General features: G+C 74.5%; 105 protein-coding genes and 1 tRNA gene (2 of these 106 cut by a window edge). 74 read left to right on the top strand and 32 right to left on the bottom strand.

Features of this window, described 5'->3' with window-relative positions; genetic code table 11:
- The 3 genes from ATL31_RS03360 to trmD form a co-directional block, all read left to right on the top strand.
- Positions 1–115 carry the end of an RNA-binding protein gene (locus ATL31_RS03360; protein ID WP_101394526.1) on the top strand. 128 nt of this gene lie to the left of the window's left edge, so only the last 115 of its 243 coding nucleotides appear in the window; its start codon lies off the left edge, out of view; the stop codon is at positions 113–115.
- A gap of 136 nt (positions 116–251) precedes the next feature.
- The gene (gene rimM, locus ATL31_RS03355) at positions 252–791 is read left to right on the top strand and encodes a ribosome maturation factor RimM (RefSeq protein WP_101394525.1); all 540 of its coding nucleotides are present in this window, start codon (positions 252–254) and stop codon (positions 789–791) included.
- 3 nt (positions 792–794) lie between these two features.
- Positions 795–2012: a tRNA (guanosine(37)-N1)-methyltransferase TrmD gene (gene trmD, locus ATL31_RS03350; RefSeq protein WP_101394524.1), complete on the top strand. Its 1218-nt coding sequence runs from the start codon at positions 795–797 to the stop codon at positions 2010–2012.
- A gap of 134 nt (positions 2013–2146) precedes the next feature.
- Here the strand turns inward: trmD and ATL31_RS03345 are convergent, their stop codons facing one another.
- Positions 2147–2905, bottom strand: a complete 759-nt coding sequence (locus tag ATL31_RS03345) for an ABC transporter permease (protein WP_101394523.1) — start codon at positions 2903–2905, stop codon at positions 2147–2149.
- 213 nt (positions 2906–3118) lie between these two features.
- Here ATL31_RS03345 and rplS point away from each other — a divergent pair, with 213 nt between their 5' ends.
- The 10 genes from rplS to ATL31_RS03295 all read left to right on the top strand — a co-directional run bounded on the left by rplS (position 3119) and on the right by ATL31_RS03295 (position 11311).
- A complete protein-coding gene (gene rplS / locus ATL31_RS03340) occupies positions 3119–3478 on the top strand; it encodes a 50S ribosomal protein L19 (protein ID WP_055814349.1) in 360 nt (119 codons plus the stop codon).
- Positions 3479–3533: 55 nt separating this feature from the next.
- Positions 3534–3941, top strand: a complete 408-nt coding sequence (locus ATL31_RS16765) for a S26 family signal peptidase (RefSeq protein ID WP_143598307.1) — start codon at positions 3534–3536, stop codon at positions 3939–3941.
- Positions 3938–4753: a signal peptidase I gene (lepB, locus tag ATL31_RS16760; RefSeq protein ID WP_245861863.1), complete on the top strand. Its 816-nt coding sequence runs from the start codon at positions 3938–3940 to the stop codon at positions 4751–4753. Before ATL31_RS16765 ends, lepB begins: the two co-directional genes overlap by 4 nt.
- Positions 4750–5520, top strand: a complete 771-nt coding sequence (locus tag ATL31_RS16755) for a ribonuclease HII (protein ID WP_245861862.1) — start codon at positions 4750–4752, stop codon at positions 5518–5520. The genes lepB and ATL31_RS16755 overlap by 4 nt, the downstream gene beginning before the upstream one ends.
- Positions 5517–5831 (top strand): DUF2469 domain-containing protein, encoded by a 315-nt coding sequence (locus ATL31_RS03320; protein ID WP_055814339.1) that lies wholly within the window; start codon positions 5517–5519, stop codon positions 5829–5831. The genes ATL31_RS16755 and ATL31_RS03320 overlap by 4 nt, the downstream gene beginning before the upstream one ends.
- Before the next feature lie 168 nt (positions 5832–5999).
- On the top strand, positions 6000–6389 hold the full coding sequence (locus ATL31_RS03315; RefSeq protein ID WP_245861861.1) for a YraN family protein: 390 nt from the start codon (positions 6000–6002) through the stop codon (positions 6387–6389).
- A complete protein-coding gene (locus tag ATL31_RS03310) occupies positions 6386–7933 on the top strand; it encodes a YifB family Mg chelatase-like AAA ATPase (protein ID WP_101394520.1) in 1548 nt (515 codons plus the stop codon). The genes ATL31_RS03315 and ATL31_RS03310 overlap by 4 nt, the downstream gene beginning before the upstream one ends.
- The gene (gene dprA, locus ATL31_RS03305) at positions 7930–9060 is read left to right on the top strand and encodes a DNA-processing protein DprA (RefSeq protein ID WP_101394519.1); all 1131 of its coding nucleotides are present in this window, start codon (positions 7930–7932) and stop codon (positions 9058–9060) included. Before ATL31_RS03310 ends, dprA begins: the two co-directional genes overlap by 4 nt.
- Positions 9061–9153: 93 nt before the next feature.
- Complete coding sequence (locus tag ATL31_RS03300) at positions 9154–10095, top strand: tyrosine recombinase XerC (protein WP_101394518.1); 942 nt, start codon at positions 9154–9156, stop codon at positions 10093–10095.
- Positions 10088–11311, top strand: coding sequence for a hypothetical protein (locus ATL31_RS03295; RefSeq protein ID WP_101394517.1), 1224 nt, complete (start codon positions 10088–10090; stop codon positions 11309–11311). Before ATL31_RS03300 ends, ATL31_RS03295 begins: the two co-directional genes overlap by 8 nt.
- A 121-nt stretch (positions 11312–11432) precedes the next feature.
- On the opposite strand, the gene ATL31_RS03290 is transcribed toward ATL31_RS03295, so the two are convergent.
- On the bottom strand, positions 11433–12089 hold the full coding sequence (locus ATL31_RS03290) for a murein hydrolase activator EnvC family protein (RefSeq protein WP_101394516.1): 657 nt from the start codon (positions 12087–12089) through the stop codon (positions 11433–11435).
- A 110-nt stretch (positions 12090–12199) separates the two neighbouring features.
- Positions 12200–13387 (bottom strand): pyridoxal phosphate-dependent aminotransferase, encoded by a 1188-nt coding sequence (locus ATL31_RS03285; RefSeq protein ID WP_101394515.1) that lies wholly within the window; start codon positions 13385–13387, stop codon positions 12200–12202.
- Positions 13388–13541: 154 nt separating this feature from the next.
- On the opposite strand from ATL31_RS03285, the gene ATL31_RS03280 reads away from it, so the two are divergent.
- Positions 13542–14480, top strand: coding sequence for a hypothetical protein (locus ATL31_RS03280; RefSeq protein ID WP_101394514.1), 939 nt, complete (start codon positions 13542–13544; stop codon positions 14478–14480).
- Positions 14481–14486: 6 nt separating this feature from the next.
- On the opposite strand, the gene ATL31_RS03275 is transcribed toward ATL31_RS03280, so the two are convergent.
- Entirely contained in the window at positions 14487–15719 is a 1233-nt protein-coding gene (locus ATL31_RS03275) for an MFS transporter (RefSeq protein WP_245861859.1), read from the bottom strand.
- Between the two features lie 292 nt (positions 15720–16011).
- Between ATL31_RS03275 and rpsB the strand changes: the two genes are divergently transcribed.
- Positions 16012–17079, top strand: a complete 1068-nt coding sequence (gene rpsB, locus ATL31_RS03270) for a 30S ribosomal protein S2 (protein WP_101394513.1) — start codon at positions 16012–16014, stop codon at positions 17077–17079.
- A gap of 40 nt (positions 17080–17119) precedes the next feature.
- Positions 17120–17950 (top strand): translation elongation factor Ts, encoded by an 831-nt coding sequence (tsf, locus tag ATL31_RS03265; protein WP_101394512.1) that lies wholly within the window; start codon positions 17120–17122, stop codon positions 17948–17950.
- A gap of 74 nt (positions 17951–18024) precedes the next feature.
- Here tsf and ATL31_RS03260 read toward each other — a convergent pair whose 3' ends face one another.
- The gene (locus tag ATL31_RS03260; protein ID WP_101394511.1) at positions 18025–19647 is read right to left on the bottom strand and encodes an ABC-F family ATP-binding cassette domain-containing protein; all 1623 of its coding nucleotides are present in this window, start codon (positions 19645–19647) and stop codon (positions 18025–18027) included.
- A gap of 48 nt (positions 19648–19695) precedes the next feature.
- Between ATL31_RS03260 and ATL31_RS03255 the strand changes: the two genes are divergently transcribed.
- From ATL31_RS03255 to ATL31_RS03240, 4 genes are all read left to right on the top strand, one after another.
- Positions 19696–19914 carry a hypothetical protein gene (locus ATL31_RS03255; RefSeq protein WP_101394510.1) on the top strand — a complete coding sequence of 73 codons (219 nt, stop codon included), beginning with the start codon at positions 19696–19698 and terminating at the stop codon, positions 19912–19914.
- Between the two features lie 106 nt (positions 19915–20020).
- Complete coding sequence (gene pyrH, locus ATL31_RS03250; RefSeq protein ID WP_245861858.1) at positions 20021–20779, top strand: UMP kinase; 759 nt, start codon at positions 20021–20023, stop codon at positions 20777–20779.
- Between the two features lie 130 nt (positions 20780–20909).
- Positions 20910–21467, top strand: coding sequence for a ribosome recycling factor (gene frr, locus ATL31_RS03245; RefSeq protein WP_101394509.1), 558 nt, complete (start codon positions 20910–20912; stop codon positions 21465–21467).
- Between the two features lie 7 nt (positions 21468–21474).
- Entirely contained in the window at positions 21475–22419 is a 945-nt protein-coding gene (locus ATL31_RS03240; RefSeq protein ID WP_101394508.1) for a phosphatidate cytidylyltransferase, read from the top strand.
- 64 nt (positions 22420–22483) lie between these two features.
- Here the strand turns inward: ATL31_RS03240 and ATL31_RS03235 are convergent, their stop codons facing one another.
- Positions 22484–23314, bottom strand: a complete 831-nt coding sequence (locus ATL31_RS03235; protein WP_101394507.1) for a hypothetical protein — start codon at positions 23312–23314, stop codon at positions 22484–22486.
- Positions 23315–23466: 152 nt separating this feature from the next.
- Here ATL31_RS03235 and rlmN point away from each other — a divergent pair, with 152 nt between their 5' ends.
- A complete protein-coding gene (rlmN, locus tag ATL31_RS03230; protein WP_101394506.1) occupies positions 23467–24663 on the top strand; it encodes a dual-specificity RNA methyltransferase RlmN in 1197 nt (398 codons plus the stop codon).
- A gap of 13 nt (positions 24664–24676) precedes the next feature.
- Here the strand turns inward: rlmN and ATL31_RS03225 are convergent, their stop codons facing one another.
- The 4 genes from ATL31_RS03225 to ATL31_RS03210 all read right to left on the bottom strand — a co-directional run bounded on the left by ATL31_RS03225 (position 24677) and on the right by ATL31_RS03210 (position 29217).
- A complete protein-coding gene (locus tag ATL31_RS03225) occupies positions 24677–25774 on the bottom strand; it encodes an LOG family protein (RefSeq protein WP_101394505.1) in 1098 nt (365 codons plus the stop codon).
- A 127-nt stretch (positions 25775–25901) separates the two neighbouring features.
- Complete coding sequence (locus ATL31_RS03220; protein ID WP_101394504.1) at positions 25902–27293, bottom strand: NAD(P)/FAD-dependent oxidoreductase; 1392 nt, start codon at positions 27291–27293, stop codon at positions 25902–25904.
- A gap of 2 nt (positions 27294–27295) precedes the next feature.
- Entirely contained in the window at positions 27296–28738 is a 1443-nt protein-coding gene (locus ATL31_RS03215; protein ID WP_101394503.1) for an aspartate aminotransferase family protein, read from the bottom strand.
- Positions 28735–29217, bottom strand: coding sequence for an Lrp/AsnC family transcriptional regulator (locus ATL31_RS03210; RefSeq protein ID WP_101394502.1), 483 nt, complete (start codon positions 29215–29217; stop codon positions 28735–28737). The genes ATL31_RS03215 and ATL31_RS03210 overlap by 4 nt, the downstream gene beginning before the upstream one ends.
- A gap of 179 nt (positions 29218–29396) precedes the next feature.
- Here ATL31_RS03210 and ATL31_RS03205 point away from each other — a divergent pair, with 179 nt between their 5' ends.
- The 15 genes from ATL31_RS03205 to ATL31_RS03135 all read left to right on the top strand — a co-directional run bounded on the left by ATL31_RS03205 (position 29397) and on the right by ATL31_RS03135 (position 47261).
- Positions 29397–30845 (top strand): gamma-aminobutyraldehyde dehydrogenase, encoded by a 1449-nt coding sequence (locus tag ATL31_RS03205; RefSeq protein WP_101394501.1) that lies wholly within the window; start codon positions 29397–29399, stop codon positions 30843–30845.
- Positions 30846–30944: 99 nt separating this feature from the next.
- Positions 30945–32180, top strand: a complete 1236-nt coding sequence (locus ATL31_RS03200; protein ID WP_101394500.1) for a polyamine ABC transporter substrate-binding protein — start codon at positions 30945–30947, stop codon at positions 32178–32180.
- A 1-nt stretch (position 32181) separates the two neighbouring features.
- Complete coding sequence (locus ATL31_RS03195) at positions 32182–33303, top strand: ABC transporter ATP-binding protein (protein WP_101394499.1); 1122 nt, start codon at positions 32182–32184, stop codon at positions 33301–33303.
- On the top strand, positions 33296–34222 hold the full coding sequence (locus ATL31_RS03190; protein ID WP_101394498.1) for an ABC transporter permease: 927 nt from the start codon (positions 33296–33298) through the stop codon (positions 34220–34222). The genes ATL31_RS03195 and ATL31_RS03190 overlap by 8 nt, the downstream gene beginning before the upstream one ends.
- Position 34223: 1 nt before the next feature.
- Positions 34224–35018, top strand: coding sequence for an ABC transporter permease (locus ATL31_RS03185; RefSeq protein ID WP_101394497.1), 795 nt, complete (start codon positions 34224–34226; stop codon positions 35016–35018).
- A 48-nt stretch (positions 35019–35066) separates the two neighbouring features.
- Entirely contained in the window at positions 35067–36350 is a 1284-nt protein-coding gene (locus ATL31_RS03180) for a saccharopine dehydrogenase family protein (protein ID WP_101394496.1), read from the top strand.
- Between the two features lie 87 nt (positions 36351–36437).
- Positions 36438–37898: an NAD-dependent succinate-semialdehyde dehydrogenase gene (locus tag ATL31_RS03175; protein WP_101394495.1), complete on the top strand. Its 1461-nt coding sequence runs from the start codon at positions 36438–36440 to the stop codon at positions 37896–37898.
- Positions 37899–37977: 79 nt separating this feature from the next.
- Complete coding sequence (locus tag ATL31_RS03170; RefSeq protein ID WP_101394494.1) at positions 37978–39021, top strand: DnaB-like helicase C-terminal domain-containing protein; 1044 nt, start codon at positions 37978–37980, stop codon at positions 39019–39021.
- Positions 39022–39067: 46 nt separating this feature from the next.
- Positions 39068–40252 (top strand): 1-deoxy-D-xylulose-5-phosphate reductoisomerase, encoded by a 1185-nt coding sequence (dxr, locus tag ATL31_RS03165; RefSeq protein ID WP_101394493.1) that lies wholly within the window; start codon positions 39068–39070, stop codon positions 40250–40252.
- A gap of 59 nt (positions 40253–40311) precedes the next feature.
- Positions 40312–41679, top strand: a complete 1368-nt coding sequence (locus tag ATL31_RS03160; protein WP_101394492.1) for a M50 family metallopeptidase — start codon at positions 40312–40314, stop codon at positions 41677–41679.
- Between the two features lie 49 nt (positions 41680–41728).
- Positions 41729–42889: a flavodoxin-dependent (E)-4-hydroxy-3-methylbut-2-enyl-diphosphate synthase gene (ispG, locus tag ATL31_RS03155; RefSeq protein ID WP_101394491.1), complete on the top strand. Its 1161-nt coding sequence runs from the start codon at positions 41729–41731 to the stop codon at positions 42887–42889.
- Between the two features lie 76 nt (positions 42890–42965).
- Positions 42966–43811, top strand: coding sequence for a GNAT family N-acetyltransferase (locus tag ATL31_RS03150; protein WP_101394490.1), 846 nt, complete (start codon positions 42966–42968; stop codon positions 43809–43811).
- 89 nt (positions 43812–43900) lie between these two features.
- Positions 43901–45670: a proline--tRNA ligase gene (locus ATL31_RS03145; protein WP_101394489.1), complete on the top strand. Its 1770-nt coding sequence runs from the start codon at positions 43901–43903 to the stop codon at positions 45668–45670.
- Positions 45667–46422 carry an HAD family hydrolase gene (locus ATL31_RS03140; RefSeq protein WP_101394488.1) on the top strand — a complete coding sequence of 252 codons (756 nt, stop codon included), beginning with the start codon at positions 45667–45669 and terminating at the stop codon, positions 46420–46422. The genes ATL31_RS03145 and ATL31_RS03140 overlap by 4 nt, the downstream gene beginning before the upstream one ends.
- A gap of 59 nt (positions 46423–46481) precedes the next feature.
- The gene (locus tag ATL31_RS03135; protein WP_101394487.1) at positions 46482–47261 is read left to right on the top strand and encodes a TSUP family transporter; all 780 of its coding nucleotides are present in this window, start codon (positions 46482–46484) and stop codon (positions 47259–47261) included.
- 102 nt (positions 47262–47363) lie between these two features.
- Here ATL31_RS03135 and ATL31_RS03130 read toward each other — a convergent pair whose 3' ends face one another.
- Positions 47364–48293, bottom strand: a complete 930-nt coding sequence (locus tag ATL31_RS03130; RefSeq protein WP_101394486.1) for a hypothetical protein — start codon at positions 48291–48293, stop codon at positions 47364–47366.
- A gap of 177 nt (positions 48294–48470) precedes the next feature.
- Positions 48471–50375, bottom strand: a complete 1905-nt coding sequence (locus tag ATL31_RS03125; RefSeq protein ID WP_342749458.1) for an alpha-amylase family protein — start codon at positions 50373–50375, stop codon at positions 48471–48473.
- 125 nt (positions 50376–50500) lie between these two features.
- Between ATL31_RS03125 and ATL31_RS03120 the strand changes: the two genes are divergently transcribed.
- The 5 genes from ATL31_RS03120 to ATL31_RS03100 all read left to right on the top strand — a co-directional run bounded on the left by ATL31_RS03120 (position 50501) and on the right by ATL31_RS03100 (position 54799).
- A complete protein-coding gene (locus tag ATL31_RS03120; protein ID WP_101394485.1) occupies positions 50501–51925 on the top strand; it encodes a ferredoxin reductase family protein in 1425 nt (474 codons plus the stop codon).
- A 25-nt stretch (positions 51926–51950) separates the two neighbouring features.
- The gene (locus ATL31_RS03115) at positions 51951–52499 is read left to right on the top strand and encodes an FMN-binding protein (RefSeq protein ID WP_101394484.1); all 549 of its coding nucleotides are present in this window, start codon (positions 51951–51953) and stop codon (positions 52497–52499) included.
- Entirely contained in the window at positions 52496–53275 is a 780-nt protein-coding gene (locus ATL31_RS03110) for an FAD:protein FMN transferase (protein ID WP_245861857.1), read from the top strand. Before ATL31_RS03115 ends, ATL31_RS03110 begins: the two co-directional genes overlap by 4 nt.
- Before the next feature lie 148 nt (positions 53276–53423).
- Positions 53424–53903, top strand: coding sequence for a hypothetical protein (locus tag ATL31_RS03105; protein WP_101394483.1), 480 nt, complete (start codon positions 53424–53426; stop codon positions 53901–53903).
- A 53-nt stretch (positions 53904–53956) separates the two neighbouring features.
- On the top strand, positions 53957–54799 hold the full coding sequence (locus tag ATL31_RS03100; protein ID WP_101397188.1) for a PhzF family phenazine biosynthesis protein: 843 nt from the start codon (positions 53957–53959) through the stop codon (positions 54797–54799).
- Positions 54800–55267: 468 nt separating this feature from the next.
- Here the strand turns inward: ATL31_RS03100 and ATL31_RS03095 are convergent, their stop codons facing one another.
- Positions 55268–57268, bottom strand: coding sequence for a thioredoxin domain-containing protein (locus ATL31_RS03095; RefSeq protein ID WP_101394482.1), 2001 nt, complete (start codon positions 57266–57268; stop codon positions 55268–55270).
- A 159-nt stretch (positions 57269–57427) separates the two neighbouring features.
- Here ATL31_RS03095 and ATL31_RS03090 point away from each other — a divergent pair, with 159 nt between their 5' ends.
- Complete coding sequence (locus ATL31_RS03090) at positions 57428–59782, top strand: molybdopterin cofactor-binding domain-containing protein (RefSeq protein WP_101394481.1); 2355 nt, start codon at positions 57428–57430, stop codon at positions 59780–59782.
- An 11-nt stretch (positions 59783–59793) separates the two neighbouring features.
- Positions 59794–60270 carry a (2Fe-2S)-binding protein gene (locus tag ATL31_RS03085; RefSeq protein ID WP_101394480.1) on the top strand — a complete coding sequence of 159 codons (477 nt, stop codon included), beginning with the start codon at positions 59794–59796 and terminating at the stop codon, positions 60268–60270.
- Between the two features lie 43 nt (positions 60271–60313).
- Here the strand turns inward: ATL31_RS03085 and ATL31_RS16295 are convergent, their stop codons facing one another.
- Both ATL31_RS16295 and ATL31_RS16290 read right to left on the bottom strand, forming a co-directional pair.
- A complete protein-coding gene (locus tag ATL31_RS16295) occupies positions 60314–61207 on the bottom strand; it encodes an aminoglycoside phosphotransferase family protein (RefSeq protein WP_158239774.1) in 894 nt (297 codons plus the stop codon).
- Entirely contained in the window at positions 61204–62148 is a 945-nt protein-coding gene (locus tag ATL31_RS16290; RefSeq protein WP_143598305.1) for a hypothetical protein, read from the bottom strand. Before ATL31_RS16290 ends, ATL31_RS16295 begins: the two co-directional genes overlap by 4 nt.
- A gap of 105 nt (positions 62149–62253) precedes the next feature.
- Here ATL31_RS16290 and ATL31_RS03075 point away from each other — a divergent pair, with 105 nt between their 5' ends.
- The 9 genes from ATL31_RS03075 to ATL31_RS03035 all read left to right on the top strand — a co-directional run bounded on the left by ATL31_RS03075 (position 62254) and on the right by ATL31_RS03035 (position 72937).
- Positions 62254–62772: a ribosome maturation factor RimP gene (locus tag ATL31_RS03075; RefSeq protein ID WP_101394479.1), complete on the top strand. Its 519-nt coding sequence runs from the start codon at positions 62254–62256 to the stop codon at positions 62770–62772.
- Position 62773: 1 nt separating this feature from the next.
- Positions 62774–63838 (top strand): transcription termination factor NusA, encoded by a 1065-nt coding sequence (gene nusA / locus ATL31_RS03070; protein WP_101394478.1) that lies wholly within the window; start codon positions 62774–62776, stop codon positions 63836–63838.
- 11 nt (positions 63839–63849) lie between these two features.
- Positions 63850–64185, top strand: a complete 336-nt coding sequence (locus tag ATL31_RS03065) for a YlxR family protein (RefSeq protein WP_342749457.1) — start codon at positions 63850–63852, stop codon at positions 64183–64185.
- A gap of 94 nt (positions 64186–64279) precedes the next feature.
- Positions 64280–67159 carry a translation initiation factor IF-2 gene (gene infB, locus ATL31_RS03060; protein WP_101394477.1) on the top strand — a complete coding sequence of 960 codons (2880 nt, stop codon included), beginning with the start codon at positions 64280–64282 and terminating at the stop codon, positions 67157–67159.
- A gap of 255 nt (positions 67160–67414) precedes the next feature.
- Positions 67415–67900: a 30S ribosome-binding factor RbfA gene (rbfA, locus tag ATL31_RS03055; protein ID WP_101394476.1), complete on the top strand. Its 486-nt coding sequence runs from the start codon at positions 67415–67417 to the stop codon at positions 67898–67900.
- Positions 67884–68810, top strand: a complete 927-nt coding sequence (gene truB / locus ATL31_RS03050) for a tRNA pseudouridine(55) synthase TruB (protein WP_101394475.1) — start codon at positions 67884–67886, stop codon at positions 68808–68810. Before rbfA ends, truB begins: the two co-directional genes overlap by 17 nt.
- 81 nt (positions 68811–68891) lie before the next feature.
- The gene (locus ATL31_RS03045; RefSeq protein ID WP_101394474.1) at positions 68892–69854 is read left to right on the top strand and encodes a bifunctional riboflavin kinase/FAD synthetase; all 963 of its coding nucleotides are present in this window, start codon (positions 68892–68894) and stop codon (positions 69852–69854) included.
- Between the two features lie 5 nt (positions 69855–69859).
- Positions 69860–70969 (top strand): FtsW/RodA/SpoVE family cell cycle protein, encoded by a 1110-nt coding sequence (locus tag ATL31_RS03040; protein WP_245861855.1) that lies wholly within the window; start codon positions 69860–69862, stop codon positions 70967–70969.
- A 96-nt stretch (positions 70970–71065) separates the two neighbouring features.
- Entirely contained in the window at positions 71066–72937 is a 1872-nt protein-coding gene (locus ATL31_RS03035) for an AMP-dependent synthetase/ligase (protein WP_101394473.1), read from the top strand.
- Between the two features lie 136 nt (positions 72938–73073).
- Here the strand turns inward: ATL31_RS03035 and ATL31_RS03030 are convergent, their stop codons facing one another.
- Positions 73074–74453 carry a dihydrolipoyl dehydrogenase family protein gene (locus ATL31_RS03030; RefSeq protein WP_101394472.1) on the bottom strand — a complete coding sequence of 460 codons (1380 nt, stop codon included), beginning with the start codon at positions 74451–74453 and terminating at the stop codon, positions 73074–73076.
- A gap of 119 nt (positions 74454–74572) precedes the next feature.
- Here ATL31_RS03030 and ATL31_RS03025 point away from each other — a divergent pair, with 119 nt between their 5' ends.
- On the top strand, positions 74573–76552 hold the full coding sequence (locus ATL31_RS03025; protein WP_101394471.1) for a TIGR03960 family B12-binding radical SAM protein: 1980 nt from the start codon (positions 74573–74575) through the stop codon (positions 76550–76552).
- A gap of 28 nt (positions 76553–76580) precedes the next feature.
- On the opposite strand, the gene ATL31_RS03020 is transcribed toward ATL31_RS03025, so the two are convergent.
- Complete coding sequence (locus tag ATL31_RS03020; RefSeq protein WP_101394470.1) at positions 76581–77948, bottom strand: transaminase; 1368 nt, start codon at positions 77946–77948, stop codon at positions 76581–76583.
- A gap of 172 nt (positions 77949–78120) precedes the next feature.
- Between ATL31_RS03020 and ATL31_RS03015 the strand changes: the two genes are divergently transcribed.
- The 7 genes from ATL31_RS03015 to ATL31_RS02985 all read left to right on the top strand — a co-directional run bounded on the left by ATL31_RS03015 (position 78121) and on the right by ATL31_RS02985 (position 86559).
- Complete coding sequence (locus ATL31_RS03015; protein ID WP_101394469.1) at positions 78121–78879, top strand: TIGR03936 family radical SAM-associated protein; 759 nt, start codon at positions 78121–78123, stop codon at positions 78877–78879.
- A gap of 147 nt (positions 78880–79026) precedes the next feature.
- Positions 79027–82023, top strand: coding sequence for an Rne/Rng family ribonuclease (locus ATL31_RS03010; protein WP_101394468.1), 2997 nt, complete (start codon positions 79027–79029; stop codon positions 82021–82023).
- 155 nt (positions 82024–82178) lie between these two features.
- Positions 82179–82487 (top strand): 50S ribosomal protein L21, encoded by a 309-nt coding sequence (rplU, locus tag ATL31_RS03005; protein ID WP_055814181.1) that lies wholly within the window; start codon positions 82179–82181, stop codon positions 82485–82487.
- A 38-nt stretch (positions 82488–82525) separates the two neighbouring features.
- Positions 82526–82792 carry a 50S ribosomal protein L27 gene (rpmA, locus tag ATL31_RS03000; RefSeq protein ID WP_055814178.1) on the top strand — a complete coding sequence of 89 codons (267 nt, stop codon included), beginning with the start codon at positions 82526–82528 and terminating at the stop codon, positions 82790–82792.
- Positions 82793–82893: 101 nt separating this feature from the next.
- Positions 82894–84453, top strand: a complete 1560-nt coding sequence (gene obgE, locus ATL31_RS02995) for a GTPase ObgE (RefSeq protein WP_101394467.1) — start codon at positions 82894–82896, stop codon at positions 84451–84453.
- Entirely contained in the window at positions 84450–85589 is a 1140-nt protein-coding gene (gene proB, locus ATL31_RS02990; RefSeq protein ID WP_101394466.1) for a glutamate 5-kinase, read from the top strand. The genes obgE and proB overlap by 4 nt, the downstream gene beginning before the upstream one ends.
- Positions 85590–85599: 10 nt before the next feature.
- The gene (locus ATL31_RS02985) at positions 85600–86559 is read left to right on the top strand and encodes an amidohydrolase family protein (RefSeq protein ID WP_101394465.1); all 960 of its coding nucleotides are present in this window, start codon (positions 85600–85602) and stop codon (positions 86557–86559) included.
- A gap of 55 nt (positions 86560–86614) precedes the next feature.
- On the opposite strand, the gene pdxY is transcribed toward ATL31_RS02985, so the two are convergent.
- Positions 86615–87478, bottom strand: a complete 864-nt coding sequence (gene pdxY, locus ATL31_RS02980) for a pyridoxal kinase PdxY (RefSeq protein ID WP_101394464.1) — start codon at positions 87476–87478, stop codon at positions 86615–86617.
- A 114-nt stretch (positions 87479–87592) separates the two neighbouring features.
- Here pdxY and ATL31_RS02975 point away from each other — a divergent pair, with 114 nt between their 5' ends.
- The gene (locus ATL31_RS02975; protein ID WP_101394463.1) at positions 87593–88885 is read left to right on the top strand and encodes a glutamate-5-semialdehyde dehydrogenase; all 1293 of its coding nucleotides are present in this window, start codon (positions 87593–87595) and stop codon (positions 88883–88885) included.
- On the opposite strand, the gene ATL31_RS02970 is transcribed toward ATL31_RS02975, so the two are convergent.
- Complete coding sequence (locus tag ATL31_RS02970; protein ID WP_101394462.1) at positions 88870–89862, bottom strand: glycosyltransferase family 2 protein; 993 nt, start codon at positions 89860–89862, stop codon at positions 88870–88872. The genes ATL31_RS02975 and ATL31_RS02970 overlap by 16 nt on opposite strands.
- A 550-nt stretch (positions 89863–90412) precedes the next feature.
- Between ATL31_RS02970 and ATL31_RS16490 the strand changes: the two genes are divergently transcribed.
- The 5 genes from ATL31_RS16490 (at position 90413) to ATL31_RS02950 (ending at position 92462) form a co-directional block, all read left to right on the top strand.
- Positions 90413–90679 (top strand): hypothetical protein, encoded by a 267-nt coding sequence (locus tag ATL31_RS16490; protein WP_170062479.1) that lies wholly within the window; start codon positions 90413–90415, stop codon positions 90677–90679.
- Positions 90676–91275, top strand: coding sequence for a nicotinate-nucleotide adenylyltransferase (nadD, locus tag ATL31_RS02965; RefSeq protein WP_425440335.1), 600 nt, complete (start codon positions 90676–90678; stop codon positions 91273–91275). The genes ATL31_RS16490 and nadD overlap by 4 nt, the downstream gene beginning before the upstream one ends.
- On the top strand, positions 91272–91652 hold the full coding sequence (gene rsfS, locus ATL31_RS02960; RefSeq protein ID WP_055814160.1) for a ribosome silencing factor: 381 nt from the start codon (positions 91272–91274) through the stop codon (positions 91650–91652). Before nadD ends, rsfS begins: the two co-directional genes overlap by 4 nt.
- On the top strand, positions 91649–92323 hold the full coding sequence (locus tag ATL31_RS02955) for a histidine phosphatase family protein (RefSeq protein WP_101394461.1): 675 nt from the start codon (positions 91649–91651) through the stop codon (positions 92321–92323). The genes rsfS and ATL31_RS02955 overlap by 4 nt, the downstream gene beginning before the upstream one ends.
- Before the next feature lie 66 nt (positions 92324–92389).
- Positions 92390–92462 (top strand) — tRNA-Ala (locus ATL31_RS02950).
- Between the two features lie 205 nt (positions 92463–92667).
- On the opposite strand, the gene ATL31_RS02945 is transcribed toward ATL31_RS02950, so the two are convergent.
- The 3 genes from ATL31_RS02945 to ATL31_RS02935 are packed head-to-tail and all read right to left on the bottom strand — an operon-like array spanning position 92668 to position 94924.
- Positions 92668–93273: a DNA-3-methyladenine glycosylase I gene (locus ATL31_RS02945; protein WP_101394460.1), complete on the bottom strand. Its 606-nt coding sequence runs from the start codon at positions 93271–93273 to the stop codon at positions 92668–92670.
- Complete coding sequence (locus tag ATL31_RS02940) at positions 93270–94412, bottom strand: metallophosphoesterase (protein WP_101394459.1); 1143 nt, start codon at positions 94410–94412, stop codon at positions 93270–93272. The genes ATL31_RS02945 and ATL31_RS02940 overlap by 4 nt, the downstream gene beginning before the upstream one ends.
- Positions 94409–94924, bottom strand: a complete 516-nt coding sequence (locus ATL31_RS02935; RefSeq protein WP_101394458.1) for a glutathione peroxidase — start codon at positions 94922–94924, stop codon at positions 94409–94411. Before ATL31_RS02935 ends, ATL31_RS02940 begins: the two co-directional genes overlap by 4 nt.
- 102 nt (positions 94925–95026) lie before the next feature.
- Between ATL31_RS02935 and ATL31_RS02930 the strand changes: the two genes are divergently transcribed.
- Together ATL31_RS02930 and leuS are read left to right on the top strand one after the other, a co-directional pair.
- Positions 95027–96499: a flavin-containing monooxygenase gene (locus ATL31_RS02930; RefSeq protein WP_245861853.1), complete on the top strand. Its 1473-nt coding sequence runs from the start codon at positions 95027–95029 to the stop codon at positions 96497–96499.
- A gap of 326 nt (positions 96500–96825) precedes the next feature.
- Positions 96826–99762: a leucine--tRNA ligase gene (leuS, locus tag ATL31_RS02925; protein WP_101394457.1), complete on the top strand. Its 2937-nt coding sequence runs from the start codon at positions 96826–96828 to the stop codon at positions 99760–99762.
- Between the two features lie 95 nt (positions 99763–99857).
- On the opposite strand, the gene ATL31_RS02920 is transcribed toward leuS, so the two are convergent.
- From ATL31_RS02920 to ATL31_RS02885, 8 genes are all read right to left on the bottom strand, one after another.
- The gene (locus tag ATL31_RS02920) at positions 99858–100511 is read right to left on the bottom strand and encodes a response regulator transcription factor (protein ID WP_101394456.1); all 654 of its coding nucleotides are present in this window, start codon (positions 100509–100511) and stop codon (positions 99858–99860) included.
- Positions 100508–102562, bottom strand: coding sequence for a sensor histidine kinase (locus ATL31_RS02915; protein ID WP_101394455.1), 2055 nt, complete (start codon positions 102560–102562; stop codon positions 100508–100510). Before ATL31_RS02915 ends, ATL31_RS02920 begins: the two co-directional genes overlap by 4 nt.
- An 86-nt stretch (positions 102563–102648) precedes the next feature.
- Entirely contained in the window at positions 102649–103359 is a 711-nt protein-coding gene (locus ATL31_RS02910) for a hypothetical protein (RefSeq protein WP_101394454.1), read from the bottom strand.
- A 169-nt stretch (positions 103360–103528) separates the two neighbouring features.
- Positions 103529–103750, bottom strand: a complete 222-nt coding sequence (locus tag ATL31_RS02905; protein WP_245861852.1) for a ferredoxin — start codon at positions 103748–103750, stop codon at positions 103529–103531.
- Positions 103747–105012: an NADH-ubiquinone oxidoreductase-F iron-sulfur binding region domain-containing protein gene (locus ATL31_RS02900; RefSeq protein ID WP_101394453.1), complete on the bottom strand. Its 1266-nt coding sequence runs from the start codon at positions 105010–105012 to the stop codon at positions 103747–103749. Before ATL31_RS02900 ends, ATL31_RS02905 begins: the two co-directional genes overlap by 4 nt.
- The gene (locus ATL31_RS02895; RefSeq protein ID WP_143598303.1) at positions 105009–105602 is read right to left on the bottom strand and encodes a ferric reductase-like transmembrane domain-containing protein; all 594 of its coding nucleotides are present in this window, start codon (positions 105600–105602) and stop codon (positions 105009–105011) included. The genes ATL31_RS02900 and ATL31_RS02895 overlap by 4 nt, the downstream gene beginning before the upstream one ends.
- Positions 105599–106570 (bottom strand): FAD:protein FMN transferase, encoded by a 972-nt coding sequence (locus tag ATL31_RS02890; protein WP_211283956.1) that lies wholly within the window; start codon positions 106568–106570, stop codon positions 105599–105601. The genes ATL31_RS02895 and ATL31_RS02890 overlap by 4 nt, the downstream gene beginning before the upstream one ends.
- Positions 106567–107025 (bottom strand): hypothetical protein, encoded by a 459-nt coding sequence (locus tag ATL31_RS02885; RefSeq protein ID WP_143598301.1) that lies wholly within the window; start codon positions 107023–107025, stop codon positions 106567–106569. The genes ATL31_RS02890 and ATL31_RS02885 overlap by 4 nt, the downstream gene beginning before the upstream one ends.
- Before the next feature lie 234 nt (positions 107026–107259).
- Between ATL31_RS02885 and ATL31_RS02880 the strand changes: the two genes are divergently transcribed.
- Positions 107260–107688: a hypothetical protein gene (locus ATL31_RS02880; protein ID WP_101394451.1), complete on the top strand. Its 429-nt coding sequence runs from the start codon at positions 107260–107262 to the stop codon at positions 107686–107688.
- Between the two features lie 25 nt (positions 107689–107713).
- Here ATL31_RS02880 and ATL31_RS02875 read toward each other — a convergent pair whose 3' ends face one another.
- Positions 107714–109030 carry a sensor histidine kinase gene (locus ATL31_RS02875; RefSeq protein WP_101394450.1) on the bottom strand — a complete coding sequence of 439 codons (1317 nt, stop codon included), beginning with the start codon at positions 109028–109030 and terminating at the stop codon, positions 107714–107716.
- Positions 109027–109725 carry a response regulator transcription factor gene (locus ATL31_RS02870; RefSeq protein ID WP_101394449.1) on the bottom strand — a complete coding sequence of 233 codons (699 nt, stop codon included), beginning with the start codon at positions 109723–109725 and terminating at the stop codon, positions 109027–109029. Before ATL31_RS02870 ends, ATL31_RS02875 begins: the two co-directional genes overlap by 4 nt.
- A 26-nt stretch (positions 109726–109751) precedes the next feature.
- On the opposite strand from ATL31_RS02870, the gene ATL31_RS02865 reads away from it, so the two are divergent.
- From ATL31_RS02865 to ATL31_RS02845, 5 genes are all read left to right on the top strand, one after another.
- Entirely contained in the window at positions 109752–110363 is a 612-nt protein-coding gene (locus ATL31_RS02865; RefSeq protein WP_101394448.1) for a hypothetical protein, read from the top strand.
- 38 nt (positions 110364–110401) lie between these two features.
- Positions 110402–111262, top strand: a complete 861-nt coding sequence (locus ATL31_RS02860) for a DegV family protein (protein ID WP_101394447.1) — start codon at positions 110402–110404, stop codon at positions 111260–111262.
- Positions 111263–111267: 5 nt separating this feature from the next.
- Positions 111268–111876, top strand: coding sequence for a glycerol-3-phosphate acyltransferase (locus ATL31_RS02855; RefSeq protein ID WP_101394446.1), 609 nt, complete (start codon positions 111268–111270; stop codon positions 111874–111876).
- Positions 111877–111971: 95 nt separating this feature from the next.
- Complete coding sequence (locus ATL31_RS16285; RefSeq protein ID WP_143598299.1) at positions 111972–112907, top strand: helix-hairpin-helix domain-containing protein; 936 nt, start codon at positions 111972–111974, stop codon at positions 112905–112907.
- Positions 112904–114600, top strand: partial view of a ComEC/Rec2 family competence protein gene (locus ATL31_RS02845; protein WP_245861851.1) — the 5' portion only. The gene runs 718 nt beyond the window's last position; only the first 1697 of its 2415 coding nucleotides appear in the window; its start codon is at positions 112904–112906; its stop codon lies beyond the right edge, outside the window. Before ATL31_RS16285 ends, ATL31_RS02845 begins: the two co-directional genes overlap by 4 nt.

Here is a 114600-nt window from a genome sequence, read left to right as displayed (position 1 = left end):
TCGCGTCATCGGCCGCTCCGGCCGCACCGCGAGCGCCCTGCGCACCGTGATGGGCGCCCTCTCGGGTGGCCGTCAGGTCCGCATCGACATCGTCGACACCGACCGGGTCCGCTGACCCGCGTCCCCCACGGCGGGGTGTGCCGGGAGGAGACTCCCCGGGGCACCCCGCCGTCGTCGTCCCAGCCCGCGGCGCCGTACCGGCCGTCGGGTGCGGCGGCGCCCCACCCACCGTCGTCCCCGAGGAGGAGACCGTGAGCGACCAGGTCGTGCTCGCCCGGATCGGCAAGCCCCACGGGCTGCGCGGTGAGGTCACCGTGCAGCTGCACACCGACGAGCCGGAGCGGCGCTTCGCCGACGGCACCGTGCTGGCCACCGAGGCCGGCGAGGGCACCGGGGTCCCGCGCGCCCTCACCATCCGCTCGACCCGGGTGCACCAGGGCGTGTGGCTGCTGGCGTTCGAGGAGATCCCCGACCGCACCGGCGCCGAGGGCCTGCGCGGCACCCGCCTCGTCATCGACGCCTCCGAGCTCGGTGAGCCGGCCGACGACGAGGCCGACACCTTCGCCGAGCGCGACCTGGTGGGGCTGGCGGTCGTCGACCCCGCGGGCGCGCCCCTCGGCGAGGTCGTCGCCCTCGTGGTCGGTGCCGCGCAGGACCGCCTGGTCGTGCGCCTGGCCGACGGGCGCGAGGGGCAGGTGCCCTTCGTGGCCGCGCTCGTCCCCGAGGTCGACCTCGCCGCCGGCCGCCTCGTCCTCGACGCACCCGCCGGGTTGTTCGACCTCGAGGGCTGAGCCGTGCGCCTCGACGTCGTCTCGATCTTCCCGGAGTACCTGGCCCCGCTCGACCTGTCGTTGATCGGCAGGGCCCGGCGTGACGGCCTGCTTGCCCTGCACGTGCACGACCTGCGCGAGTTCACCTCCGACCGGCACCGCACGGTCGACGACAGCCCGTTCGGCGGCGGGGCCGGGATGGTCATGAAGCCCGAGCCCTGGGCGGCGGCGCTGGACCACGTGGTCTCCGACGGGGCCGGGCCCGACGCGGCCGTGCCGCACCTGCTGGTGCCCGGGCCCGGCGGGGTGCCGTTCACCCAGGCGATGGCGCACCGGCTGGCCGCCGAGCCGTGGCTGGCCTTCGCGTGCGGGCGGTACGAGGGCATCGACGAGCGCGTCTACGAGCACGCCGCCGCGCGGATGCCGGTCACGGTGGTCTCGCTCGGCGACTACGTCCTCAACGGGGGCGAGGTCGCCGTGCTGGCGATGGTCGAGGCCGTCGCACGCCTGCTGCCCGGGGTCGTCGGCAACGCCGCGTCCCTCGTCGAGGAGTCGCACGAGGGCGGCCTGCTCGAGTACCCGGTGTACACCCGGCCGGCGTCCTGGGCCGACGGTGACACCGTGCGCGACGTGCCCCCCGTGCTGCTGTCGGGCGACCACGGGGCGATCGCGCGCTGGCGGCACGACGAGCGGGTGGCCCGCACCGCTGCGCGCCGCCCCGACCTGGTCGCGGTGGCCGCGACGGTGGGCGGCCTCGACGACCTGGAGGTCACGGTGGCGGTGCCGGCCGACGCGCCGGAGCTGCTCGTGCTGCAGCGCGCGTGCTGGATGCCGGAGGGCCGCGTCTCGGGCTCGTGGCGCATCCCGCCGCTCGACGAGGGGCTCGACGACGTCGTGCGCGGGCTGGGGGAGTGGACCACCTGGGTCGTCCGGACGCCGTCCGCGGGGGGCGGCCCCGGACGGCCCGTGGGGTCGGTGCGCGGCCGGGTGCGCCCCGGCGACCCGAGCGTGTGGGAGTCGGGCCGGCTGATGGTGGCGCCCGACCTGCAGGGGCGCGGGCTCGGCCGGGCGTTGCTGGGGCTGGCCGAGGCCGGTGCCCCCGACTCCGTCGCCACCTACTGGATCAACACCGGCCGGGTGAGCGAGGGCAACATCCGGCGCTACCGGCGGGCGGGCTACCGGCTGCGGCCGGGCGAGGGCAGCTTCCCGGGCAGCGTCGACCTCACCAAGCGCCGCCGCTGAGCCCCAGCCCGCAGCCCCTCCACCTCCGCCCCACCCCTCCCGGTTTTTCGGGGTCACCCCGAAAAACCGGCAGGACAAGGGCTGCGAGGTCTTGTCTCGCGAAGGAGCCGGGGTGTCGGCGTGCCCACCGCGGCTCAGGGGCGCAGCGACTCCTTGAGGTCCGGGGGCAGCAGCAGGGCCGCCCCGATGAGGCGCTCGGCCACCACCGCGGTCACGGTCTGGGCCGCCATGATGCCGACGAGCACCAGCACCTGGGCGGCCGCCGCCTGCGCCGGGGTGCCACCGCCCAGCAGCACCCCGATGAACGCCCCCGGCAGGGTCACCACCCCGGCGGTGCGCACCTGGTCGAGACCCGGCACGAGGGCCTCGGGCACGCGGCGATGGATCACCTCGTCCACCGCCTGTGCCCGGGTCAGCCCCAGCGAGAGACCGGCCTCGTACTGGCCCTTCTCCTCGCGCAGCGCCGCGAACGCCCGCCGGCAGGTGAGGGTGTGCCCGTTCATCGTGTTGCCGGCGATGATGCCCACCACCGGGATGAGCGCCAGCCCGGTGGGCGGCACCGTGCGCGTCGCCAGCACCACCCCCACGACGGGCAGCAGGCCGGCCAGCATCGCCACCGTCGCCCAGGGCCAGGCCGCTCGCGCGTCCACCCGGCGCACGGTGGTGACAACCGCGATCGTGAACATCACGACCAACAGCAGCACCGACAGGGCGAGCGAGCGGACCACCGTGGTGATGACCAGCGCCGCCACCCCCAGCTGGGCGATCGCGCGCGCCATCGCGAGCACCGGCGAGTCGGGCCCGGGCAGGCGACCCACGACGTACCCCACCACCGTGACCCCGAGGAGGAGCACGACGGCCAGGGCGACGGGCAGGCCGGGGTCGATCGTCACGGGCGTCACGCTAGCCGGTGGATTTCGCCGCTCCCGTCACCCTCTGGCAGACTGGGGTGCTGCGACCCGTCGACGAACGGCCCCCGCCACAGGGGGAGTGCCCCGGACCCCGGTCCGACCCGGCATGAGGCCCGGTGGGTCGCTCCGAACGAACCAGCGCACCACCGACACCTGCGGATGACCTGTGGCAGCCCGCGAGAAAGCGACACCGTCATGCAGCGTTTCGACGAGCTCGACCACGCGTCCCTCAAGTCCGACATCCCCGCGTTCCGCGCCGGTGACACCGTGAACGTCCACGTGAAGGTCGTCGAGGGCACCCGCTCGCGCATCCAGGTCTTCAAGGGCGTCGTCATCCGTCGCCACGGTGGCGGGGTCGGCGAGACCTTCACCGTCCGCAAGGTGTCCTTCGGCGTCGGCGTCGAGCGGACCTTCCCGCTCCACACCCCGATCATCGACCACATCGAGGTCGTCACCCGCGGTGACGTCCGTCGCGCGAAGCTGTACTACCTGCGCGACCTGCGCGGCAAGGCCGCCAAGATCAAGGAGAAGCGGGACACCCCGGCGAACGCCTGAGCGTGACCCCGCACCCGGGCCGTCGCGTCCGGGTGGGGAGGCTACCCTCGACCGGGTGACGGCACCCCCTCGTACCGACCCGGCGCCCGCCCTAGTGGCGAGCGCCGGGTCGCGTCGTCCCCGGGTGCTGGCCACCGTCGCCGTCGGGCTCGTCGTCGCGGCCCTCGTCCGCGGCTTCGTGCTCGAGTCCTACGTCGTCCCCTCGGCCGCCTTCGCGCCGACCTTCGAGCCAGGAGACCGTGTGCTCGTCCTGAAGACCGACCGCAGCGCCGACGCCGGGCGTACCACCCTCGTCGAGGAGCGTGATGGCACCCTCCGGCTCGTCCCGTCGGTCGAGGCCGAGGGGGCCGGCGGGCAGGTGGTCGGCACCGTCGTGTGGCGCTTCTGGCCGCTGGGGCGGCTCGGGAGCGTGGGTGCGGCGAGCCCCGAGGCCACCGCGGCCCCCGTCGGGTCGCCCTCGTGAGCGCCCGCGAACAGGCCCGCGAGAGCGTCGACGAGCCCCGCCCCGGTCGGCACGTGTCCGGGGCCCCGGACGAGGCCGGGACCGACCGTCCCGGCCCGGGTGGTTCCGTCGCGTCCGTCGGCCGCTGGGTCGGCTCCGCCGTCAAGGAGGTCGCGCTCGTCCTGGTCATGGCGATGGTGCTCTCGTTCGTCGTCAAGACCTGGCTGCTCCAGGCCTTCTTCATCCCCTCGGGTTCGATGGAGAACACCCTCCTGGTCGGCGACCGCGTCGTCGTCTCGAAGCTCACCCCCACCCCGGTCGACCTCAAGCGCGGCGACGTCGTCGTCTTCGAGGACCCGGGCGGCTGGCTGGGCGCGAGCGTCCCCACCGCCCCGCGTACCGGTCTCGGCAAGGTCGTCCACGACGGCCTCGTCTTCGTCGGGCTGCTGCCCAGCGAGTCCGAGGACCACCTCATCAAGCGGGTCATCGGCCTGCCGGGCGACCACGTGGTCTGCTGCGACGCCCAGCGCCGCCTCACCATCAACGGTGCCCCCATCACCGAGCCCTACATCCACCCCGGCGACGTACCGAGCTCGATCACGTTCGACATCACGGTCCCGCAGGGTCGGGTCTGGGTCATGGGCGACCACCGCTCCGACAGCGAGGACTCGCGCTTCCACGACCCGTCCGGCAAGGGCACCGAGGGGTCGGTGCCGATCGACCGGGTCACCGGCCGCGCCGTCGCCGTCGTCTGGCCCTTCCCGCGCTTCGGCTGGCTCTCGGACCACCCGACCACGTTCTCGGGCGTCCCCTCGGCCGGCTCCGGGCCGTGAGCCCGACCGCCCGGCGCGGGGCGGGCCGGGGGCCGGCCGCCTCCGGGGGGTCGCGCAAGCCCAGCCTGCGGGTCGAGCGGGCGCTGCAGCGTGACGGCCACCGCGTCCTGGCCGGGATGGACGAGGTCGGGCGCGGTGCGCTCGCGGGTCCGGTGACCGTGGGTGTCGTGGTCATCGACGAGTCCTGCCGGTCGGCGCCGCCGGGGGTGCGCGACTCCAAGCTGCTCCAGCCGCACGTGCGCGAGGCGATGGTGCCGCGCATCGAGCGCTGGGCCCTGTGTCATGCGGTGGGGCACGCCAGCGCCGCCGAGATCGACGAGGTGGGCATCATCGCGGCGTTGCGGCTGGCCGGCACGCGGGCGCTGGCGGCGTGCGGGGTGCGCCCGGACCTGGTCATCCTCGACGGCAACCACGACTGGCTCACCGCACCCGAGGACGTCGGGCTCCTCGCCTTCTCGCACGAGGAGGCCCTGGTCACGCCCCCCGTGACGACGCTGGTGAAGGCCGACCTGACGTGCTCGTCGGTGGCCGCGGCCAGCGTCCTCGCCAAGGTCACCCGAGACCGCATCATGGTCGACCTCGGGGCCGAGGGCGGGGAGCACGCCCGGTACGGCTGGGTGGGCAACAAGGGGTACGCGGCCCCCGAGCACCTGGAGGCGCTGCGCCTGCACGGCCCGTGCGAGTGGCACCGGCGGTCGTGGCGGCTGCCCGGTTCGATGGACGATGATGGCGTGGTGGACGCCCTGACCCCGGCAGGAGAGCGATGAGCTCGGAGGACCTCGAGAAGTACGAGAACGAGGCGGAGCTCGCGCTCTACCGCGAGTACCGCGACGTCGTGGGGCTGTTCAGCCACGTCGTCGAGACCGAGCGGCGCTTCTACCTGTGCAACAGCGTCGACGTCAAGGTGCGCAGCGACGGCGGCGAGGTCTTCTTCGACGTCACGATGCACGACGCGTGGGTGTGGGACATCTACCGGCCGGCGCGCTTCGCCAAGACGGTCCGGGTCGTCACGTTCAAGGACGTGAACGTCGAGGAGCTGGCCAAGAGCGAGCTCGAGATGCCGAAGGGCGAGTTCTGACCGTCTGACCCGGGGGATGACCCGGCGGGATGACGCGGCGAGGGCCGGCCGAGCGCGGCACGTCGAGCCGGGAGGACGGTCGTCCACAGGCCACGCCCGGGGCGCCCGTCGTCCACAGATGTCCGCTCCGGTCTGGGTGTCCGGCTTCGCGCGGGCTTGGCTGGACGCATGGACACGGGAGCGACGGACACGGCGGGGGCACCGCCCAGGATGCGGCTGGGTCGCTACGGCGAGGAGGTCGCCGCGCGCTACCTGCGCGACCAGGGCCTCGAGGTGGTCGAGCGCAACTGGCGCTGCGAGCACGGCGAGGTCGACGTCGTCGCCCGTGACGGCGACTGCCTCGTGGTGTGCGAGGTCAAGACACGCCGGGGCACCGGCTTCGGCGACCCCGTCGAGGCCGTCACGGTGGCCAAGGCGATGCGGCTGCGCCGGCTGGCGGCGGCCTACGTGCGCGCCCACGACCTGCACCCCGCGCAGATGCGGGTCGACGTCATCGGCGTGCTCTGCCGGCCGGGGCGGCCGGTCACGCTGCGCCACGTCGTGGGGGTGGGGTCGTGACGCTCGGGCTCGGGCGCACCCGGTCGGTGGCGCTCACCGGGCTCGACGGCACGCTGGTCGACGTCGAGGCGCACATCGCGCAGGGGCTGCCGGCCTTCATCGTGGGCGGCCTGCCCGACACCGCCTGCTCCCAGGCCGGCGACCGCATCCGCGCCGCCGCCGCCCAGACCGGCACCCCGGTGCCGCCCCACCGGGTCACGGTCAACCTGTCGCCCGCGTCCATCCCGAAACGCGGCTCCGGGTTCGACCTCGCCATCGCCGTCGCGGTCCTGTCGGCCGCCGGGGTGGTCAGCGCCGCGGTGGCCGGGCCCGTGGTGCACCTCGGTGAGCTCGCCCTCGACGGCCGGCTCCGGGGCGTGCGCGGCGTGCTTCCGGCGGTGCTCGAGGCCGCCCGCCACGGGGTGCGCCACGTCGTGGTGCCGCTCGAGAACGTGGCCGAGGCCCAGCTGGTCGAGGCCGTGACGGTGCACGGCGCCGGCACGCTCGGCGACGTCGTCCGGTGGTACCGCGAGGCCGCGACGGCGGGGGTGGCGCTGCCGGTCGCCGCGCCGGCCCGGCCCGCCGACGTGGTGGCCGCCGGCGGGGTCGACCTCGCCGACGTGGTGGGGCAGCCCGAGGCGCGGGTGGCGCTCGAGCTCGCGGCCTCGGGCGGTCATCACCTGCTGATGGCCGGGCCACCCGGTGTCGGCAAGACCATGCTCGCCGAGCGGCTGGTCACGATCCTGCCCCCGCTCGAGCGCGACGAGGCGCTCGAGGTGCACGCCGTCCGCTCCCTCGTGGCGCCGGTCGGGGAGGTCGCGGCCCTCGACCTCACCCCACCGTTCGTCGCGCCCCACCACAGCACCTCGTCGGCCGCGCTGGTCGGCGGTGGCAGTGGCGTGGTCCTGCCCGGCGCGGTGTCCCGGGCCCACCGTGGGGTCCTGTTCCTGGACGAGGCGCCCGAGTTCAAGGGTGCGGTGCTGCAGGGGCTGCGCCAGCCCCTCGAGTCCGGCGAGGTCGTCATCGCCCGGGCGCGCCAAGTGGTGCGCTACCCCGCCCGGTTCCTGCTGGTGCTGGCCGCCAACCCGTGTCCGTGCGGGATGGCCTTCGGCAAGGGTCTCGAGTGCCGGTGCTCCTCGCGCGAGCTGCGCGCGTACGCGGCCCGGCTCTCGGGGCCGCTGATGGACCGGGTCGACCTGCAGGTGCAGGTGCCCCCGGTACGTCGCGCCGCCTTCTCCGACGAGGCGGGGGAGGCGAGCGCCGCGGTCGCGGCCCGCGTCCTGGCCGCCCGGGCGGTGCAGCAGGAGCGCTGGGCCGGCGGTGGCTGGGCGCTCAACGGGCTGGTGCCCGGCTACGTCCTGCGGCGGGCGCCCTACCGGCTGCCACGGGAGGCGACCGGGGTGATCGACCGCGCCTTGGACACCGGGCGGCTGACGCTGCGGGGGTACGACCGCGTGCTGCGGGTGGCGTGGTCGGCGGCCGACCTCGGCGGGCGCACCGTGCCCTCGCGCGACGACGTCGCCCTGGGCCTCTCGCTGCGGCGCGGCGAGCAGGCGGCGGCATGAGCCGCGGCCGGGTCTCCTCGCTCGAGGCCGACGACCGCTGGGCGCGGGTGGCCGTGTCCTTCCTCCTCGAGCCCAAGAACGGGCGCATCCGCGAGCTCCTGGCCGCGCACGAGGGGGCCGCGACGCTGGCGGCCCTGCGCGAACGGCGGGCGGGCGCCGCCCAGGAGCTGTACGTCCGCCTCCCCGAGCTCGACCTCGACGGCCTGGCCGGCGCGGTGCGGCGGCTCGGCGTCCGCGTGCTGGTGCCGGGCGACCCGGAGTGGCCCATGACGGTCGAGCGCCTGCGCGACCCGCCGTACTGCCTCTTCGTCCGGGGCGACCCCGACCTCGGGGGCCTCACCGACCGCTCGGTCGCCGTGGTCGGCGCGCGGGCCGCCACCGACTACGGGCTCGGCGTCGCCGGAGACCTCGGGGCCGGGCTGGCCGAGCAGGGGTGGGTGGTCGTCAGCGGCGCCGCCTTCGGCATCGACGGCGCCGCTCACCGCGGCTGCCTCGCCGGCGGCGGCCCCACCGTGGCGGTGCTGGCCTGCGGCGTCGACCGCGCCTACCCCGAGGCCCACCGCTCCCTGCTCGGGAAGATCACCGAGGTGGGCGCGGTGGTCAGCGAGGTGCCCCCCGGCGCGGCGCCGTTCCGGGGCCGCTTCCTCGCCCGCAACCGCCTCATCGCGGCGCTCGGGCGCGCCACGGTGGTGGTCGAGGCGGGCCTGCGGTCGGGGTCGCTGTCGACGGCGAACGAGGCCGAGAAGATCGCCCGCCCGGTGGGGGCGGTGCCTGGGCCGGTCACCAGCGTGCTGTCGGCCGGCTGTCACGACCTGGTCCGCCGCGCGGCGGCCGTGCTGGTCACCGACACGGCCGAGGTGGTCGAGCTCGCCTCGGCCATCGGCGAGTACGACGAGCCGGAGCGGCGCGCCCCGCGGCGCGTCACCGACGACCTCGACCCCGTCGAGTACGCGGTCTGGTCGGCCGCGCCGGTCCGGCGAGGCGTCGGTATGCAGCGCCTGGCTGTGCTGTCGGGGCAGGCGGAGGCCCGGATGGCGCGCGCCCTGGCCAACCTCGAGATGCTCGGCCTGGTCGAGGTCAGCGGTGACGGCTGGCGCAAGGCCCCAGGAGGGACGGGGGCCCGCTGAGATCCGAGCGCGCCGGGGCGTCGCGCCAGGGGGTCGATGCCGACTCGCCCGGAGCCGGGCCGGACGTCCCCTTTGTGGGGCTTTTCGTTGCGCATGGGACCCCCGGGATGTAACGGTGGCCCGGTGACCGTCGCAAGCCACGAGACGCTCACCGCGTTCGAGCGCCATCTGCGACTCGAACGCGGGCGCTCGGCGAACACCGTGCGCGCCTACGTGCGCGACATCGGTGCCTTCCTCGACGCCGCGGACGTCCGCGACGACGCCGACCTGGCCGCGGTCGGGCTGGCCGACCTGCGGGCGTGGCTGGGGACGGTCTCGCGCCGCGGGGTCGCCCGCGCCACCATCGCCCGCACCTCCGCCTCGCTGCGTACGTTCTTCCGGTGGTGCGAGAACACCGGCCGGGTGCCGGTCGACCCGTCATTGCGCCTCTCGGCCCCCCGGCGCCACCGGACCCTGCCCGGGGTGCTGGCCCAGCGCTCGGCGACGGCCCTGCTCGACGTCGCGGCGCTGGCCGCCGACGATGCCGACCCGGTGCACCTCCGCGACCGGGCGGCCCTCGAGCTGATGTACGCCAGCGGGATCCGCGTCGGCGAGCTCGTCGGCCTCGACGTCGACGACGTCGACCTCCACAGCCGGGTGCTGCGGGTCGTCGGCAAGGGCGACAAGGAGCGGCGTGTGCCCTTCGGGGTGCCCGCCGGCGAGGCAGTCACGCGCTGGCTCGACGCGGGCCGTCCGGCACTCGTGACGGCGGCCAGCGGCCCGGCGCTGCTGTTGGGCCGACGGGGTCGCCGGGCCGACGCCCGCCAGATCCGCGAGGTCGTGCACCGCCTGCTCGCCGAGGTCCCCGACGCCCCGGACCTCGGCCCCCACGGGCTGCGGCACAGTGCGGCGACGCACCTGCTCGAGGGCGGCGCCGACCTGCGCATGGTCCAGGAGCTCCTCGGGCACAGCTCGCTCGCCACGACCCAGATCTACACCCACGTGTCCGTCGACCGGCTCAAGCGGTCCTTCGCCCAGGCGCACCCGCGTGCCTGAGGACGAGCGGTTCGACGCCGCGGAGGACAGAGGCGACCAGCCGCGTCGCGTGCACATCAACGGCTCCACGGTCGGGCGCCGCCCGGATGCCGAGCCCGTCGGCCGCCCCGGCTCGGACGGCGACCGGCCCGCCGGCTACACCGACATCCCCGAATGGGTCTCGGAGTTCCGACGGCTCTACGTCGAGCCCAAGACCCGCCCCGACCGGCCCGACCGGCTGGGCTGGCCCCGTCGAACGCCGGGGTCGACCCGGCCCGAGGTGGTCGCCGGCGCAAGCGCCACGCCCCACCTCGCGGCACCCTCCGACGGCGCGGGCACCGCGGAGCCGCTCGCGGCGCCCGGTCTCGCGGACGGGCCCACGGCCGACGCTGCGCCCCTCACCCGGACCACAGCGGATGCCACCTCAGCGCCACTGGCCGACCGGGCGCGTCGCTCCGAGGAGCCCGCACCGGCCGAGGCGGGGGGTGGCCCCGGAGACGCCGGGCTCGGGTGGCCCGAGGCCGCGTCGCCGGACGAGCACTCGGGTGCCCCGACCGGCGCCCCGGTCGCGACCCCGCCGCCGCCGGCCGAACCGGCCGGCCCTGCCGGACCGGCCGGACCTGCTCCGGAGGCTGCCTCCACGGGCTCGGCCGAGCCCGAGCGACCGGCCGAGGAGCCGCCGGTGACCCCGACCGCGGCTGCCGACTCCTCGGAGGAGGCCGGCCCGGCCGTCGACCGGCACGAGGGCTCGGACGCGACCGCCGAGGCCTCGCGTCCTTCCGCCCACGACGAGCTGACCGCGAGCCGGCTCGACCCTCCCGACGAGGGGCACACCGGGGGCGCCCCGCTGCCCGACCAGCTGGCCGCCGACGAGGCGACATCCCCCGGCGCCCTCGATCCCGTGCGCCGCGGCGGGCGGCACGGAGGGTCCTCCGGGGTCCGTCGCCTGCCGAAGCCCGCGCGGGCCGCCGCCGGCGAGCGCTCCGGTGGGGGGTCCGACGACGGCACCGGGCGCGAGAGCAGAGCCGGGGCACGGCGCGCCGCCCGGCTGGCCGAGCGGCGCGGTCGGCAGCGACGCCTGCTGGCGCTCGCGGCCGCCGTCCTGCTCGTGGTCGTCGTCGCGACGACCTGGTGGGTCACGCGGGGGAACCCCTCGGCGTCGGCCGGCACCCTCGACGCCCAGCTCTCGCGCCTCGCCCTGACCGCCGCTCCGGCTGCCCCGGTCGGCGGCGTCTGACCCGAGCAGGGGCTCCGCGGAACGGTCCCGCTCCGCCGGATGTGCCCGTGCTCGGCGAGTGCGCCGACCGCGCCTGCCGCCGCGTCCATCCTGCGTGGGGCGACGGAGGACCGGGGCGCGGTCACGGCGGCCGGGGCAGCAACCGCACGCGGCCACCGGCGAGCAGCGGCCACGGGTCGAGGTACCCCGCGCGCTGCCGCGCACCCAGGTGGAGACAGGCCCGCGCCCCGCAGTGCCCCGCGGCGGCCTCGAGCCGGCCGACCGGGTCGCCCACCGACACCGTCTGCCCCTCAGCCACGAGCGGAGACACCGGCTCGTACGTGCTGCGCAGACCGTCGCCGTGGGTGATGGTCACGGTGCCGCGCCCGGCCAGGCGCCCCGCGTGGGTGACGACCCCGCTCTCGACCGCCCGGACGAGCACGCCGGCCGTGGCTCCGAGGTCGAGCCCACGGTGACCCGCGGCCCATGGGCTCGGCGGGGCCCGGAAGGGGCGCAGGACGGGGGAGGCCGCCGGCACCGGCCAGCGCCACCGGTGGACCCCGGCCGACGCAGCGGCCCCCGGCCCGGCCCGCGCGGGACCGCGGGACGGGTCCGCGAGCACGCGTGAGGGGCCGGCGTCCGCCACCGCCGCCCCGGGCGCAGCCACCGCCGCCCCGGGCGCAGCGGCCGCCGGCACCGGTGCCGAGGGAGCCGGCCCGGGCGCGGCGGGGGCCGCCAGGACCACAGCGGTACCCGCGGCCGCGGCGGCCGCGGCGGAGAGGAGGTGGAGGAGGGCCATGGCACCACGGTCCGGGGGCACGGGGGTCGGCGCCAGCCGCACCGGACGATCTGTGGACGGCGAGAACCGGGGGCGGCCCCTGTGGACGGTCGTCGCGGTCGAGGGGCCCCTCAGCGCACGAGGGTCGCGAGCCTCCGCACACCCTCGTCGAGCACGTGGTCCTCCTTGCAGAACGCCAGGCGCACCAGGGTCCGCGCGGCCGCGGCGTCGTCGTGGAAGGCCGCGACCGGGATGGCCCCGACCCCGGCCCGCTCGGGCAGCCCGAGGCACCAGTCCGTCGCGTCGACGACGCCCAGCGGCGCCACGTCCGCGACCACGAAGTAGGTCCCGCGCGGCACCGCCACCTCGAGCCCCATCCTCCGCAACCCCCCGACCAGGCGGTCGCGTTTGGCCTCCAGCGCGTGGGCCAGCCCCGCGAAGACCTCGTCGGGCAGCCGGAGCCCCGCGGCCACCGCGGGCTGGAACGGCCCCGAGGCGCCGAACGTCAGGAACTGCTTGACCGCCAGCAGCGCCGCCACCGCCGCGGCCGGCCCGCAGACCCAGCCGACCTTCCAGCCCGTGGTCGAGAAGGTCTTGCCGCCGGAGGAGATCGTCAGGGTCCGCTCGCGCATCCCGGGCAGGCTCGCGAGCGGGACGTGCCGCGCGTCGTCGAAGACCAGGTGCTCGTACACCTCGTCGGTCACCACCCACGCGTCGTGCTCGCGCGCCAGGGACGCCACCAGCTCGAGCTCCTCGCGGGTGAAGACCTTGCCGGTGGGGTTGTGCGGGCTGTTGAGCAGGACCACGCGCGTCCGGTCGCTGAACGCGGCCCGCAGCGACGCCTCGTCGACCGCGAAGTCGGGGAAGGTCAGCACCGAGGTCCGGCGCACCCCACCCGCCAGTGCGACCGTCGCCGCGTAGCTGTCGTAGTAGGGCTCGAACATCACCACCTCGTCGCCGGGGCGCAGCAGGGCGAGCATCGCCACCGCGATCGCCTCGGTGGCCCCGACGGTGACGAGCACCTCGGACGCCGGGTCGTACCGCAGCCCGTAGAAGCGCTCCTGGTGCTCGGCGACCGCCCGGCGCAGGTCGGGCGTCCCGGGCCCGGGCGGGTACTGGTTGCGGCCGCCGCGGATGGCCTCGACCGCCGCGGCGAGGACCTCGGGCGGCCCGTCGGTGTCGGGGAAGCCCTGGCCGAGGTTGACGGCGTCGTGCTCGGCGGCCAGCGCGCTCATCGTCGTGAAGATCGTGGTCCCGAACGGCGCGAGGGCCGGATGGCCGACGGTGGCGGGCGACCCGGCGAGTGGCGGCGTGCTCATCCCGGCAGGCTAGCGACCGCGGGGCCCTCCTGCGGCTCCGCGGGGCGGGCCTCGCCCCTGGCCGGCGGCAGCGGACGGGAGTACCGTCGGCGGCGGTCGCCGGACGGGTCGCCTCCGCCCGGTGCACGGACCGTGGAGGCACACGATGGGCACGATGCGCACGAGCACGCGGGCTCTGATGGGGATCGTCGCGGTGCTGGCCACGACCGGGGCGGCCACCCTGACCGCCGGGCCCGCGACGGCCGACGTCAGCCCGAGGGACGTGGTGGCCGTCGGCGCCGACGGGTCGACGACCTCGCTGCCCCGTACCTCCGACCGGTCCGGGACCATGGACATCCCGGGGGCCTTCCCGGTGCTGCCGACCGCGGTCTCGGACGGTCTGTACTACGTGCACTACAACACCGGCGGCACCCTCGAGCGGCTCCAGCTCCTGTCCGTGGTGGGAGGCGCGCTGGAGCTCACCGAGCTCCGCTACCTACTCGTGATGGTGGGCGACACCCCGTCGCGCACCGCCATCCACACCGCCCTGGGCGGTCACGGCTGGGGCTCGATGCGGCTGCTCACCGACGCCGCGCAGACGACCGGAGGGACCGTGGCGCAGAGCACGTACAGCTGGAGTGGCCGGTTCTACGGCATCGGCACCGACGGGGTCCTGCGCCGCTACACGCGCAGCGCCGACGGCCGCACCGTGCGCTCCGCGGGCGCGCAGCCGGGGTTCACCGGGGTGCGCACCATGGCGCTGTACTCCACGGGTCCGCGCGCCGACGTCCTGCTGGTGACCACCACCAACGGCGCGCTGTCGGCCGTCACGGTGCCCACGACCGGGCCGGGGCTGTCGGCCACCTCCACCCGGCTGCGCACCCGCGGTTGGGGAGCGTTCGAGGCACTGCACAGCGTGCCGGCGGCCTCCCGCACCGCGGCCCGGGTCGTGGGCGTCGACGCCGACACGCACACCGCCCACGAGTACGGCGTCGGTGCGCTGCGCGGCACGTCGACGACCGTCACCACCGTGGGGCCGTGGACCGAGCCGGCCACCGACCCCTTCCACATCACCTTCCCCCGGCTGCTCGAGGCCACGCCGCCCGGGGGCTGACGCCGGTCACACCTCGGCCGCGTCGGCGTGCGCGATGAGGTCGAGGCGGCGCCAGACCAGCACCAGGGTCAACCCCGCTCCGGCGAAGGCGAACCAGAAGGGCGCCGCCGCCCCGAACCGGTCGGCGATGACGCCGCCGAGCGCCTGCCCGACGAGGAGCCCGCCGACCAGCCCCACCCAGTACACCGAGCCCACGCGCCCCTGGTACTCCTGTGGCGTCGCCCGTTGACGCACCGCTGAGCTCAGCGACGCCCACACGAACGCGTACGCGCCGAACATCGCCATGACCGCCATCGCCACGACCCACGACGTGGTGAGGGCCAGCGCCAGGTGGGTGAGCACCTCCAGCGTGAGGCACGCCTTCATCAGCCGCCCCAGGGGTATGCGCCGCTCGAGCCACCCGTAGGCCAGGACCGACGCGATGCCGCCCACCGCCGAGGCCGTCGTCAGGAGCCCGAACCCCACGGGTCCGACGCCCAGCCGCTCCTGGGCCCAGTAGACCAGCACCCCCCACGGCGCACCCCAGGTGATGTTGAAGACCAGGATCACCAGGGTCAGGGTGCGGACGGCCGCGTGGTGCCGGATCCAGCGCAGGCCGTCGAGGATGTCGCGCCCCGCGTGCTGCGCGGGCCGCCCGGCCCCGGCGGCGGGCAGCTCGACGCGCGAGAAGAGCGCCACCGCCAGCAGCAGGCTGAGCACGTGCACCCCGAACGGGACCGCCGAGCCGAGGGCGAACAGCGCCGCCCCGACCGCCGGCCCGATGAGCTGGTTGGCCACGAGGAAGCCGGACATCTGGCGGGCGTTGGCCAGCCCGAGGTCCGCCGGGTCGACGATCATCGGCAGGATGGCGCGCCACCCGGTGTCGGCGAAGACCTCGGCCGTGCCGACGAGAAGCAACAGCCCGAGCAGCAGCCCGATCGAGAGGGTGCCCGTGAGCAGCGCGGTCACGAGGGCCACGAGGGCCAGGAGGCGCGCCAGGTTGGCGACGATGACCACGCGCCGCCGGTCGACCCGGTCGGCGACGGCCCCCGCGTAGAGACCGACGGCCAGTCCGGGCAGCCGCTGCACCACCGCGGCGGCCGCGATGAGGACGGGGGAGCGGGTCTGGGTCGCGACGAGCAACGGACCCGCGGCCAGCGCGATGCCGTCGCCCACCTGGCCCACCCACGAGGAGGCGAGGTTCCAGCGGAACGCGGTCCCCATGCGCGGGGGCGCGATGATGTCGGTCAGCCGTCCCACGAGCACGCGACCCTACCCGCCGGGCCCGCGCGATTTCGTGCCGAGGGCCCCGCCGCCGTAGCATGTCCGATGGCCTCCGCGATCTCACGCGGGAGCCGAAATTCGCGCGTCCACCTCCTGCGACGAGGACTTCTCCGAGCAGGGGCGCACCACGGCAGTGGCGGGTGCTCGACCCTCGGGTCGGCACGGCATCCGTCCGGGGTCGCGTCAGGCGCCAGGCAGGTGGGGCCACCCGTTCGCGGGCCAGGTCCCCACCGACTCAACTGACAACCACAGAGCAAGGAGAACGACGATGGCCGTCGTCACCATGCGCCAGCTCCTCGAGAGCGGCGTCCACTTCGGGCACCAGACCCGTCGCTGGAACCCCAAGATGAAGCGCTTCATCATGACCGAGCGCAACGGCATCTACATCATCGACCTGCAGCAGTCGGTGACCTACATCAACAACGCCTACGAGTTCGTCAAGGAGACCGTCGCCCACGGCGGCACCATCCTCTTCGTCGGCACCAAGCGTCAGGCGCAGGAGCCCATCGCCGAGCAGGCGACCCGGGTCGGGATGCCGTACGTCAACCACCGCTGGCTCGGTGGCATGCTCACCAACTTCCAGACGATCTCCAAGCGGCTGACCCGCCTCAAGGAGCTCGAGGAGATCAACTTCGACGACGTGGCCGGTTCGGGCCGCACGAAGAAGGAGCTCCTCATGATGAAGCGCGAGAAGGACAAGCTCGAGAAGACCCTGGGCGGCATCCGCTCGATGTCCCGCGTGCCCTCCGCCGTGTGGATCGTCGACACCAAGAAGGAGCACCTCGCCGTCGACGAGGCCCGCAAGCTGAACCTGCCGGTCATCGCCATCCTCGACACCAACTGCGACCCCGACGAGGTCGACTACAAGATCCCCGGCAACGACGACGCGATCCGCTCCGTCACGCTGCTCACCCGGGTCATCGCCGACGCCGTCGCCGACGGCCTCATGCAGCGCTCCGGTGCCCGCACCGAGGGCGAGCAGGCCGGCACCCCGGACGAGCCCCTGGCCGAGTGGGAGCGCGAGCTCCTCGCCGGCGAGGCCGCCCAGACGGCCGAGCAGGTCGCTCCCGAGGCCGGCGAGACCGCCGCCGCCCCGGCGCCCGAGGCCACCGAGGTCGAGGCCGCCGCGGCCGAGACCACCGAGGCTCCGGCCGCCGAGACCACCGAGGCTCCGGCCGACGAGGCCACCGAGGCTCCGGCCGACGAGGCCACCGAGGCTCCGGCCGCCGAGACCACCGAGGCTCCGGTCGCCGAGGCCACCGCGGCCACCGAGGCTCCGGCCGCCGAGACCACCGAGGCCCCCGCGGCCGAGGACGCCCCGGCCGAGAAGGCCTGACCCACACCTCCCGACACGAACGAAAGAGCGATAGGTACCCATGGCGAACTACACCGCCGCTGACATCAAGGCGCTCCGCGAGAAGACCGCGGCCGGCATGATGGACGTCAAGAAGGCTCTCGACGAGGCCGACGGCGACATGGCCAAGGCCGAGGAGATCCTCCGCGTCAAGGGGCAGAAGGGCGTGACCAAGCGCGAGGGTCGTACGACCTCCAACGGGCTGGTCACCGCGCGGGCCGGCGACGGCGAGGGCACCCTCGTCGAGGTCCTCTGCGAGACCGACTTCGTGGCCAAGGGCGAGCGTTTCGGCGCCCTGGCCGAGCAGGTCCTGACCCAGGCGGTCGCCACCAAGGCGGCCGACGCCGACGCGCTGCTGGCCTCCACGCTGGAGGACGGCAAGTCGGTCAAGGACCTCCTCGACGAGGCCAACGCCACCATCGGCGAGAAGATCGAGGTCAAGCGGGTCTCCCGCCTCGAGGGCGAGCACGTCGTCTCCTACCTGCACAAGACCAGCCCCGACCTGCCCGCGCAGATCGGTGTCCTGGTGGCCACCACCGGTGGCGACGACACCACGGCCCGCGACGTCGCGATGCACATCGCGGCGTTCAGCCCGAGCGTCCTCTCCCGCGACGAGATCGACGCCGCGACGGTCGAGAACGAGCGCCGCGTCGCCGAGGCCACCGCCAAGGAGGAGGGCAAGCCCGAGGCCGCCCTCCCGAAGATCGTCGAGGGCCGGGTCAACGGCTTCTTCAAGGAGAACGTCCTGCTCGAGCAGCCGTTCGCCAAGGACGCCAAGAAGACCGTCGGCAAGATCCTCGACGAGGCCGGCGCCCAGGCCACCGGCTTCGCGCGCTACCGCGTCGGCAGCTGAGCCGCGCGCTGCTCGCAGCGCCACCACGAACGCCGCCCCCGGGACCTCCCGGGGGCGGCGTCGTCGTGCCCGCCTCAGCGCTCGGTGACCCGGCCGTCCTCGACGTGCAGATGCCGGGTGGTGCGCACCGCCTCCAGCATCCGGCGGTCGTGCGTGACGAGCACGAGGGTCCCCGGGAACGCGTCGAGCGCCGACTCGAGCTGCTCGATCGCCGGCAGGTCGAGGTGGTTGGTCGGCTCGTCGAGCACCAGCAGGTTGACGCCGCGGGCCTGCAGCAGCGCCAGGGCGGCCCGGGTCCGCTCGCCGGGCGAGAGCGTGGCCGAGGCCCGGTGCACGTGCGCGGCCCGCAGGCCGAACTTGGCCAGCAGGGTGCGGACGTCGGCGTCCGGCAGCTCGGGCAGCAGGCCCGCGAAGGTGTCGAGCAGGGTCGCGGGCCCGGTGAACGAGCCGCGCGCCTGGTCGACCTCGCCGACGACGACCCCCGGGCCGAGGGCGGCGGTCCCCTCGTCCGGGGCGGTGCGGCCGAGGAGCACCGAGAGCAGCGTCGACTTGCCCGAGCCGTTGGCCCCCGTGAGCGCCACCCGGTCGGCCCAGTCGAGCTGCAGGTCGACCGGCCCGAGGAGGAACCCGGGGCGGCGCACCACCACGCCGCGGGCACCGGCCACCACCGCGCCGGAACGGGGAGCGGGCGCGATCTCCATCCGCAGCTCCCACTCCTTGCGGGGCTCCTCGACGACCTCGAGCCGCTCGATGCGGCGCTGGGTCTGGCGGGCCTTGGCGGCCTGCTTCTCGCTGGCCTCGCTGCGGAACTTGCGGCCGACCTTGTCGTTGTCGGGGGCCTTGCGCCGCGCGGTGCGCACGCCCTTCTCCATCCACGCCCGCTGCATCCGGCCGCGGTCGACCAGGGCACTGCGGGTGTCGTCGTACTCCTCGTAGGCCTCGCGCGCGTGCCGCCGGGCGACCGCCCGCTCCTCGAGGTAGGCCTCGTAGCCGCCGCCGTAGGTCGCGACCTGCTGCTGCGCGAGGTCGAGCTCGACCACCGAGGTCACGGTGCGGGCCAGGAACTCGCGGTCGTGGCTCACCAGGACGACGCCCGTGGCCAGCCCGGTCACGAACCGCTCCAGGGTGTCGAGCCCCGCCAGGTCGAGGTCGTTGGTCGGCTCGTCGAGCAGGACGACGTCGTACCGGCTGAGGACGAGGGACGCCAGCGCGGCCCGCGCCGCCTCACCCCCGGAGAGGGTGGTCATCAGGGCGTGGGGGTCGGGGACGTCGGCGGCCGCGAGGCGCTCGTCGAGGTCGGCGGCACCCAGGCCGAGCCAGCGCTCGAAGGCCTCGGCGTAGGCGTCGTCGGCCCCGGCGGCCCCCTCGGCCAGGGCCGCGGTGGCGGCGTCCAGGGCCTGCTGGGCAGCGGTGACGCCGGTGCGCCGCTCGACGAACGCCCGCACGGTCTCACCCGGGATGCGGCGCTCCTCCTGGGGCAGGTAGCCCACCACGGCGTGCGGCGGGCTGACCCCGACGCGGCCCTCGGTGGGCTCGTCGAGGCCGGCCAGCAGGCGCAGGAGGGTGGACTTGCCGGCACCGTTGGCCCCGACGACCCCGACCACGTCACCGGGGGCGACCACGAGGTCGAGCCCGGCGAAGAGGTGGCGGTCGCCGTGCCCGGCGGCGAGGTCCTTGACGACCAGGGTGGCGCTCATCGGGGGAGAGCCTAGGTCCTCGGCGCATACTGGCCTCGGAGGTGGCCCATGGACGAGCAGCCGCACCCCGTGACCGACGGGGCGCACGAGCCCGCAGCCGAGCCCGAGAGCCGCGAGCACCTGGCGCACCGGGTGCACGTGGACCTGCCGCGGGTGGGCCCCGACGAGATGGTCACCACCCAGCCGGTCGAGCCGGCGCGTGACCCCCGCGGCGGCCGTGACACCGAGACCGAGTTCATGCTCCGCAACGGGGCGTTCTGGCCCTGACCGGGCCCCCCGGCCCGCGCTGGGCGCCCGTTTCCCGGTTCGTTGCCGACCCGCGCGGTGTGACAGGATCGGTCGACCGCTGCGCACGCCCACGAGGAGGCCCACCGTGACCACGCCCGCCGCCACCCTGGCCTCCGTGCCGGACCGCACCCCCGACCGCCCGCGCCGCGTCCTCCTCAAGCTCTCCGGCGAGGTCTTCGGCGGCGGCCGCGTGGGCGTCGACCCCGACGTCGTGCGCGGCATCGCCCGCCAGATCGCCGACGCCGTGCGCGAGGGGATCGAGGTCGCCATCGTCGTCGGTGGCGGCAACTTCTTCCGCGGTGCCGAGCTGCAGCAGAAGGGCATGGAGCGGGCGCGGGCCGACTACATCGGGATGCTCGGCACCGTGATGAACTGCCTGGCGCTGCAGGACTTCCTCGAGAAGGAGGACGTCGACACCCGGGTGCAGACCGCCATCACGATGGGCCAGGTCGCCGAGCCGTACATCCCGCGCCGCGCCATCCGCCACCTCGAGAAGGGCCGGGTCGTCATCTTCGGCGCGGGCGCCGGGATGCCGTACTTCTCCACCGACACCGTCAGCGCGCAGCGGGCGCTCGAGTGCCAGTGCGACGCGGTCCTGATGAGCAAGAGCGGGGTCGACGGGGTCTACGACGCCGACCCGCGCACTCACCCCGAGGCCCGCAAGCTCGACGAGGTCACCTTCGAGGAGGCGCTGCGCACCGGCCTGAAGGTCGTCGACGCCGCCGCGTTCAGCCTCTGCATGGACAACAAGCTGCCCATGGTCGTGTTCGGCATGGAGGGCGAGGGCAACATCACCCGCGCGCTGCGGGGCGAGCGCATCGGCACCCTGGTCTCCGCGAGCTGACCCGGCCCACCCCGCGCCGACGGCACCCGCCCCCGACCCACCCGGCCGCCCGCCCCGCCCCGCCCGAACGTTTGACAGACTGGACCCGCAGCGCCGCGCACGCGGCGCCGACCGAAGGAGAAGCGCCGCGATGATCGACGAGACCTTGTTCGAGGCCGAGGAGAAGATGGAGAAGGCCGTCGAGGTCGCCAAGGAGAGCTTCGCGGGCATCCGCACCGGCCGCGCCCACCCGGGGATGTTCCAGAAGATCACCGTCGACTACTACGGCGCTCCCACCCCGCTGCAGCAGCTGGCCTCGTTCCAGACGCCCGAGGCGCGCACCATCATCATCAGCCCGTTCGACAAGTCCTCGATGCACGCCATCGAGAAGGCGATCCAGCAGGCCGACCTCGGGGTCAACCCCAGCAACGACGGCACCATCATCCGCTGCGTGATGCCCCAGCTCACCCAGGAGCGCCGCCGCGAGTACGTGAAGATGGCCAACGTCGAGGCCGAGGAGGCCAAGGTCTCCATCCGCAACATCCGGCGCTCGGCCAAGACCACGCTCGAGAAGCTGGTCAAGGACGGCGAGGTCGGCGAGGACGAGGGCTCGCGCGCCGAGAAGGAGCTCGAGTCGGTCACCAAGAAGCACGTCGACCAGATCGACGAGCTCCTGAAGGGCAAGGAAGCCGAGCTCCTCGAGGTCTGACCGCCCGATGCCCGACCCTGCGAGCGCCCTCTCCGAGACCCCCGGCACCGACGGCCCGGTGGTCGCTCCGGCGACCGCCGAGGGCGCGAGCGGGGGCGCGACCTCCGAGTCGACCGGGGCTCCCGAACCGGCCCGCCGCGGTCCGCGGGCCGGTCGCGACCTGCGGGCCGCCATCGGCGTCGGGCTGCTGCTCGGCGCCCTGGTCATCGGCACCCTCGCGCTCGACGCCCGCGCCTTCCTGGTCGTGGTGGCCGCAGCGGTGAGCATCGGGGCCTGGGAGGTCCGCCGCGGCGTGGCCGCCAAGGGCATGTCGGTGCCGCTGGTGCCGTTGGTGCTGGGCACGGTCGGGATGCTGGCCTCGGCCTACCTGCGCGGTGCCGAGGCCCTGGTCGTCACCTTCGGGCTGACCATCGTGGGGATGCTCGTCTGGCGCGCGGCCGACGGCCTGGCCGGGGCGGCCCGCGACCTCGCCGCCTCCAGCCTCGTCGCGTTCTACCCCGCGTTCCTCGGCGGCTTCGCCTCGCTGATGCTGGCGGCCCCCGACGGTCGGCTGCGCATCATCACCTTCGTCCTGGTCACGGTGTTCTCCGACATCGGCGGCTACGCGGTGGGGGTGGCCTTCGGCAAGCACCCGATGGCGCCCTCGCTCAGCCCCAAGAAGTCCTGGGAGGGCTTCGCCGGCTCGGTGCTCACCTGCGCCGTCATCGGCGCGGTCGCGCTGCCGCTGCTGTTGTCGGGGCCGTGGTGGGCCGGGGCCGTCCTCGGTGCCGTGACGGCCGGTGCGGCCACTCTGGGCGACCTCATCGAGTCCAGCATCAAGCGCGACCTCGGCATCAAGGACATGGGTTCGGTGCTGCCGGGGCACGGCGGCCTGATGGACCGCCTCGACTCGCTCGTCGTGGTGGCCCCGGTCGCCTGGGCGCTCCTGCTCTGGTTCGTCCCCACCGGCTGACGGCAGGTACGCGCTCCACGTAGCCCGTTCGCCCGACAGGTCACCCCGGGGACGACGGGCCCGGTCAGCCCACCCGGCGGACGTTCGCCAGCAGGGACTCCAGGAACGGCGTGGGCCGCACCGTGAGCGAGCCGTCGGACGTCTCGTGGGTGAGGGTCGTGACCCGCCGGTCCAGCCAGTGGTAGGCGTGCGGTGACACCGGCCCCACGCCCTCGCCGTAGAGCTGCGCGGCGTGCCAGGGCACCAGGTCGAGCGCGGTCTTGGTCTCGGCCGGTGAGCTGCAGGTCTGGAAGACCACCGCGTGCCGGTGCGGGATCGCGAAGACGACGCCGTTGGAGGTGTCGGCCTCGGGCAGCCACCACGGCACGGCCTCGAACAGCAGGCGGGCGAAGGACGCGGTGTACGGCGAGTCCGACTGCACTAGAACGCACGACGATCCGCCGGCGCTGAGGTGGTCGATATCGACCGGGGTGCTCGCGAGCAGCCGGCGTAGGTTGCGCCGCCCCAGGTCGACCAGGTCGGGCACGTAGCGGCCGAGGACCGACACCCGCTCGTCGGGGAGGGTGACGACGGCGTCGGGCAGGTCGAGCGAGAGGACCTCGTCGACGCCGTCGGCGAAGGGGAGGGCGTACTCGAAGCCGAGCCCGGTCTCGCGCAGCCGGGCCGAGCCGGCCAGCCGCACCGTCAACGCGGCGTCGAACTGATCCTGGTCCAGCGCGTCGATGTCGGACTCGGCCGCATCGGTGAGGCGCGCGAGGTGGTCGCGGATCCACTCCTCGAACGGCGCCTCGACGTCGTCGAGATGGGGGACCGGTGCGGTCGGGCGGAGCGGCGGCTGGTCCATCGAGAGGCCGTAGGCCCCCGGGTGCGCGCGGAACTGGTCGAACAGGCCCATGAAAGGTGCCCTTCCCTGCAGCCTTCGCTCCCCTGCAGAACGAAGTACGAGCACATCGTAGGGACACCGGGGACCCCGCCGCTGCCCTTTCGGGGAAGCCGGGCCGGCGCCGTGGTCGCGGCTCTCAGGGACCTGCGAGAATCGGGTGCATCATGTCCGAGCCCGCCGCCCCGCGCCCCGTCCCCGGCCAGCTGACCCTCGTCGCCCCGCGACGCGGGAAGCCCCCGCGCCACCTCGCCGACCTCACCGTGGACGAGCGCCGCGAAGTGGTTGCCGCCCTGGGGCATCCGGCCTTCCGGGCCAACCAGCTCTCGACCCACTACTTCGAGCGCCTCGTCGACGACCCGGCCGAGATGACCGACCTGCCCAAGGCCGTGCGCGACGACCTCGTGCGCGACCTCCTGCCGCCGCTGCTGACGCCGGTGCGCCACATCTCGGCCGACGCCGGCGCCACCGTCAAGCAGGTGTGGCGGCTGTTCGACGGCGCGCTCGTCGAGTCGGTCCTGATGCGCTACCCGAACCGGGTCACCGTCTGCATCTCGAGCCAGGCCGGGTGCGGGATGAACTGCCCGTTCTGCGCCACCGGCCAGGAGGGCCTCACCCGCAACATGTCGGCCGGTGAGATCGTCGAGCAGGTGGTGGCGGCGGCGCGGATGCTGCGTCATGGCGGCCTGCCCGAGGTGGGCGCGAGCACCGGCACCGCGGGGCTCGGTGACGAGGCCGACGGGTCCGAGGAGCCCTCCGGCCCGGCCCGCGTCAGCAACGTCGTGTTCATGGGGATGGGGGAGGCCCTGGCCAACTACAAGGCGGCCATCGGCGCCATCCGCCGCCTCACCGAGCCCGCGCCCTCGGGTCTGGGCCTCTCGGCGCGCGGCATCACCATGTCGACGGTGGGCCTGGTGCCGGGCATCGACAGGCTCGCGGCGGAGGGCATCCCGGTCACCCTCGCCCTGTCGCTGCACGCGCCCGACGACGAGCTGCGCGACGAGCTGGTCCCCATCAACACCCGGTACGCGGTCGACGACGCCATCGACGCCGCCTACCGCTACTACGAGGCGACCGGGCGGCGGGTCAGCATCGAGTACGCCCTCATCCGTGACATCAACGACCAGGCGTGGCGGGCCGACCTGCTCGGCGACAAGCTCAACCGCCGCGGCCGGGGCTGGGTGCACGTCAACCCGATCCCGCTGAACCCCACGCCGGGCTCGAAGTGGACCGCCTCCCGGCGCGGCGTCGAGCAGCAGTTCGTCGAGCGGCTGCGGGCCCACGGCATCCCCACCACGGTCCGCGACACCCGCGGCTCCGAGATCGACGGTGCCTGCGGGCAGCTGGCGGCCTCCACCGCCTGAGCGACGCCCAGGCTCAGCCGGCGACGAGCGCCACGGCGTCGGCGGGGTCCTCCACGAGGTGCACGTGCGTGGTCATCGAGCGGCCGCGGGCCAGCGCGGACAGGGCCGGCCACACCGGCACCGTCTCGGTCCAGTGCCGGCGCCCGACCAGCACCAGGTGGGGGAGCGGCCGCCCGGGCACGGCGTAGTAGAGGCCGGTCGCGGCCTGGAACACCTCCTGCACGGTGCCGGCCGCGCCCTCGAGCACCACGACGCCGGCCGTGCAGCGGCTGAGCAGGCCGTCCTCGCGGATGGCGTTGGAGAAGTACTTCGCGATGCCGTCGCAGAACACGTTGGGCGGCTCATGACCGTAGAACCAGGTCGGGATGCCGATGCTGCGGGCCGGGTCGTCGGGGGAACGGCCGGCCGCCAGCCCGGCCCGGACATCCAGGGCCAGGGTGGCCCAGGCCCCGATGTCGGTGCCGACCTCGGGGACGGCCCGCAGCCGGTCGAGGGCGGTGCCGAGCGCCGTCGGGTCGGCCGCGAAGGCGCCGAGGTTGGCGGCCTCCATCGCGCCGGGGCCCCCGCCCGTGGCCACGACCAGCCCGGCGTCGGCCAGGGCCCGACCGAGCCGGGCGGCCCGCGCGTAGCCCTCCCCGTCGCGGCGGAGCGCGTGCCCGCCCATCACGCCGACGACGGGCGCGTCGCGCAGGAGGTCGGCGAGGGCGTCGCTCATCGAGTCGTCGTGGACCGCCCGCAGCAGCGTGACGAAGACGTCGTGCCCCACGGCGGCGTCGAGCGACCAGCGGTAGGCGCGCGCGTCGGGGGTGGCCGCGTAGCCCACCTCGCGCAGACCCGCGTACAGCTCGTCCGGGGCGTAGAGGCTGGCGCGGTAGGGGTCGACCGGCGCGTGCGGGTCGGTGGGGAAGACGAGGGCGCCGTGGGCCCGCAGGTGCTCCTCGACCGCCGGCGGGATGTGACCGCCGAGCACCACCAGCCCCTCCAGGTCGGTGCGGCGCAGCAGCGCGGTGGTGCGCTCGCCCAGGTCGAGGTCCTGCAGACGCAGCCCGCGCAGCGAGGTCCCGGCGGCCAGGGCGGCGTCGAGGGCCGCCAGCGTCTCGATCTCGCGCACCCGCCGAACCTACCTGCGGGCATCAGCTTTTCGGGGTGACCCCGAAATCTGCACCGGACAAGACCTGGCAGGCGGGGTCTCGCGAAGGAGCTCTTGCCCCGAGCCCGCCGCCGGGCCCGACCCCGGCTCAGTGCCCGCCGGTCAGCCGCGCCAGCAGGGGGGCCAGCCGGCTGGGGCGCCCGCTGCGGGCCTCGTCGCGGTCGGCGAGCCGCGCCAGCCGCAGCCCCGCGTTCACCCCGAGCCAGCGCAGCGGCTCGGGCTCCCACGACGGCGAGCGGTGCCCGACCCACGGCAGCCCGGTGAGGGCGCTCGGGCGCCCCAGCACCAGGTCGGTCAGGGTGCGCCCGGCCAGGTTGGTCGCCGCCACCCCGTCGCCGACGTAGCCGCCCGCCCGACCGGTGCGCGTGACCGGGTCCCAGGTCACCGACGGGTGCCAGTCGCGCGGGATGCCGAGAGGCCCGCCCCACGCGTGCGTGAACCGCGCCCCGGCCAGGCCCGGCAGCATCCCGGTGAGGGTCGAGCGCAGCGACGCGAAGACCGCCTCCTCGTGGTCGAACGACGGGCGGATGGCCGAGCCCAGGTGGTATGGGGCCCCGCGGCCGCCGAACGCGATCCGGTCGTCGGTCGTGCGCTGCCCGTAGATCACCAGGTGCCCGTGGTCGGTGAAGACCTCGCGCCCGGCCAGCCCGATGGCCTCCCACCGCTCGGGGGAGAGCGGCTCGGTGGCGACCATCAGCGAGTACACGGGGACGACGGCCCGCTCGTGCCCCGGGAGCCGCGCCGTCCAGCCCTCGGTGGCCAGCACCACGGCCCCCGCGCTCACGCGCCGCCCGTCCTCGAGCACCGCCACGCCGTCGCCCGCCCGAGCCACGCGCACCCCCTCGAGCACCAGCCCGCCGCGGCGGCGCACGGCGGCGGCCAGCCCGTCGACCAGGTCGCGCGGCTGCACCCGCGCGCAGTGTGGCGTGAAGGTCGCCCCACGCACCCCCTCGGCGGCCAGGCGCTCGCGGGCGGCCTCCGGCCCCAGCCACTCCAGGCCCTCGCCCCACGACGCGGCGTGCGCGACGGCCGCCCGGGCCCGCTCCTCCTGGGCCGGGGTACGCGCCAGCGCCAGCGTCCCGCCCTTGACGAACCCGCCGCCCAGCCCCTCCTCGGCGTCGACCCGGCCGATCTCGTCGACGGTGTCGCGCAGCGCAGCGAGGTGGGCCAGGGTGGCGGCCCGCCCGGAGCGCGCCGCCAGCGTGTCGGGCGAGACGGGCCACAGCGCCGACACCCACCCGCCGTTGCGCCCGCTCGCCCCGAAGCCCACGTGCTCGGCCTCGAGGACCAGCACGCTCAGGTCGGGGCGCTCGCGCAGCAGGTAGTACGCGGTCCAGAGGCCGGTGAACCCGGCGCCGACCACGACCACGTCCGCGGCCGTCGGGAGGACGGCCGCGGCCGCGGCGTCATGGTCAGGCCCGTTCGCCGCCCGGGTGTCGGCCCACAGCGGAACCGTCCCGGAGGCCGCCGGCGCCGGCATCGTCAGAGGTGCTTCTCGGCCTCGGTGAGCACCGAGCGCAGCCGGCGCTCGATCTCGTCGAACTCGGCCGGCCCCATCGTCAGCGGCGGGGCGAGCTGGATGACGGGGTCGCCGCGGTCGTCGGCGCGGCAGTAGAGCCCGGCCTCGAACAGCGCCTTCGAGAGGAAGCCGCGCAGCAGCCGCTCGCTCTCGGCGTCGTCGAAGGTCTCGCGGGTCTCCTTGTCCTTGACGAGCTCGATCCCGTAGAAGTACCCCGCCCCGCGGACGTCGCCGACCAGCGGCAGGTCGAGCAGCTGCTCGAGCGTGCGCTTGAAGACCGGGGCGTTCTCCTTCACCCGGTCGTTGAGGCCCTCGCGCTCGAAGATGTCGAGGTTGGCCATCGCGGCCGCGCACGAGACCGGGTGCCCGCCCCAGGTGTAGCCGTGGGGGAAGGAGGTGGTCCCGTGCCGGAACGGCTCGAACAGCCGGTCGCTGGCGACCATCAGGCCCAGCGGCGCGTAGCCCGAGGTGATGCCCTTGGCCGTGGTGATGATGTCGGGCTGGTAGCCGAAGTCCTCGCACGCGAACATCGAGCCGATCCGCCCGAACGCGCAGATGGTCTCGTCGGAGACCAGCAGCACGTCGTACTCGTCGCAGATCTCGCGGACCCGCTCGAAGTAGCCGGCCGGGGGCGGGAAGCAGCCGCCGGAGTTCTGCACCGGCTCGAGGAAGACGGCGGCGACCGAGTCCGGGCCCTCGAACTCGATGGCCTCGGCGATGCGGTCGGCGGCCCAGCGGCCGAAGGCCTTCTCGTCGTCGCGCAGGTGCTCCGGCGCGCGGTAGAGGTTGGTGTTGGGGACCTTGTGGCCGCCCGGCACCAGCGGCTCGAAGTCGATCTTCGCTGCTGGGATGCCGGTGATCGAGAGCGCGCCCTGTGGGGTGCCGTGGTAGGCGATGGAGCGCGAGATCACCTTGTGCTTGGTCGGCTTGCCGGTGAGCTTGAAGTACTGCTTGGCCAGCTTCCAGGCGCTCTCGACGGCCTCGCCGCCGCCGGTGGTGAAGAAGACCCGGTTGAGGTCGCCGGGGGCGTGGTGGGCCAGGCGCTCGGCGAGCTCGATGGCGCGCGGGTGGGCGTAGGACCACAGCGGGAAGAACGCGAGCTCGGAGGCCTGGGCGGCCATCGCCTGCGCGATCTCGGTGCGCCCGTGGCCCACGTTGTTGACGAACAGGCCCGCCAGGCCGTCGATGTACTCCCGGCCCCGGTCGTCCCAGATGCGCCAGCCGTCGCCGCGGACGATGACCGGCACGCTCTGGCCCAGGCCGCCGTGGTCGCGGTCCTCGAAGACCGAGTGGCGCGTGAAGTGCATCCACAGGTGGTCGCGGGCGGCGTCGGAGTACGACGCGCCGAGGGGGGTGCGGGCCTGCGAGGCCGCCGCGTCGACGTTCGGCTGGCTGGTCGTGGTCATCGGGTGCCCCAGTTGTAGTGCTGTTTGTTGAGCTTGAGGTAGACGAAGGTCTCGGTGGAGGTGACTCCCGGCAGCACGCGGATGCCGCGGGTCAGCAGGTCGAGGAGGTGGTCGTCGTCCTCGCACACGACCTCGACGAGCAGGTCGAAGGAGCCGGCGGTGGTGACGACGTAGTCGACCTCCTGCATCGCCGACAGCGCGTCGCCGAGCGAGACGAGGTCGCCGTCGGCCCGGATGCCGATCATCGCCTGGCGCCGGAAGCCGACCTGGAGCGGGTCGGTGACGGCCACGATCTGCATGACGTCGGCGTCGAGGAGGCGCTGCACCCGCTGGCGCACCGCGGCCTCGGAGAGCCCGACGGTCTTGGCGATGGCGGCGTAGGACTGCCGGCCGTCCTCCTGGAGCAGCTCGATGATCCGCTTCGCGACGTCGTCGAGGCGGATCTCGGGTGATCGGTCTCGCTGCGCACGGGAGGTCACGCGCCCATCGTGGCGATCTCGACCGCTTCGCGCAAGTCGTTCGAGACGGAATCCGTACTATCAGACCTCCCAGACCACGACTTCGCATGCCATTTATGGACCTGGGCTAGTGAATTAGCGGTGCACGGTATTACTGTGCCCGCACCGGACCATCCCGCCCACCCCGAGGGAGTCTCTCGATGACCAGCCCGCGCATGCTCAGGAACTTCGTCGACGGGGGGTACGTCGACGCGGCCTCCGACGCCACGACCGACGTCGTCAACCCGGCGACCGGGCAGGTCGTCGCGAAGGCCCCCATCAGCGGCGCCGACGACGTCGACGCCGCGTACGCCGCCGCGCAGCGGGCCTTCGACGGCGAGTGGGGCGCCACCACCCCGAGCGAGCGCCAGCAGGCGCTGCTGAAGCTCGCCGACGCCGTCGAGGCCCACGCGGACGAGCTCATCGCCCTGGAGTCCGAGAACACCGGCAAGATCAAGGCGCTCACTGCGAGCGAGGAGATCCCGCCGATGGTCGACCAGCTCCGGTTCTTCGCCGGGGCGGCCCGCGTCCTGGAGGGGAAGGCGGCCGGCGAGTACATGAAGGGCCACACCTCCTGGATCCGCCGTGAGCCCATCGGCGTCGTCGGCCAGGTGACCCCCTGGAACTACCCGCTGCTGATGGCGGTGTGGAAGATCGGACCGGCCCTGGCCGCCGGCAACACCGTCGTCCTCAAGCCCAGCGACACCACCCCCGAGAGCACCCTGCGGCTGGCCGAGCTCGCCGCCGAGTGCCTCCCCGCCGGCACCCTCAACGTCGTCACCGGCGACCGCGACACCGGGCGGCTGCTGGTCGAGCACCACACCCCGGGACTGGTGGCCATCACGGGCTCGGTGCGCGCCGGCGCCGAGGTCGCAGCCAGCGCCGCCCCCAACGTCAAGCGGGTCCACCTCGAGCTCGGCGGCAAGGCCCCGGTCGTGGTCTTCGACGACGCCGACATCGAGGCGGCCGTCGAGGGCATCGCCGTCGCCGGCTACTTCAACGCGGGCCAGGACTGCACCGCCGCCACCCGCGTGCTCGTCGCCCCCCGCATCCACGACGACTTCGTGGCCGCGCTCGCCGAGTACGCGCGCAGCTCGGCCGCGGTCGGCCTGCCCGACGACGCGGACGCCCTGTTCGGCCCGGTCAACAACGCGGCCCAGCTCGCGCGCGTCACGGGCTTCATCGAGCGCATCCCCTCGCACGCCACCGTCTCGGCCGGCGGCAACCGCCGCACCGACCTCGGTGACGGCTACTACCTCGAGCCCACGGTCCTCTCGGGGCTGCGCCAGGACGACGAGGCCATCCAGAACGAGATCTTCGGGCCCGTCATCACCGTGCAGCGCTTCACCGACGAGGCCGAGGCGGTCGCCTGGGCCAACGGCGTCGACTACGGCCTGGCGTCCTCGGTGTGGACCAAGGACTTCGGCCGCGCGATGCGGATGAGCAAGGCGCTCGACTTCGGCTGCGTGTGGATCAACACCCACATCCCGCTGGTGGCCGAGATGCCGCACGGCGGCTACAAGAAGTCCGGCTACGGCAAGGACCTGTCGATGTACGGCTTCGAGGACTACACCCGCATCAAGCACGTCATGGCCAACATCGACAGCTGACGGACCGGGTGCCGCGCCGCACCCGCCCCCAGCACACCCAGTACCCGATTCCCCAGTACCCCCCAGCACCCCAACCCACCCACCACCGAGGAGAGCCCGATGCCCGAGCAGCGGACCCCTGACCTTTCGTCCCTCGCGGCCCGTGCCGCCCTCGCCCGCGGCCTGACGACGCGCCGGACGGTCGTGTCCGGCGTCTTCGGCATCGGCGCCACCCTCGCCCTGGCCGCGTGCGGCAGCAAGGGCACCAACGCCACCGCCACCGGCGGGGCGAAGCCGAGCGCCAAGGCGGCCACCGACCTGAGCGACACCGACAAGCTCGTCAACTGGTCCAACTGGCCCGAGTACATCGACGTCGCCGAGAGTGGGGGAGGCCACCCCAGCCTGGAGGAGTTCACCAAGAAGCTCGGGATCAAGGTCAACTACACCGAGGACTACAACGACAACGACGAGTTCTACGCCAAGGTCCGTCCGCTGCTCGCGGCGGGGGAGGACACCGGGCGCGACACCTGGTGCAGCACCGACTGGATGGTGGCCCGGCTCATCCGCCAGGGCTACGTCCAGCCCTTCGACCTCGCCAACATCCCCAACCACGGCAACGTCGACGGGTCGTTGAAGGACGTCGAGTTCGACCCGGGCCGCAAGTACTCCCTGCCGTGGCAGAGCGGGTTCGCCGGCATCGCCTACAACCCGCAGGCGACCGGCGGCAGGAAGATCGAGAGCGTCGACCAGCTGCTCACCGACCCCGCGCTCAAGGGCAAGGTCACCCTGCTCACCGAGATGCGCGACACCGTGGGCCTCGTGATGATGGCGATGGGCAAGAGCATCGCCAAGTTCACCGACGCCGACTTCATGGCCGCGATCGACGAGATCAAGAAGGCCAAGGAGGCCGGCCAGATCAAGGGCTTCACGGGCAACGAGTACACCAAGCCCCTCGCCTCGGGTGACACCGCGGCCTGCATCGCCTGGACCGGCGACGTCGTCCAGCTCCAGGCCGACAACCCCAAGCTCGGGTACGTCCTGCCGAGCACGGGCTGCACGCTGTGGTCGGACAACTTCGTCATCCCGGCCCTGGCCAAGCACAAGAAGAACGCCGAGCTGCTCATCAACTACTACTACGACCCGGCCGTGATGGCGCAGGTCGTCGACTACGTCAACTACATCAGCCCGGTCCAGGGGACCAAGGAGATCCTCACGAAGGACGACCCGACCGTCGCCGAGAACCAGCTGATCTTCCCCAGCGCCGACACCCTCTCGCGGGCCCAGGTCTTCCGGGGCCTGAGCGAGGCCGAGGAGACCAAGTACACCCAGGCGTTCCAGAGCGTGGTGACCGGCTGACATGAGCGGCCACGGTTCCGGCGACCTGCGGTTGAGCTCGGTCACCAAGTCCTTCGAGAGCTTCACCGCGGTCGACGACATCTCGTTGACGATCCCGCAGGGCTCCTTCTTCGCCCTCCTCGGCCCCTCGGGCTGCGGGAAGACGACGACCCTGCGGATGGTGGCCGGGCTCGAGCAGCCCACGATCGGAACCATCCACATCGGCGACGCCGACGTCACCTCGCTGAAGCCGTACCAGCGCAACGTCAACACGGTCTTCCAGTCCTACGCGCTCTTCCCGCACCTGAACATCATCGACAACGTCGCGTTCGGGCTGCGCCAGCGCAAGGACGGGGACTGGAAGCGCAAGGCACAGGAGGCGCTCGACCTGGTCGAGCTGGGGCACACGGCGAAGAAGAAGCCGCCGCAGCTCTCGGGCGGCATGCAGCAGCGGGTGGCGCTGGCGCGCGCGCTGGTCAACCGCCCGGACGTCCTGCTGCTCGACGAGCCGCTCGGCGCCCTGGACCTGAAGCTGCGGCGACAGATGCAGATCGAGCTCAAGCGGATCCAGTCCGAGGTGGGCCTGACCTTCATCCACGTGACCCACGACCAGGAGGAGGCCATGACCATGGCCGACACCATCGCGGTCATGAACGGGGGGAGGATCGAGCAGCTGGCCGACCCAGCGACGCTCTACGAGAAGCCGGCCTCGACCTTCGTCGCGAACTTCCTCGGGCAGTCCAACCTGCTCCCCGCCGAGGTGGTCTCCGAGGGCGGCGCCGCCGAGAACGGGGTCGTCACGGTCCGGACCCGCGACCACGACGACATCGCCGTGGCGGCCGAGCACCTGCCGCCGGGGATCCGCTCGGTGTGGGTGGGGGTCCGGCCCGAGAAGCTGCGGATCGGCGACGCCGGCCGCAACCGGCTCCGCGGGGTCGTCACCGACGCCTCCTTCACCGGCGTGGCGACCCAGTACCTCGTCCGGCTGCCGTGGGGCAAGGAGCTCGTGGTCGTCCAGCAGAACGACGGCTCCGGCCGGCTCCCCGTCGGCGAGAACGTCACGCTCTCGTGGGACCCCGGCCAGGAGTTCATCCTCGACCAGGCCCAGGACGCGGACGCCGGCGCGGAGATCGACGATGAGTGACGCCGCCGTCGCGGTGCCCCCGCCCCGTCGCCGGGTGCGCCGCAACTGGGTCCCGTACGCGCTGCTGGCCCCGGGGCTGCTGTGGCTCGTCGTCTTCTTCGTCGTCCCGACGGTCTCGCTGGTCTCGCAGTCGCTGCAGACCGGCGACGTGTTCAACGGCTACACGCTGACCTGGAACGTCCAGACCTACGTCGACGCGCTGGGGACCTACTGGCCCCAGCTCCTGCGCTCGCTGGTGTACGCGGGGCTCGCGACGGTGTTCACGCTGCTGCTGGGGTACCCCCTGGCGTGGTTCATCGCGCACCGCTCCGGGCGGCTCAAGAACGTGCTGCTCGTGCTGGTCATCGCCCCGTTCTTCACGTCCTTCCTCATCCGGACCCTCGCCTGGCAGACCATCCTCGGCAACGGCGGCCTCCTCGAGACGACCATGGGCGCCCTCCACCTGACCTGGCTCCTGCACGGCTTCGAGTCCTTCCTCGGCCTGGTCAACCTGGGGACGGGCAACCAGCTGCTGTACACCCCCTTCGCGGTGGTCGCCGGCCTCACCTACAACTTCCTGCCGTTCATGGTCCTGCCGCTGTACGCCAACATCGAGCGCCTCGACCTCCGGCTGGTGGAGGCGGCCTCCGACCTGTACGCGACGCCGGCCAGCGCCTTCCGCAGGGTCATCTGGCCCCTGTCGCTCCCCGGCGTGGTCGCCGGCACGCTGCTCACCTTCATCCCGGCCACCGGTGACTACATCAACTCGGTCCTGCTGGGGAGCACGCAGACGGTCATGATCGGGCAGGTCATCGACAGCCAGTTCCTCCGGGTGCTCAACTACCCCCTGGCCGCCGCCCTGTCCGTCGCCCTGATGGCGCTCATCATCACCTTCGTCACGGTGTACGTGCGCCGTGCCGGCACCGAGGAGCTGGTCTGAGATGTCGTGGTTGCGCCGTCACGCCGTGCGGATCGTCGGGCTCCTCGTCATGGCCTACATCCTGCTGCCGAACCTCGTGGTGCTCGCGTACTCGTTCAACAAGCCCAAGGGCCGGCTCAACATCACCTGGCAGGAGTTCTCGCTCGACGCGTGGCTGAACCCGTGCAACAGCCCGGGCATCTGCTCGTCGGTCGGGCTCAGCCTCAAGATCGGCATCATCGCGTCCTTGACGGCGACCGTGCTGGGCACCCTGGTCGCGTTCGCGCTCGGGCGGCACCGCTTCCGCGGCCGGGCCGGCACCAACGTGCTCATCTTCATGCCGATGGCGACGCCCGAGGTCGTCATGGGGTCCTCGCTGCTGACCCTCTTCATCGCGCTCGGGGTGGGTACCGGGCAGACCACCATCCTCATCGCGCACATCATGTTCTGTCTCAGCTTCGTGGTGGTCACGGTCAAGGCCCGGATCGCCTCCCTCGACCCGCGCCTCGAGGAGGCCGCCGCCGACCTGTACGCGAGCCCGGCCCAGGCCTTCCGACGGGTCACGCTGCCCCTCGTCGCCCCCGGCATCGCCGCCGGCGCGCTCCTGGCGTTCTCGCTGAGCTTCGACGACTACATCATCACCAACTTCAACGCCAGCCCCAGCTCGGTGACCTTCCCGATGTACATCTGGGGCGCCGCCCAGCGCGGTGTCCCGGTGCAGGTGAACGTCATCGGCTCGGTGCTGTTCCTGGCCGCCGTCGCCTTCGTGGGCATCGGCCAGCTCCTGGCGTCCGGGCGCCAGCGCGCCCGCGCCTGAGCCGGCGCCCCGCTCCCACCTCTTCGCCCCTCTCCGAAAGGTCCTCCCGTGCGCGTCCTGATGATCGGCGCCGGCGGGGTCGGCGACGCCGCCGCCCGCATCGCCGCCGAGCGTGGCTTCTTCGAGGCGTGGGTCGTCGCCGACCACGACATCGCGCGGGCCGAGCGCACGGTGGCGGCCGCCGCCGGCCGGGCCGGTGACGGCTCACGCTTCTCCGCGGCGCAGGTCGACGCCTCCGACCCCGCGGCCGTCGCGGCGCTGGCGCGCGAGGTCCGGGCCACCCACGTCTTCAACGCCGTCGACCCGCGCTTCGTGGTGTCGATCTTCGAGGGCGCCCGCGCGGCCGGTGCCGACTACCTCGACATGGCGATGAGCCTGTCGCAGCGCCACCCCGAGCGGCCCTACTCCGAGGTCGGGGTCAAGCTCGGCGACGAGCAGCTCGCGCAGGCGGGGGAGTGGGAGGCCGCGGGGCGGCTGGCGCTGGTGGGCATCGGGGTCGAGCCCGGCCTGTCGGACGTCTTCGCCCGCTACGCCGCCGACCACCTGTTCTCCGAGATCGACGAGCTCGGCACCCGCGACGGCGCCAACCTCGTGATCCGTGACGACGAGGGCACCGAGGTCTTCGCGCCCGGCTTCTCGATGTGGACCATCATCGAGGAGTGCCTCAACCCGCCCGTGGTCTGGGAGCGCGAGCGGGCCGTGGGGGCCGACGGGCAGTACGACGTGGAGGCGGGGTTCTTCACGCTGCCGCCGTTCAGCGAGCCGGAGGTCTTCGACTTCCCCGGCGGCATCGGCCCCGTCGAGTGCGTGCACGTCGAGCACGAGGAGGTGCTCCTGATGCCGCGCTGGGTCGACGCGAAGAAGGTCACCTTCAAGTACGGCCTCGGCGAGGAGATGATCGGCATCCTGCGGGTGCTGCACACCCTCGGCCTCGACCGCACCGACCCGGTCGTCGTCAAGGGTGTCGCGGTCAGCCCGCGTGACGTCGTGGCCGCCGTGCTGCCCGACCCGCTGACCATCGGCCCGCGCATGGAGGGGAAGACGTGTGCGGGCCTGTGGGTCACCGGGACCGGCAAGGACGGGCAGCCGCGCCGTACCTACCTCTACCACGTGGTCGACAACGCCGACACGATGCGCGAGTACGACAGCCAGTGCGTCGTGTGGCAGACGGCCGTCAACCCGGTCGTGGCCCTCGAGCTCCTGGCCGCCGGCACGTGGTCGGGCACCGGGGTCCTCGGGCCCGAGGCGTTCGACGCGGTGCCGTTCCTCGACCTGCTCGCGGCGCCCAGACCCGAGGGCTACGGCTCGCCCTGGGGCCTCGAGGACCGCTGACCCCGGGGCCGCCCGTCATCCCCACCTGCGCATACGCTCGATCCCACCGGCGCCGTGCGGCGCCGACCGTCCGACCCGGAGGAGCCCATGGCCATCACCCAGAAGGCGATCATCGACGCGGTCCCCACGGGGCTGTTCGTCGCAGGGACCTGGCGCGAGGCGAGCGGGGGTGAGCGCTTCGACGTGCACGACCCCGCCACCGGCAGCGTCCTCACCACCTGCGCCGACGGCACTCCCGCCGACGGGATGGCCGCCCTGGCGGCCGCGCACGAGGCCCAGCCCTCGTGGGCCGCGGTGCCACCCCGCGAGCGGGCCGAGATCCTGCGCCGGGCGTTCGAGGCGCTGACGGCCCGGGCCGACGAGTTCGCGATGCTGATGACCCTCGAGATGGGCAAGAACCTCACCGAGGCCGCCGGCGAGGTCACGTACGGCGCGGAGTTCTTCCGCTGGTTCTCCGAGGAGGCCGTGCGCGTCCACGGCAGCTACGCGGTCGCCCCCAACGGTGCCACCCGGCTGCTCACCATGCGCCAGCCCGTCGGGCCCACGCTGATGATCACGCCCTGGAACTTCCCGCTGGCGATGGGCACCCGCAAGATCGGGCCCGCCATCGCCGCCGGCTGCACCATGGTCGTCAAGCCCGCCGCCGAGACCCCGCTGTCGATGCTGCTGCTGGCCTCCCTGCTGGAGGACGCGGGCCTGCCGCCCGGCGTGCTCAACGTGGTCACGACCACCCACAGCGGCGCCGTCTGCGAGCCCGTCATCCGCGACCCGCGGCTGCGCAAGCTGACCTTCACCGGCTCCACCGCGGTCGGCAAGGTGCTCGTCGAGCAGTCGGCCGAGCAGCTGCTGCGGGTCTCCATGGAGCTCGGTGGCAACGCGCCGTTCCTGGTGTTCGAGGACGCCGACGTCGACGCCGCGGTCGACGGCGCGATGCTGGCCAAGATGCGCAACATCGGCGAGGCGTGCACCGCTGCCAACCGGTTCTTCGTGCACGCAGCGGTCGCCGAGGAGTTCTCGACCAAGCTCGCGGCGCGGATGGGCGCGCTCACCGTGGGCAAGGGCACCAAGAAGGGCGTCGACGTCGGGCCGCTCATCACCGAGAAGGCCCGCCAGGGCGTGCACGAGCTGGTCGAGGACGCCGTCGGGCGCGGGGCCACGGTGCTCACCGGCGGCGCGCCGGTGGCCGGTCGCGGGCACTTCTACCAGCCGACCGTCCTCACCGACGTGGCCGACGACAGCCGCCTGCTCCTGGAGGAGATCTTCGGCCCGGTCGCGCCCATCGCCACCTTCACCGACGAGGCCGACGCCGTGCGCCGCGCCAACGCCACCGAGTACGGCCTGGTCGGCTACGTCTTCACCCGCGACAACGCCCGGGTGCTGCGTGTGGCCGAGGCGCTCGAGTTCGGGATGGTCGGCATCAACACCGGCATCGTGTCGAACCCGGCCGCGCCCTTCGGCGGGGTGAAGCACTCGGGCTTCGGCCGTGAGGGCGGCGCCGAGGGCATCGAGGAGTACCTCGAGGTCAAGTACGTGGGGATCGCCACGTGACCGGCGCGGCCTCCGCCACTCGGCGCGGATCCGTGTCAAGGGGGTGCGCGACCGGCCCGGCCGGTGGTGCAATGCACGCATGACAGAGACCCGCTCGTCGACGCACCGGCCCGACCGACGCCGCTCCGTGCGCACCCTGCTCGACCAGACCGACGACGCCCTGCGCCGCGGTACCCGCCCGGGGGCGGTCGTGTGGCCCTCCGGTTTCCGGCTGCTCGACAGCACCCTCGACGGCGGGCTGCGCTCGGGCGAGCTCGTCCTGCTCGGTGGCAGCGAGGGCTCGGGCAAGACGACGCTGGCGGTGCAGATGGTCCGCAACGCCGTCGCGGCCGGCCGCTCGGCGGTCATCTTCTCCTTCGAGCACGAGGCCGGCACCGTGGTGCAGCGCCTGCTGGGGCTCGAGGCGGCCTACGCCGCCGAGGCGTCCGACCAGCCCGTGTCGCAGGCCGGCAACGTGCACGCGTTCCGCGCGGTGTTCGAGGCCGAGGACCCGCACCGCCAGGGGCTCGCCGAGGCCCTGGGGAAGCTGCCCTACGGCCGCGCGGCGCTGACGATGATGGACGCCTACGCCGAGCGCCTGCACATCCACGAGGCCAACAACCAGACCACGATCGAGGAGATCGCGAGCGTGGTGGCGATGGTCAGCGAGGAGGGCGGCGAGCCCCCGATGGTCCTGGTCGACTACCTCCAGAAGGTCCCGCGCCCCGGCGTCCAGGAGGACGAGACCACCCGTGTCACCATCGTCACCGAGAGCCTGAAGGACCTCGCGATGGAGATGGAGTGCCCGGTCGTCGCCATCTCGGCGGCCGACCGCGACAGCCTCGGCAGCGGCCGGCGGATGCGCACGCACGACCTGCGCGGCTCGTCGGCGCTGGCCTACGAGGCCGACGTCGTGCTCATCCTATCGAGCAAGGACAACATCGTCTCGCGCGAGCACCTGGTCTACGACCTCGGCGCCATCAAGATCTACCGCCGCTGGTCGGTGATCACCGTCGAGAAGAACCGGCACGGCAGCGGGTCGGCCGAGCTCGAGCTGCAGAAGGACTTCGAGCACGGGCGGTTCCACCCGACGATGCGGATCGTGTCCGAGCGCCTCATCGAGGAGCGCGTCTTCACCACCTGACCGGCCCGGGCGGCGGGGTGCGTGGCGGTCGCGCGCATCCCCGAGAATGGGGGGCGTGACCCACCGCACCGTCGCCCTGCTCGGCTCCACCGGCTCGATCGGCACCCAGGCCCTCGAGGTGATGGCCGCGCACCCCGACCGGTTCTCGGTCGCCGCGCTGGCCGGAGGCGGCAACCTCGCCCTGCTGGCGCAGCAGGCCGCCGCCACCCGCGCCCCGGTCGTCGCCGCTGCGTACGGGGATGCCGACGCGCTGCGGGCCGCCATCGCCGACGCCACCGGCGACCCGGGCTACCGCCCCGAGGTGCTGGTGGGCCACGACGCCGCGACCACGGTGGCCGGCGGTGGGGCAGACGTCGTGCTCAACGGCATCACCGGCTCGATCGGGCTGGCGCCGACCCTGGCCGCGCTGGCCGCCGGCTCGACCCTGGCGCTGGCCAACAAGGAGTCGCTCATCGTCGGCGGCCCGCTGGTGAAGGCGGCCGCGCGCCCCGGCCAGATCGTGCCGGTCGACTCCGAGCACAGCGCCATCGCCCAGTGCCTGCGCGGCGGCCGGGCCGACGAGGTGCGTCGCCTGGTCGTCACCGCCAGCGGCGGACCCTTCCGCGGGCGCAGCCGCGCCGAGCTGGCCGACGTCACCCCCGCGCAGGCCCTGGCGCACCCCAACTTCTCGATGGGCCGGGTCATCACCACCAACTCGGCGACGCTGGTCAACAAGGGGCTCGAGGTGATCGAGGCCCACCTGCTCTTCGACGTCCCGTTCGAGCGCATCGACGTCGTGGTGCACCCACAGCAGCAGATCCACTCGATGGTCGAGTTCCGCGACGGCTCGACCATCGCGCAGCTGGGGCCGCCGCGGATGCTGGTGCCGATCGGGCTCGGGCTGTCCTGGCCCGAGCGGCTCGACGACGTCGACGTGCCCTGCGACTGGAGCCGCGCGCAGTCGTGGGACTTCCACCCGCTCGACGACGAGGCGTTCCCCGCCGTGCGCTTGGCGCGGCAGGTGGGGGAGGCCGGGGGGACCTTCCCGGCGGTCTACAACGCGGCCAACGAGGTGGCGGTCGACGCCTTCCACGAGGGTGCGCTCTCGTTCGTGGCGATCGTCGACACCGTCGAGCAGGTGGTGGCGGCGCACGACGCCGGCGCGGGCGACGCCTCCAGCGTCGAGGGGGTCCTGGCGGCCGACGCCTGGGCCCGCGCCGCCGCCCGCGACCTGGTGCTCGCCGCCCGCTGAGGGGGGCGGTCTCCCACGACCCCCGGCCGGGTCCCGGGTACGCGACGTATCCTGCCGAGATGACCACCATCGCCTTCGTGCTCGGCGTGCTCTTCATGGCGCTCGGCCTCGCGCTGTCCATCGCGCTCCACGAGGTCGGCCACCTGGTGCCCGCGAAGAGGTTCGGGGTGAAGGTGACCCAGTACATGGTGGGGTTCGGGCCCACCGTCTGGTCGCGCCGCCGGGGTGAGACCGAGTACGGCCTCAAGGCCGTCCCGCTCGGCGGCTACATCCGGATGATCGGGATGTTCCCGCCCCGCCCGGGCGACCCGAAGGGCACGTTGCGGGCGTCGAGCACCGGCCGGTTCAGCCAGCTGGTCGACGAGGCCCGCACCGCCAGCCTGGAGGAGGTCGGCCCCGACGACCACGACCGCGTCTTCTACCGGCTGCCGGTGTGGAAGAAGGTCGTGGTGATGCTCGGTGGGCCGACCATGAACCTGCTCATCGGGGTCGTGCTGCTGACCCTCCTGCTCACCGCGCACGGCGTCCCCACGGCCCAGCCCGGCGCGGTCGTCGCGTCGGTGAGCCGGTGCGTCGTACCGGCCACCGACGCCGCGGCCACCACCGGTCAGTGCGCGGGCAAGCCCCCGACCCCGGCCGTGGCGGCCGGCATCCTCCCCGGCGACCGACTGGTCTCGATCGGTGGCACCCCGGTGCGCGACATCCGCGACGTCGGCGCCCTGGTGCGCCCCGCCGCCGGCCGCCCCGTCGACATCGTCGTCGAGCGCGACGGTCGCCGGCTGACCCTGCGCGCCACGCCGATCCGCAACCTGCTGGCCGTCACCGACGACGCCGGCAACCCGGTGCTCGACGCCGACGGCAAGCCTCGCACCACCGAGGCCGGCTTCCTCGGGGTCACCACCCGACAGCCCTCCGCCTACGTGCCGCAGTCCCTCAGCGCCGTACCGCCGTACCTGTGGGCGGGCGTCAGCAACACCGCACTCGCGCTGGTCCATGTCCCCGAGCGGATGGCGGGGGTCTGGAAGGCCGCCTTCGGTGGCGGCGAGCGCGCGGCCGACAGCCCGATGTCGGTGGTCGGCGTCGGCCGCGTCGCCGGCGAGGTCTCGGCCGGCCGGCTCGACGCGCTGACCGGGGGGTCCCTGGCCGACCGGTTCTGGTTCCTGGTCAGCCTCGTGGCGAGCCTGAACCTGATGCTCTTCCTGTTCAACCTGATCCCGCTGCTGCCCCTCGACGGCGGGCACGTGGCCGGGGCGCTGTGGGAGGGCACCAAGCGGCAGTGGGCGACGCTGCGCGGTGCCCCCGACCCGGGCTTCGTCGACGTGGCGAAGGCGCTCCCGGTCGCCTACACGGTCGCCTTCGTGCTCATCGGGATGTCGGCCCTGCTCATCTACGCCGACCTGGTGAACCCGATCAAGCTCGGGGGCTGAGCCGCCGCCCGTGCAGGGAACCCCCAGCGCGCGGTCGTAGGCTTGCGGCATGTCCGTCTCCCTGGGTATGCCCGCCGCCCCGCCTCCCGTCCTGGCCCCTCGTCGCGTGACGCGCAAGATCCGCGTCGGCAAGGTCGAGGTCGGCGGCGACGCCCCGGTGTCGGTGCAGTCGATGACGACCACCCCGACCACCGACATCAACGCCACCCTCCAGCAGATCGCCGAGCTCACCGCGGCCGGCTGCGACATCGTGCGCGTGGCGTGCCCCAGCCAGGACGACGCCGAGGCGCTGCCCGCCATCGCGCGCAAGTCGCAGATCCCGGTGATCGCCGACATCCACTTCCAGCCCAAGTACGTCTACGCGGCCATCGACGCCGGGTGCGCCGCGGTGCGGGTCAACCCCGGCAACATCCGGCAGTTCGACGACCAGGTCGGCGAGATCGCGCGGCGGGCGAAGGAGGCGGGGGTCTCCATCCGCATCGGCGTCAACGCCGGCTCGCTCGACAAGCGGATCCTCGAGAAGTACGGCAAGGCCACGCCCGAGGCGCTGGTCGAGTCGGCCGTCTGGGAGGCGGGGCTGTTCGAGGAGCACGACTTCCACGACTTCAAGATCTCGGTCAAGCACAACGACCCGGTCGTGATGGTCAAGGCCTACCAGCTGCTGGCCGAGCGCGGCGACTGGCCCCTGCACCTCGGGGTCACCGAGGCCGGGCCCGCCTTCCAGGGCACCATCAAGTCGGCCACCGCGTTCGGCGCACTGCTCAGCCAGGGCATCGGCGACACCATCCGGGTCTCCCTCTCGGCCCCGCCGGTCGAGGAGGTCAAGGTCGGCATCCAGATCCTCCAGTCGCTGGGCCTGCGCCCGCGCAAGCTCGAGATCGTGTCGTGCCCCTCGTGCGGCCGCGCGCAGGTCGACGTCTACAAGCTGGCCGACGAGGTCACCGCCGGGCTCGAGGGCATGACCGTGCCGCTGCGGGTGGCCGTCATGGGCTGCGTCGTCAACGGCCCGGGGGAGGCCCGCGAGGCCGACCTCGGGGTGGCGTCCGGCAACGGCAAGGGCCAGATCTTCGTCCGGGGCGAGGTCATCAAGACCGTGCCCGAGAGCCAGATCGTCGAGACCCTCATCGAGGAGGCCATGCGCCTGGCCGACGAGATGGGCGAGCCCGTCGACGAGGAGTCGGCCGGGGCGCCGACCGTCAGCGTCTCCTGACCGGCAGCGACGCGCCGTGACGCGCAGGCCGGTCGAGCGCGTCGTGCGCGGAGCCGGAGACCCCTAGGCTGAGCGGGTGCTCCGCACACGATCCCCGGTCCGGCCGCTGTCGCTCGACGACCGTGACGCCGCGCTCGACCTCTGCGCCCGGGACCTCCCCCAGAGGGTGTTCGTCGCGGCCCGGGTGCTCGAGGGCTCGCGCACGGGGTCGCTGTCGTCGGTGCTGGGGCATCGCGACGACGGCGTGCTCACCTCGCTGTGCTGGGCCAGCGCCAACATCGTGCCGGTCGGCACCACCGAGGAGAACCGCCCGCTGTTCGCCGACCGGCTGCGCCGCTGGCGCGGTCGCTGCGCGTCGGTGTTCGGCCCGCGCGAGGAGGTGCTCGGGCTCTGGCAGCACCTCGAGCCGCACTGGGGCCAGCCGCGGGTGGTCCGGGCCCACCAGCCGTTGCTCGTGGCCGACCTCCCCCCGTCGGCGGAGGGGGTCGAGCCCGACCCGCGCGTGCGCCTGGCGCGGGCCGACGAGGTGGACCTGGTCCTGCCCGCCGCCGAGCACATGTTCACGGCCGAGATCGGCTACCGCCCCTACACCGGGTCCAGCCGCGGCTACCGTGCCTCGCTGGCCTCCCTCATCGCCCGCGGGCACACCTACGTCGTCGTCGAGGGCGGCGAGGTCGTCTTCAAGACCGACATCGGCAGCCTCGCGCTCGGCTGCGCCCAGCTCCAGGGCGTCTGGGTGGCGCCGCGGCTGCGCGGGCAGGGTCTCGCGGTGCCGATGCTGGCCGCCGTCCTCGAGCAGGTGATGGCCGGCCCGGCGCCCCTGGTCTCCCTCTACGTCAACGACTTCAACACCGCCGCCCGCGCCACGTACGAGCGCCTCGGCTTCCGCTCCGCGGGTGAGTTCACGACCGTCCTGCTCTGAGCGACCGGTGCGCCGGTCAACCGCGGCGCGGAGGGTCCGCCTGCCTCGTTATCCTGGGCCGGTCACCCCCGAACCCCAGGAGCCTTCCCGTGGCCATGCGCATGTCGTCCCTGTTCCTGCGAACCCTTCGCGAGGACCCGGCGGACGCGGAGGTGCCCAGCCACCGGCTGCTGGTGCGGGCCGGCTACATCCGCCGCGTCAGCCCCGGCATCTACACCTGGCTGCCGCTGGGGCTGAAGGTGCTGCGCCGCGTCGAGACCATCGTGCGCGAGGAGATGGACGCCATCGGCGCCCAGGAGCTGCTGTTCCCGGCCCTGCTGCCCCGTGAGCCCTACGAGGCCTCGGGCCGCTGGGACGAGTACGGCGAGAACGTCTTCCGGCTCAAGGACCGCAAGGGCGGCGACTACCTGCTCGGCCCCACGCACGAGGAGATGTTCACCCTCGCGGTCAAGGACCTGTACAGCTCGTACAAGGACCTGCCGCTGTCGATCTACCAGATCCAGACCAAGTACCGCGACGAGGCCCGGCCGCGCGCCGGGGTGCTGCGGGGGCGCGAGTTCGTGATGAAGGACAGCTACTCCTTCGACCTCGACGACGCCGGGCTCGACAAGAGCTACCAGCTGCACCGCGACGCCTACGTACGCATCTTCGACCGGCTCGGCTTCCACTACGTGATCGTGCAGGCGATGGCCGGCGCGATGGGCGGCTCGAAGTCCGAGGAGTTCCTCGCCACCGCCGAGAACGGCGAGGACACCTACGTCCGCTGCCCGAACTGCGGCTATGCGGCCAACGTCGAGGCCGTCCGCGTGCCCGTGCCGGATGCCGTGGACGCCACCGCGGTGCCCGCCGCCCACGCGGAGGACACCCCCGACACCCCCACCATCGACAGCCTCGTGGCGCACCTGGAGTCGGCGTTCCCGCGCTCCGACGGGCGGGCCTGGACCGCCGCCGACACCCTCAAGAACGTGCTGGTGATGCTGGTCCACCCCGACGGCACCCGCGAGCCGCTGGCGATCGGGCTGCCCGGTGACCGCGAGGTCGACGAGAAGCGCCTCGGCGCCCAGGTGGAGCCCGCCGCCGTCGAGGCGTTCGTCGAGGCCGACTTCGCGGCGCACCCGGCCCTGGCCAAGGGCTACATCGGTCCCGGCGTGCTGGGGTCCGAGAAGGCCTCCGGCATCCGGTACCTGCTCGACCCCCGCGTCAGCGAGGGCACCGCGTGGGTCACCGGCGCCGACACCCCCGGCCGCCACGTCCTCGACCTGGTGGCCGGGCGCGACTTCACCGCCGACGGCACCATCGAGGCCGCCGAGGTGCGCCCGGGCGACGCCTGCCCGTCGTGCGGCCACGGCCTCGAGGCGGCGCGCGGCATCGAGATGGGACACATCTTCCAGCTCGGCACCAAGTACGCCGAGGCGCTCGACCTCAAGGTGCTCGACGAGCACGGCAAGCTGCGCACGGTCACCATGGGCTCCTACGGCGTCGGGGTGTCCCGGGCCGTGGCGTGTGTCGCTGAGGGCAACCACGACGAGCTCGGCCTGGTCTGGCCGCGGGCGCTGGCCCCGGCCGACGTGCACGTCGTCGCCACGGGCAAGGACGAGGCCGTGGCCACCTACGCCGAGGAGCTCACCCGCGAGCTCGAGGCCCGCGGCGCCCAGGTGCTGCTCGACGACCGCCGCCAGGCGAGCCCGGGCGTGAAGTTCAAGGACGCCGAGCTCATCGGCGTGCCCACCATCGTGGTCGTCGGGCGTGGCCTCGCCGACGGCACCCTCGAGCTCAAGGACCGCCGCACCGGCGAGCGGCGCGAGCTGGCCGTGGCCACGGCCGTCGACGACATCCTGCGCGAGATCGGCCAGGCGTGAGCCGACCCGTCGAGGCCGTCGTCTTCGACTGGGGCGGCACGCTGACGCCCTGGCACGACGTCGACCTCCCCGAGCAGTGGCGGGTCTTCGCCCGCGAGGTGCACGGGGTGCCGGTCGGCTCGCCGGAGGTGTCCGACGCCGACCTCGCCGAGGCCCACCGGCTGGCCGACCGCATCCTCGAGGTGGAGGCGGCCGCGTGGCGGCGGGGGCGCGACGAGCACTCGTCGGCCGCCCTCGCCGACATCCTCGACGCCGCGGGCATCGACCCCGAGCACGACCGGCACCACCTGGCGCTGGCCGCCTACCGGCGCTTCTGGGAGCCGCACACGTTCACCGACCCGCAGGTCCGCCCGCTATGGGAGGGGCTGCGCGAGCGGGGGATCCAGGTCGGGGTGCTGTCGAACACCATCTGGAGCCGCGAGTACCACCGCGAGATCTTCGCGCGCGACGGCGTGCTCGACCTGGTCGACGCCGACCTCTACTCCAGCGAGCTCGACCACGTGAAGCCGCATCCCGAGGTGTTCCGGGCCGCCTGCCGTGCGGTCGGGGTCGACCCGGTGCGGGCGGTGTACGTGGGCGATCGCATCTTCGAGGACGTGCACGGGCCGCAGCAGGTCGGGATGCGCGCCATCTGGATCCCGCACAGCGACATCCCGGCGTCGCAGCGCGTCGAGGTCACGGCCGTCCCCGACGCCCGCGCCCACGAGCTGCTCGACGTGCTCGCCGTCGTCGACGCCTGGAACGCCGCGTGAGCGCGCCGCCGGTCGGCGCCATCGGGCTCGGGGCGGCTCGCCCCGGTCGCGGCTGAGCCGTGGCCGACCCCGGGCTGCACGTCCTGCTCCTGCTCGCGCTCGCCGGCTTCCTCGCCGGCTGGGTGGACGCCGTCGTCGGTGGCGGCGGGCTGGTGCAGCTGCCGGCACTGCTCATCGGTCTCCCGGGCGCGAGCCCCGCGCAGGTGCTCGCGACGAACAAGTTCGGCTCGGTGTGGGGGACCGCCACGGCGGCGGGCACGTACTACCGACGGGTGCGACCCGACCTGCGCACGGCGCTGCCGATGGCGGCGGTCGCGTACGTCGGCGCCATCGGGGGAGCGCTGCTCGGGCTGCACATCCCGAAGTCGGCCTTCAACCCCGTCATCCTCGTGATGCTGCTGGTGGTGGGCGCCTACACGCTGCTCAAGCCGTCGGTGGGGGAGCTGACCCGGCTGCGTTGGAGCGGCGGGCGGCACACCACGGCGGCAGTGCTGACCGGGTTCGTCATCGGGATGTACGACGGCGCGCTGGGGCCGGGGACGGGGTCGTTCCTGGTGTTCGCGCTGGTCGGGCTGCTGGGCTACGCGTTCCTCGAGGCCAGCGCCAAGGCCAAGATCACCAACCTGGCGACGAACCTCGGGGCGCTGACGGTGTTCGCGCCCGGCGGGCACGTGCTGTGGAAGGTCGGGGCGGTGATGGCGGTGGCGAACCTGCTCGGCGGGTACATCGGGGCCCGGACCGCGGTGGCGCGGGGGAGCCGGTTCATCCGGGCGGTGTTCGTGGTGGTGGTGGTGGCGTTCGTCATCCGCATCGGCGGAGACCTCGCCGGCCTCTGGTAGCCCACCCCTCCTCTGCCGCGCCTCACCCGGAATGTGTGTGAAGGCCCTCGGTATGTCGACGCTCTTCACACACGTTCGCGCAGGGAGGGGAGGGGAGGGGGGTCAGGCCGCGAGGGGGAGAGCGAGCCCGCGCGCGACCTGCTCCATGAACATCCGCTCGTGGATGCGCAGGCCCACCAGGTCGATGCGCAGGACGGTGTCGCGGCCGAGGGCGACGTCGTTCTGCCGCAGGTTGTCGTCGGTCACGGCCAGCCCCACACGATGGCCCGCACCGTCGATCTCGACGACGAGACGTGAGCCGGGCCACCGCACATCCAGGTAGATGCGCCCCCGCGAGGTCCGGCGCACCACCTGTCGCTCCGGCTCGGGCAACCCGTACCGGCGGCACAGCTGAGCGAAGTCGAGCTCGCCGAGCGACTGGGCGCCGTCGCTGATGTCGCGCAGCAGCTGGCGCACCAGCGGACGACGGCCTCGGTTGCGGACGGTGCGGAACGCCTGCTGCAGACGCGGGCCCGTGGTGAGCCGCTGCTGGACCACGAGGCACAGCACGAGCGCTGCCTGGCGGTCGGTGCGCACCCACGCAGCCGCTCTGAGAGCAGCCACCTCGACCGTCGTGCGCGGCAGGGTGGTACCAGCGGCCTCGAGCGGACGGCGCGCCACCCGGTGGATGTGGACGCCGTCGACCTTCGGGCAGCGGGCGTTGCGGGGCACGGAGACGTGGATCTCGTCGTCGCTCCATCCCGTCAGGCCCGCCGCCTGCAGGGCAGAGGTGCCGTCGACCAGGGCGACGTCGACGGCGACCTCCCACACGGCGGCATGCCGCCGGGCCTCGATGCCCACCGGGCCGGTGTGCAGGACGACGGTGTGGGTCCCGAGCGTCTGCCAGCGCTCGGCATCGACCTCACGTTGGATGGCGGCGTGGTCGAACCCGAGCTCCAGCAGTCGCCAGCGGGGCAACGCGCCGCCGGAGTCCTCGGCCGCGGCCCTCGCGGCGCGGCGCAGCGCCTTGCGAGGGGGGCGCGGCGTCGTCATCCCGGCAGCATGGCCGCCCGGGGCGGTCGGCCGCGGGCGTCATCCACAGGCCCCCGCTGCCCCTCCGCGAACGTGTGTGAAGAACCTCTACCTGCCGACGTTCTTCACACACGTTCGGGGGAGGGAGGGAGGAGGGAGGGGGGAGGGGGGAGGGAGGGGTCAGGGGAAGGGAGGGGGTCAGGTGAGCCAGAGGGCGGCGTAGGGCTCGAGGCGGACGTCGCCGGTCGCGTCCCAGGTCAGCCCCTCGCCGGTCAGCGCGTCGACGGCGTCGGCCAGCCCCAGCTCGTGCACCCGCCAGCCGGGCCAGTGCCGCACCTCGGGCGTCACGTTGTAGACGCCGGCGAACCGCCCCAGCGGATGGTCGCGCAGGGTCACCAGCACCCCCGGGTCGTCGACCGGGCCGATCGTCGTCTCGACCGACCCGTGCAGCTGCGGCAACCCGGCGCGCACCTGCGCCAGCCGCGCCAGGTCGCCGAAGACCCGGCCCGCCACGGTCGAGGGGTCGTGCCGCTGCCCGACCCGCTCGGCGTCCAGCCGCGGCCGGTGGGCCCAGCGGTTGTCGCCCTCGTGCCCGGGCTCGTCGGCCCAGGCGGGGTCGTTGGGCAGCCCCAGCTCGTCACCGCTCCAGATGACCGGGATGCCGCCCCATCCGAACACGACCGCGTGGCCCAGGCGCAGCGCGACCAGCGCCGACTCGCGCTCGTCGCCGGTCTCGGCGCTCTCGAGGCCCACCAGCGATGCGGCGGTGCCGGAGGTGCGGCGGTCGCCGGTCTCGGGGTTGAACTGGAACACCAGGCCCCGCGCCGGCGAGCCCCAGAAGTCACCGGAGTACCAGTCGGCCAGGAAGTGCCGGTGCCCCGGCCCCGTCAGCCCCAGCGCCGCGGCGTCCTCGTCCATCACCGCCCAGCCGATGTCGTCGTGGCAGCGCAGGTACGTGAGCCAGGTGGCCGTGGTGGGCTTGGGCGGGAGCGATCCCAGGGCGTGCGCGGCCAACCGGACGTCGCGGCTGGCCAGCATCGACCACACCTGCACCATGAGGCTGTTGTGGTAGGCGAGGTCGCTGACCTTGCCGGTGTGGCGCCCCTGCCCGAGGTAGGCCAGCAGCTGCGTCGGCGCGACGATGGCCTCGGCCTTGAACGCCACCGCCGGGCACGCGATGCGGGTGAGCGCGCGCAGCACCTGGGTGATGACGTGTACCTCGGGCTGGCCCTGGCAGTCGGTGCCGAGCCGCTTCCACATGAAGGCGATCGCGTCCAGGCGCAGCACGTCGACGCCACGGTTGGCCAGGTCGAGGATGATCTGCGCGTACTCGACCAGCACGTCGGGGTTGCCCCAGTTGACGTCCCACTGCCAGGCGTTGAACGTCGTCCACACCCAGCCGTCGAGGTCGTCGTCCCAGGTGAAGCTGCCGGGGGCGAAGTCGGGGAAGACCTCCGGGAGGGTGCGCTCGTAGGCGTCGGGGAGGCGCCGGTCGGGGAAGACGTGGAAGTACGAGCGGTAGCGCAGCGTCCCCTCGCGGGCCTTGCGCGCCCACTCGTGCTCGCGCGCCACGTGGTTCAGCACCAGGTCGAGCACGAGGCTCATCCCGCGTTCGTGCAGGGCGTCGGCCAGCTCGCCGAGGTCGTCCATGGTGCCGAGGTCGGGGCGCACCTGCCGGTAGTCGGCCACCGCGTACCCGCCGTCGTTGTCGCCGTCGCGCGGTCGCAGCAGCGGCATCAGGTGCAGGTAGCGGACCCCGAGCTCCTCGAGGTACGGGATGCGGGCGGCCACCCCGGGCAGGTCCCCCGCGAAGCGGTCGGCGTAGGCGGCGTACCCGACGACCGAGGGGTCCTGGAGCCAGTCGGGCTGCAGCATCCGGTCGAGGTCGCGGCGGTGCAGCCGGTCGGGGCGGCGGGCATGGGCCCGAGCGGCCAGGGTGACGAGCTGGGCCCCCACGGTCTCGGCCCGCGCCGGGCCGTACAGCGCGGCCAGCCCGTCGTACAGGTCCGGCCACCAGCGCTGCAGCCGCGCGGCCAGCATCTCGGCCCGGTCGGGCGGGGCCCCGCCGGGCAGGGGCGGGGGCGGGGGCACCGTTGCGCTCACGGCCGCATTCTGGCGGAACCGCGCAAGCGTTTCCACCATGTCCACCAGCAGGCGGCCGCGGGCTCACGGTGCCCTCCGAACCGGCTCACAGCCGGCGCATAGGGAAGGGGAGAATATTCGTCCCCATGACGACGAGCACGGTGAGGGCCCAGCGCGCCACCACCGCCACCTCCCCCCGGCGCCGCCGAGCCCCCCTCGCGCCGGTGCCCCGCTGGTGGCGCGACGCCACCGCCGCGGCCGGCTGGGCCGTGATCCTCGCGGTCGTCGCCCTCTGGGTGGCCGGCGGCGGCGTGCAGGACCTCACCACGTGGGGCGGCTTCCTCACCTCGACCGGGCGGGTCGCCGGCCTGGTCGCCTCGGCGCTGCTGCTGCTCCAGGTGATCCTGATGGCCCGCGTGCCGTGGGTCGAGCAGGCCTGGGGCCAGGACGAGCTGGCCCGGGTGCACCGCCTGGTGGGCTTCACCTCGTTCACCCTCCTGATGGCGCACATCGTCCTCATCACCCTGGGCTACGCCGCCTCGAGCGCGCTCGGCATCTGGGGCACCACCTGGGACTTCGTCGTCAACTACCCGGGGATGTTGCTGGCGTTCGCCGGCACCGCGGCCCTGGTCGTGGTGGTCGTCACCTCCGTCAAGCGTGCCCGCCGGAGGCTGCGCTACGAGTCCTGGCACCTCCTCCATCTCTACGCCTACCTGGGCGCGGGCCTGGTCCTGCCGCACCAGCTCTGGACCGGCGCGCAGTTCCTCGACTCCACCGCCGCCACCGTCTTCTGGTGGGGCCTGTGGGGCACCACCGCCGCCGCGGTGCTGGTCTTCCGGGTGGGGGTTCCCGTGTGGCGCTCGCTGCGCTCACCCATCCGCGTCCTCGACGTCCGCGAGGAGGCCCCCGGCGTCACCACCGTGACCGTGGGTGGCGACGGCGTGCGCGCCCTCCCGGCCCGGGCCGGGCAGTTCTTCCAGTGGCGCTTCCTCGACGGGCCGGGCTGGAGCCGCGCCAACCCCTACTCCATCTCGGCCGCGCCGGACGGGCGCACGCTGCGCCTCACGGCGGCGCACGTCGGCGACGGGTCGGCTCGACTGGCCTCGCTGCGACCGGGCACCCGCGTGCTGCTGGAGGGCCCGTACGGCCGGCTCCACGGCGGCGTCCGCGCCCACCGCAAGGTCCTCCTCATGGGCTCGGGCATCGGCATCACGCCCCTGCGCGCGCTCCTCGAGGAGCTGCCCCAGCGGCCGGGCGACGTGACCGTCGTGCACCGGGTGCGCTCGCAGGCCGAGGCCGTGCTGGCCGACGAGCTGCAGGCCCTGGCCACCGCCCGTGGCGCCCGCTACGTGCAGGTCGAGGGGCGCCGCATCCCGGGCCGCGCCAGCTGGCTGCCGCGGCAGGCCGCGCACCTGAGCGACGCCCAGGCGCTGCGCGAGATCGTCCCCGACGTGGCCGAGCACGACGTCTACGTCTGTGGCAACGACGCCTGGATGGATGCCGTGCACGCCGCCGCCCTCGAGGCCGGGGTGGCGCGCGACGCCGTCCACCTCGAGCGCTTCGCCTACTGACCACCCCGGCCACGGAGAGGAACCCATGCGACGGATCACCACCTGGGTGCTGAGCACGGTCTCGGCGCTGGTCCTGCTGTTCAGCTACCACACCTCCACGAACGCGGCGGGGACGACGAGCATCGTGGCCGCCGGCGGCACCGCCGCCAACGGCACCTCCCCGGGGGCCGCCGGCGGCACCGGCTCGACCGCCACGCCGGGCACCGCCCCGCCGGACACCACCGGCACGGGGTCGACCGCCACCCCCAGCACCCCGAGCACCTCGTCGGGCTCGTCCGGCTCCTCCGGGTCGTCCGCGGCGAAGACCTACACCGGCGACGCCGTCGACACCCGGTACGGCCCGGTCCAGGTCGCGATCACCGTCGCGGGCGGCAAGGTCACCCGGTCCGTCGTGACCCAGGTGCCGTGGAACGGCCGCCAGGACCAGGAGATCAACTCCTACGCGGTGCCGGTCCTCAACGGTGAGGTCGTCGCCGCCCAGAGCGCCGGCATCGACATGGTCTCGGGCGCCACCTTCACCTCCGACGGCTACATCCGGTCCCTGCAGTCGGCGCTGGACCAGGCGCACCTGTGATCACCGCCGAGATCCCGGTGACACCGGCCGGCCCACCACCGCCGGTCCTGGCCCGCCGGGCCTGGGTCGAGCCCGTGATGGGGACCGCCGTCAGCGTCCACGTCCGCGCCCTCGAGCCCACCCGGCCCGACGTCGAGGCCGGCGTGCAGCGGGTGTTCGCGCACCTGCGATGCGTCGACCGGGTCCTCTCGACCTGGCGCGCCGACAGCGACCTGCTGCGCCTCCAGCACGGGGAGGTCGACGAGGTGCACGCGTGGGTCGCCGACGTGACCGAGCTGTGCCTCGAGGCCGAGGAACGCACCGACGGGCTGTTCCGCGCCTGGCGGGCCCGTCGCGGCGAGCGGCCCACGTTCGACCCGACCGGCCTGGTCAAGGGCTGGGCGGTGGCCGGGGCGGCCGCCCACCTCGACCTCGTCCCGGAGATCGCCTACAGCATCGGAGCCGGGGGCGACGTGGTCGTCGGGACCGGTCGCGGTCCGGGGTTCGCCGCCCCCGTGTGGCGCATCGGCCTCGAGGATCCCCGCCACGCGGGGCAGGTGGCCGAGGTCGTCACCCTGCGTCGTGGCGCGGTGGCGACGTCGGGTGCGGCCCAGCGCGGGGGGCACGTGCTGGACCCCCGGCGGGGCACCCCGGTGACCCGGGCGGGCTCGGCCAGCGTGGTCGGCCCGGACCTGCTCTGGGCCGACGTGTGGGCCACGGCGGCCTTCGTCGACCCCGAACGGGCGGCCGAGCTCCTCGCGGACCGCGACCCCGCGTACCGCCTACACGTACTCTGACCTGCGAAGACACCTGGATCCGGAGTCCGGCCGGGGGTGCGCTGTGGTTCGGCCGTCCCGTTCGGTCAGCGGGGACTTTACTTTTCCTTTACGCTGTCCTTACTCGTCGACCGCAGGGGGTCGGCAGTGAGCAGCAGGGAACAATTCAATGCAGGTCAACACTGACCGGCTCACGAGCCGGCGTACTCTCACGACCGTTGCGGCCTGGGCCGTCCCGGTGATCGCCGTCGGCGTCGCCGCACCGATGGCCGCCGCGTCGTCCGGCGTCGTCTTCACCTTCGACGGTGAGGGGTGCAAGTACCCCGGCCAGTCGGTCGCCGGCAAGGAGTTCGGCTACAAGCTGGAGTTCCAGGTCACCAGCTCGGTCGCCACCACGGTCACCTTCCTGTCGGTCTCGGCGCCCAACTACCCGGACGCCCAGGTCATCGAGGCCGGCCCGAACGGCGGCGGGAGCACGACGATCTCGATCCCCGCGGGGACGAGCACCGTCTACGTGATCTTCGCGGCGGACCTGCAGGTGTCCAAGGGCAACTCCGCCAACGGCACCGCGACCTTCTCGTACTCCACGGGCACCGGCGGCACCGGCACCATCACCGGCGACGTCACGGGGTTCAACCCCTGTAAGTGACCGCCGAGCCCGTCCCCGCCTCGCGGGTGGCGGGCTCGTGGTTGCATGACCGGATGCGCGATGTCCGGATGGTCGACGTGTTCTCCAGCACCCCGTTCCTCGGCAACGCCCTGGCGGTGGTGCACGACGCCGACGACCTGGGCGAGGCCGACATGGCGGCGATCGCCCGGTGGACGAACCTGTCCGAGACGACCTTCCTGTGCGCTCCGACGCGCCCGGACGCCGACTACCGGGTGCGCATCTGGACGACCGGCGGCGAGCTGCCCTTCGCCGGCCACCCCACCCTCGGGTCGGCCCACGCCTGGCTCGAGGCCGGTGGGGTGCCGCGCGACGCCGACGTCGTCGTGCAGGAGTGCGCCGCCGGGCTCGTTCGGGTTCGGCGGGGCTCGCTGCTGGCGTTCGAGGCCCCGCCGCTGGTGCGCTCGGGGCCGGTCGGGACGGCCGACCGCGAGCGCGTGACGTCCGCCCTCGGCCTCGACGCCGGCGAGGTCCTCGAGATGGCGTGGGTCGACAACGGCCCCGGCTGGGTCGGCGTCCTCCTGGACGACCCCGAGGCGCTCCTGGCCCGCCGGGTCGACCTCGCCCGTCTCGACGGTCTCAAGGTGGGGCTGGCCGCCCGCTGGCCCGACGGCGCCCACCCCGACGGCTGCGGGCTCGAGGTCCGCGCGTTCTACGCCGACGGCCGCGACGCGTCCGAGGACCCCGTCACGGGCAGCCTCAACGCCGGCCTGGCCCAGTGGCTGGTCCCCGCCGGGCTGATGCCGCCGCGCTACGTCGCCGCGCAGGGGGGCGCGATCGGCCGCGCGGGCCGCATCGAGGTCACCGTCGAGCTGTCCGGCGCCGTCCTCGTGGGTGGCGCCACCCGGACGCTGGTCACCGGGCGCCTCGGGGGCTGACGCGCCGGCGGGTGCCCCTGTCCAGAGGGGCTCCCGCGCTGCTACCCTCGCTGCGTTCAGCCGTGGTTCAGCAGGGGACCCCGGCGCGAGCACCAGGCTGGGTCATGTCGTCGAGAACAGGCAACAGGCAGCCGCGGGAACCCCGCGCCGCCCTGATGCCCTCGCGTGCCCGCTCCCTCACCGAGGGACGCGAGCGGCGCCCGACGACCACGACCTCCACCCCGGGCGTGACCCGCCCGGGCGGCCCCGGCCCCCTCGCATCCCACCACCGGCCGACGCGCGCCTGCCCGTACCCGGCCCCTTGACCCAACAGGCGGGTGTTCGCACCCTGCCCGTTCGGCCCCGCACGGTCCTTCGGGACCGCAGCGAGGGTCGGCGGACGCCGGGACGGCGGCGATCGGGTGCTCCGGCGCCCGGCTGCCTCTCCCTCTGTGCCTCCCGGCGTCCGCGGGACCCCTCGACCCCAGGTCAGGCCTGGGGAACGGGCCCGACGGCGGCGACGACGGCGCCGGGGTCGGTGACCGGGCGGTCGCACACGAAGCCCCGGCACACGTAGGCCGCGGCCCGGCCGTCGACCAGGGGCCGCGACGCCAGCAGGGGGATGCCGGGAGCGTCCGGTGCGCCGGCCACGTGCACCAGGCCCGGCGAGCCCGAGCGGCGTACGGCCGCCAGCAGCGCCTCCGCGTCCGGTCCGTCACCGACCACCGCCACCTGCAGTGGCCCGGCCGCCACGGCCTCGGCCACCGCAAGCGCCCATCCGGCGAACCGCGGCTCACCGGTGGCCACGGAGCCGCACGCCGCGAGGGCCTGCTCGGCCGCCGCGCGGTGGCGGGTGGGGCCGCCCAGTGCCGCCGCGGTGAGCAGGGCGTGGGCCAGCGCGGATGCGCCCGCGGGCTCGGCGTTGTCGCTGCGGCTCGCGGGGCGGCTGAACAGCGTCGGGGCGTCGTGGGCGGTGTCGTGCACGGTGCCGTCGTCGTCCACGAACCGCAGGAGCGCCCGGTCGAGCAGCTCGGTGGCGGCAGCGAACCAGCGGGCGTCGCCGCTCGCCTGGTGCAGGGCCAGCAGGCCCTCGGCCAGGTCGGCGTGGTCGTCGAGCACGCCGGGCGCCTGCGACACCCGGCCGGCCCGGGAGGTGCGGTGCAGCACCCCGTCGACGAGGTGCGTGGCGAGCACGTGGTCGGCGGCCCGGGCGGCGGCGGCGACGAGGTCGGGCCGGCCCAGCAGGGCGCCGGCGTCGGCCAGGGCGGCCACCGCCAGGCCGTTCCAGGCGGTGACCACCTTGTCGTCGCGCGCCGGCTGGGGCCGCTCGGCCCGGGCCGCCAGCAGCCGCGCCCGGACCCCCTCCCACCACACCGGGTCAGCCGGGTCGGCGCGGAGCTGCAGCGTCGAGGCGCCGGCCTCGAAGGTGCCCTCGGGGGTCACCTCGAGCAGGGCGGCCGCCCGCGGGCCGTCGTCGGCCCCCAGCACCTCGGCCAGCTGCGCGGGCGTCCAGGCGTAGGTCAGCCCCTCGTGGGAGTGGCCGTCGACCACCGTGTCGGCATCCAGCGCGGAGGCGAAGGCACCCTCGGGCGTCAGCAGGTCCCGCAGCAGGAAGGCGGCGGTCTCCTCGGCCACGCGGCGCGCCAGCGGGTCGCCGGTGCTGCGCCACAGGTGCGCGTACACCCGCAGGAGGAGGGCGTTGTCGTAGAGCATCTTCTCGAAGTGCGGCACGACCCAGGCGGCGTCGACCGCGTAGCGCGCGAAGCCCCCGCCGAGCTGGTCGTACATCCCGCCCCGGGCCATGGCCTCGCAGGTGCCGCGCACCATCGCCAGGGCGTCGGCCGTGCCGGTGCGGGCGTGGTGGCGCAGCAGGAACTCCAGCACCATCGACGGCGGGAACTTCGGGGCCCCGCCGAAGCCGCCGCGGGCGTCGTCGTACTGGCCGCGGAGGCGCACCACGGCGTCCGCCAGCACCTCCGGGCCGACCGCGGCCGGGGCCGGAGGGCCGGTGACCTCCCGGAGTCGCTGGGCCACGTGGCTGCCGGAGGCCACGACCTGCTCGCGCTGGTCGCGCCAGGCCCGCCCGGCGTTGTCGAGCAGCCCCAGCAGTTGGGCCTTCGGGAGGTAGGTGCCGGCGAAGAAGGGGTCACCCGCCGGCGTCAGCAGGCAGGTCATCGGCCAGCCGCCGTGCCCCGTCAGGGCCGTGGTGGCGGCCATGTAGACGGCGTCGACGTCGGGGCGCTCCTCGCGGTCGACCTTGACGGCCACGAAGCCGGCCGACAGCACCTGCGCCACCTCGTCGTCCTCGAAGCACTCGTGCGCCATCACGTGGCACCAGTGACACGCGGCGTACCCCACCGAGAGGAACACCGGCACGTCGCGGCGGGCGGCCTCGGCGAAGGCATCCTCGCCCCACTCCCACCAGTCGACCGGGTTGTCGGCGTGCTGCAGCAGGTACGGGGACAGGGACTGCGCGAGCCGGTTCGCCATCGACCCACCGTACGGGCCGGCTCGGTCGACCGGCCACGGTGGGCGGGCCGGCCCATCCGGTGCGGGGGAGGGCTCCGAACGTGCTGTACCCGCTCCTGGTCGATTCCCCTGCGGACACGACGACGTGCCCGGTCGACGAGGTGCAGGAAGGACACGTCGATGACGACCGTTCCCGACCGCGCCCGCGCGTCGAGCCACCTGCCTCCCGGGCCCGCCGGACCCGACGGACGCGGCGTCTCGCGACGTGGCCTCATCGGGTGGGTCCTGGCGGGCAGCACCCTCGCCGTGGCCGCTGACCTCACCGTCGGCGCCGCCCCCGCGAACGCCGCCGTGCCGAGCCCGCCCCAGGTCCCCGAGCTCTACGACCTCGGCGACCTGCAGACGCACTCGGCCCTGCCGACCTCGCAGCTGATCAGCATCACCCTCGACGAGCAGGGCGTGGCGCACTTCGCTATCCCGCGGGCCGAGGTGGGCCAGGGCATCACCACCGCCGCCGCCATGCTCATCGCCGAGGAGCTCACCCTCCCCGTCGAGAAGGTGCGGGTCACGCTCGCGAAGGCGCGCCCCGAGCTGGTGTTCAACCAGCTGACCGGCGGCTCGAACACGATGCAGTCGATGTTCACACCCATCCGGGTCGCGGCCGCCACCGCCAAGGGGCGCCTGCTGCAGGCCGCCGCCATCGAGCTCGGCGCGCAGGTGTCGTCCCTGGTCGCCAAGGACGGTGTCGTCACCGGGCCGACCGGCAGCAGTGTGACCTACGGCGCCCTGGCCACCCTGGCCGCCAGCACCGAGACGGTCGCGGTCGAGGTCGCGCTCACCCCGCGCTCCGAGTTCTCGGTCATCGGCACCCCCCGGGGGCGTGACGACGCGCTCGCCGCCGTCACCGGCCGCAAGCAGTTCACCCTCGACCTCCAGGTGCCCGACGCGCTGCCGACGATGGTCTGCCGTCCGCCCGAGCTCAACGGCTCGCCGCGCTTCGTGAACAACCTGGCCGCGGTGCGCGCCATGCCCGGGGTCACCGACGTCGTGCTCGTGCCCACCGGGGTGGCGGTGCGCGCCGCCACCTTCGGGCAGTGCATCGACGCCGTCCGGGCCCTCGACGTGCAGTGGAACCCCGGGTCGGTCACCGGCGAGAGCGACGCGTCGATCCTGGCCGAGCTCAAGGCGGCCGAGCTGCCGATGGCGGTGCCCTCGGTGCCGCTGCTCGCGACCACCCTCGACCTGCGGGTCGAGTTCATGTTCCGCAGCAGCGCCGCCCTCGAGCCCAACTGCGCCATCGCCGACGTGCGCTCCGACCGTGCCACCGTGTGGGCCGGGCTCAAGGCGCCCATCGTGGCCCAGCGCGACATCGCCGAAGCCGTGGGGCTGCCGCAGGGTGCCGTCACGGTCAACGTCGTCACCGGCGGAGGGTCGTTCGGGCACAAGCTGTTCGGCGACGCCGCCACGGAGGCCGCGGTCATCTCGAAGGCGATGGGCAAGCCGGTGAAGCTGCTCTGGCACCGGGCCGACGAGCCCCGCCAGGGGCGCGTGCACCCGATGGCGACCTCGCGGGTGCGGGCCACGATGCTGGCCGGCCAGGTGCTCACCTTCGAGCAGCGCCACACGAGCGTCGTCACCGACTTCGGGCACGGGCTGGGCGAGCGCCTCACCGCCATGGCCGCCGAGCTGCCCGCCAACCTCGGCGGGATGGGACTCTCGCAGTCGATCTTCACCCTGACCCAGGAGCTGCCCTACGACTTCGGCGTCGTGACCCAGCTGCTGAACGAGGTCGACACCCGGTTTAACACCGGCAGCATGCGAAACATCTACAGCCCGGACGTCGCGTGCGCCAACGAGCTGGCCGTCGACCAGATCGCCAAGCGCCTCGGCCAGGACCCCTACACCTTCCGGATGGGCTTCCTGAAGAACGCCAAGGCCAAGCGCTGCCTGGCGGCGGTCGCGAAGGCCGGTGGATGGGGCCGCTCCCTGCCCGCGGGGGTGACCCAGGGCATCGCGGTGCACACCGAGTACAAGGGCGCCACGGCGGTCCTGGTCGAGCTCGACACGCGGCCGGCCACCGTCAACCGCACCGTGCGCAACGCCGTCACCGGGCCGCGCGTCACCAAGGCCGTCATCGCGGTCGACGTCGGCCTGGTGGTCAACCCGCGCGGGCTCGAGGCGCAGATGATGGGTGGGGTCAGCGACGGCATCGCCCTGGCGCTGACCAGCAGCAACCACCTGCAGGACGGGCACTTCCTCGAGGCCAGCTGGGACAACTACTTCTACACGCGGCAGTGGAACGTGCCTCTCGAGTTCTCCTGCATCGTCATGCCCTCCGACGAGGAGCTGCCCGGTGGCGCCGGCGAGGCGGGGGTGGCGGCCTCCGTGGCCGCGGTGGCCTGCGCCTACGCCCGCGCCACCGGCAAGGTCCCCACCCGGTTCCCGGTCAACCACGGGACCATCTCGTTCACCCCGAAGACCTTCGTCCCGCCCGTCCCGGAGTCCCCGGTCGACGGCCTCTCGTCCACGTTCTGAGGAGACCCGCCATGGCACAGCACACCTTCACCGTGAACGGCGAGAGCGTCACCGTCGACGTCGCCGACGACGTCCGTCTGCTCTGGGTCCTGCGTGACGTCCTGGGCATCACCGGGCCCAAGTACGGCTGCGGCATCAACGTCTGCAAGGCCTGCACCTCGCACATCAACGGCAAGGCCTTCAACCCCTGCTCGGTCCGGGTGGCCGACATCGGGCCGGACGACGAGGTCACGACCATCGAGGGGCTCGCGGACACCGTGGACGCCGACCTGCACCCGATGCAGGAGGCGTGGATCGAGCGCGACGTCGCGCAGTGCGGCTACTGCCAGCCGGGCCAGATCATGGCGGCGGTCGCCCTGGTCAACAAGGTCCGCGCCGAGGGGCGCGCCATCACCACCGCCGACCTCGACGGCATCCGCAACATCTGCCGCTGCGGCACGTACCACCGCATCCGCGAGGCCGTCGTGGAGGGGGCGAAGGGGATGTGAACGCCCGGGTCGCGCCGACCCGAGGGGGCCGGCGCGACCCGGGTCACCCGTCGAGCGCCTTGGTCAGCGCCACGGCCGTCGTCAGCCGCTCGGGCTCGTCGAGACCCACCGCCCAGCCGACCTCGACGCCGGCCCGCAGCAGCGACCACGCCATCGCCTCGTCGAGGTCGATGCCGGCGGCCTCGGCCGCCAGCGCGATCCGGTGGCGCACCGACCACCGGAGCGACGCGCCGGTGCCCAGCTCCTCGACCCGGTGCGTCACCAGGGGCAGCAGCTCGAAGGCGGGTGGCCCGGCCAGCGGCTGGGGGTCGATGGCGCGCCAGCCGCCGTCGGGGGCGCGCAGCACGTTCTCGTAGTGCAGGTCGGTGTGCAGCAGCAGCTCGGGCCCGTCGCCGGACAGCAGCTCACGGGCCAGGCCGAGGGTGCGGGTGGTGACGCGACGCGGGACGCCCGCGCGCTGCTGCATGCGCTCCAGGTGCGGTGCCAGGTACGGCCCGATGCGCGGCACCGGCGGGGGAGCGGGCACGTGCAGCCCCGCGAGCAGGCCCCCCACCGCCTCGCACGCCTCGTCGGCCCACACCTCGGTCAGGTCCTCGACCTCGAGCCGTTCGAGCAGGAGCAGCCCGTCGGACGGCAGCGCCGCGACCAGCCGTACGGCGGCGCGGCCGTCCCAGGTGCGCAGGGCCAGGGCCTCGTGGGCGGCGTCGGGATGCGGCCACACCACCTTGAGGGCGAAGCGCTGCCCCGCCCGGCGGACCGGCACCACGAGGGCGGTCCGCCCGGTGCGCGGTGGACCGTCGACCAGCAGGCCCCAGCGCTGGAGGGCCTCGTCGACCAGGCGCGGGACGGTGCGCACCCAGTCCGCCCCGGTCGGGCCGGTGTCGCCGGGGTAGCGGGAGACGCGGGCGACCCAGTCGGGCGGCGGCTCCACGCTCACGTCAGGCCCGGGAAGGGCGCCAGCGGCACGCCCCACCGGTGCGTCTCGACCTCGACCGCGCCCAGCCAGCGGGTGGCCGCGGCCAGCCCGGCGGCACCGTGCGTGCCGGTGAGGCCCCCCAGCGCCGCGCCCGTGGTGGTGCGCAGGTCGGTGACGGCGGTCGTCGCGAGCCGCGACGCGTCGGCGGGGGTGCGCACGGGGAAGGGCAGCGGCACGCCCAGGACGTCGCGCGCGGCGGCCCCCCCGGCCACCTGGTCGGCGTGCAGCCGGCGCAGGGCGCTGAGGGTGGCGACGGCCCGCTCGCGGACCGCCCCCGACGAGCGGGCGGCCGCCACCTCGACCAGGTAGGTCGCCGCGCTGGTGGCGACCGCCAGGGCCGCCGCGGCGTCCCCGTCGAGCGCGTCGGTGGGCACGGCGGGAGCCCGGCCGGAGAGCAGCGTCGCCGCCGCGAAGCGCTGGGCGTGCAGGGCGGCCACCGGCGCCAGCAGCGCCTCGTCGACGCCGGCGAAGCGCCGGGCGCCGGCTGCCGCGGCCGCCTCGGCGCGGGCCAGCACCGCCGCGGCCTGCGGCACGCCGGCTGCCGGGGCCGGGGTGGCCGTGGGGGAGGCGGTCGCGGACGAGGCGTCGAGCGAGGCCGCCGGCACCCCGCCGCGCAGGAGCGTGGTGCGCAGGACGGTGTGCTGGCGGCGGTGGAGGGTCGCCAGCTCGGGCCCGAGCGGCGCGGCGACGGCGCCCGCGAGCGTGGCCAGCCGGAGCGAGTCGGCGGTGAGGGCCAGCAGCATGTCCTCGGCCGGTACGGGGGTGCGGGCCGGTAGCAGGGGCACGCGCGGGGCGTCGTCCTCGAGCCGGATGCCGCATCCGGCCAGGCCGGCGGCGCCGAGGCCCAGGACCGCCCCGAGGAGGGCTCGGCGCCCGGGCTGCGGGCGGTCGTCCGGGCGCATGGGGGGCATCCTCCCACGGTGCGCCGGCCCGTTCGCGGTGGCCTAGAGTGGTGGACCCCGGCCCGCCGCCGGGGACCGAGAACTGCACAGGGAGGAACCGTCGTCATGGCAACCGCCGAGCAGGTCCGTCCCGTGCTCGAGTCGGCGCTCGCCGGCTCCGGGCTCGTCCTCGAGGACGTCGCCGTGACCCCCGCCGGCAAGCGGCGCGTCGTCCGGGTCCTCCTCGACCGTCACCTCGACGTGCACGACGTGGTCACCGAGCCCACCGAGCCGCTCACCCTCGACGAGGTGGCCGACGCCACCCGCCTCGTGGGCGACGCCCTCGAGGACTCCGACGTCCTCGGCGAGCAGCCCTACACCCTCGAGGTCTCCTCGCCCGGGGTCGGCCGCCCGCTCACCCTCCCGCGCCACTTCCAGCGCAACGTCGGCCGTCTCGTCACCGTGCACCACAGCGGCGGCGAGGTCACCGGGCGCCTCGTGGCGGCCGGCCCCGACGCCCTGACCGTCGACGTCCCCGCCGTGAAGAAGACCCCGGGCCGTACCGAGACCATCCCCCTGGGCGGGGTCGACCGCGCCGTCGTGCAGGTCGAGTTCTCCCGCCCCGACGACCCGAAGGAGAGCTGACGTGGACATCGACCTGGCCGCTCTGCGTGCCCTGGAGCGCGAGCGCGGCATCTCCCTGGACATCATCGTGCCCGCCATCGAGCAGGCGCTGCTGCTGGCCTACCAGCGCACCGACGGGCACTACCGCGCCGCGCGCGCCGAGCTCGACCGCAAGAGCGGTCACGTCGTCATCTGGGCCCGCGAGGAGCACGAGGTCCCCGCCCCCGAGGGTGAGGTCGACGACGAGGGCGAGCCGGCGCGACCGCGCCGTGAGCTCGGCCCCGAGTTCGACGACACCCCCACCGACTTCGGCCGGGTGGCCGCCGCCACCGCGCGCCAGGTCATCGTGCAGCGCATGCGCGACATCGAGGACGAGGCGATCCTCGGCGACTTCAAGGGCCGCGAGGGCGACATCGTGGCGGGGGTCGTGCAGCAGAGCTCCGACCCGCGGCACGTGCTGGTCGACTTCGGGACGGTCGAGGGCATCCTGCCCGCCGCCGAGCAGGTGCCCGGTGAGACCTACCCCCACGGCGCCCGGCTGCGCACCTTCGTGGTCTCGGTCAAGCGCGGGCCCCGCGGCGCGCAGATCAGCCTGTCGCGTACCCACCCCAACCTGGTGCGCAAGCTCTTCGCCCTGGAGGTCCCCGAGATCGCCGACGGCAGCGTCGAGATCGCGGCGCTGGCCCGGGAGGCCGGCCACCGCACCAAGCTGGCCGTGCACTCCTCGGTCCCCGGGCTGAACGCCAAGGGCTCGTGCATCGGGCCGATGGGCCAGCGGGTGCGCGCGGTCATGGCCGAGCTCCAGGGCGAGAAGATCGACATCGTCGACTACTCCAGCGACCCCGCGACCTTCATCGCGCAGGCGCTCTCGCCGGCGCGGGTCACCTCGGTCACCATCGTCGACGCCGCCGCGCGCTCGGCCCGGGTGGTCGTGCCCGACTACCAGCTGTCGCTGGCCATCGGCCGCGAGGGGCAGAACGCCCGGCTGGCGGCCAAGCTCACCGGCTGGCGCATCGACATCCGCTCCGACACCGCGCCGGCCGCCGAGGCCCCCGGTGGGGCCGGAAACACGCCCGAGCGCGAGTAGGCGGTAGACTGGTGGCGACCGACCGGACTGGACCCCGGCCGGCGGGGCCCGTTCGCACGTGTGTCGGGTGCCGTCGAGCGGATAGCCGGTCGGCCCTCCTGCGAGTGGTTCTCGAGGTGGGGGAGCGCGGCCCCGTGGCCGTCCCCGACCCCGAGTGTCGCCGCTCGGGGCGTGGCGCGTGGATCCATCCGAGCGCCTCGTGCCTCGACCTCGCCGTCCGCCGCAAGGCGTTCGGGCGCGCGCTGCGTAGCAGCACGGGCCCGGACACCACCTCGGTGGCCGAACGGGTCGCGGCCCTCGTGCAGGAGCAACCGTCAGTCGAGCTCAGAGACCGGAAGCGGGTTTGAACGCGATGAGCACCCGATGAGTACTCAGCGATGAGCACCCCCCAGCTGTAACGACGGTCCGCGCCGCCCCGGCACGGACCTGGACAGGAGAGATGTGTCTAAAGTCCGTGTGAGCGCACTCGCGAAGGATCGCGGGGAGACCAGCAAGGTCGTCCTCGAGCGTCTGAACGCGATGGGCGAGTACGTCAAGAGCGCCAGCTCGACGATCGAAGCACCGGTCGTGCGGCGTTACAACGAGAAGTTCCCGGTCGAGAGGGCCGACACCGCCAAGAAGGCGCCGGCCAGGAAGGCCGCTCCGACGGCCGCCACGCCGTCGGCCCCGTCACCCGCGGCTCCGTCCGCCCCCGCCCCCGCTGCGTCGACCCCGGCTCCGGCCGCGTCGACCCCGCAGCCGGCACCCGTTGCCGCCCCCGCCGCACCCGCGGCCCCGGCCGCGGCGTCGACCCCGGCTCCGGCCGCCCCCGCGGCGTCCGCTCCGGCGGCGTCCGCTCCGGCGGCTCCGGCGGCGTCCGCGCCGGCCGCGTCGGCCCCGGCCGCTCCCGCTCCGGCGGTGAGCAGCCCTGCGGCTCCCACCCCCGGCCCGGCCAAGCCGGCCGCTCCCGCCCCCGCGCAGCCGGCTCGCCCGGCCGCCCGCGAAGGCGGGAACCGCGCCGGTGGAGGTGCCCGTGGTGGCTCCCCGCGCCCGGGGAACAACCCGTACGCCCCCAGCCAGGGGATGGGTCGGCCCCGCGAGGCCGCCCCGCGTCCGGGCAACAACCCGTTCGCGCCCAGCCAGGGCATGCCCCGCCCGCAGAGCCGCCCCGGCGGCCCGCGTCCGGGTGGTGCCGCCGGCCCCGCCGGCCCGCGTCCCGCGCCCGGTGGTGCCCGTCCCAGCCCGGGGATGATGCCCGACCGCAGTGCGGTCGGCCGCCCCGGTGACCGTCCCGCCCGTGGTGGCGGCCGTCCCGGCGCTCCCGGCGCCGGTCGCGGCCCGGCCGGTGGTGGCGGCGGTTTCGCCGGTCGCCCCGGCGGCCCCGCCGGTCGTGGCGGTCGTGGCAGCACCCAGGGTGCCTTCGGGCGCGGTGGCGGCCGTCCCGGCCGTGCCCGCAAGTCCAAGCGCGCCAAGCGCGCCGAGTTCGAGCAGATGCAGGCGCCGTCGATCGGCGGCGTCAGCGTCCCCCGCGGCGACGGCAAGACCATCGTGCAGATCCGCCAGGGCGCGAGCATCAGCGACTTCGCCGACAAGATCAACGCCAACCCGGCGTCGCTGGTGACGGTGCTGTTCCACCTCGGTGAGATGGCCACGGCCACCCAGAGCCTCGACGAGGACACCTTCAAGGTCCTCGGCACCGAGCTCGGCTACGACATCCGGATGGTCTCGCCCGAGGAGGAGGAGCGCGAGCTCTTCGACTCCTTCAACATCGACCTCGAGACCGGCATCGAGGGCGAGGACGACGACGACCTCGAGGCCCGTCCCCCGGTCGTCACGGTCATGGGTCACGTCGACCACGGCAAGACCCGCCTCCTCGACGCCATCCGCAACGAGGAGGTCGCCGCGGGCGAGGCCGGTGGCATCACCCAGCACATCGGTGCCTACCAGATCCACAAGGAGCACGAGGGCGTCGAGCGGGCCATCACCTTCATCGACACCCCCGGTCACGAGGCGTTCACCGCCATGCGTGCCCGTGGTGCCAAGGTCACCGACATCGCGATCCTCGTGGTGGCGGCCGACGACGGCGTGATGCCCCAGACGATCGAGGCGCTGAACCACGCCCAGGCGGCCGACGTGCCGATCGTGGTCGCGGTCAACAAGATCGACGTCGAGGGTGCCAACCCGAGCAAGATCCGCCAGCAGCTGACCGAGTACAACCTCGTCGCCGAGGAGTACGGCGGCGAGACGATGTTCGTCGACGTCTCGGCCAAGCAGGGCGAGAACATCGACGCGCTGCTCGAGGCCGTGCTGCTCACCGCCGACGCGGCGCTCGACCTGCGCGCCAACTCGGACCGGGACGCCCGCGGCATCGCGATCGAGGCCAACCTCGACAAGGGCCGTGGCGCCACCGCGACCGTGCTCATCCAGTCCGGCACCCTGCGCGTCGGTGACGCCATCGTCGCCGGGTCGGCGCACGGCCGCGTGCGGGCCATGCTCGACGAGCACGGCAACCAGGTCGCCGAGGCCTACCCCTCGCGTCCGGTGCAGGTGCTGGGTCTCTCCTCGGTCCCGCGGGCCGGCGACACCTTCGTCGTCGCCCCCGACGACCGCACCGCGCGGCAGATCGCCGAGAAGCGCGAGGCGGCCGACCGTCAGGCGAGCCTGGCCAAGGCCCGCAAGCGCATCTCGCTCGAGGACCTCAACGAGGCCCTCGCGGCGGGTAAGGTCGACACCCTCAACCTCATCCTCAAGGGTGACGTGTCGGGTTCGGTCGAGGCGCTCGAGGACGCCCTGCTCCAGATCGACGTCGGCGACGAGGTCGACCTGCGGATCATCGACCGCGGGGTCGGCGCCATCACGCTGAACAACATCAACCTCGCGATGGCGTCCGACGCCATCATCATCGGCTTCAACGTCCGGGCCGAGGGCCAGAACGCCGAGGTCGCCGAGCGCGAGGGCGTCGAGATCCGGTACTACTCGGTCATCTACCAGGCGATCGACGAGATCGAGCAGGCCCTCAAGGGCATGCTCAAGCCGGAGTTCGAGGAGGTCGAGCTCGGCTCGGCGCAGATCCGCGAGATCTTCCGCTCGAGCAAGTTCGGCAACATCGCCGGTTCGATCGTCCGCAGCGGCGAGATCAGGCGCGGCACCAAGGCGCGGATCACCCGCAACGGGGTCGTCGTGGCCGAGAACGTCGACATCGCCGGCCTGCGCCGGTTCAAGGACGACGTCACCGAGGTCCGCGAGGGCTTCGAGTGCGGTATCAACCTCGGGTCATACAACGACCTCCAGCTCGAGGACCTGATCACCACCTACGAGATGCGGGAGAAGCCGCGCGCCTGAGCGCAGCGAGGGCGCGCGGCTCCGACCGCATCTCGTCCCCTCGAGATGCGGCGGGTCCCACGCTCTGCGTGGGCGAAGCCGCGCGCCTGATGCGGTGACCCTCGCGGTCGACGAACACGCCGTGTGCCCCTCCGGGCGCACGGCGTGTTCCGTTGCCCGGGCCCGGCCGCTCGGCGCAGCGGGGCTGGCGGAACGGACCTGCGTCGGCGACTAGGGTGGACGAGGCCCTGACACACCCCGAGCCGAGGAGGAGCCGTGGCCGACGAGGCACGCGCCCGCAAGGTCGCCGACCGCATCAAGACGCTGACCGCCGCCAACCTGGAGGCGATCGTCAAGGACCCCGACCTGGGGTTCGTCACGGTCACCGACGTCCGGGTCACCGGCGACCTCCAGCACGCCTCGCTCTTCTACACCGTCTTCGGGGACGAGCTGCAGCGCACCCGCACGGCCAAGCTGCTCGAGGCCAACAAGGGCAAGCTGCGCTCGTTCGTCGGCAAGCAGCTGGGCATCCGGCTCACCCCGAGCCTGGAGTGGATCGCCGACGCCATCCCCGAGAACGCCGCCCACCTCGAGGACCTCCTCAAGGAGGCCCGTGAGCGCGACGCCGAGGTGGCCCGCGCCGCCGAGGGCGCCCGCTACGCCGGTGACGCCGACCCGTACCGCAAGGACCGCGAGGACGACGAGGACGACGAGGACGGCGAGGACGACGCGCCCGAGGCCCCGGGTGCCGAGCAGCGCTGAGCCGACCCCCGACGGCGTCCTGGTCGTCGACAAGCCCCGCGACTGGACCAGCCACGACGTCGTGGCGCGGGCGCGCCGGCTGTGCGCCACCCGCAAGGTGGGCCACGCCGGCACCCTCGACCCGATGGCCACCGGCGTGCTGGTGCTCGGGGTGGGGCGCGCCACCCGGCTGCTGACCTTCCTGGTCGGCTCCGACAAGGACTACACGGCCACCGTCCGCCTGGGGCAGGCCACCCTCACCGACGACGCCGAGGGCGAGGTCACGGCCGCGGCCGGCGCCCTGGGCCTCGACCGCGCCGCCGTCGAGGCCGCCGTCGCCGACCTCACCGGCGACATCCAGCAGGTGCCCAGCTCCGTCAGCGCGATCAAGGTCGACGGGCGGCGTTCCTACCACCGGGTCCGGGCCGGTGAGGACGTCGAGCTCGCGGCCCGGCCGGTCACCGTCGCGCGCTTCGTCGTGGGCGACCTGCGCCCCGAGCTCGTCAGCAGTGTCCCGGTGCTGGACGTCGACGTCGAGGTCACCGTCTCGTCGGGCACCTACGTGCGCGCGCTGGCCCGTGACCTGGGCGCAGCCCTCGGCACCGGCGGGCACCTCACCGCCCTGCGCCGGACGCGGGTGGGCGGGTTCACCCTCGCCGACGCCACCACGCTGGCCGGCCTCGAGGCCCGCCAGGGCGAGCCGATGCCGGTCGTCCCGCTCGCCGACGCCGCCCGCGCCGCCTTCCCGGTCCGCGAGCTCACCCAGGCCGAGGCGCGGGCCGTCGGGTACGGCCAGAAGGTGGCCTCCGCCGAGCCCGGCCGGCCCGGCCCGGTGGCCGCGTTCGGGCCCGACGGCACCCTGGTAGCGGTGCTCGACGAGACCCGCGGCGCGGCCCGTTCGCTCGTCGTCTTCGCGCCCGCCGCGACCTGACCCGGGCCCGGCCTCGACGCCGTGACGACCACGGCGTGGCCCGCGCCGGAGGGCGGTGCACCGAGTCCTAGAGTGGGGGTCGTGCACCGATGGACCGACCTCGCCGCCACGCCCGAGTCCCTGCGACCGTGCGTGCTCACGCTCGGCAACTTCGACGGCGTCCACCGAGGCCACAAGGCGGTGCTCTCGGCCCTGGTCGAGGCCGGCCAGCGGCTCGGGCTGCCGACCGTCGCGGTCACCTTCGACCCGCACCCGGTGGCCGTCCTGCACCCCGAGCGGGCGCCCGAGCTGATCTCGCCCGGCCGGGTGCGCGACGACCTCCTGGCCGACACCGGCATCGACGGGCTGCTGGTCATGGACTTCACCACCGACTTCGCCCAGCAGAGCCCCGAGGACTTCGTCACCGAGGTCTTCGTGCGCGACCTCGACGCCCGCTGCGTCGTCGTCGGGCTGGACACCCGCTTCGGCTACCGCAACTCCGGCGACGTGTCGACGCTGGCCGACCTCGGCGAGCGCTTCGGCTTCGAGGTGCTCTCGCTCGACGACGTCGGGGAGGGGGAGCGCTACTCGTCCACGGTCATCCGCGCCCGGCTGCTGGCCGGTGACGTCGCCGACGCCGCCCGCATCTTGGGGCGCCCCCACCGTGTCGTCGGCACGGTCGTGCACGGCAACCATCGCGGCCGCGGCCTCGGCTACCCCACGGCCAACCTGTCGGCCGACTCCCTCGGCCTGGTGCCGCAGGAGGGTGTCTACGCCGGCTGGCTCACCCGGATGGACCTCGGCGACGAGGAGCCGGACCGCACCATGCCGGCGGCCATCAGCGTCGGGACCAACCCGACCTTCGACACCGGCGACCGGCGCACCGTCGAGGCCTACGTCCTCGACCGCGACGACCTCGACCTCTACGACGAGACGGTGATGGTCGAGTTCGTCGACCACATCCGCCCCACCCTGCGCTTCGAGAGCGTCGAGGAGCTCACCACCGCGATGGCCGGGGACGTCGAGCGGTGCCGCGAGCTGCTGACGAACATCGTCCCGCGCTGAGCCGCGTGGCACCGGTCGGGCTGCGCCGGTGGGCGCGGCACGACCTCGGGCTGTACGTCGCCGCAGGTGGCGCCTCGGTCGTCGGGGCGCTGCTGGTGTGGTCGGCCACCGTCCGCACGGCCGGTGACGCATACCTGGTCCGCCATCTCGTCACCGCGGCGGTGGGCCTGGCCGTGGCCCTGCTGGTCAGCCGGGCCGGTCGCGACCGGGTGCGCGCGGGGGCGCCGTGGGTATGGGCGGTCGGGGTGGTCCTGCTCGTGCTCGTGCGCACTCCGCTGGGCACCACCATCAACGGGTCGCGCTCGTGGATCCCGCTGGCGGGTGGGTTCACCCTCCAACCGGCCGAGCTGGTCAAGGTCGGTCTCACCCTGGCCCTGGCGGCGCTGCTGGCCCACCGGCTCGACCGGGGCGCCGACCCGGGCGGGCGCGACCTGGTGGCGGCAGCCGTGCTGGTCGGCGTCCCCACCGCGCTGGTCGTGGTGCAGCCCGACCTCGGCACCGCCCTGGTGCTCCTGGCCCTCGGCTTCGCGGTGGTCGTGGTCGGTGGTGCGCCCCGGCGGTGGGTGGCCGTGGCCGTGGGGCTGGCGGTCGTGGCCTTCGTGGCCGCCTGGACCACCCCGCTGCTCAGCGACTACCAGCGGGCGCGGCTGACCGCCTTCGCCGACCCCACCGCCGACCCGCTGGGCGCGGGCTACCAGACCCGCCAGGTGAGGCTGGCCATCGGCGGTGGCGGGCTGTGGGGGCAGGGCTTCATGCAGGGCCCGCGTACCCAGGGCGGGTTCGTGCCCTTCCAGCTCAACGACTTCGTGTTCTCGGTCGCGGGAGAGGAGCTGGGCTTCGTCGGGGCCGCCGGGCTGCTGCTCGTCCTGGCCGTGGTGGTGGTGCGGGTGCTGGTCGTGGCGGCCCGGGCCACGGACGCCTTCGGCCGGCTCGTCGGGGTCGGCGTGGCCACCTGGCTGGCCGTTCAGGTCGTCGAGAACGTGGGGATGAACCTGGCGCTGCTGCCCGTGACCGGCCTGCCGTTGCCGTTCGTGTCGTACGGCGGGACGTCGATGCTCGTCTCCTGGCTGGCCGTCGGGCTCGTTGACGCCACCCAGGGCGAGCGCCGCTGGTGACCGCCCGGCGACCGACGCGCTCCGGGATCGGCACCGCCGGGTGTGGGGGTGTGTCACGATTGCGGACCACGCCACCGAAGCCGAGGACGGTTCCCGATGTTGCGCGCGACGCCGCAGATCCACAGCCCCGCCGACGAGCCCATCGACCAGAGCGTCCTCGACGGGCGGGCGGCGAGCGTCGGGCACCTGTTCCGTGACCGGGTGGCGGCCTCGGCCGGGCGCCCGGCCTTCCTGCACGCCGTCGCCTCCGCGAGCGGCGAGGACTGGGTCACGGTCACCTGGAGCGAGCTCGACACCGTGGTGCGCGAGCTGGGCGCCGGCATCATCGCGCTCGGGGTCGAGCCCGAGGACCGGGTGGCCATCGCCTCGGGGACCCGCTACGAGTGGGCCGTCGCGGATCTGGCCATCATGGTCGCCGGTGCCGCGACGACCACCATCTACCCCACGACCATCGCGGACGACGTGGCGTTCATCCTCGGCGACTCGGCCACCAAGGTCGTCTTCGCCGAGGACGCCGAGCAGCTCGAGAAGCTGCGCTCGGTGCGCACGCGCACCCCGGGTCTCGGGCGGGTCGTGCTGATGACCGGCGTCCCGGACGCCGACGACTGGACCCTCACCCTCGACGAGCTGCGCGCCCTCGGGCGCGAGTACCTGGCGGGCGACCCCGGTGCGGTCGACGCGCGCATCGACGCCACCCGGCCCGACCAGCTGGCCACCATCATCTACACCTCGGGCACCACCGGCCGGCCCAAGGGCGTGCGTCTGCCGCACCGCTGCTGGACCTACGAGAGCGCGGCCGTCGAGGCGATCGACATCCTGTCCGAGGACGACGTGCAGTACCTGTGGCTGCCGCTGGCGCACGTCTTCGGCAAGAACCTGCTGACCCTGCCGCTGCAGATCGGGTTCGCCACCGCCATCGACGGCCGCATCGACAGGATCGTCGACAACCTGGCCGTGGTGAAGCCCACCTTCATGGGCGCCGCGCCGCGCATCTTCGAGAAGGCCTACGCGCGCATCCAGATGATGATGGAGGCCGAGGGCGGCCTCAAGGCCAGGCTCTTCCGCGCCGCGAGCGACACCGGCCGGCAGGTCAGCGAGCTGCGCGAGCAGGGCCGCGACCCCTCGGGGATGCTGGCGCTGAAGTACGCCGTCCTCGACCGGCTGGTCGCCGCCAAGATCCGCCAGCGCTTCGGAGGCAACATCCGCTTCTTCATCTCGGGCTCGGCGGCCCTGAACCAGGACATCGCCCGCTGGTTCGACGGCATGGGGATGCTCATCGCCGAGGGCTACGGGCTGACCGAGACCAGCGCCGCCTCGTTCGTCAACCGCACCAAGGCCTACCGCTACGGCACCGTCGGGTGGCCGCTGCCCGGCATCGAGGTCCGCATCGCCGGCGACGGCGAGATCCTGCTGCGGGGCCCGGGCAACATGGAGGGCTACCACAACAACCCCGAGGCGACGGCCGAGACCATCGACGCCGACGGCTGGCTGCACACCGGCGACATCGGGGAGCTCGACGAGCGCGGCTTCCTGTCGATCACCGACCGCAAGAAGGACCTGTTCAAGACCAGCGGCGGCAAGTACGTCGCGCCCTCGGTCATCGAGTCGCGGTTCAAGGGCCTGTGCCCGTACGCCAGCCAGCTCGTCGTGCACGGTGCCGACCGCAACTTCGTGTCGGCCCTGGTGACCCTCGACGCCGACGCCATGGCCGCGTGGGCGGCCCAGCACGGGATGGCGGGCCGCCCCTACGCCGAGGTCGTGACCTCGCCCGAGGCCCACGCGATGGTGCAGGGCTACGTCGACGAGCTGAACGCCGGGCTGAACCGCTGGGAGACCATCAAGAAGTTCACCATCCTCGAGCACGACCTCTCGGTCGAGGACGGTGAGCTGACCCCCAGCCTGAAGCTCAAGCGCAAGGTCGTGGCCGACCGCTACCAGGGCCTGCTGGACGCGCACTACACCGGCTGAGCGACCGAGCCGGGCGTCGGGCGGGTCACCGTCGGCGCGGATGGTACGTCCGGACGCGGATGGTACGCCCGGACGCGGATGCATCCCCGACGTGCGCGAGGTTCCGCGTCACGCGTGAGGATCCGCGCCGTGCCGCTCAGGCGTCGAGGTCGGCCAGCGCGGTCCCGACGGCGCGGTGGAAGGTCGGGTAGGCGAGCACCTGCTCGCGCAGCACCGCCGTCGGGACCTTCGCGTGCACGGCCGTGGCCAGCATCGACAGGACCTCGCCGCCGGTGGGCCCCACCGAGGTGGCGCCGACCAGGTGGCCGGCCGCACGGTCCTCGACGAGCTTGACGACACCCTCGCCGCCCGGCCCGTGGATCCACCCCCGCGAGCTCGTCCCGAGCGCGGTCGAGCCGGTGCGCACATCGACCCCGGCGTCGCGGGCCTGCTGCTCGGTCATCCCCACCGCGCCCACCTCCGGGTCGGTGTAGGTGACGCGCGGCACGGCGTGGTAGCTCGCCCACGGCCCGTCGGCGCCGGTGAGGTCGCGCAGCGCGATGCCGGCCTGGTACATCGACAGGTGCGTGAAGGCGCCCTTGCCCGTGATGTCGCCGATGGCCCAGAGCCGTTCGCCGGCGCGCATCCGCTCGTCGACGTCGACGGAGCGGGCGGCAGGGTCGAGGCCCACGGTGTCGAGCCCGACGTCGGCCAGGTTGGGGCGGCGCCCCGCGGCCACCAGCAGGCGGTCGGCGCCCAGCTCGAGCGCGGTGCCGTCACCGTCGGTCACCGTGACGGCGAACCGGCCGTCGGCGTGCGCGACCCGGCCGACCTTCGCACCGGCCAGCACCTGGATGCCCTCGCCGGCGAAGGCCTTCGCGACGACCACGGAGGCCTCGGGCTCCTCGAGGGCCAGGATGCGCGGCGCGGCCTCGACCAGGCTGACGCGGGTACCGAACCGCGAGAACGCCTGCGCGAGCTCGGCCCCGATGGCGCCGCCGCCCATGACGACCAGCGAGCGGGGCGCCTCGGTGGCTCGCAGCGCCTCGCGGTTGGTCCAGAAGGGGGTGTCGGCCAGGCCGTCGACCGGGGGAGTGGCCGGTGCGGTGCCGGTGTTGAGCACGACGCCGACCGACGCGACGTAGCGGGTGCCCCCGACCTCGACCACGCCGTCGCCGGCCAGCCGCCCGTGGCCGCGCACGAACACCACGCCGGCCTTCTCGAGGCGCTCGACCGCGACCGTGTCGTCCCAGTCGTCGGTGGCCTCCTCGCGGATGCGGCGGGCGACCACCGAGAAGTCGGGGGCGGTCGTCGCCGAGCCCGCCAAGGCGGCCACGCGGTGGGCCTCCGCGAGCGGGTTGGCGGCGCGGATCATCATCTTGCTGGGGATGCAGCCGTAGTACGGGCACTCGCCGCCGACCAGGCGCTCGTCGACGCCGACGACCCGCATCCCGGCCCGGGCGGCCTCGGTGGCGAGGTGCTCACCCCCCGGCCCCAGCCCGATGACGACGAGGTCGACCTGCTGCTCCGCGCTCATGGGACGAGCCTCGCACGGGCGCGGCGTCGGGGCGACCGCCCGGGGCGAGCCTCGACCGGGGCTCGACAGGGCCGGCCGACCGGTTTGGGGGAGGTGGACACCCCACCTACCCTGGGGGGATGTCCGGTGAGTCCGTCTTCCCCGCCCTCGAGCCGCTGCTCGAGCAGGTGAGCAAGCCCATCCAGTACGTGGGCGGCGAGCTCAACTCCACGGTCAAGCCCTGGGACGTCGGGGGCGACGCCACCGTGCGCTGGGCCCTGATGTACCCCGACGCCTACGAGGTCGGCGTGCCGAACCAGGGCGTCATGATCCTGTACGAAGTCCTCAACGAGCGGCCCGACGCCCTGGCGGAGCGCACCTACGCGGTGTGGCCCGACCTCGAGGCGCTGATGCGCGAGCACGCCGTCCCGCAGTTCACCGTCGACGCCCACCGCGCGGTCGGCGACTTCGATCTGCTCGGGATGTCGTTCTCCACCGAGCTCGGCTACACCAACATGCTCACCGCGCTCGACCTCGCGGGCATCCCGCTGCACGCGGCCGACCGCGACGAGAGCCACCCGCTGGTCGTCGCCGGCGGCCACGCGGCCTTCAACCCCGAGACCATCGCCGACTTCGTCGACTGCGCGGTGGTGGGTGACGGCGAGGAGGCCGTGCTCGCCATCACCGACATCGTCGGGGCGTGGAAGCGCGAGGGCCGCCCGGGCGGTCGCCACGAGCTCCTGCTGCGCCTGGCGCGCACCGGCGGCGTCTACGTGCCGGCCTTCTTCGACGTCACCTACCTGCCCGACGGCCGCATCCAGCGCGTCGCCCCCAACGCCCCCGGCGTGCCGTGGCGGGTCTCGAAGCACACCGTCATGGACCTCGACGCGTGGCCCTACCCCAAGCAGCCGCTGGTGCCGCTGGCCGAGTCGGTGCACGAGCGGATGTCGGTCGAGATCTTCCGCGGCTGCACGCGGGGCTGCCGGTTCTGCCAGGCGGGGATGATCACCCGCCCGGTGCGCGAGCGCTCCATCACCGGCATCGGCGAGATGGTCGAGCGCGGCCTGGCCGCCACCGGCTTCGAGGAGGTGGGCCTGCTCTCGCTCTCGAGCGCCGACCACTCCGAGATCGCCGCGGTCACCAAGGGCCTGGCCGACCGCTACGAGGGCACCAACACCGGTCTGTCGCTGCCGTCCACGCGCGTCGACGCCTTCAACATCGACCTCGCCAACGAGCTCACCCGCAACGGACGCCGCTCGGGGCTCACCTTCGCGCCCGAGGGCGGGTCCGAACGCATCCGCAAGGTCATCAACAAGATGGTCAGCGAGGAGGACCTCATCCGCACCGTCGCGGCCGCGTACGGCGCGGGGTGGCGGCAGGTGAAGCTCTACTTCATGTGCGGGCTCCCCACCGAGACCGACGAGGACGTCCTCCAGATCGCCGAGCTCGCGAAGCGCGTCATCGAGACGGGCCGCGAGGTCAGCGGCCGCCGCGACATCCGCTGCACGGTCTCGATCGGCGGGTTCGTCCCCAAGCCGCACACCCCGTTCCAGTGGGCCGCGCAGCTCGGGGCCGAGGAGACCGACGCCCGCCTGGCCAAGCTGCGCGAGGCCATCCGTGCCGACCGCCGCTACGCGAGTGCCATCGGCTTCCGCTACCACGACGGCAAGCCCGGCATCGTCGAGGGGCTGCTCTCGCGCGGCGACCGCCGCGTCGGGCGCGTCATCGAGGCGGTGTGGCGCGACGGTGGCCGCTTCGACGGCTGGAGCGAGCACTTCTCCTACGAGCGGTGGATGGCCGCCGCCGAGCGCGAGCTGACGCCGCAGGGCGTCGACGTGGCCTGGTACACCACCCGTGAGCGCGAGGAGGCCGAGGTCCTGCCCTGGGACCACGTCGACTCCGGGCTCGACAAGGAGTGGCTCTGGCAGGACTGGCTGGACGCCCTCGACGAGACCGAGGTCGACGACTGCCGCTGGACCCCGTGCTTCGACTGCGGCGTCTGCCCGCAGATGGGCACCGAGATCGAGATCGGGCCCACGGGCAAGACCCTGCTGCCGCTGACCGTCCTCGGCGCCGGACGCGCCCAGATGGCCGAGGCCGCCGCCGGTCACACCCACTGACACGGCCCGGCGCCCCGGGCCGGCCGGCTCAGTCGTAGAGCGCGGCCACGACCTCGCGGAAGACCGCGGTGTGCCGGTCGACGTCGTCGCGGGTGGTGTCGGGGCACATCAGCGCCATGTTGTGGAACGGCGTCATGAGGATGCCGCGGTTGCACATGGCGAGGTGCAGGTAGGCGTCGAGGTCGTCGTCGTGGGCCGCGGCCGACTCCTCGCCGCTGCGGGGCGCCGGGCGCGCGAAGCGGTACTCCGAGCGCGCCCCGAGGCGGCTCACCGACCACGGCACGTCGTACTCGTCGAGCACGCCCTGCACCCCCTCGGTGAACGCGGTGGCGAGGGCGGTCATGTGGGCGAAGGCGTCCTCCGTGAGGACCTCGTCGAGGGTCGCGCGCATCGCGGCCGTGGAGAGGGCGTTGCCGGCCAGGGTGCCGCCGACCCCGCCGACGTCGATGATGTCGGCCTCGCCGGTGTCGGTGTGGCCCGTCACGGCCGCCGCCACGGCCTCGGAGATGCCGTACGCACCGCACGGGATGCCGCCGCCGATGGACTTGCCGATGACGAAGAGGTCGGGCTCGAGGCCCCACTCGCGGGTCGCCCCGCCCCAGCCGGCCGAGAAGGTGTGGGTCTCGTCGATCATCAGCAGCGCGCCGTAGCGGGTGGCGAGCTCGCGCAGGCCCTCGAGGAAGCCGGGCTCGGGCAGGACGATGCCGATGTTGGTCATCGCGGGCTCGGTGAGGATGGCCGCGACGTCGCCGTGCGCGAGCTGGCGCTCGACCGAGGCGAGGTCGTTCCAGGTGGCGGCGCGGGTGGTGACGTCGAGCGGCACCGGCGGCGCGACGTTGCCCGGGCGCGAGACGGTGGTGCCGTCGGGGCCGGTGATCGCGAAGGTCTCGTCGACCGAGCCGTGGTAGCTGTACGCGAAGACGAGGATCTTCGAGCGGCCCGTCGCGAGCCGCGCCAGCCGTACCGCCCACCGGTTGGCATCGGTCGCCGACAGCGTGAAGCTCCAGAGCGGCATCCCGAACCGCCGGGTCAGCTCGGCGCCGACCCACTGGGCGTCTGCGCTGGGCAGCATGGTGGTGATGCCGCCCAGCTCGCCCATCCGCCGGGCCACGGCCGCGGTCGTCGGGGCGGGGGAGTGCCCGGCCATGGCGCCGGTGTCGCCGAGGGCGAAGTCGACGTAGGTGTGGCCGTCGACGTCGGTGATGCGGTTGCCGCGCGCGTGGTCGAGGTAGAGCGGGAAGCCGCCGCTCCACTTGTTCATCCACGTCATGGGGACGCGCCCGAACAGGTTGGTCCCGGCCTCGAACAGCTCGCGGCTGCGGGGGTGCTCGGCGCTGTACGTCTCCTGCTCGGCGGACAGGAGCCGGGCGAGGCGGGCGCGGTCGGTGTCGGTCATGCTCGAACGATAATGATCCCGGGGGTGCGGCCGGAAGTCGGGTCGCCCCGTGATCCGTGGCGGATGCGGCGGAGGAACCACGGATCCGTGCCGATCGCCGGGAAGCACGCCTCGATCCGTGCATCCGGTGCCCGATTCGCCTCGGGGCGGGGGCCGCTCCTACGCTGGCCGGATGGCCCCCCAGCGCACCCCCGAGGGACCCCCACCGCCCCCGGCCGTGCAGAAGCTGCGCATCCGCTACGCCAAGCGTGGGCGGCTGCGGTTCTCCTCGACGCGGGACTTCTCCCGGGCGCTCGAGCGGGCCCTGCGCCGCGCCGGCGTGCCGATGGCCTTCTCGGCCGGCTTCCACCCGCACCCGCTGATCTCCTACGCCAACGCGGCCCCCACCGGTACCGCCAGCGAGGCCGAGTACTTCGAGGTGCGGGTCACCGAGCGGGTCGACCCCGCCGCCGTGCGCGAGGCGCTCGACGAGGCCCTGCCGGAGGGTCTCGACATCGTCGACGTGGTCGAGGCCGGCCCGGGGGCGCTCGCCGACCGGCTCGAGGCCAGCGACTGGCACCTGGTCGTGCGGGGCGCCGACCCCGACGAGGTCCGGGCCGCCGTGGCCGCCTACCTGGCCACCGATCGCGCCGAGACGACACGCACCTTCAAGAACGGCCCGCGCACGTTCGACACGCGCGAGGCGGTGCTGAGGATGCAGGTGAGCGGGGTCGACGAGGCCGGGTGTGCGATACTGCGGATGGTCGTACGGCACACCACACCGTCCGTACGCCCCGACGACATCCTGACCGCTCTCCGGGCAGTCACCGGGTTCGCGGCGCCGGTCCCACCGTTGGTGACCCGGCTCGCACAGGGCCCGCTGCTCGAAGCGGACGACGGGGTGGCCGATCCACTGGCCACCGACAGGGAGGCCGCCGGTCCCGGTAGGTGACGCGCCGCCCGCGCGAACCGACCCGGGGCAAGCAGCAGACTTCCGTGTGGGTTCCTCCACACGATGCGATCGCACACCGCGGTCGGCGTGGATCCGCCCCGGCGGACCCGGTGTGGGCGTCGGCCACGGGCGACGAAAGGCCCGCACATGGCATCCGACCACGACACGACGACCCCCGAAGCACCCGCCTCCGGCGCGCTCCCGGTGGACGCCGCCCCCGCCACCGACGGTGACGCCGGCCCCGCCCCGCGCAAGCGGGCGGCACGCAAGCGGGCCACCACCAAGGCCTCCGCGCCCGCGCCGGCCCCCACCGACGCTCCGGGTGCCGACGCCCCGGTCGAGGCCGCGACCGAGGCGGCCGCCGAGAAGCCCGCGAAGAAGACCGCCCGCAAGGCCGCCAAGAAGGCCCCCGGCAAGGCCAAGGGCAAGGCGGCCGACACGCTGCCCGTCGAGGCTCCCGACGGTGCCGACGCCCCGGTGCTCGCCGACGCGCCGTCCACCGACGCGCCGTCCACCGACACGCCCGCCGCCGAGGCCGACGCTCCCACCACGCCCCGCAAGCGGGGCAGCCGCCGGGCCAAGGCCGCCGTGGCCGAGCCCGCCGCCGAGGCGCTCGCCGACCCCGTGGTCGAGCCCGAGCCCGTGGCCGAGGACGAGGACGAGGAGGCTGCCGAGCCGGCCGCGACCCCGCCGGCCGTCGGCTTCGGACTGCTCTTCCAGGCGCCCGAGACCACCGTGGTGCCGCGCCGCCGGCGCGCCACCGCCCCGGTGCAGGCGCCCACCGACAAGCCCGCCGAGGCGCCCGCGGCCCGCGAGGCCGCGGTCGACGGCCCTGCCGCGGCCGCCGCCCCCGCCGCCGACGACACCGACGTCGAGGCCACGGCACGCGACGAGCGCGACGACTCCGGTGACGCCGAGGGCGCGGACGACCCCGGCTCGCGGCGCCGCCGCCGGGGTGGCCGTGGCCGCCGTGGCCGCGGCAAGGGCGAGGGCCAGGACGACGGCGAGGCCCGCTCCGACGAGGCACCCGCCGAGGGCCGTGGCCGGGGCGGCTCGGGCCCCAAGGGACAGGACGACGCCGCCGACGACGGCGACGACGAGTCCACCTCCAGCCGCCGGCGCCGTCGGCGTCGCCGCGGATCCTCCGGGGGCGACGGCGACGACCCGCCCGGCACCGTCACCCGGGTCCGCGAGCCGCGCAGCGAGCGCGACGAGCCGACCGCGGTCAAGGGCTCCACGCGTCTCGAGGCCAAGAAGCAGCGCCGCCGCGAGGGCCGCGAGGCCGGCCGGCGCCGCACCATCATCACCGAGGCCGAGTTCCTGGCCCGCCGCGAGAGCGTCGAGCGCTCGATGATCGTGCGCGGCCGCGACGGCCGCACCCAGATCGGGGTCCTCGAGGACGGCGTGCTGGTCGAGCACTACGTCTCGCGCGAGACCACGGCCTCGATGGCCGGCAACGTCTACCTCGGCCGGGTCCAGAACGTGCTGCCCTCGATGGAGGCCGCGTTCGTCGACATCGGCAAGGGCCGCAACGCCGTCCTGTACGCCGGGGAGGTCAACTGGGACGCCGCCGGTCTCGAGGGTGGCCAGGCCAAGCGCATCGAGAACGCGCTGTCCTCCGGCGACACCGTGCTGGTGCAGGTCACCAAGGACCCCATCGGCCACAAGGGTGCCCGCCTGACCTCGCAGATCAGCCTGCCCGGTCGCTACGTGGTCTTCGTGCCCGAGGGCTCGATGACCGGCATCTCGCGCAAGCTGCCCGACACCGAGCGCGCCCGGCTCAAGGCCATCCTCAAGGAGGTCGTGCCCGACGGCGCCGGCGTCATCGTGCGGACGGCCGCCGAGGGCGCCTCGGAGGCCGAGCTGACCGCCGACGTCGAGCGCCTCACCAAGCAGTGGGAGCGCATCCAGAGCAAGGCCGAGGCGGCCCGGGCCAAGAAGTCCGGCGGTGGGGGCGCCCCGGCGCTGCTGCACGGAGAGCCCGACCTGACCATCCGCGTCATCCGCGACGTGTTCACCGAGGACTTCGCCTCCCTGGTGGTCTCGGGCGAGAAGGCCTGGGGCGAGGTCAGCGAGTACGTCGAGGACGTCGCGCCCGACCTGGCGCAGCGGGTCAGCCGCTGGACCTCGGACGACGACGTGTTCGCGGCCCACCGCATCGACGAGCAGATCGCCAAGGCGATGGACCGCAAGGTGTGGCTGCCCTCGGGCGGCTCGCTGGTCATCGACCGCACCGAGGCGATGACGGTCGTCGACGTCAACACCGGCAAGTTCGTCGGCTCCGGGGGCAACCTCGAGGAGACGGTGACCAAGAACAACCTCGAGGCCGCCGAGGAGATCGTCCGCCAGCTGCGGCTGCGCGACATCGGCGGCATCATCGTCATCGACTTCATCGACATGGTGCTGGAGGCCAACCGCGACCTGGTCGTGCGGCGGCTGCTCGAGTGCCTCGGGCGCGACCGCACCAAGCACCAGGTCGCCGAGGTCACCTCGCTGGGCCTGGTCCAGATGACCCGCAAGCGGGTGGGTTCGGGCCTGATCGAGGTCTTCTCCGAGACCTGCGAGCACTGCGCGGGGCGCGGCATCGTCGTGCACACCGAGCCCATCGAGCGCGGCAACGGCTCGGCCGAGAGCCAGGGTTCCTCGCGCGCGGGTCGCGGTGCGCGGGGTGGCTCCGGTGGTCGAGGCGGCAACGCCGGCTCCGGGGGCAGCGGCGGTGGTCAGGGCAACGGCGGCCAGGGCAGCGGCTCCGGCGGTGGACACCACGGTGCCGCCGCCGAGGACCGCAAGCAGAACGGGCCCACCGCTGCGCAGATCGCCGCCGCCGCCCACGCGGCCGCGCTCAAGCACGCCGAGCACGGTGAGCACGGCGAGGTCTCCGAGGCCGCCGAGCAGCTGGCGGCCGACGTCGCCGCCGACGTCGAGGCCGCGGTCGAGGCGCACGTCGAGGCCCCCGTGTCGGCGCCGGCCCCCGAGCAGGCCTCTGCGCCTGCTCCCGAGCCGGCCCCCGTCCAGGAGGCCGCACCGATCACCACGGGGCGCCCCCGCCGCAAGCGTGGCCGGGTCGTCGCACCCGCCGGCCCGCCCCCGCCCGTCGAGTCGTCGGGCGCGCCCGACGACACCCTCAGCACCCCGCAGAGCTGACCCCGGGCGGGCGGCGCCCCCGAGATTTGGGCGCCGCCCCGCCCGCCGGTACTCTTGGAGGTCGGTGCGCCCACCGCGTCGGTGTCCCGTGTCGTCCACGGGGTAGCGACCGGCCGGTCCTAGAGAGCGCGCCCGAACAGGAAGTGAGATCGAACGTGTACGCGATTGTGCGCGCGGGTGGTCGCCAGGAGAAGGTCTCCGTCGGCGACGTCCTGCTCATCGACAAGACCTCCGGTGTCGCCGGTGACGAGATCCAGCTGCAGCCGCTGCTCGTCGTCGACGGCGGGACGGTCACGAGCGATGCCTCCAAGCTCGCGAAGGTCAAGGTCACGGCCGAGGTGGTCAAGGCCGCCAAGGGGCCGAAGATCACGATCCTGAAGTACAAGAACAAGACCGGGTACCGCAAGCGGCAGGGCCACCGCCAGCCGCTCACCCAGGTCAAGATCACGGCGATCGACGCCTGAGCCCCGCGCTCGGACCTCACGGACAGGACTGAACAGACATGGCACACAAGAAGGGTGCGTCCTCGACTCGCAACGGTCGTGACAGCAACGCCCAGTACCTCGGCGTCAAGCGCTACGGCGGCCAGGTTGTCAAGGCCGGCGAGATCATCGTCCGCCAGCGCGGCACGCACTTCCACCCCGGCGACGGCGTCGGCCGCGGCGGCGACGACACCCTGTTCGCGCTCGTCGCGGGTGCGGTGACCTTCGGCGCCAAGCGCGGTCGCAAGACCGTCAACATCACGCCGGTGGAGACCGCCGCGCGCTGACGCGACGCCGGGCCTCGCCCGGCACCACGCACCACGTCGTGAGGGGCGGGCCGCGATTCGGCCCGCCCCTCACGCATCCCCAGCAGTCAGGAGCAGTACCGATGGCGACCTTCGTCGACCGCGTCGTCCTCCACGTCTCCGCCGGCAACGGCGGGCACGGGGTCGCGTCGGTCAAGCGCGAGAAGTTCAAGCCGCTCGGCGGCCCCGACGGGGGCAACGGCGGGCGGGGCGGCTCGGTCGTCCTGGCCGTCGACCCGCAGGCCACGACGCTGCTCGACTACCACCACACGCCGCACCGCCGGGCCGAGAACGGCCGCCCCGGCGCCGGCGACGAGCGCAACGGCGCCGACGGCGCCGACCTGGTGCTCTCGGTCCCCGAAGGGACCGTCGTCAAGGACGCCGCCGGCGAGGTGCTGGCCGACCTGGTGGGGCACGACACCCGCTTCACGCTGGCCCAGGGCGGGCGCGGCGGCCTCGGCAACAAGGCGCTGGCCAGCCCGCGACGCAAGGCGCCGGGGTTCGCGCTGCTGGGTGAGCCGGGGGAGGCCCTCGACGTCGTCCTCGAGCTGAAGTCGCTCGCCGACGTCGCGCTCATCGGCTTCCCGTCGGCCGGCAAGTCCTCGCTGGTGTCGGTGCTGTCGGCGGCCAAGCCGAAGATCGCCGACTACCCGTTCACGACGCTGGTCCCCAACCTCGGCGTCGTCACCGCCGGCAGCGGCCGGTTCACCATCGCCGACGTCCCCGGGCTCATCCCCGGCGCCAGCGAGGGCAAGGGCCTCGGCCTGGAGTTCCTGCGCCACGTCGAGCGCTGCTCGGTGCTGGCGCACGTCGTCGACTGCGCCACCCTCGAGCCGGGGCGCGACCCGCTCACCGACCTCGACGTCATCGAGGCCGAGCTGGCCGCGTACGTCACCGACGACAGCCTCGGCGGGGAGCCGCTCTCCCTGCGCACCCGCATCGTCGTGCTCAACAAGGCCGACGTGCCCGAGGCCCGCGACCTGGCCGAGATGGTGCGCCCCATGCTCGAGGAGCGCGGGCTCGAGGTGCACATCGTCTCGGCGGTCGCGCACACCGGCCTCAAGGAGCTCACCTTCGCGCTGGCGCGGCACGTCACGCAGGCCCGCGCCGAGATCGAGTCCCGCGTCATCGAGCGGCCCCGCGTCGTCGTCCGTCCGCGGGCCGTCGACGACAGCGGCTTCCACGTGCGTCGTGAGTCGACCCCCGAGGGAGAGGTCTTCCGCGTCCTCGGCGAGCGGCCCACGCGCTGGATCCGCCAGACCGACTTCAGCAACGACGAGGCCGTCGGCTACCTCGCCGACCGCCTGGGTCGCCTCGGCGTCGAGGACGCGCTGCTCAAGGCCGGGGCGGTGGCCGGCTCGACCGTGCTCATCGGGCCCGAGGACAACGCGGTCGTCTTCGACTGGGAGCCCACGATGTCGGCCGGCGCCGAGCTGCTCGGCGGCCCGCGCGGCACCGACATGCGCCTCGAGGACTCCGGCCGCAAGAGCCGGGCCGAGAAGCGCGACGAGTTCCACGCCCGCAAGGACGCGCAGACGGTGGCCCGCGACGAGCTGGCCGCGGAGCGCCGGGCCGGGCGCTGGGCCGACGTGCGCGAGCCGGGCGAGGCCACCGAGCCGGCCGGCGCGGGCGACGAGGGCTGAGGCCCGTGGCCGACACCGCCGCCGACCTGCGCGCCGCCGTGGGGCGGGCCCGCCGCCTGGTGGTCAAGGTCGGCTCGTCGTCGCTGACGAGCGGGCAGGGCGGGCACCTCGACCTCGGGGCGCTCACGGCGCTGGTCGACGTCCTGGCCGCGCGGCGCGCCGACGGCGCCCAGGTGGTCCTGGTCTCGTCGGGAGCCATCGCGGCCGGCATCGGCCCGCTGGGGCTCGAGCGGCGGCCCACGGACCTCGCGACCCAGCAGGCAGCCGCCAGCGTGGGGCAGGGGGCGCTCGTGGCGGCGTACCAGGCGGCCTTCTCGCGCCACGGCCTCACCGTGGGCCAGGTCCTGCTGACCGCCGACGACACCACCCGCCGCGCGCACTACACGAACGCCCGGCGCACCCTCGAGCGGCTGCTCGAGCTGGGGGTGGTGCCCATCGTCAACGAGAACGACACCGTGGCCACCCACGAGATCCGCTTCGGCGACAACGACCGGCTCGCCGCCCTGGTGGCCGACCTGGTCGGGGCCGACGGCCTGGTGCTGCTCACCGACGTCGACGCCCTCCACGACGGGCCGCCGTCACGGGCGGGCTCGCGCCGGGTGCCGTTCGTGGCGACCACGGCGGACCTCGAGGCCGTGACCATCGGGGGCACCGGCTCGGCCGTGGGCAGCGGCGGGATGGTGACCAAGGTCGAGGCGGCCGGGATCGCGGGGGCCGCGGGCATCCCGACCCTGCTGACCCGGCTCCCGGACGTCGAGGACGCGCTGGCCGGGGCCGACGTCGGCACCGTGTTCGCCCCCGCGGCCGCCACCCGGGCCTCGCGCAAGCGCTGGCTGGCCCACGCCACCACGGCCCGCGGGACCCTCGTCCTCGACGACGGGGCGGTCGTCGCGCTCACCCAGCGGCGCACCTCGCTGCTGCCCGCCGGTATCACGGCCGTCACCGGATCGTTCGCGGCCGGGGACCCGGTCGACCTGTGCGCGGCCGACGGCACCGTGATCGCCCGCGGGCTCGTGACCTACGCCTCGGGTGAGCTGCCGCGGCTCCTGGGGCGTACGACCCGCGACCTGGCCCGCGAGCTGGGCCCCGCCTACCAGCGCGAGGTCGTGCACCGCGACGACCTCGTGGTGCTCTGAGGCGACCCCGATGAGCGGGGGTAGGGACGCGTCGCCGGGGTCGGCGCTCGGGCCGGACGCCGCTGGCGGGGGGTGGGCCGACGCCGACGTGCCGGCCTTCTGGCAGGGCCTGGGGCTGCCGGGCCTCTACGACGTGCACGTGCACTTCCTGCCGCCGTCGATCCAGCGCGCCGTGTGGGGTGTGTTCGACGCCGCGGGGCCCAAGATCGGGCGCGCCTGGCCCATCCGGTACCGCGGGTCGTACGAGGAGCGGGTCGAGCAGCTGCGGGCGCTCGGGGTGCGGCGGTTCGGCACCCTGCCCTACGCGCACAAGCCGGGGGTGGCCGCCTTCCTCAACGGCTGGGCGGCGGAGTTCGCCGCCGAGGTGCCCGAGGCGCTCTGGAGCGCGACGCTGTACCCCGAGCCGGAGGCGGCGACGTACGTGCCCGAGCTCATCGCCGCCGGCGCGCAGATCTGGAAGGTGCACGTGCAGGTGGGGGAGTTCCACCTCGACGACCCGCTGCTCGATCCGGTGTGGGGGGCGCTGGCCGACGCGGGGACACCCATCGTGGTGCACGCCGGCTCCGGACCGGTCGGCAACGCGTTCACCGGGCCGGTGCCGCTGCGCCGCGTGCTCGAGCGCCATCCCCGGCTGACGGTCGTCGTGGCGCACCTGGGCGCCCCCGAGTACGGCGAGTTCCTAACGCTGGCCGAGGAGTTCGAGCGCACCCACCTCGACACCACGATGGTGTTCACCGACTTCTTCTCGGCCATCGACGAGGCCGGCGCCTACCCCGACGCACTGCTGCCCCGGCTGGCCGACCTCGGGCCCAAGGTGCTGCTGGGCTCGGACTTCCCGACCATCCCGTACCCGTACGCGCACCAGCTCGAGGCGCTGGCCCGGCTGCGCGAGCGCGAGCCCCGGCTCGACGACGACTGGCTGCGCGAGGTGTGCTGGCACACGCCGCGGCGGCTGGTCGAGGGCGGCTGAGCCGCCGGCCGCTGACGGTCGCGGTCGGACGCGCGTGCCGTCGTTCCGTGCCGTGTCAGCGGATGCGCTCGACCTCGAACTGCATCCGCGGGTTCGCGATCTCGTCCTGGCTCTGCACCAGCTGGAGCTCGCGCCGGCCGGAGTCGAGGGTGCGCTGCAGGAGGTCGAACACGCTCGAGACGGTGCGGCCGAGGGCCACACCGGCGTCACCGGTCTGCAGCAGGTGCGCGGTGAACAGCGCGGCCGTGACGTCACCGGAGCCGTTGGCCTTCATCGGCAGCTGCGGGGTCTGCACGATCCAGGCGCCGTCGCCGTGGACGGCCAGCATCTCGATGGTGCCTTCGGGGCGGTCGGGGCGCAGCACGCTCGTGACCAGGACGGTGCGGGGCCCCAGGGCGCGGGCGGCCTCGACGGAGGCGAGGGTGGAGTCGAGGTCGGCCGGCTCGGTCTCGGTGAGGAACCCCAGCTCGAACTGGTTGGGCGTGATGAGGTCGGCCTGCGGGACCACCCGCTCGCGCAGCAGCACCGGGATGGCGGGGTGGACGAAGCAGCCCGAGGTGGCGTTGCCCATCACCGGGTCGCAGGCGTAGATGGCGTTGGGGTTGGCGGCCTTGGTGCGCGCCACCGCGTCGAGGATGACCTCACCGATCTGCTCGCCGCCCTGGTAGCCCGAGAGCACCGCGTCGACCTCGGCCAGGGCGTCACGCTCCTCGATACCGGTGACGACCTCGCGGACGTCGTCGGCCGGCATCAGCGGACCGCGCCAGGCGCCGTAGCCGGTGTGGTTCGAGAAGTGCACCGTGTGCACCGGCCACACCTCGACGCCGAGCCGCTGGAGCGGGAAGACCGCCGCGGAGTTGCCGACGTGGCCGTACGCGACGGAGGACTGGATGGACAGGATCGTCGTCACGGGTCCCATCCTTCCACCGCCGGGGCAGCCGGTGCGCCCGAGCCCCCGGACCGCCGAGCCAGACCACTGCCCACCCCGGGAAACGCCTCGGCAGGCCGCCGCCGGCCCGCCTATCCTGGGCGCATGACCGAGCGCACCGACGGCATCGACCCCGCCGACGTCGAGCGGGTCCGGGTCCTGGCCGAGGCCGCCGGTACCGCCTCGCGCCGCCTCGCGCTGCTGTCGCGGGCCGAGAAGGACGCCGCCCTGCACGCCCTGGCCGACGCCCTCGTCGCCGCCACCGACGACATCGTCACCGCCAACGCCCGCGACCTCGAGCGCGGCCGCGCACAGGGGATGACCGAGAGCCTCCAGGACCGCCTGCGCCTCGACCCGCCCCGCGTCGCCGCCGTCGCCCAGGCCCTGCGCGACATCGCCGGCCTGCCCGACCCGGTGGGCGAGGTGGTGCGCGGCTCGACCCTGGCCAACGGCCTCCAGATCCGTCAGGTGCGGGTCCCGATGGGCGTGGTCGGGATGATCTACGAGGCCCGCCCCAACGTCACCGTCGACGCCGCCGGTCTCGGCCTGAAGTCCGGCAACGCCGTCATCCTGCGTGGGGGCAGCGCCGCCGCCGACACCAACCGGGCCCTGGTCAGCGTCCTGCGCGCGGCGCTGGAGGCCCAGGGCCTGCCCCCCGACGCCGTCTCGCTGCTCGACGGCGGCCACGGCGTCGTGCGCGCCCTGATGACCGCCCGCGGCCTGGTCGACCTCCTCATCCCGCGCGGCGGCACCGAGCTCATCCAGGCCGTCGTCACCGGCTCGACCGTGCCCGTCATCGAGACCGGCATCGGCAACTGTCACGTCTACGTCGACGCCCGCGCCGACCTCGAGACCGCGCTCGCCATCGCGGTCAACTCCAAGACCCACCGGCCGAGCGTCTGCAACGCGGCCGAGTCGCTGCTGGTGCACCGCGCCGTCGCCGACGCGTTCCTGCCCAAGGTGCTGGCCGCCCTCTCGGCCGAGGGCGTGGTCCTGCACACCGACGCCGGAGCCGGCGCGGCCGCCGAGCTCGCCGGTGTGCCCCACGACACCGCCACCGCCGAGCACTTCGCCACCGAGTTCCACGGCCTCGAGATGTCGGTGGGCGTCGTCGACGACCTCGACGCCGCGCTCGAGCACATCCGGCGCTACGGCTCCGGGCACACCGAGGCCATCGTCACCGACGACCGGGCCGCCGCGCGCCGCTTCACCGCCGAGGTCGACGCCGCCGCGGTGATGGTCAACGCCAGCACCCGCTTCACCGACGGCGGCGAGTTCGGGTTCGGCGCCGAGATCGGCATCTCGACCCAGAAGCTGCACGCCCGCGGCCCGATGGCCCTGCCCGAGCTGACCAGCACCAAGTGGGTCGTCGAGGGCGACGGTCAGGTGCGGGTCTGAGACCCCACCCCCGGCCGGCCCGCTGACGGCGGCGCGTCGGCGGCGGCATCCAGGCTGTCGTGGGCCACGAAGTACGCGGGGCGGGCCTGGAGCGCGGTGTAGGTGCGGCCCACGTACTCACCGAGGATGCCGAGCGCCAGCAGCTGCACGGCCCCGACGGCCGCGACGATGACGACCGTCGAGGTCCAGCCGGGGAGGGTGTTGCCCATCAGCATCGACACCAGCGCGAAGACGAGCACGACCACCGCGGCCAGGCCACCGAGCAGCCCCAGCCAGGTCGCGAAGCGCAGCGGCGCCGTCGAGAACCCGGTGACGCCGTCGACGGAGAGCCGGATCATCGTGGCGAGCGGGTACTTGGACTCGCCCGCGGCCCGCGGGGCGCGCCGGTACTCGACCGAGGCGCTGGGGAAGCCGAGCGCGGGCACGACGAGGCGCAGCACCCGGTTGTGCTCGGGCAGGGCGTTGACGGCGTCGACGGTGGCCCGCGACATCAGGCGGAAGTCACCGGCGTCGACCCGGGCGTCGACGTCGGAGAGGGCGCGGATCGAGCGGTAGAAGGCCCGCGCCGTCACGCGCTTGAAGGTGGTGTCGCTCGAGCGGTCCGAGCGCACGCCGTAGACGACGTCGGCGTGCTCCTCACGAGCCGTGCGCAGCATCTCGCCGATGACCTCGGGCGGGTCCTGCAGGTCGGCGTCGATGGTGACGACGTAGCGCCCGCGGGCCCGCTGCAGCCCCGCCGAGATGGCGGCCTGGTGGCCGGCGTTCGTGCGCAGCCGCACCACGCGCACGGCGTCCCACTCGCGGCGCAGGCGCTGGAGGAGCACGGGGGTGGCGTCGCTGGAGCCGTCGTCGACGCAGAGGATCTCGTAGGTGACCCCCCAGCCCTGGGCCAGCGGGCGCAGCCGTTCGACGAACAGGGGGATGACCTCCTGCTCGTTGTACATCGGCACGACGACCGTGAGCTCGACCTCGGACATGTCGACCAGCGTACGGGCGGGGGCTGTGGCGGCGCCGTGATCGCATGTGACCCACCTGTGGGTACGGCGGAGGGCCCCCGAGTATGAGATCGGGGGCCCTCACCGGCGGCGCGGCCACCGGCGGTACCGAGCCGGTCGGTCCGTGCGGCGAGCCGCACAAGGTCTGCCACGCGACGGTGGCGCCGCCCAGAGGACGGACTTCGACTCCGGGCCGTCGGCCGCAGCACCCGCGCCGTCGCGCGCGGCGTACACCCCCGAGGACGTGTACGGCCCCTCCGGTCTCCCGGGGAGGACGATGTGCCGTTATCCGAACGACCCACCTGCTGGTCGGGACCGGACCGGTGGTTCTCGCCGTCCGGGCCTGCCCCGCGCAGCGGGCGTGGGGTCTGTTCTAGTGCCCCCCGGGAGGGAGTGCAAGCGGTTCCGCGGAACTCTCCGAGGCGTGGTCGACGGTCCACCGCCCGTCCACAGGCTCGGGTGCTCGGCGCCCCGGTCGTACACAGGCCTGTGGACGAAATCCGTGGACAACCGGGACGGTACGCTGGGCCCCATGTCGACGTTCGCCGCCCTCATCGCCGCCGAGGGGTCCACCCCTCGTGAGCTCCCGATCCCGCCGTGGCTCATCGCCGTCATCGCGCTCCTGGCGTTCGCCTTCCTCCTCGGCCTCACCTGGTCCTTCCGGGGGACCCACAACAAGTACGCCCCGCCCGGGTCGCACGGCCACGGTGCCGCGGGTCGCCACGGCGCGCCGGACGGCCAGGGTGCGCCCGTCGGCCACGACGAGCCCCACTGGCCCGAGAGCCCGGGCCACCACTGAGCGGGTCCCGGCTGCGGCTCGGGGTGATGGGTGGCACGTTCGACCCCATCCACCACGGGCACCTCGTCGCGGCCTCCGAGGTCCAGGCCCTGCTCGGGCTCGACGAGGTCGTCTTCGTCCCCACCGGGCGGCCGTGGCAGAAGGAGACCGGTGAGGTCTCGCCGGCCGAGCACCGGTACCTGATGACGGTCGTGGCCACGGCGTCGAACCCGCGCTTCACCGTCTCGCGCGTCGACGTCGACCGCGAGGGCCTCACCTACACCGTCGACACCCTGCGTGACCTCACGGCCCAGCGCCCGGACGCCGACCTGTTCTTCATCACCGGCGCCGATGCGCTGGCCCAGATCCTGTCGTGGAAGGACGCCGACGAGCTGTTCGAGCTGGCGCAGTTCGTCGGGGTCACCCGGCCGGGCTACGCGCTCTCCGAGCTGGGGCTGCCCGCCGACCGCGTCATCCTCCAGGAGGTCCCCGCCATGGCGATCTCCTCCACTGACTGCCGTGACCGCGTGCGGGCCGGCCAGCCGGTCTGGTACCTCGTGCCCGACGGCGTCGTCCAGTACATCTCCAAGCACCGCCTCTACCGAGGAGCACCGTGACCGCATCCGACCGTTCGCTCGAGCTCGCCCGCACCGCCGCGGCGGCCGCCGCCGACAAGCTGGCGACCACCATCACCGGCATCGACGTGTCCGACCAGCTGGCGCTGACCGACGTCTTCGTCATCGTCTCGGCCGAGTCCGAGCGGCAGGTCGGCTCGATCGTCGACGAGGTCGAGGACCGCCTGCGCGAGATGGGCTCGAAGCCGGTGCGCCGCGAGGGGCAGCGCGAGGGCCGCTGGGTGCTCATCGACTTCAACGACATCGTGGTGCACGTCCAGCACGACGACGAGCGTGACTTCTACGAGCTCGAGCGCCTCTGGAAGGACTGCCCGGCCGTCGAGCTCGGCGCCGTCGGCACCGAGCAGGGCGGTCGGTGAGCGGGCCCCCTCCGCCGCTCACCGACGGGCCGGGACGCCGGCTCGTGGTGCTCCGCCACGGCCAGACCACCTCGAACGCCGCCGGGGTCTGGCAGGGCCAGCTCGACAGCCCGCTCTCGCCGCTCGGTGAGGAGCAGGCCGCCGCGGCCGGCCCCGCGCTGGCCGCGCTCGCCCCGGTGCGGGTCGTGACCTCCGACCTGCAGCGGGCCCGGCTCACCGGGGCCGCGGTGGCACGGGCCGCCGGCGTGCCGCTGGTCGAGGACCCGCGCCTGCGCGAGATCCACGCCGGGGCCTGGCAGGGGCTGACCAACGACGAGATCGTGCGGCGCTGGCCCGACGAGCACGGGGCCCTGCGCCGCGGTGAGGACGTCACCCGTCCCGGGGGCGGGGAGTCGCTCGCCGACGTCCGGGAGCGGATGGGCGAGGCGCTGCGCGACGTCCTCGCGGCGACCGGGCCGGGGGAGTGCGTCGTCGTCTCCACCCACGGGGCGGCCGGCCGGGCCGGCGTGTCGTGGCTGCTGGGTCTCGACATGCTGGTGTCGTGGCGGGTGCTGGGAGCGCTCGGCAACTGCCACTGGGCCGAGCTCGCGGAGGGTCGCCAGGGCTGGCGGCTGCGCACCTGGAACGTGTCGGTGGGCGGCGGTTCAGCCGAGGGGACCTTCGCTCCCTGAGGGCGATTTGGGCCAGCGGTGAGGCGTGGGTAGACTCGCCGTCGCCCCTTCGGGGGACACCCACTCGGGGCTGTAGCGCAGTTGGTAGCGCACCTCCATGGCATGGAGGGGGTCAGGGGTTCGAATCCCCTCAGCTCCACAACGCCAGAAGAGACCGGACACGCTTCTCGTCCGGTCTCTTCTGCGTTCTGGCGTCGTGCCACCCCGCTTCGCACCGGCGGTATCGGCCGGCACCGGCCCTATAGGGGGGCGGCTCGCCGATCCGAGGGTGGGTCGGCAATCTGAGCGGGGTTCGGCAATCTGAGCGGGATTCGGCGGCCTGGGCGGGGCAGGCGCGCGTCGGCTCAGGCGGGCCAGATGCCGCTGGTGCCGCGCCGGTGGCTGGCCAGCAGGTGGGTGTCGACGATGCCGACGGCCTCCATCAGCGCGAACATCGTGGTGGGCCCGACGAACGAGAACCCCTTCCGCTTGAGGGCCTTGCTGAGCGCGAGGGACTCGGGCGAGGTGGTGGGGACGTCGGCGTACGTGACGGGGTGCGGGGTCTCGGCCGGGCGGAACGACCAGACCAGGCGCGCCAGGTCGCCGTCGGGGTCGTCGCGCAGGGCGAGGGTGGCCCGGGCGTTGCCGATGGTCGCGGCGACCTTGGCGCGGTTGCGCACGATCCCGGCATCCGCCATCAGCCGCGCCACGTCGGCCTCGCCGTACGCCGCGACCGCCTCGGGGTCGAAGCCGTCGAACGCCGCCCGGAACGCCGCCCGCTTGCGCAGGATCGTCGCCCACGACAGCCCCGACTGGAACGCCTCGAGCGAGAGCCGCTCGAACAGCCCGCGCTCGTCGCGCACCGGCATCCCCCACTCGGTGTCGTAGTACTCCCGCAGCAGCGGGTCGGTGGCGGCCCACGCCGGGCGCGCGAGACCGTCGGGCCCCACGACGACCCCGGGGTCGCTCACGAGCGCCGTAGCGTGATGATCGGGACCTCCGGGTCGGCGCCCACGCGGACGGCAGGCCCCCAGGCACCGGCACCGCGCGAGGTGATGACCGGGGTGTCCCCGACAACGGCCTTCCCGTCGACCATCGGCTGCTGCAGCGGGACGAGGTAGCGGATGGGCCAGAGCTGCCCGCCGTGGGTGTGCCCCGACAGCTGGAGGTCGACCCCACGACCTCCGACTGCGAACGCCTGCCGGGGCTGGTGCGCCGACAGCAGGGTGAACCCGCCCGGGTCGACCCCCGCGAGGGCCGCGTCGTAGTCGGGGAGGAACGCCCCCTGGCCGGACCAGTCGTGCACCCCCGCGAGCGTGATGGTGGCGCCGTCGCGGGTCAGTGGCACCGACTGGTTCTTCAGCACGGTGATGCCGGTGGCCTCGAACGCGCGCACCCAGTTGGCGGTGTCGCGGTACATCTCGTGGTTGCCGGTCGTGGCGTAGACCCCGAGCGGCGCTCGCAGGTCGGCGAGCGGGGCGATCTCGGGGCCGTACCGCTCGGCGGTGCCGTCGACGAGGTCGCCCGCGATGACGACGAGGTCGGGGCGCTGCGCGTTGACGAGGTCGACCACGCGCCGGGTGAAGTCGGCGCTGCGCACCGCGCCGGCGTGCAGGTCGGTGATGAGGGCGACGCGGGTGCCGTCGAACTGCTGCGGCAGCTGCGGCGAGGACAGCTCGTACGCGGTGGCGGTGGGATGCGCGGCGGCCACCGCGCCGTACGCGGTGAGGCCGACGGCGACCAGGGCCACGAGCGGCGAGGCCACCCGGTTGAGCCGGCGGCGGGCGAGGCGCCCGTGGTCGTGGCGCCAGCGGACCAGCCAGATGCCCACGGCCACCAGCCACACCGCGACGAGCCCGAGGAACAGGTACAGGCAGGTCGCGAGGAAGGCCTGCCCGGTCCAGACGATGGGGCGCATCTGGGCCGGCGTCCAGCGCCCGCCCCACACGTCGAACCCGGCGGGGACGGCGGCGGCCAGCGCGGCCAGGACGAGCGCGACGACCACCGCCGGCCAGCGGCGCCCCCACTGCGGGGCGATGGCGAGCCGGTGCCAGACGACGACGAGGAACGCCCCGATGACCAGCAGGGCGACGAGCGCGAACAGGGTCATGCGCCGGCGGTGTCCTGCGGGGCCGGGTGGGGGGCGGCCAGGGCGGCGCGCACGTCGTCGGCGAGGTCGGCCGGCTCGGTGTTGGGCGCGTACCGCTCGATGACGGTGCCGTCGCGACCGACGAGGAACTTGGTGAAGTTCCACTTGATGCGGCCGCCGAGCAGGCCCTTCTTCTCGGACTTGAGCCAGGCGTAGAGGGGGTGCTCGTCGTCGCCGTTGACGTCGACCTTGGCGAACATCGGGAAGGTGACGCCGTAGTTGACCTGGCAGAACTCCTCGATCTCGTCCTCGGCGCCGGGCTCCTGGGCGCCGAACTGGTTGCAGGGGAAGCCCAGGACGACGAACCCCTCGTCCTTGAGCTCGGAGTAGAGCGCCTCGAGGCCCTCGTACTGGGGGGTGAAGCCACACTTGCTGGCCGTGTTGACGACGAGCACGACGTCGCCGGCGTAGGCGGCCAGCGGGCGGTCCTCGCCCTGCAGCGTCGTGGCGGAGAAGTCGGAGAGGGTGGTCATGGCGTCATCGTCGCACGGGGCACCGACGCCACCCTCGGGCGCGAGCAGGGGCGGCGGACGGCCGTCGAGCCCTGGGGCGCCCGCTGGCCGTAGCCTGTGCCGGTGCCGCCGCGACCCCTGGCCCCGCCCCCGCTCGATGTCGACGTCCTGGTCGTCGGAGCGGGCCTCTCGGGGATCGATGCCGCGTGCCGCCTGTCGATGGAGGGCGACCGGCTGAGCTGGGCGGTGCTCGAGGCGCGGGACGCGACCGGCGGCACGTGGGACCTGTTCCGCTACCCGGGCGTGCGCTCCGACTCCGACATGTACACCCTGGGCTTCCCGTTCCGGCCGTGGCAGGGGGCGACATCGATCGCCCCGGCGGCCGAGATCCTGCAGTACCTGCGCGACACCGCGGACGAGTACCGGGTGACCGAGCGCATCCACGTCGGGCAGCGGGTGACCCGCCTGGCGTGGTCGTCGCACGACCGGCGCTGGACGGTCACGGCCCGGCGCGGCGACGGCGAGGTGCTCGAGCACCGCGCGCGGTTCGTGTACCTGGCCACCGGCTACTACTCGTACGCGTCCGGGCACGTGGTCGACTTCCCGGGCCAGGAGGACTTCGCCGGGGAGGTCGTCCATCCCCAGCAGTGGCCCGAGGGGCTGCCGGTGGCCGGGCGGCGCGTGGTCGTCATCGGCAGCGGGGCCACCGCCGTGACCCTCGTCCCGGCGCTGGTCGCCGAGGGGGCCGAGCACGTGACGATGCTGCAGCGCAGCCCGAGCTACGTCGCGGCCCTGCCCAACGTCGACCCCGTGGCGGATGCCGTGCGCCGCTGGCTGCCCGCCTCGCTGGCGCACGGCGTGGTCCGGGCCAAGAACGTCGCGTTGTCGAGCCTGACGTACGAGTTCCTGCGGCGTCGGCCGGTGACGGGGCGCAAGGTACTGCGCCGGCGGCTCGTCGAGCGGCTGCCGGAGGGGTACCCGGTCGACGTGCACTTCGCCCCCCGGTACGACCCGTGGGACCAGCGGCTCTGCCTCAGCCCCGACGGCGACCTGCTCGAGGTGCTGTCGTCCGGCGCCGCCGAGGTCGTGACGGAGACCATCGACCGCTTCGTCCCGGCGGGGGTGCGGGTGAGCACCGGGGAGGTACTCGCGGCCGACGTGGTCGTGACCGCGACCGGGCTGCGCCTCGAGCTGGGCGGGGGAGCGGAGCTGGTCGTCGACGGGGCCCCGGTCGACCTGTCGGCGGCGCACGTCTACAAGGGCTGCATGCTCTCGGACGTGCCCAACCTCGCGCTCGCGGTGGGGTACACCAACGCCAGCTGGACGCTGCGGGCGGACCTCACCGCGCGCTGGTTCTGCGCCCTGGTGCGCCGGCTCGACGCCCGCGGGCTCGCGGTGGCCGTGCCGCGCTGGGACGGCTCGGGCGGTGCGGACCGGCCGCTGCTCGACTTCACCTCGGGCTACGTGCAGCGCGGCGCCCACCTGCTGCCGCACCAGGGCAGCCGCCGCCCGTGGCGGGTGGTGCAGAGCTACGCGTACGACGTGGCCACGATGCGCCTCGGGCGGCTCGACGACGGGGTGCTCGAGCTGTCCTGAGGGCCCCCGCGCACCGGCCACCCTGCCGCGCACCGGCCACCCTGCCCGCCACCGCCCTCCTGGGGCCGGTGCCGGCCACGGTGACCGGTGCGGGACGCGCTGACCGGTGCGGGACGCGGTGACCGGTGCGCCGTGGCGGGGCGTCCCGGCGCTTCTCGGCCGCCGACCGCCGCGGACCGGCGCGCACCGTCTGCGCTACCCTGAGCGCGTGACGAGCAGCCTGCTTCTTCGCTAGCCGCGCCGGCCACCGGCCCGCGCGGCGACCCCTCCTGAGCGAGGGGTTTTTTCATGGGCGCAGACGACACGACGACACACACGAGGACGAGATGAGCGAGACGCCGTACCGCTACACCGCCGAGCTGGCCGGGCGGATCGAGGTCGCCTGGCAGGACCGCTGGGCCGAGCGCGGCACCTACCACGCGCCCAACCCCGCCGGCCCCTGGGCCGACCCGGAGGGCGTCGCCGCGCACCCCGGGGGCCACCTCCTCGTCCTCGACATGTTCCCCTACCCCAGCGGCGCTGGCCTGCACGTCGGCCATCCGCTGGGCTACATCGCCACCGACGTGTACGCGCGCTACCACCGCATGCTCGGGAAGAACGTCCTGCACTGCCTGGGCTACGACGCCTTCGGGCTGCCCGCCGAGCAGTACGCGGTGCAGACGGGCCAGCACCCGCGCAAGACCACCGAGGAGAACATCACGATCATGGCGCGCCAGCTGCGCCGCCTCGGCCTGGGCCACGACGACCGGCGCAGCATCCGCACCATCGACCCCGAGTACTACCGCTGGACGCAGTGGATCTTCCTGCAGATCTTCAACTCCTGGTACGACCACGACGCGCCGCGCGAGGACGGCGGCACCGGCCGCGCCCGCCCCATCGAGGACCTGGTGGAGCAGTACCGCTCCGGCGCCCGGGCCCTGCCGGCCGACGACGGCCGCGGCTGGGACGACCTGTCGGACGTCGAGCGCGCCGGCATCCTGGACTCCCAGCGCCTGGTGCAGAGCGTGCGCGCCACCGTCAACTGGTGCCCCGGCCTGGGCACCGTGCTCGCCAACGAGGAGGTGACCAACGAGGGGCGCTCGGACCGCGGCAACTTCCCGGTGTTCAAGCGCGAGCTGCGCCAGTGGGTCATGCGGATCACCGAGTACGCCGACCGGCTGGCCGACGACCTCGACCGGGTCGACTGGCCCGAGAAGGTCAAGACGATGCAGCGCAACTGGATCGGCCGCAGCCAGGGGGCGCGCGTGACGTTCCCGGTCGCGCGGACCGCCGATGACCTGCCCGTCGACCCGGGGACGCCGGGGATCGAGGTCTTCACGACCCGCCCCGACACCCTGTTCGGCGCCACCTTCATGGTGCTCGCGCCCGAGCACCCGCTGGTCGACACCCTCGTCCCCGAGGGCGGCTGGCCCGAGGGCACCCGCGACGCCTGGACCGGTGGTGCCGCGACCCCGGCCGAGGCCGTCGCCGCCTACCGCTCCGCGGCCGCCGCGCGCACCGACCTGGAGCGCCAGGCCGAGGGCCGGACCAAGACGGGCGTCTTCACCGGTGGCTGGGCCACCAACCCGGTCACCGGCACCCGCATCCCGGTCTTCGTGGCCGACTACGTCCTGATGGGCTACGGCACCGGCGCGATCATGGCCGTGCCCGCGCAGGACCAGCGCGACTGGGACTTTGCCACCGCGTACGACCTGCCGATCATCCGCACCGTCCAGCCCAGCGAGGGCCACGACGGGTCGACCGCCTTCACCGGCGACGGCCCGGCGGTCAACAGCAGCAACGACGAGATCAGCCTCGACGGCCTGGGCGTCGCCGAGGCCAAGGCGCGCATCATCCCCTGGCTCGAGGAGAAGGGGCTGGGCGAGGGCGCGGTCACGTACAAGCTGCGCGACTGGCTCTTCGCGCGCCAGCGCTACTGGGGCGAGCCGTTCCCGGTGCTGTTCGACGACGACGGCATCGCGTACGGCGTGCCCGACGACCAGCTGCCCGTCCTGCTGCCCGACGTCCCCGACTACAGCCCGAAGACCTACGACCCGGACGACGCCGACAGCGAGCCCGAGCCGCCGCTGGCCCGCGACCAGGACTGGGTCACCGTCGAGACCGACCTCGGCGACGGCCGTGGCGTGCGGCGCTTCCGCCGTGACACCAACGTGATGCCGCAGTGGGCCGGCTCCTGCTGGTACTACCTGCGCTACCTCGACCCCGAGAACGGGGCCGCCCTGGTCGACCCCGAGAACGAGTCGTACTGGATGGGCCCGCGCGAGCAGCCGGTCGAGGGGGCCCCCGCGGGCACTCGCGACCCCGGTGGCGTCGACCTGTACGTCGGCGGCGTCGAGCACGCCGTGCTGCACCTGCTCTACGCCCGGTTCTGGCACAAGGTGCTGCACGACCTGGGGCACCTGAGCAGCGACGAGCCCTTCCGCACGTACTTCAGCCAGGGCTACATCCAGGCGCCGGCGTTCCTCGACCGCCGCGGCCAGTACGTCGAGGCCAAGGAGGTCCAGGAGGGTCTCGACGACGACGGCCACCCCGCCTTCACCTGGCAGGGCGAGCCGGTGACGCGCGAGTTCGGCAAGATCGGCAAGTCGCTGAAGAACATGGTCAGCCCCGACGAGATGTACGCCGAGTTCGGGGCCGACACCTTCCGCCTGTACGAGATGGGCCTGGGCCCGCTCGAGCAGAGCAAGCCCTGGGACACCCGCGCCGTCGTCGGGCCACAGCGCTTCCTGCAGCGGCTGTGGCGCAACGTGGTCGACGAGGAGACCGGGGCGCTGGTCGTCACCGACAGCCCGCTCGACGACGCGACGAGCCGCGTGCTGCACCGCACCATCGACGCCGTGCGCACCGACTACGCCGGCCTGGGCTTCAACACCGCCATCGCCCGGCTGACCGAGCTGAACAACGCCCTGACCAAGCTCGACGGCGGCGTGCCGCGCGAGGCGGCCGAGGCCATCGTCCTGATGGTCGCGCCGCTGGCGCCGCACATCGCCGAGGAGCTGTGGTCGCGGCTCGGCCACGAGGAGTCGCTCGTGCACGCGCCCTTCCCGGTCGCCGACCCCGCGCTGCTGGTCGACGACACCGTCACCTGCGTGGTGCAGGTCAAGGGCAAGGTCAAGGACCGCCTCGAGGTGCCGTCGGACATCACCGAGGACGCCCTGCGCGAGCTGGCCCTGGCGAGCGAGAAGGTGCAGGCGGCACTGCCCGGCGGCGTTCGCACCGTCATCGTGCGCGCGCCCAAGCTGGTCAACGTCGTCCCCGCCTGACCTCCACTTTCTCGCCCCATGCCGGAACCTTCACCCGCGCAGCGCTTCCGAAGGCCTGCGATCGTGAAGGTCCCCCGGCGAAGCGGCGGGAGGGCTCAGCGGCGACCGAGGCCGGCCTCGCGCGCCGCGATGATGGCCGCCGCCCGGTCGGGGACACCGAGCTTGGCGTAGATGGTCGACACGGCGTTGCGGACGGTCTTGTTCGAGACGTAGAGGTCGGCCGCGATGGCGTCGTTGCCCATCCCGGCGGCCATCCGGTCCAGGACCGTGCGCTCCCGTTCGCTCAGCTGGGGGAAGGCGGGCGCCGCAGCCCGCGGCGGCGCGCCGGCCAGGAGCGCGGCGACCCGGGCGGCCACGGCCGCGCCGAAGACGAGCCCGCCCGCGGCCGCGGTGCGCACCGCGTGCTCGACCTCGACCGCTCCGGAGCCCTTGAGCAGGTAGCCCGAGGCGCCGGCGCGCACCGCCGTGACGACGGTGTCCTCGTCCTCGTTCATCGTCAGCATGACCACCCGCGGGGCGGGGGAGCGGCCGGTGAGGTAGCGGGTGGCCTCGATGCCGTCCAGTCGTGGCATCTGGATGTCCATGAGGACGACGTCCGGTGCGGTCTCGGTGACGACGTGGACGGCCTCGCGCCCGTCGGCCGCCGTCCCGACGACCTCGACGCCCTCGAGCGCACCGAGCAGGGCCTCGAGGCCGTCGCGCACGATCCGGTGGTCGTCGACGACGACGACGCGCAGCGCCTCGGTCACGGGCGCACCTCCTGGACGGCGAGCGGGAGCCGGGCGTGCACGGTCGTGCCCCCCGTTGGCGGACAGGTCACCTCGGCGCGGCCCCCGAGCTCGGCGGCCCGCTCGCGCAGCGACCCCAGCCCGACCCCGACCTCGACGTCCGCGCCGATGCCGACACCGTCGTCGGCGACCTCGAGCGTGAGCGCCCCGCCCTCGAGGCCCAGAGCGACGGTGCAGTGCCGCGCCCGGGCGTGGCGGCCGACGTTGGTGAGGGCTTCGGCGACGATCCGGTACGCGGCGACCTCGACCGCGGCGGGCAGCCGGTCGGGCACGTCGGCCTCGACCGTCACCCGGACCGCCGGCACCCGCTCGGCCAGCTGGGCCACGGCGCCGACGAGGCCCCGGTCGTCCAGGGCCGGGGGCCGCAGGTCGTGCACGAGGCGGCGCACGTCGGCGACGACCTCGCGCAGCTCGGCGGTGGTCGACTCCACCCGCCCCCGTGCCGTCTCCGGGTCGCGGTCGAGCAGCAGCCGGGCCGACTCCAGCTGGAAGACCAGACCGCTCAGTGCCGGGCCGAGGCCGTCGTGCAAGTCGCGCCGGATCCGCCGGCGCTCCTCCTCCCGAGCGGTGACGAGGCGCTCGCGGTGGTCCTGCAGCTCCTCGGCCAGGTGCCAGGTCCGCGCGGCGGTGGCGGCCTGGCGCACGAGGTCGGCGAGGAGCCGCTCGTCGCGGGGGGTGAGGCGGCTCCGGACGCCACGGGCGGGCAGCACGAGCCGCCCCACCTCGCGGTCGCGGTAGGCGATCGGCAACGTGCGGACCTGGGCCGGTCTCGTGCCGTGCGTCGCGACGAGCCGCTCGCCGCGGGCCCGTTCGACCTCGATGCCGACGAAACCCACCCCGAAGGCGTCGGCGACGGCGTCGCACACCGCGCGCAGCTGGGCGGGCCCGTCGTCCGTGGTCTCCAGGGACGAGGCGAGCGAGGCGACGGCGGCGTAGGGGTCGTCGCGGCTCCCGAGGGCCAGGCGCCGACCCCACGTCCGGATGCGTTGCCGCAGTGGCCCGTACAGCAGCACCGAGACGAGCAGCACCACGGCCACGACCTGGGTCTGGTCGAGGCCGTCGAGCGCGAGCCCGAGAGCCGCGACGGCGACGAGGTCGACGAGCAGCAGGAGGAGCGCCAGCGCGGCCCAGACGGCCGTGCGCGGGAGCAGCTGGTCGATCGGCGCCAGGGTGGGAGCCAGGACGGCGACGGTCATCGCGGCGGCGGGGAGGGTCATCACCAGGAAGGCCGTCGCGACGTCGAACCAGGGCTCGGAGACCAGGAGGCTGAGGACCATCGCGACCGCCATGACGACGACGGCCCAGAGCAGCCAGCGCATCCGGTCGCGCTCGAGGCCGGTGGAGCGCCGGTAGCGCGTGACGACGGTGAGCATCGGGACGACGAAGGCGGCGGTGCCGACGGCCACGGCGACGGGCACGGCGGCGGCCGGGACCACCGCGAGCGTCGTCGGGTCGAGGTCGACCGTGGGAGGCAGGACGACGCCGGCGGTGCGGTCCCCGGACGGCGCGACGAGGACCACCCCGGCGGCGAGGGCCATCACCCCGAGGGCCACCCGGCCGGCGGAGCCCATCCGGCCCGGGAGGAAGCGTCCGGTGGGGAAGAGCAGGAGCAGCAGGGCCGCGACCACGGGCAGGAAGGCCCCGAAGCGGTTGAGGAACCACAGGGCCGCGCTCATCCCGGGCCACGCGCCGGATGCCGTCAGCCCGGCGCGCACCCACGACTGGGCGAGGCCGTCGAGGACCCAGAACGCGCCGAAGCCCGCGAGCGACCAGCCGAGGGCCTGGCGCGGGTGGCGCAGCAGCACCGCGGTGGCGAGCGCGGCGAGGACGGCGCCCTGCAGCGCGTAGGGCCAGCCGGGGCCGCCGGAGAGGGTCACGCCGGAGGACGCGTCGGGGGCGCGGCCGTCGAGCACGGCGGAGGCCGCCAGCCCGGCGACCGACGCAGCGGCCGCCGCCAGGGCAGCGACCGTCCCGGCCCTCGTCCGCGACCAGGCGCTCGCATGCGTGCCCACCGGGACATTGTGGGGGTGCCCGGCCCGCGACGGACGCCGGTCCGCACCACGAGGATGCGGACCGGCGTCGTCGCCGGTCCGGTGGGTCACCGGGCCGTCCGGAAGGCTCGGTCCCCGACGAGGAACCCCAGGGCCGCGCCGACGACGAGCACCGGAGCGACGAAGCCGGCCATGTACTGCAGCGGCGAGACACCGAGCAGCAGGACCAGGCCGCCGGCGACGAGCCCGAACCGGCCGAGCCAGCGGGGCACGGTGCCGCCGCGCGCGGCGGTGTGCAGCGCGGTGCCCGCGAGGCCGGCGAGCACCCAGCACCACGGGATCGTGCCGACCCAGTGGTTGTAGAACACCGCGGCGGAGGGCTGGACGAGACCCGGCTGCATGACCCCCGAGATGAACTCGGTGTCGAGCCCGGCGCCGAGGACGAGGACGACGGCGGTGCCGACGAGGCCGCCCGCGGCGAGACCCGGGGCGAGGGAGCCGGTCGCCCGGGCGGCGAGCCGGCGGTGCAGCCCGATCCCGAAGACGAGCAGGGCGACGGCGGCGACCATGGTCGCGGTGTGGAAGCCGAGCAGGATGCCGACCTTCCCGCCCAGGGCGTCGGTCATGCCCTGGGCGTCACCGCGCAGGTCCTCGCGGTAGACCGGGTCGACCATCCCGGACAGGACGACGGACGCGAGGCCGGCGAGCCCGGCGACCACGCCGGCGACGGCCCAGCCGCGCGGGGCCGGGTGGGTGGTGCCCGCGGACGGCGTCTCGCTGACGTCGGACCGGGCGGGGTTGTGCGTGAACACGCTCATCGCGGTTCTCCTTCGAGGTGGTGGAGTGTCCTGCTGACGTGGAGGACGCTCCCGGGCCGGATGTCCCGCGGTCCAGGGACATCGGGGCAGACCGTGTCCCGACCTCGTCGCCGACCTCGTCACCGACCTCGTCACCGGCTCGACGTCGCGCTGTCGTGGTGAGGGCCGCTCAGCCCGGCAGCAGGCGCAGCGCCCGACGGGGGCAGGCCGTCACGGCCTCCCGCGCGAGCTCCAGCTGGTCCTGCGGCACGGGGCCCAGGACGACCGGGTAGCCCCACTCGTCGAGGACGATGCGCTCGGGCAGCAGCTCGGCGCACAGCCCGCGGGCCCGGCACTCCGGCCAGTCGACGCGCAGCACGTGCGAGCCGGCCTGGTCCCCGGGGGCGCTCACGCGACCCTCGCCGGGAAGGGGTGGGCGCATCCGCACGAGCCGGCGAGATGTCCCTCGACCCGGTCGCCCAGCGTGGTCAGCAGCGAGCGCACGAGACGTGACGTGCCGTCGGGGTGTGCACACGCGCCGCGGCCGACGACCAGCCCGGTCAGCTCCTGGATGCGGCGCCGGGTGTCGGCGCCCTCGGCGAGCCCCCGCACCTCCTGGGCCAGGGCGGGCAGCCCGTTGCGGCACGGGCCGCAGCGCCCGGCGGACTCGCCCGCGAGGTACTCGGTCCACGCGGCGGTCAGCGCCACCGGGCAGTCGCCGGGGGCGAGGGACACCAGCGCGCCGGCGCCCAGGGCGGCGCCGAGCGAGCGCAGGTGCGCCTGGGTCCAGACCAGGCGCTCCAGGTCACGCGGGTGGAGCCACGCACCGTGGAAGCCACCCACGAGCAGCGGCGCGGCGAGGGCGTCGGCGTCCAGGACGTCGGAGGCAGCGTCCCCGTGGGCGACCTCGACGACCCGCGCGAGGTCGAAGCGACCGTCGGGCCCGGGCGGACGGGTGAGCGTGAGCAGCATCGTGCCCGGCTCGTCCGGCGTCCCGAACGCCCCGTAGCGCGGCAGTCCCACGAGCGCGAGCAGCCCGAGGTGGGCCCACGACTCGGCGTTGGCCAGCAGGGTCGGGCGGCCCTTGAACCCCTCGACCGCCTCCGGCGCCCACGCCGTCACGGGCAGCCCGGGCCGGCCCTCCATCAGCTCCAGCACGGCGCGGGCCTGCCCGGCGACGAACCGGCCTTCCGCCTCGTGCACCGTCCAGCGCTCCCGGTGGCCGGACCGCTCGGCGAGCGCGTCGCGCACCGCCGCGCCGACCTGCGGGCGGTCGGCCGGGACCACGACGTGCACGCGGCGCGCCCCGAGGGCCCGGGCGGCCAAGGCGGCACCGTCCAGGACGAGGTGCGGGGCCACCCGGAGCAGGGTCTCGTCCTTGGCGCTGGCCGGCTCGCCCTCGGCCGCGTTGACCACGACGACCGGCCGGCGCGACGGGCGACGGCCGCTGCGCTCGTGCACGGTCCGCAGCTTGCGCCCCAGCGGGAAGCCGGCCCCGCCGCGGCCGCGGACCCGGGCGTCGTCGGCCAGGGCGACCAGGGATGCCGTGTCGAGGGCGGGCAGCTCGCCGAAGCGTGCGCGGTGGGCGTCCAGACCCGGGCCGTCGTCCACGCCGGAGAGGAGCAGGGGGCCGAGGCTCACCTCGACCCGGGCCGGGGGCGCGACCGTCCTCATCGGGAGGCCGGCTCGCCGGACCGGGGGGCCGGCGTCCGGGAGGGCGCCCGGGAGCGGCCCCGCGCCCGCAGGACCGCGACGACGCGGGCGGCCCCCAGGAGGGCGACCAGGCCGACGCAGGCCGCCGTGACCGCCACCGACCAGCCCAGGTGCGCGTCGGTGCCGATCATGAACCCGTGCAGCAGGCCCAGACCCCAGGCGAGGTACGTGGTGAGGTGCACCAGGAACCAGAGGCGGTGGGGGAGCCGGGAGCGGGCGAGCGAGGTCGCGACCACGACCGCCGTCAGGTCGAGCGCGGCGGTGCCCAGGCCGAGCCACAGCGGGCGGTAGGACGACCCGAAGGGCACCAGCGCCTGCCACCACCGGATGTCGACGTACTCGTCGACGACGGCGATGAGCGCGTGGGCGAGCAGCAGCAGCACCGAGACCGCGGAGAGCGCGCGGTGCAGCCCCTGGGTCACGAAGCGCGGCCACCAGGGGCTGACGGCGCGGCCCGTGGCCAGGACGCCGAGGACCACGGTCAGGCTGAACACGGCGACGAGCACGATGCCCGTGCCACGGTTGAGGTACCAGAGCAGCGGCGAGGTCATCGGTCCTCCTCGAGGCCGGCGGCGGCCCAGGCGGGCGTACGGGTCACGGTGCCGTCGTGCGCGACCAGCCGGGCGGCCACGCCCCGGGCGGTCAGCCACGGCACGGCATCCGTCCCCAGCACGACCGCCACGGTGCTGGCCGTGTTGGCGGCCACCGCGCTGTGGCCGAGGGCCGTCACGGTGCGCCAGGGGCCGTCGGCGGGGCCGCCGGTGCGCGGGTCGACGAGGTGGTGCCACTGCCGGCCGCCGCGACGCCAGCGCCGGGCGGACACGCTCGAGGTCGCGAGCCCGCCGTCCGCGACGACGACGGTGGTGCTCGCCCCGCCGCCCGGCAGGTCCTCGCGGCTGTGCCCGACGACGACGGGGTAGCGCGTCGGGGCCTGCGGGTCCGGGCCCGCGACCCTGAGGTCGCCGCCGACGTTGACCAGGACGTCGACGCCGAGCTCCTCGACCACGGTGAGCGCGGCGAGGTCCGCGGCGTACGCCTTGCCGGTGGCGCCGAGGTCCAGGGCAGCCCCGACGGGGACACACAGCGCGGCGTCGTCGACGACGACGTCGCGCCAGGAGCCGCGGGCCCCCGGCAGGGCCGCGGGGGACGGGTCGTCGCTCGGGACGAGGGTGAAGGTGCGGTCGTAGCCGGCGCCCCGCAGGACCTCGCCGAGGGTGGGGTCGACGAGCCCCGACGTCTCGACGGCGGCCTCGAGTGCGACGCGCACCGCACCGACGAGCACCGGCGAGACGGCCACTGGACGGCCGGGACGGGCGTTGGCCACCGACAGGTCGCTGTCGGGACGGAACCGGCTGCACGCGGCGTCCACCTCGTCGAGGACGTCCACCACGAGCCGGGCCGCCGCGTCCAGCGCGGCGCTGCTCGTCCTCAGCTCGACGTAGGTGCCCAGGGCGTGCCAGGAGGCGGCACCGTGCCGGGGGTCGAGCCGGACCCCGGGAGCCGGGGCCACCGAGGTCACGACCCGGTGCTCGTCACGGGCGGCGGGGGCGGCGGGGGGGCCGGGGCGGACGCCGCGGCCGGCGCCGGAGCGCTCGACCGGGACCCGCCGGAGGCGCGGGCCACGGTGGCGCCGCCGGTGAAGGACGAACCGCCCCCGACGCGGGCCGCGCCGGCTCCCGACGCCCGCACGATGACGGGCCGTCCCACGACGGTCCGCGTCGGCCGGTGCTTCGTGACGACCACCGGGTGCGCGGCGGCCCACGCGACGAGCTGCTCGTGGTAGGCGCGGGCGGCCTTGGTCGCCGCGGCGGCCTGGGCGCGAGCCTTCTCGTTCTGCTGGTGCGCGGTCTCGGTCGCTACGGCGGCGGTGGCAGCACCGGTCGCCGCCACCGCCGTCGCTGCGAGCGTGCCGCTGAACACCGTGAGAAGGACGCGCGACCGGTCGCGTTGTCCTCGGCTGAGCAGGGGGATCACCGAAGGCCTCCAGGGAGCACAGCGAGTCAGGGAATCTCGCACTCCCCACGGTCCCCTGACCCACCGCAAGAGCGCGTCATCGGGATGTTAAGGGAACCTCATGCGCTCGCGCCGGGTTTCCCGTGCAATCCGGGACCGCCCTTTTACACCCTCTTATCGCGAACCACACACCCGCTTGACCTCCGGTCCGCCATCCTGGTGGCCCCTGCATCTCTCCTGTCCGGAGGTTCCTCCGTGTCCCTGACCTCGACCGTCGCCGCCGGCACGCTCATCGGCGGCCTCCTGGCCACCGGCGTGTACGCCGCCAACGCCCCCTCCGACCAGCTGGCCGCCACCGCCCGCGTGGCCCCGACCTTCGCCCCCGTCCCGACCCCGACGGTCGTCGAGGTCGAGGACTGTGAGGCGCCGGCGGTCCTGGTACGCGGCGCCTGCGTCACGAATGTCCCCGGCCCCACGGTCACCGTGCCGGCCCCTGTCGCGCCTGCCGCTCCGGTCCGCCCGGCCCGTCCGACGCACGTGACCGCCCCGGCCCCCGCGGCGCAGGGTGACGACCACGCCGCCGAGGCCACCGAGCCCGCCGAGAGCGACGGCGAGGACCACGCCGACGACCACGAGAGCGAGCCGGCCGAGACCCCTGAGCCCGGCGACGAGCACGACGACTGAGGTGCGTCCCCGGTCGGCGCGCGGGTCAGCCCCCGTCGGCGGCCGGCAGGGTCACCGTGACCCGCAGCCCCCCGAGGTCGCTCACGCCCAGGACCACCGTGCCGCCGGCCGCCGCTGCCAGCCGGTGCACGATGGCCAGGCCGAGCCCGGTCGACCCGGCGGCGCTGTCGCCGCGCCCGCCCCACGGTCGCGCCATCCCCGGCCCCGCGTCCTCGACGACCACGTCCACCTCGGTCGCGGGCCGCGACCGGCCGCCGTGGCGCGGGTGCGCCCGCACGCTCACCCGGGCCTCGGCGCCTTCGGGGGTGTGCGCGAAGACGTTGTCGAGCAGGGTGTCGACCACCTCGCGCAGGGCCTCGTCGTGCAGCCGGACCGGTGGTGCGTGCTCGTCGCCGTGCCACCGGAGGCGACGCCCCTGGTCCTCGGCCAGGGGAGCCCAGAACGCCACCCGGTCGCGGACCACCGGATGCGGGCGGGTGGGCGCGATGAGGTCCGAGCGCACCGAGTGTCTGGCCTCGCGCACCACCTCGTCGATGCTGCGCTGCAGGTGGTCGACGTGCTCGCGCAGCCGCTGGGCGACCTCGGCGTCGGCGACCAGGTCGGTGTCGAGACGCAGTGCGGTCACCGGGGTCCGCAGGCGGTGTCCCAGGTCGGCCACGTTCTCCCGCTCGGCGGCCACGAGGCCGTGGATGCGGTCGGCCAGCGCGTTGAGGGCCCGGCCGAGCTCGGCCGTCTCGGGAGGGCCGCCGGGCACCGCGCGCGCCGTGTCGTCGCCCTCGCGCAGCCGGTGCGCGACCGCCGCCAGGTCCGTGACCGGGACGGTGACGCGCCGGCCGAGGCGCCAGGCGGCCCCCACCGACGCGGCCACCAGGAGCAGGCCGAGGGTGCCGATGGTCAGCCAGGCAGCCGGCACGCCGGCCCGCAGGTCGTCCGTGCTGACATCCGCCACCACCACGTCGAGGCCCTCGTCGGTGGACACCGGCACCAGGGCGTCCAGGCCGCCGTCGCGTGGGCTGGTGAACGCCTGCTGCGCGGTGCGCGCCCGGATGACGGCCGCCCAGGTCGTGGCGGGCAGCGTCCGGTCACCCCCGAGCAGGGTGCCGTCGGGTGCCACGACGACCACGCGGGGGCCCTGGGCCGACAGGTCGGCCACCGTGCGGTCGAGCGTCGCGCGGTCGGTCAGGGTGGCGACGAAGCGGGCCACGCTCTGGGCCTGCTCACGGGCCCGGGTGGAGGCCCGGTCGCTCGCCAGGTTCGCGACGAGGAAGCAGAGCGGCACCACGAACGCGACCACGACCGCCGAGGTCGTCGCGGCGACGAGCCAGGCGATGCGGCGGGTCATCCCGCGGGGTCCGGTGCGCTGGGCGGGGCGAGCCGCACCCCGACGCCCCGCACGCTGTGCAGGTACACCGGGTGAGCCGCGCTCTCGCCCAGCTTGCGGCGCAGCCACGACAGGTGGACGTCGACGGTGCGCTCGCCCCCGCCGTACGGCTGGTTCCACACGTCGGCGAGCACGTCGCGCTTGCTCACGACCTCCCCGACGTGCTGGGCGAGGTAGACGAGCAGGTCGAACTCGCGGCGCGAGAGGTCCAGCGCGGTGCCGCGCAGGGTGGCCGACCGGCTCGCCGGGTCCAGCACCAGCTCGCCCACCTCGAGGGTCGCGGGGGCGCCGTCGTCGCCGACCCGGCGCAGGACCGCCCGCATCCGAGCCTCCAGCTGGTTCATCGTGAACGGTTTCACCACGTAGTCGTCGGCGCCGGCGTCGAGGGCGCGCACGACCGAGGGGTCGTCGTCGCGGGCGGTCACCACGATGACGGGGGTGGTGCGGACGGCCCGCAGCATGCTGAGGAGGCTGTGGCCGTCGAGGTCGGGCAGGCCGAGGTCGAGCAGGACGACGTCGGGCTGGGTGCCGAGAGCCAGCTGGAGCCCGTCGAGCCCCGCCCGCGAGCTGGTCACCGCGTGGCCACGGTCGGTGAGCGAGCGCACGAGGGCCGACCGGATCGCCGGGTCGTCCTCGATGACGAGCACGTGTGCCACAGTGGGCACCGTAGAGCAGGAACGGGGTGACGCGCATGGACCCGGCGCGCGGCAAGGTGCTGGCGATGGTGGCCGCGTGGCTCGCCACGGTGCTCGTCGTGGGCGGGGCGACCTTCGTCGTCGTCTCCGCGGCGGGCCGCGACGTGGGCCAGGTGTCGGCGCTGCGCACCGTGGTGGTCGACCCCGCGGCCTCCACCACGTCCCCGGCCGCCACCCGCCCGCCGGCCAGCCGCGACGTCCCGACGAGCCCGGCCCCCCGCCCGTCCACGTCCCCCCACCCCGACGCCACCGAGGCCGGCGGACCCCCCGCCACGCGTCCGGCGCCGCGCCCCGCGCCCTCCTCGCGGCCCCCCGCCGGGGCCGCCCCGTCCCCCGCGACGCACACTGCGTCCTTCACCACCGCCGGCGGCACGGTGGTCGCGACGTGCACGGGTTCGGTGATCCGGCGCCGGTCGATCACCGTCCGCGACGGATGGCGCTTCGAGGACGAGCTGGACGGCGAGAGCCTCAAGGTCCACTTCACCCGTGACGACGGGGAACGGGCGACGGCCGCCGCGCCGTCCGAGACGTCCGATGGCGACGGCGAGGTCGAGCTCACCCTCCGGTGCGTCGGCGGCGTCCCCACCGCCGTCTCCTGACGCGCGGGCCCGTCGCCCCGGCCCACTAGCCTGCGGGCATGGCCACCGCGATCGTCACCGACTCCACGGCCTACCTGCCGGCCGAGCTCCTCGAGGGCCTCGACGTGCGGGTCGTGCCGCTGCACGTGGTCGTGGGCGGTCGCGCGTTCCGCGAGGGGGTCGACATCGGGCCGTCCGAGGTGGCCGCGGCGCTGCGGGCCTTCACTCCGGTGTCGACCTCCCGCCCGGCCCCGCAGGCGTTCCTCGACGCGTACGCGGCCGCGGCCGCGGCCGGAGCCGACGCGGTCGTGTCGGTCCACATCTCGGCCGAGCTGTCGAGCACGCTCGGGGGCGCCGAGCTCGCCGCCGCCCAGGCGCCGGTACCCGTCACGGTCATCGACTCCCGGGCTCTGGGGATGGTGATGGGGTACGCCGTGCTCGCGGGGGCGCGCCGGGCGGCAGCCGGTGCCTCGGCGGACGAGGTGGCGCGGGTGGTGCGCGAGACCTGTGCCGGCGCCTCCGTCGTGTTCTACGTCGACACCCTCGAGTTCCTGCGCCGCGGCGGGCGCATCGGGCGGGCCGGGGCGCTAGTCGGGTCGGCGCTGGCCATCAAGCCCATCCTCGGCCTGCGCGACGGGCAGATCGTGCCGCTCGAGCGGGTCCGCACCGCGACGCGCGCGATCGGCCGGCTCGAGGACCTCGCGGCCGAGGCGGCCCAGCTGGCCGTCGACGCCGGGCGCGAAGTCGACCTGGCCGTGCACCACCTCGACTCGGCGGAGCGCGCGGCCCGGCTGGCCGAGCGGCTGGCCGAGCGGGTGCCGGGCGCGGGGATGCGGGTGGTCGAGCTCGGGGCGGTGGTGGGGGCGCACGTCGGCCCGGGCACCCTCGCCGTCGCGGTCGTCCCGCGCGTGGCCGGCTGAGCACGATGGGGGCCCTGCTCCTCGTCCTCTGGACGGCCGCGCTGGTGGTCGCCGCGTTCCTCGTCGGGTCGGTCAACCCGGCGACCCTGGTGGCGCGGGCGCTGGGGCGCGACCTGCGCACGGCGGGCTCGGGCAACCCGGGCGCCACCAACGCCGGGCGGGTCCTCGGGCCGCGGTGGGGCGTGCTGGTGCTGGTGCTCGACGTGCTGAAGGCCTACCTGCCGACGCTGCTGGTGGCGCGGGCGTTCGGGGTCGGGCCGGCGCTGCTGGTGGGGCTGGCCGTGGTGCTGGGGCACACCTTCAGCCCGTTCCTGCGGGGGCGCGGCGGCAAGGGGGTGGCGTGTGCGCTCGGGGCGATCCTGGCCGTCGAGCCGCTGGTCGCGGTGGGGGCGCTGGTGCTGTTCGCCGTGGCCGTCGCGGTGCTGCGGGTCGTGGGCGAGGCCTCGGTCGTGGCGACGGTGGGGCTGCTGCTCGTCGGCGTGCTGGGCGTGGTCGGGCTGCTGCCGTTCGTGTCGGCCTGGGTCGGCGGCTGGCTGGTGCTGGTGGCAGCCGTGGTGCTGTCGCGTCACCACCGCAACGTGCGTGCATGGTGGTGGCGGCGCCGACGGCGCTGAGGCGGCTGTCCACAGGGCGGCTCGGGGTGGGGTCGCCGTCCACAGATGCGGGCTCGGGTCGGTCGGCCGGGCCCGGGGCTGCCTAGCGTCGCGGCATGCGTCGTCGACCCGCCCCCCAGCCGGTGTCCCCCCGCGCGCTCGCCCGCCTACGCTCGGGCGGGCGCCGGGCGGGTGGCTGGGTGCCGTCGCGCGAGGTGCTCGGGCTGGGCGAGGCGCGCGGGGACGTCGACGGCGGGGCTCGCGACGACGGCGACGCTTTCGACGACGACCCCGGGCGCCACCGGGGGAGTGGTGCGCGGGCCTGGGTGCGCGCCCCGGCGGCGCTGGTCGGTGCTCGCTGGCAGCCGGGCCGCGCGGCGGTGCTGGGCGTCCTGCTCGTCACGCTCGCGGCGGTCCTGGTGCTCGGGCTGCGCGTGGCGTGGGCCCGCTCCGACGACGGCGACGTCGTCGCGCCGGCGGTGGGGGGGAGCGGCGCCGCGGGGGTCGAGCGCGGCGCCGTCCCGGTCGGGGTGCCGGCCTCGGCCTCGCCGAGCCCGTCCGTTGCGCCGTCCGCGTCACCCAGCGGGTCCGGGGCGGCGGTGGTCGTCGTCCACGTCGTGGGTCAGGTGGTCCGTGGCGGCCTGTACCGGCTGCCGCCGGGCTCGCGGGTGGCCGATGCCGTCGAGGCCGCCGGGGGTGCCACCCGCGCCGCAGACCTGGGGGCGCTCAACCTGGCCCGGGTCCTGGTCGACGGCGAGCAGGTCCGGGTGCCGAGGCCGGGCGAGGTCGTGGCCGCCGGTCCGGTGACGGGTGGAGCGGGCGGGGGAGCGGGCGGAGGCGGCGGGTCCGGGGGAGCAGGGGCGGTCGTGTCGCTCAACGCCGCCGACGCCGCGGCCCTCGACTCCCTGCCCGGCATCGGGCCGGTCATCGCCCAGCGCATCGTCGACTGGCGCACCGAGCACGGCCGGTTCACCAGTGTCGACGAGCTCGCCGAGGTCAGCGGCATCGGCGAGAAGCTGCTGGCCCAGGTGCGGCCTCTGGTCACCACGTGACGGCGGAGCGGCGCCGGTCGCCCGCGCCGTCGCTGCCGGCCGACCCGTCCGACCTGCGGCTCCTCGCGCCGGCCGTGGGCGCGTGGGTGGTCGCGGCTGCCACCCTCGGGGCCGGTCCGGGAATGCGCTGGTGCGTCCTCGGGGCGGCGCTGGTGGGGGCCGCTGGGCTGGGGTGGCCCGGCGCCTCACGACGACGGGCGCGGGGGCGGTCCGGCCGGCCGGCTCGCCTCGAGGTGGCCCGCTGGCCGGTGGTGCTGACCCTGGTCCTCGTCGTGCTGCTGCAGGCCGCCGCCCTGGCCCAGACCGCGCTGCGCGAGCGCGGCGACGTCGTCCCGCTCGCCGCCGCGCGGGCCAGCGTCGTCGCCGAGGTCGTCCTCACCGGCGACCCCGTCGCCATCCCCGCGCGCGGTGACGAGCCCCGGGTCGTGCGCACCGCGACCATCCAGGTGCTCAGCGCCCGCGGTCGCACCGAGGCCGCCTCGGCGCCGGTCCTGCTCGTCGGCGGCCCTGCGGTGGCCGCACCGCCCTGGCGTTCGACGGCCGTCGTCCGCGGGCGGCTGGCCGCCACCGACCGGGCCGACGACCGGGTGGCCGTGCTCACGGTGACCGGGACGCCCCGGGTGGTCGAGGCGCCGGGCGCGGTCGCGAACGGAGCCGAGCACCTGCGCTCCGGCCTGCGCACCGCGCTCGACGACGCGCCGGCCGACGCCCGCGGCCTGCTGCCGGGGCTCGTCATCGGCGACACCAGCCGCACCCCGCAGGACCTCACCGACGCCATGCTCGCCACCGGCATGACGCACCTGACCGCCGTCTCGGGCTCCAACGTCGCCGTCGTGGTCGGGCTGGTGCTGGGGCTGTGCGTCGTGCTGGGCGTCCCGCGGCGGCTGCGACCGGTGCTCGCGGGGCTCGCGCTCGCGGGGTTCGTCGTGCTGGCCCGGCCCGAGCCCAGCGTGGTGCGGGCCGCCGCCATGGGGGCCATCGGGCTCATCGGCCTGAGCCGGTCGCGACGCGCGGCGGGGCTGCCGGTGCTCGGTGGGGCGGTGGTGGCCGTCCTGGTCATCGACCCGTGGCTGGCCCGCTCGTACGGCTTCGCGCTCTCGACGCTCGCCACCCTCGGCCTGCTCCTCTTCACCCGGCCGTGGGGGGATGCCGTCGGGCGCCGCCTTCCGTCCCGGCTGGCCCCCCTCGGACCGGCGCTCGCCGTCCCGGTCGCGGCCCAGGTGATGACCGCGCCCGTCGTGGTGCTGCTCCAGGGGTCGGTCAGTGTCATCGGGGTGGTCGCGAACCTGCTCGCGGCGCCGTTCGTCGCGCCGGCCACCGTCTGCGGGGTCGCCGCGGCGGTGGTCTCCCTCGTCTGGGGGCGCGGCGCCGAGCTGGTCGCCTGGGCCGGAGTCGTCCCCACCACGGCGATCGCGCGGGTCGCGCGCGTCGTCGCCGAGGTGCCCGGGGGCACGATGCCCTGGCCCGACGGGGCACCGGGGGCGGCCCTGCTGGCGCTGCTGTTCCTCGCCCTGGTGCTGTCCGGCCGGGCGCTGGCGGGGGCTGTGCGCGCGCATCCGGCCGTCTCCTACGCCGCCCTCGCGCTCGCCGCGGCCCTGCTGCTGCCCACCCGCGTCGTCACGTGGCCGCCGGACGGGTGGCGGGTCGTGGTGTGCGACGTCGGGCAGGGCGACGCCATCGTGCTGCGTTCCGG

The organism is Phycicoccus duodecadis (assembly GCF_002846495.1).
In the GTDB taxonomy this organism is placed as follows: Bacteria; Actinomycetota; Actinomycetes; order Actinomycetales; family Dermatophilaceae; genus Phycicoccus; species Phycicoccus duodecadis.
Note: the sequence above shows the minus strand (reverse complement) of the source record. Positions and strands in the feature narration are given on the sequence as shown.

Bases quoted from the DNA above. Each gene is read 5' to 3' on its own strand.
- rplS (WP_055814349.1), top strand. From the start codon at position 3,119: ATGCAGCGTTTCGACGAGCTCGACCACGCGTCCCTCAAGTCCGACATC.
- ATL31_RS03320 (WP_055814339.1), top strand. From the start codon at position 5,517: ATGAGCTCGGAGGACCTCGAGAAGTACGAGAACGAGGCGGAGCTCGCG.
- ATL31_RS03315 (WP_245861861.1), top strand. From the start codon at position 6,000: ATGGACACGGGAGCGACGGACACGGCGGGGGCACCGCCCAGGATGCGG.
- dprA (WP_101394519.1), top strand. From the start codon at position 7,930: ATGAGCCGCGGCCGGGTCTCCTCGCTCGAGGCCGACGACCGCTGGGCG.
- ATL31_RS03300 (WP_101394518.1), top strand. From the start codon at position 9,154: ATGGGACCCCCGGGATGTAACGGTGGCCCGGTGACCGTCGCAAGCCAC.
- ATL31_RS03290 (WP_101394516.1), bottom strand. From the start codon at position 12,089: ATGGCCCTCCTCCACCTCCTCTCCGCCGCGGCCGCCGCGGCCGCGGGT.
- ATL31_RS03285 (WP_101394515.1), bottom strand. From the start codon at position 13,387: ATGAGCACGCCGCCACTCGCCGGGTCGCCCGCCACCGTCGGCCATCCG.
- ATL31_RS03280 (WP_101394514.1), top strand. From the start codon at position 13,542: ATGCGCACGAGCACGCGGGCTCTGATGGGGATCGTCGCGGTGCTGGCC.
- rpsB (WP_101394513.1), top strand. From the start codon at position 16,012: ATGGCCGTCGTCACCATGCGCCAGCTCCTCGAGAGCGGCGTCCACTTC.
- tsf (WP_101394512.1), top strand. From the start codon at position 17,120: ATGGCGAACTACACCGCCGCTGACATCAAGGCGCTCCGCGAGAAGACC.
- ATL31_RS03260 (WP_101394511.1), bottom strand. From the start codon at position 19,647: ATGAGCGCCACCCTGGTCGTCAAGGACCTCGCCGCCGGGCACGGCGAC.
- ATL31_RS03255 (WP_101394510.1), top strand. From the start codon at position 19,696: ATGGACGAGCAGCCGCACCCCGTGACCGACGGGGCGCACGAGCCCGCA.
- frr (WP_101394509.1), top strand. From the start codon at position 20,910: ATGATCGACGAGACCTTGTTCGAGGCCGAGGAGAAGATGGAGAAGGCC.
- ATL31_RS03240 (WP_101394508.1), top strand. From the start codon at position 21,475: ATGCCCGACCCTGCGAGCGCCCTCTCCGAGACCCCCGGCACCGACGGC.
- ATL31_RS03235 (WP_101394507.1), bottom strand. From the start codon at position 23,314: ATGGGCCTGTTCGACCAGTTCCGCGCGCACCCGGGGGCCTACGGCCTC.
- rlmN (WP_101394506.1), top strand. From the start codon at position 23,467: ATGTCCGAGCCCGCCGCCCCGCGCCCCGTCCCCGGCCAGCTGACCCTC.
- ATL31_RS03220 (WP_101394504.1), bottom strand. From the start codon at position 27,293: ATGCCGGCGCCGGCGGCCTCCGGGACGGTTCCGCTGTGGGCCGACACC.
- ATL31_RS03215 (WP_101394503.1), bottom strand. From the start codon at position 28,738: ATGACCACGACCAGCCAGCCGAACGTCGACGCGGCGGCCTCGCAGGCC.
- ATL31_RS03205 (WP_101394501.1), top strand. From the start codon at position 29,397: ATGACCAGCCCGCGCATGCTCAGGAACTTCGTCGACGGGGGGTACGTC.
- ATL31_RS03200 (WP_101394500.1), top strand. From the start codon at position 30,945: ATGCCCGAGCAGCGGACCCCTGACCTTTCGTCCCTCGCGGCCCGTGCC.
- ATL31_RS03195 (WP_101394499.1), top strand. From the start codon at position 32,182: ATGAGCGGCCACGGTTCCGGCGACCTGCGGTTGAGCTCGGTCACCAAG.
- ATL31_RS03190 (WP_101394498.1), top strand. From the start codon at position 33,296: ATGAGTGACGCCGCCGTCGCGGTGCCCCCGCCCCGTCGCCGGGTGCGC.
- ATL31_RS03185 (WP_101394497.1), top strand. From the start codon at position 34,224: ATGTCGTGGTTGCGCCGTCACGCCGTGCGGATCGTCGGGCTCCTCGTC.
- ATL31_RS03175 (WP_101394495.1), top strand. From the start codon at position 36,438: ATGGCCATCACCCAGAAGGCGATCATCGACGCGGTCCCCACGGGGCTG.
- ATL31_RS03170 (WP_101394494.1), top strand. From the start codon at position 37,978: ATGACAGAGACCCGCTCGTCGACGCACCGGCCCGACCGACGCCGCTCC.
- dxr (WP_101394493.1), top strand. From the start codon at position 39,068: ATGGGGGGCGTGACCCACCGCACCGTCGCCCTGCTCGGCTCCACCGGC.
- ATL31_RS03160 (WP_101394492.1), top strand. From the start codon at position 40,312: ATGACCACCATCGCCTTCGTGCTCGGCGTGCTCTTCATGGCGCTCGGC.
- ispG (WP_101394491.1), top strand. From the start codon at position 41,729: ATGTCCGTCTCCCTGGGTATGCCCGCCGCCCCGCCTCCCGTCCTGGCC.
- ATL31_RS03130 (WP_101394486.1), bottom strand. From the start codon at position 48,293: ATGACGACGCCGCGCCCCCCTCGCAAGGCGCTGCGCCGCGCCGCGAGG.
- ATL31_RS03120 (WP_101394485.1), top strand. From the start codon at position 50,501: ATGACGACGAGCACGGTGAGGGCCCAGCGCGCCACCACCGCCACCTCC.
- ATL31_RS03115 (WP_101394484.1), top strand. From the start codon at position 51,951: ATGCGACGGATCACCACCTGGGTGCTGAGCACGGTCTCGGCGCTGGTC.
- ATL31_RS03105 (WP_101394483.1), top strand. From the start codon at position 53,424: ATGCAGGTCAACACTGACCGGCTCACGAGCCGGCGTACTCTCACGACC.
- ATL31_RS03100 (WP_101397188.1), top strand. From the start codon at position 53,957: ATGCGCGATGTCCGGATGGTCGACGTGTTCTCCAGCACCCCGTTCCTC.
- ATL31_RS03095 (WP_101394482.1), bottom strand. From the start codon at position 57,268: ATGGCGAACCGGCTCGCGCAGTCCCTGTCCCCGTACCTGCTGCAGCAC.
- ATL31_RS03090 (WP_101394481.1), top strand. From the start codon at position 57,428: ATGACGACCGTTCCCGACCGCGCCCGCGCGTCGAGCCACCTGCCTCCC.
- ATL31_RS03085 (WP_101394480.1), top strand. From the start codon at position 59,794: ATGGCACAGCACACCTTCACCGTGAACGGCGAGAGCGTCACCGTCGAC.
- ATL31_RS16290 (WP_143598305.1), bottom strand. From the start codon at position 62,148: ATGCGCCCGGACGACCGCCCGCAGCCCGGGCGCCGAGCCCTCCTCGGG.
- ATL31_RS03075 (WP_101394479.1), top strand. From the start codon at position 62,254: ATGGCAACCGCCGAGCAGGTCCGTCCCGTGCTCGAGTCGGCGCTCGCC.
- ATL31_RS03035 (WP_101394473.1), top strand. From the start codon at position 71,066: ATGTTGCGCGCGACGCCGCAGATCCACAGCCCCGCCGACGAGCCCATC.
- ATL31_RS03030 (WP_101394472.1), bottom strand. From the start codon at position 74,453: ATGAGCGCGGAGCAGCAGGTCGACCTCGTCGTCATCGGGCTGGGGCCG.
- ATL31_RS03025 (WP_101394471.1), top strand. From the start codon at position 74,573: ATGTCCGGTGAGTCCGTCTTCCCCGCCCTCGAGCCGCTGCTCGAGCAG.
- ATL31_RS03020 (WP_101394470.1), bottom strand. From the start codon at position 77,948: ATGACCGACACCGACCGCGCCCGCCTCGCCCGGCTCCTGTCCGCCGAG.
- ATL31_RS03015 (WP_101394469.1), top strand. From the start codon at position 78,121: ATGGCCCCCCAGCGCACCCCCGAGGGACCCCCACCGCCCCCGGCCGTG.
- ATL31_RS03010 (WP_101394468.1), top strand. From the start codon at position 79,027: ATGGCATCCGACCACGACACGACGACCCCCGAAGCACCCGCCTCCGGC.
- rpmA (WP_055814178.1), top strand. From the start codon at position 82,526: ATGGCACACAAGAAGGGTGCGTCCTCGACTCGCAACGGTCGTGACAGC.
- obgE (WP_101394467.1), top strand. From the start codon at position 82,894: ATGGCGACCTTCGTCGACCGCGTCGTCCTCCACGTCTCCGCCGGCAAC.
- ATL31_RS02985 (WP_101394465.1), top strand. From the start codon at position 85,600: ATGAGCGGGGGTAGGGACGCGTCGCCGGGGTCGGCGCTCGGGCCGGAC.
- pdxY (WP_101394464.1), bottom strand. From the start codon at position 87,478: ATGGGACCCGTGACGACGATCCTGTCCATCCAGTCCTCCGTCGCGTAC.
- ATL31_RS02975 (WP_101394463.1), top strand. From the start codon at position 87,593: ATGACCGAGCGCACCGACGGCATCGACCCCGCCGACGTCGAGCGGGTC.
- ATL31_RS02970 (WP_101394462.1), bottom strand. From the start codon at position 89,862: ATGTCCGAGGTCGAGCTCACGGTCGTCGTGCCGATGTACAACGAGCAG.
- ATL31_RS16490 (WP_170062479.1), top strand. From the start codon at position 90,413: ATGTCGACGTTCGCCGCCCTCATCGCCGCCGAGGGGTCCACCCCTCGT.
- ATL31_RS02940 (WP_101394459.1), bottom strand. From the start codon at position 94,412: ATGACCCTGTTCGCGCTCGTCGCCCTGCTGGTCATCGGGGCGTTCCTC.
- ATL31_RS02935 (WP_101394458.1), bottom strand. From the start codon at position 94,924: ATGACCACCCTCTCCGACTTCTCCGCCACGACGCTGCAGGGCGAGGAC.
- leuS (WP_101394457.1), top strand. From the start codon at position 96,826: ATGAGCGAGACGCCGTACCGCTACACCGCCGAGCTGGCCGGGCGGATC.
- ATL31_RS02910 (WP_101394454.1), bottom strand. From the start codon at position 103,359: ATGAGCGTGTTCACGCACAACCCCGCCCGGTCCGACGTCAGCGAGACG.
- ATL31_RS02900 (WP_101394453.1), bottom strand. From the start codon at position 105,012: ATGAGGACGGTCGCGCCCCCGGCCCGGGTCGAGGTGAGCCTCGGCCCC.
- ATL31_RS02895 (WP_143598303.1), bottom strand. From the start codon at position 105,602: ATGACCTCGCCGCTGCTCTGGTACCTCAACCGTGGCACGGGCATCGTG.
- ATL31_RS02875 (WP_101394450.1), bottom strand. From the start codon at position 109,030: ATGACCCGCCGCATCGCCTGGCTCGTCGCCGCGACGACCTCGGCGGTC.
- ATL31_RS02860 (WP_101394447.1), top strand. From the start codon at position 110,402: ATGGCCACCGCGATCGTCACCGACTCCACGGCCTACCTGCCGGCCGAG.
- ATL31_RS02855 (WP_101394446.1), top strand. From the start codon at position 111,268: ATGGGGGCCCTGCTCCTCGTCCTCTGGACGGCCGCGCTGGTGGTCGCC.
- ATL31_RS16285 (WP_143598299.1), top strand. From the start codon at position 111,972: ATGCGTCGTCGACCCGCCCCCCAGCCGGTGTCCCCCCGCGCGCTCGCC.